The organism is Klebsiella sp. S69, assembly GCF_016516145.1.
GTDB classification, from domain to species: Bacteria; Pseudomonadota; Gammaproteobacteria; order Enterobacterales; family Enterobacteriaceae; genus Klebsiella; species Klebsiella oxytoca.
On the sequence record NZ_JACVUU010000019.1, the window covers coordinates 1 to 115,343 of the forward strand.

Sequence of the window (115,343 nt, forward strand, 5' to 3'; positions counted from 1 at the left end):
GACGGCTGGTAACCTGTAGCCCGGACAGATGCGCAGCATCGCCTCCGGGAAACGCGCCGCTCCTCTGCTAAATCAGGCCTGCAGATAGACCACCTGAGTTTGCAGATACTCATTCAGGCCGTGACGCCCGTCGGCGCCGCCAATCCCTGATTTACGCCATCCGGCATGGAAACCCTGCATCGCCTCGAAGTTCTCGCGGTTAATATAGGTTTCACCAAACTTCAGCCCCTTAATCGCCTTCATCGCGACGTTCAAATCGCGGGTATAGATTGACGACGTCAGCCCGTAATCGCTGTCGTTGGCCATCGCCAGCGCCTCTTCCAGGGTATCAAACGCCACGACCGGCAGTACCGGACCGAACGTCTCTTCATGAACGATATCCATCTCCTGGCGCACGTCCAGCAGCAGCGTCGGCGGATAGAAATAGCCTTTACCCTCCACCGCTTTCCCACCCAGAGCGATACGGGCGCCCTGAGCCACCGCTTTCGCTACCTTCTGCTCAACCCGCTCCAGCGCTGCGGCATTGATCAACGGCCCCATGGCAATATCGTCGCGCGCTGCCGGATCGCCAAACTGCACCGCTTTCAGCGCTTCGCCCAAACGGTTAACGAAGCGATCGTATAGCCCTTTTTGCACATACACGCGCTCAACGCAGTTACACACTTGCCCGCTATTAATCACGCGAGAATCGACCACCGCTTTTACCGCCAGCTCAAGATCCGCATCATCCATCACGATAGCCGGCGCTTTCCCGCCCAGCTCCAGGCATACTTTGGTGATGTTTTTCGCCGCCGCGGCCATGATCTTCTCCCCTGCGGTGACGCTGCCGGTCATGCTGACCATCGCGACCTTTGGATTGCCGGCTAGCTCCTGACCCACGGTTTCGCCGCGGCCCAGCACCAGATTAAAAACCCCTTTCGGCAGGCCGATATCATGAACGATTTGCGCAAAAGCGATGGCGTTATTCGGCGTAAACTCACTCGGTTTAATTACGATGGTATTGCCGGTAATCAGCGCTGGCGCCAGCTTGCGGGCAATCAGGAAGAACGGGAAATTCCACGGCAGGATGCCTGTGGTCACGCCCAGCGCGCGCTTGAATACCAGAATGTTTTCTCCCGGGCGGTCGCTTTGCACAATTTCGCCCTCATAACGACGCGCCCATTCGGCCATATAATCCAGGTAATCCGCGGTAAAGGAGACCTCTACCGCCGCCAGCTGCTGGATCTTCCCGCCTTCGGCGACAATCAGCGCGGCGATCTCGTCGGCCCGTTCGCGGATACCGGCAGCGATTTTACGCAGCCACCCCGCTCGCTCGATCGCAGGTAAGGCTTCCCAGCCCGGCTGAGCGCGCTCAGCAGCGAGAATCGCGCGCTGCGCATCTTCCGCGCTGCCGTCAGGAATACGCGATATGAGCGCTTCCGTGGCCGGATTGATCACCTCAATCCATGCATCACCGCGGCCGGCTTCAAACTGACCGTCAATATACATAGGGTGTTGAACGGGTGCTGTCATGGTCTGCTCCTCAGGATTATTGTTTTTAACAGGTGAAATAGATGTTAAAAATTATCGTCCAAAGGGCAAAGAGACAGGCCGGACGTTTGTTTTTGTGAGATATTTCATAAAAACAGACCAAGCCGGCGCTGAAAAAACCACAATTCAGTAACACTACCTGCCCGTTTGCGATATCGCCAACGCAAACGGGCAATGCGGCGGATACGTCCGGACCATCCCTGCGCTTGCCAAAGACAACGGCTGACTGACAGCGTTAAGGCTAATAGCTAAGCCAGCTGGCGTGCGCTCAATGTATCGGACAGCAGACGGTCCTTGCGCAGCGTCTGCCACGCTTCAATAATCTGCGGCGGAATATCCACATGAGCGATAAATCCCTTACCCAACGGGCCATAACCCTGCGGATTGTCCGCCAGCCGAGGCGGCTCGCCGAGGATCAGCGCCAGATAGCGTTCCACCGGCCACAGGCCGCTGCTATCGCCGCTAAAGGTGACGCCGTTATCGCCATTGCACAACACCGGCGAACACCCCGGCGCGCTGTACCACATCGGCGCATGCGCTGCGTCTTGCCAGACGCGGGCAAAGGTCGCCATCGTTCGCCGCTGCATAGTCGGGTCCTGGATCACCACGCCCGTTCGGTGCGTAATACCTCTCTGTTCCAGCATTTGCCGGGTAAAACGCGCATTTTCTCCACAGTTGGTAGAGCGGTCTTCCACGACAATGTATTCGCGAGGAATAGCCCAGAACCGGTGGGCAATATCGGCCAGAATGTGCGCCTCGGCGCGATCGGCTACCGGGATGGTGCAATAGCGCGGATCGTTCAACACCGCGTGGTATAAAAACGAAGTGGAATGCCCGATACCACCGCTGATCAGTAGCGGAACGGCGTGATGCGCCGCCAGCTGGCAGGCGAAATCAATGGTTGGGATCACCGCATTGCCCGCCAGCACCACGACATCGATTGATGGCTGCTGCGGCAAATCATGCTGCGCCAGCCAGGCCCCCAGCTGGTTCGCCGCGGCTAGCGTCGCCTCCGGCAGCGATGGAAAATGCTCCGACATGTTCTCTCCTTTGCGCCAATGTCACCCTTCACGGGATTGTGGATACCATGATAAACCGGAGCCGCCTTTAAGGGTTAATAAAGCCTGAGCGGTAACAAGATTGAAATAACAAGAAACGTCCAAAAACAGAACGGTTGCACCTCAATAACTCACCACCATACGCCCGATTTTTAGCGAATAAGTTCAAATAAACGGCTAAATAACGGCGTGATTCGCCGGTAAAAATGGCAAAAACGGCTCCCTGACGCGGCGACCAGACTTGCCAAATGCAACATACAAACCTAGCTTCCTTAACAATTAAATAACCTCATCGCTCGCCGGGTTGCACCTGCAAATCAGCAGGTGTCACCGGGTTGTGATGACTCTGGGGGAGTAGCTAAAAGATGACCTTGCACGAGAGCAGCACCACATCAATTCTCAAGAAAAACAAAAAGGTGCTCATTGCCAGCCTCACCGGCAGCGCCATTGAATGGTTCGATTATTTCCTTTATGGTACGGCGGCGGCGCTGGTATTCAACAAGATTTTCTTTCCGATGGTCGATCCGGTCATCGGTTTAATCCTCTCCTGGCTCTCGTTCTCGTTGACCTTTTTCATTCGCCCGATTGGCGGGGTGGTCTTCGCACATATTGGCGACCGAATCGGGCGTAAGAAAACGCTGGTCCTGACGCTCTCCCTGATGGGCGGCGCAACGGTCGCCATCGGTCTGCTTCCCACCTATGAGATGATCGGTTTATGGGCGCCAGCGCTGCTGATAACCTTACGTATCGTTCAGGGAATGGGCATCGGCGGCGAATGGGGCGGTGCGCTATTGCTGGCCTACGAATACGCACCGGAAAAGCGCAAAGGTTTTTTCGGCAGCATTCCGCAGGCGGGCGTGACCATTGGCATGCTGATGGCTACTTTTATCGTCTCGCTAATGACCCTTTTCAGCGAAGAGCAGTTTCTCTCCTGGGGCTGGCGCATCCCTTTCCTGCTCAGCTCGGTGCTGGTTCTTATTGGTCTGTGGATCCGCAAAGATATTGATGAAACGCCGGAATTTAAACAGGTGAAGCAGTCAGGCCAGGTAGCAAAGGCGCCGCTGCGCGATACGCTCAAGTATCACTGGCGCGAAGTGCTAATTGCTGCGGGCCTCAAAGTAGTGGAAACCGCGCCATTCTATATTTTTTCGACTTTCGTGGTCAGCTATGCCACCACCACGCTGAGCTATCAAAAATCCCAGGCGCTTGAAGCCGTCACCCTCGGTGCGCTGGTTGCTACGGTTATGATCCCGCTGATGGGACTGCTTTCAGACAGAATCGGACGTCAGAAAATGTACACGCTCAGCGTGGTGCTGCTTGGATTGTTTATCGTACCGTGGTTTCTGCTGTTGGATACCCGCAGCACGTGGGGCATTGCGCTCGCCACGGTGATCGCCTTCGGTATTCTGTGGGCACCGGTTACCGCGGTATTGGGGACGCTCTGCTCCGAGATCTTCAGCGCTAACGTTCGCTACACCGGCATCACCCTTGGCTACCAGCTTGGCGCCGCGCTCGCCGGGGGTACCGCTCCGCTGATCGCCACCGGACTGCTGGCAAAATATGACGGGGACTGGATACCGGTCGCATGGTATCTGGCGGGAACGGTGGTGATTTCACTTATCGCGATTTTCTGCGCCAGCCGCTTAAAGCAGGCTCCCGGCGCTGTCGCCACCAGGAGCGAGATGTTATAAAGCCATTCGCTGCCGGCAACCCATTCACCCTGCCGGCAGCAGCCGAAGGATGCTCACTGCAATGCAACAAAGTCAACACACAAATATAGCGTTTTGTTCACTTTTTGAAGGAAGTCAAGATTCTGATAAATAGGGATAAAGGGTCAAAACTACGGCTTTAATGCACAAAGATGCATATTCATCCGTAGTCGACGCTGTTTTGCGTTTTTTTATTCACAAAAACTTCAACCCCACCGATAACGGCAGCATATTCTGCATTTTTGCCAAATACCGTCCCATTAAATTGGTGATAACATTCTTGTTACAGATTTTATGGCTGTATCTTTCCACGGTTAACAAAATAATTATCACTGCAAAACAGGACTCTTATGGAAAAGTTATCTTACGCTTCTGAAAGTAGTACATCTCCATGGACCACCTACCTGCGTCAAATCGATCGCGTCGCCCCTTACCTCGGCGATCTGGCCTACTGGATCGAAACGCTGCGCCATCCGAAACGCGCGCTGATCGTTGATATCCCGGTACAAATGGACGACGGAACCATTCGCCACTTCGAAGGCTACCGCGTCCAGCACAACCTCTCACGCGGTCCGGGTAAAGGCGGTGTGCGTTACCATCCGGATGTGGACCTGAATGAAGTCATGGCCCTCTCAGCCTGGATGACCATCAAGTGTGCGGCAGTCAATATTCCCTACGGCGGCGCCAAAGGCGGTATCCGGGTCGATCCGTTCTCTTTATCAGAAGGTGAACTGGAACGTCTGACCCGTCGCTACACCAGCGAGATCGGCATTATTATCGGGCCGCAAAAAGATATTCCGGCGCCGGACGTCGGCACCAACGGTAAAGTGATGGCCTGGATGATGGACACCTATTCCATGAACCACGGCACCACTATCACCGGCGTGGTCACCGGTAAACCCATTCATCTCGGCGGTTCGCTGGGCCGCGAAAAGGCCACGGGACGCGGCGTCTTCGTCACTGGTCGCGAAGTGGCCCGCCGCAGCGGTATCGAAATCGAAGGCGCGAAGGTCGCGCTGCAAGGGTTTGGTAACGTAGGCAGTGAAGCGGCCCGCCTGTTCGCTGGCGTCGGCGCGCGCATTGTGGTCATTCAGGACCATACCGCCACGCTGTATAACGAAGGCGGTATCGATATGGCCGCGCTGACCGCCTGGCAGGCCGAGAACAAGCAAATTGCCGGCTTCCCGGGCGCCCGCGAAATTGACAAAGAAGCGTTCTGGACGACGCCGATGGATATTCTGATCCCGGCGGCGCTGGAAGGTCAGATTACGCGCGAACGCGCGGAAACCCTCAGCTGCAAACTGGTGCTTGAAGGCGCCAACGGCCCGACCTATCCGGAAGCGGACGACGTGCTGGCCGAACGCGGCATCGTGGTGGTGCCGGACGTCATTTGTAATGCCGGCGGCGTCACCGTGAGCTACTTTGAATGGGTGCAGGATATGGCCAGCTTCTTCTGGAGCGAAGAAGAGATCAACGCCAAAATGGACCGCATTATGACCGATGCGATCGTTCACGTTTACGATAAAGCGGTGGAAAAAGCGTGCTCTTTACGTACTGCCGCCTATATCGTGGCCTGTGAGCGAATTCTGATGGCGCGTAAAGATCGCGGTATTTATCCGGGATAATCCCCCTTCTCAGCCCGGTTAAAGCCGGGCTGAGACCAGAACTCTCCTTCCCCCCTCCCAAAGCTTCTTCCACAATAAACGCACATACCGTTAACCTGTTTTTATCAATCGGACTTGAATTCTCGTTTTTGCCAGACATAAAATCATTAGAGCTCTAACGATATTGCAGACCGATCTATGGATAACCGACAGCTAAATTTCTCCCATCTTTTGTATTTGACCGCCCATCATTGGCGGCTGGCGGTCAACCGTCGCCTCAAAGACCTCGGCATGAGCCAGGCCAGTTGGGTCGCCGTTTCCGCTATCGCGCGCAACGCGCAGCCGCTATCGCAAAGCGAGCTGGCCCAGGAGCTGGGCGTCGAAAGCGCGACCCTCGTCCCGTTGCTTAATCGGCTGGTGGATTTGGGTCTGGTTGAGCGGGTGAAAACCGAACGCGACAAACGTAAACGGCTGCTGATCGCCACCGCTAAAGGCCTTGAGGTGTATCAGCAGGTAAAAACGGTAGCCGATGAACTGCGTGAGGAGATCCTCACCGCTATCACGCCCGACGAACAGCAGCAGACTCAGCGCGTGCTGGAGAAACTGCTGCGCGAGGTAGAGAAAAAATAATGCCTCGCCGTAAAGATAACCCCTATGTGCCCCACGACTGGGCTCCGCACGAAAAACCGGCGATCCTCGGCTCGCCTTCCACCCCGATTCACAGCACGCCCAGGCGCATTGCCTACGGGATCGTTGGACTGCTGGTCTGCCTGACCGGTGCGCTGGGCAACGCGGTGGTCACCGCTAACCTGCAACTGTTGCAGGGAACCTTTGCCGCCTGGTCCACCGAGATAGCCTGGCTTCCGGCGGTCTACGTGATGACGAACGTCTCTATCAACCTGCTGCTGGTAAAATTCCGTCAGCAGTATGGCCTGCGCGCCTTCACCGAAGGCTTTCTCGTCCTCTATGTGCTGGTGACCTTCTTTCACCTGTTCGTCAACGACCTTAGCTCCGCGCTGATGGTACGCGCCGCCCACGGGATGGTCGCTGCGGCGCTGAGCTCGTTAGGCATTTACTATCAGGTGCAGGCCTGGCCCGCCCGCCATCGGCTAAAAGCGTTGACTATCGGTATTACCGGCTCATCGCTGGCGATCCCGCTGGCGCGCCTGTTTTCCACCGAACTGCTGCAAATTGACGAGTGGCGCGGACTGTACTTCTTTGAACTGGGGCTGGCGCTGGTATCGCTGGCCTGCGTGATCGCCCTGAAGCTTCCCCCAAGCGATCGTAAAAAAGTTTTTGAGAAAAAAGACTTTATCACCTTCTTCCTGCTGGCGCCGGGAATGGCGCTGGTGACCGCGGTGCTGTCGCTGGGGCGTCTGGACTGGTGGTTTGAAGCGCCGTGGATCGGCTGGGCGCTGGCGGGAGCGGTGGTGCTCATCGTCTCCGCGATTGCCTTTGAACATAACCGCAGCAACCCGTTACTCAATATTAAATGGCTCTCCAGCGGCAGCATTCTGCGCCTCGGGCTGATTATGCTGCTGATCCGCATCGTGCTGGCGGAGCAAAATACCGGGGTCATCGGCTGGCTGCAGTACGTCGGCCTGCAGAATGAACAGATGACCAATCTGGCGTGGTCGATTTTCGCCGGCATCATCTGTGGCATCGTCGCCAGCTGTCTGACGCTCAACCCGCAGCGTCTCTACTGGCCCACCGCTACGGCGCTGGCGCTGATCATGGTTGCCTCGCTGCTCGACAGCCAGTCGACCATCCTGACCCGCCCGGAACAGCTAATGTTCAGCCAGTTCCTGCTGGGCTTCGGCAGCGCCTTTTTCCTTGCTCCGGCAATGCTGGCAGGGATTGGCGGCGTGATTGCCGACCAGCGCAATCTGGTAAGCTTCTCGGTACTGTTCGGCATGAGTCAGAATATCGGCGGTCTGCTGGGGTCGGCCATTCTCGGCACCTTTCAGACATGGCGGGAGAAGTTTCACTCCAGCCAGCTCGCCGACCAGTTGACCACCCTCAATCCGCTGATTACTGAACGTTTGCAGCAGTACAGCCAAATGTATCAAAGCCAGATTGGCGACAGCACCCTGCTCAACGTTCAGGCCACCACGCTGCTACAAAACGCCGCCACGCTGCAGGCCAATATTCTCGCTTACAATGATACCTATCTGCTGACGGCGGCGATTTCAGCCGCCACGCTGGTGTGGGTTTTCTGGCGCTTAATAAGATTACGTATTACCGCCCGCGTTGCGTTGAAGCGCGCGACGGGAAGCAAATAAAATTTTTACTCTGGAGTCATTATGAGTCAGCAGGATGCGGCCAAACAACAGGCCAACACCCGTAATAATATTCGCGTGGTCTCTATTTTTACCGCCGCGGCAATTGGTATTGTCGGCGTTCTGGTTATTCTTTACGCCTGGCAGCTGCCGCCGTTTACCCGGCAAAGCCAGTTTACCGATAACGCCTACGTTCGCGGGCAAACCACGTTTATCAGCCCGCAGGTCAACGGCTATATTACCGAGGTCAAGGTTCAGGATTTTAATCAGGTGAAAGCCGGCGATGTGCTGTTTCAGATCGACGATCGCATCTATAAACAGCGCGTACATCAGGCGGAAGCCACGCTGGCGATGAAAGAGGCGGCGCTCAAGAACAATCTGCAGCAGCGCAAAAGCGCCGAGGCGGTCATCGTACGTAACGAAGCGGCGCTGCAAAACGCCCGCGCGCAAAGTCTGAAAACCCAGGCGGATTTAAAACGCGTTCAGGAGCTGACCGCCGACGGTTCGCTCTCGATCCGCGAACGCGATTCCGCCCGCGCCAGCGCGGCGCAGGGGACTGCGGATATCGAGCAGGCCAAAGCGACGCTGGAAATGTCGCGCCAGGATCTGCAATCGACAATTGTTAATCGGGATTCGCTGCTGGCCGACGTCGCCAGTGCGCGGGCCGCGCTGGAACTGGCGCAGATCGACCTCCAGAATACCCGCATTATCGCCCCCGCCGATGGTCAGCTGGGGCAAATATCAGTGCGTCTTGGCGCCTACGTGACCGCCGGGACGCATTTGACCTCGCTGGTACCGCCGCAGCACTGGCTGATCGCTAACCTCAAAGAGACGCAGCTGGCGGAGGTCCGCGTCGGGCAGCCGGTAACCTTTACCGTTGATGCGCTGAACAGCGAGAAATTCACCGGTACGGTGCAGAGCATCTCCCCGGCCACCGGGGTTGAGTTCAGCGCCATTTCGCCGGACAACGCCACCGGCAACTTCGTCAAAATTGCCCAGCGCATTCCGGTACGCATCGCCGTGGATGAGGGGCAGAAAAACAGCCAGCGCCTGCGGCCGGGGATGTCGGTGCAGGTCACCATCGACACCCGCGGGGAGGAGACGCGATGATTCGTCCGCTCACCCTCGCCGTTATTCTTGCGCTGGTTGGCTGCCAGTCAGCTGATATCCCACAGGCCGCGCCGACGCTGCATATTCCCGCCGCCTGGCGCGCGGATATCGGCCCCGCCAGCCCGGTCGAGGGCGTGTGGTGGCGCAATTTTCACGACAGTATGCTTAATCAATACGTCGACCAGGCGCTACGCTACAACAGCGACGTGCTGATTGCCCGCGAACGGGTCAACGAGTACCAGGCGCGGGTCTACGCCGCCGACAGCAGCCTCTTTCCTTCACTAGACGCCGGACTGACCGGTACCCGCGCGCGGTCGCAGTCGGCCGCCACCGGTCTGCCGATCCACAGTACGGTGTATAAAGGCGCGCTAACCGCCAGCTACGATGTTGATATCTGGGGCGCTAACCGCAGCGCCGCCAGCGCGGCGGAGGCCAGTCTGGCGGCGCAAAAAGCCGCCGCCGCGGCGGCGAACCTGACCGTCGCCTCTTCGGTGGCGACAGGCTACGTCACTCTGCTCTCGCTGGACGAACAGCTGCGGGTAACGCAACAAACGCTCAAAGCGCGGGAAGATGCCTTTAATCTGGCGAAACGTCAGTTCGAGACCGGCTATACATCGCGCCTCGAACTGATGCAGGCGGATTCCGAACTGCGCTCGACGCGGGCGCAAATTCCGTCGCTGCGACACCAAATCGCCCAGCAGGAAAACGCGCTCAGCCTGCTGCTCGGCGCTAATCCTGGCGCCGTTAAGCGCAACGCCTTCACCCAGCTGACGCCGCTGTCGCTACCGTCCCAGCTGCCGTCAACCCTGCTCAATCGCCGCCCGGATATCGTTCAGGCTCAGCGTCAGCTGGTGGCCGCCGACGCCACGCTGGCGTCATCGCAGGCGCAGCTGCTGCCGTCCATCAACCTTACCGCCACCGGCAGCATGCAGGATCGCACTCTGCCCGACCTGCTGGATAATCCGCTACGCTTATGGAGCCTTGGTGGCAGCATCCTGGCGCCGCTGCTCAACCGCCAGGCGCTGAATGCCCAGGTAGACGTGTCGATGGCCCAGCGCAATCAGGCGTTGTATAGCTACGAAAAAACGGTGCGCGGCGCGTTTAAGGAGGTCAATGACAGCCTTGATGCTATCGGCCGCTACGGGGAGCAGCTGACGGAGCTGCAGGCCCAGGAGGACGTAGCCCGGGAGACGCTGCGCCTTGCCCAAAACCGTTATCGCAACGGCTACTCATCCTATCTTGACGTCCTGGACGCCCAGCGTACGCTGTTTTCCACCCAGCTCAGCGTGGTGCAGGTGAAAAACAATCTGCTGCTGGCGCAAGTCGATTTGTACCGGTCGCTGGGAGGCGGCTGGTCTGATTCATCAGGGATGTAATACGGGAAATCTGACATGCAACAACAGTGGTCGGCAGTAGATAATTATCTGGTGGAAGCGTTAATCCCCAACGATCCCTTGCTCAACCAGGTTCTGGAAAATAACCAGCGCGCCGGGCTTCCGGCCATCGATGTTGCCGCCAATCAGGGGCAGTTTCTGGCCCTGCTGGTGCGCATGACGGGCGCCAGACGCATCCTCGAGATTGGCACGCTCGGCGGCTACAGCACCATCTGGATGGCCCGGGAATTGCCTGCCGATGGCGAATTAGTCACCCTGGAGGCCGATGCGCACCATGCCGCCGTGGCGCGCGAGAACCTGCGCATGGCGGGCGTGGATAAGCTCGTTGAGGTGCGGGAAGGCCCGGCGCTGGCCACGCTGGAGAAGCTGGGCGACCATCCGCCGTTTGATCTGATCTTTATCGATGCGGATAAGCCGAATAACCCAAACTATCTGCGCTGGGCTTTGCGCTACTCTCGCCCGGGGACGCTGATCATTGGCGATAACGTGGTGCGCGACGGCGAAGTGACCGATCCGCATAGCGCAGATGACCGCGTTCAGGGCGTCAGGGAGTTTATTGCGATGATGGGCAGCGACCCGCGCCTGACGGTAACGGCCCTGCAAACCGTGGGCAGCAAAGGTTGGGACGGGTTCACCCTCGCGTGGGTGAACGCCTGACGCCAACAGCTTTCCCCGGCAGCCTGCGCCGCCGGGGAATGCAGCGGCTCAGGCCGTAATCTGCTCCATTGCCTGCAGCACCCGCTTGTCGGAAATCGGATAAGGCGTGCCGAGCTGCTGGGCGAACAGGCTGACGCGCAGCTCTTCAATCATCCAGCGAATCTCCTGCACGTCCTCATCCTGGCGACGATTGGGCGGTAGCTTATTCAGCCACTGCTGCCACGCCTGCTGCACGCTCTCCACCTTCAGCATCTGCACGCGGTCGCGGTGCGGGTCGATCGCCATTTTCTCCAGCCGTTTTTCAATCGCCTGCAGATAGCGCAGCGTATCGCCCAGGCGGCGGAAGCCGTTGCCGGTGACGAAGCCGCGATACACCAGCCCACTCATCTGCGATTTAATATCCGACAGCCCCAGCGCCATGGTCATATCGACGCGACCTTTCAGGCGTTTATTGATGTTGAACACCGCGGTCAGGATCTGCTCAACCTGTTTGGCGATTTCCACCACCGTCTCGTTGAGCTCAGCGCGCACTTTTTCATGCAGCGCGGTAAAGCCCTCCTCGCTCCAAACCGGGCCACCCGCTTCATCGATCAGCTTATCGACGCCGCAGGAGATACAGTCATCGATCAGATCCAGCACCTTGCCGTAGGGGTTGAAATAGAGCCCCAGCTTGGCTTTATTCGGCAGCTTCTCATGCAGATATTTAATCGGCGATGGGATATTCAACAGCAGCAGGCGGCGCAGGCCGCGCCACATCTCCTGCTGCTGCTCGAGCTGATTATCAAACAGCTTGATGGCCACGCTGTCGCGTTCGTCCACCAGAGCCGGCCAGGCCTTAACTTTATAGTTGCCGCGCTTCTGCTCGTAGCTCTCCGGCAGGCGGCCAAAGCTCCAGATATGTAGCCCGCTCTGCTCTATACCGTCATCGGCGACTGCGGACAGCGTCTCCTGTACCTTGCCTTTCAGGGCATCTTTCAGGTCCTGCAGCGAGCGCCCTTCCTGTAGCTTCTTATTTTTGTCGTCCACCACCCGGAAAGTGATTTTCAGGTGATCGGGCACCTGATCCCACTGCCAGGCCTCGCGGTCAATAGTCACGCCGGTCATCCGCCGCAGTTCGCGCTCAAGGGAATCCAGCAGCGGCAGCTCCAGCGGCGTCGCGCGGCCGAGAAACGCTTCCGCGTAGTTTGGCGCCGGGACAAAATTGCGGCGCACCGGCTTCGGCAGCGATTTAATCAGGGCGATAATCAGCTCCCGGCGCAGACCGGGGATCTGCCACTCAAACCCGGCCTCTTCCACCTGGTTGAGCAGCGGCAGCGGAATATGCACCGTCACGCCGTCGGCATCTGCGCCCGGCTCGAACTGATAGGTCAGACGCAGTTTCAGATTGCCCTGGTGCCAGAAGTTCGGATAGTCCAGCTTACTGACCTGCTCCGCGCCTTCTTTAATCAGCATACTTTTTTCAAAGTTAAGCAAATCCGGCGTCTCGCGACTGGCCTGCTTCCACCATTTATCGAAGTGGCGAGCGGAGATGACGTCATGGCTGATGCGCTGGTCGTAGAACTCAAACAGCGTTTCGTCGTCGACAAGAATGTCGCGGCGGCGCGACTTATGCTCCAGCTCTTCAATCTCGTTGCGCAGCTTCAGGTTGTCACGGAAGAAGGCGTGGCGGGTCTGCCAGTCGCCCTCCACCAGCGCATGGCGGATAAACAGTTCGCGGCACAGCGCCGGGTCAATCTGGCTGTAGTTGACCTTACGGGCCGCGACGATAGGCAGACCGTAAACGGTGACCTTCTCCGTCGCCATCACCGCGCCCTGCGCGCGCTCCCAGTGCGGTTCGCTGTAAGAACGTTTGAGCAAGTGCTGAGCGACCGGCTCGACCCATTCCGGCTCTATGCGTGCGGCGATACGCCCCCACAGGCGGCTGGTTTCCACCAGCTCGGCGACCATCGTCCATTTCGGCGGCTTTTTAAACAGCCCGGAGCCGGGGAAGATAGAAAAGCGAGCATTGCGCGCGCCGGTGTATTCCTGCTTATCGGTATCTTTCATACCGATGTGCGACAGCAAACCGGTCAGCAGCGCGGTGTGAATTTCGCGATACTCTGCCGGTTCGCTATTCACCGGCAGGCCGAGCTCTTTAACAACCTGACGCAGCTGAGTGTAGATATCCTGCCACTCGCGCACGCGCAGGTAGTTGAGAAAATCGACCCGGCACTGGCGGCGAAACTGGTTCGAGGAGAGCGCTTTTTGCTGCTCGCCCAGGTAGTTCCACAGGTTGACGAACGCCATGAAGTCGGACTCTTTATCGTGGAAGCGGCGATGCTTCTCATCGGAAGCCTGCTGCTTATCCATTGGCCGCTCGCGCGGGTCCTGAATAGAGAGCGCCGAGGTGATAATCATCGCCTCGCGCACGCAGCCGTGTTTTTGCGCCTCCAGCACCATTCGCGCCAGACGCGGGTCCACCGGCAGCTGGCTGAGCTGGCGCCCCATCGGCGTCAGCTTATAGGCGGTCTGCTGTTCGTCAGTGGTAATCGCCCCCAGCTCTTCCAGCAGACGCACGCCGTCCTGAATATTGCGTTTATCCGGCGCTTCAACGAACGGGAAAGCGGCAATATCGCCGAGGCCGAGCGCGGTCATTTGCAGGATAACCGACGCCAGGTTGGTGCGCAGAATCTCCGGATCGGTAAATTCCGGGCGCGACAGGAAGTCGTCTTCTGAATAAAGACGAATGCAGATCCCGTCAGATACGCGGCCGCAGCGGCCTTTACGCTGGTTGGCCGACGCCTGAGAAACCGGCTCAATCGGCAGACGCTGCACTTTGGTCCGGAAGCTGTAGCGGCTGATGCGCGCGGTACCGGGGTCGATAACGTACTTAATGCCCGGTACGGTCAGCGAGGTTTCCGCGACGTTGGTCGCCAGCACAATTCGCCGCCCGCTATGGGCCTGGAACACGCGGTTCTGCTCGCTATTGGAGAGCCGCGCATACAGCGGCAGCACCTCGGTGTGGCGCAGATTCAGCTTGTTAAGCGCATCGGCGGTATCGCGAATTTCCCGCTCGCCGCTCATAAAAATGAGGATATCGCCAGCGCTTTCACGTCCCAGCTCGTCAACGGCGTCAAAGATCGCCTGCAGCTGATCGCGTTCGGTGTCATCGGCGTCTTCAACGATGGGCCGATAGCGCACCTCAACCGGGAAGGTTCGTCCGGACACTTCGATAATCGGCGCGTTGTTAAAGTGGCGCGAGAAGCGTTCCGGGTCGATGGTCGCTGAGGTAATGATGATTTTCAGATCCGGGCGACGCGGCAGCAGTTCCCGCAAATAGCCGAGCAGGAAGTCGATATTCAGGCTGCGTTCGTGCGCTTCATCGATGATGATGGTGTCGTACTGCATCAGTAGCCGATCCTGCTGGATTTCCGCCAGCAGAATACCGTCGGTCATCAGCTTAACCATCGTATTGTCGCTGACGTGATCGCTGAAGCGAACTTTGTAACCGATGCAGCCGCCTGGTTCCGTTTGCAGCTCCTCGGCAATACGGTTGGCAACGGTACGTGCGGCCAGACGACGCGGCTGGGTATGGCCGATTAAGCCTTTAACGCCGCGTCCCAGCTCCATGCAAATTTTCGGCAACTGGGTGGTTTTCCCCGACCCGGTTTCCCCCGCCACAATCACCACCTGGTGATCGCGCACGGCTTCGAGGATCGCTTGTTTTTTCTGGCTAACCGGCAGGTTATCCGGATAGGAAATCGCTGGCCGCGCGGCTTCGCGCAGCAGGACTCTCCCTGCTGCCTGTTCAATTTCTTGCGCCATCTCCTGCAGAATGGCCTGTTGGGCATCAGGATTTTTAACCTTCTTCACGCCGTGCAGGCGACGGGCAAAGCGCGACTTATCGCGCAGCATCAGGCCATCCAGCTGCGTAAAGAGCTGTGAGAAGGTGAATTTTTGTTGTTCTGTCATAGCGTTATCAGGCAGTGCACTGCCGGGAAAAATCTCTTATGAAATATTGCGCTAGAGTACCACATCCGCGCATTTCGTGCCTTGTTCAAAAAAACTGAATACAGAGTTCGATTTATTGCGCTTTCTCTGTGACATGATTGTGAATACAGTGTCATCAAGCACCAGGGCACAGGCCCGTCAATCACATTAAAAAAGGAAACACCCATGAGCAAAGTATTAGTTCTCAAATCCAGTATTCTGGCAGGGTACTCGCAATCTGGTCAGCTGTCCGACTATTTTGTTGAACAATGGCGTGAAAAACACGCGCAAGACGTTATTACCGTGCGCGACCTGGCTGCAAATCCGATCCCGGTACTGGACGGTGAGCTGGTTGGCGCCCTGCGTCCGAGCGATGCGCCGCTGACGCCGCGTCAGCAGGAAGCGCTGGCGCTGTCCGACGAACTGATCGCTGAACTGCAGGCGAACGATGTGATTGTTATTGCGGCGCCGATGTATAACTTCAACATTCCGACTCAGCTGAAAAATTACTTCGACCTGGTGGCTCGCGCTGGCGTCACCTTCCGCTACACCGAGAAAGGGCCAGAAGGTCTGGTAAAAGGAAAACGTGCGGTGGTCGTCACCAGCCGCGGCGGTATCCATAAAGATACCCCGACCGATCTGGTGACCCCTTACCTCTCCACCTTCCTCGGTTTTATCGGCATCACCGACGTGAACTTCGTCTTTGCTGAAGGCATCGCTTACGGCCCGGAAGTCGCCGCGAAAGCGCAGTCTGATGCGAAAGCCGCTATCGACAGCGTCGTTGCCGCATAAGATGTGCCTCCTCCTGCTTCCCGGCGGGAGGAGAGTTTCACTTTTTCTCGTAGCGCAAATACCCCACCACGCCCCCGCCGCCATCTTTCGGATGATTCACGCCATCGTTGACCTCTAAGCAGGGAAAATCGAAGGGCGACACGCCTGCAATGCACGCCACATTCACCCCGTACTGCTGCGGATTTGAACGCCGCTGATGGAAAGTGTAAATCCCGCATACCGAGCAGAAAAAGTGCACGGCTTCACCGGTGTTAAAGCGATACTCCGTGAGCTTCTCCCACCCGCGTAAGATATCGATTCCTGAAAGCGGCGCGGAGACCGTAACCGCTCCCCGCATCCGGCAAAATGAACAGTTGCAGCGTCGAGCGGTGTTGAAGCCATCGCTGAGTTCAACGGTAAACGCCACCGCGCCGCAGTGGCATTGAGCGGATAATTTTTCTGCCATGTTTTCCCCTCAGGACGATGACTTTGGCCGTAAATTCTCGTCAAAGATCAGCCGCTTTCTGTCCGGCTCGGCTTCTTTTAGCGGTTCCACCTGATGCAGCGTCTGCTTGCAGCGCTCCACCAGCATCTGATACTCCCGCGTTCCCTGCTTTTTCCAGGCCAGCTCCTGTTCGCTTAACGCGCGGATGGCTTTGGCCGGACTGCCGACAATCAGATGGTTGGCGGGCATTTCAGCATTGGCTTTCACAAATGCCGAGGCGCCGACAATGCTATTTTCCCCAATCCTGGCACCGTCAATAATCACCGCGCTCATGCCCACCAGCGCGTTGCGGCCGATGGTACAGCCGTGCAGAATCGCGCCGTGGCCGATATGTCCCTCCTCCTCCACGACCGTATCCTGGCCGGGAAAACCGTGCATCACGCAATTGTCCTGGATGTTAGCGCCATCCTTCACCACAATGCGGCCAAAGTCGCCGCGCAGGCTGGCGTTAGGGCCGATGAAGACGCCTTTGCCGAGGATCACGTCGCCAATCAGCACGGCGGTGGGATGAACATAGCTCTCGTCCGGTACAACCGGCGTCATACCGTCAATCTGATAAATGGGCATGGTGCCTCCTTATACGCCCGACAATCCGCCGAAACGCTGGAAATAGAGCGGCCCCGGCGCGGGAAGTTCCCCCACCGAGCTTTCGCCCTTCTCGCCGACAAACGCCAGCGCGCCGGGCGTAACGCGTTGATAAATATTGATGCACAGCTGGCGCGCGGTTTGCCCGGCCCAGTGTGCAGGGAGCAGTTCTTCGGGCAGTAGCGGATCCTTAAGCACCACCCGGCGGTAGAAGTGAATCAGCAGTAGTTGAATGTGAAAGCAGCGTTCGGGCGTCAGTTCTGCGGGCTCGCAGTCGCGAAGCAGCGGCAGCAGAGGACGAAACAACTTGATAAACGTCTCATACATCGCGTTCTGTTCGGTGAGATGCCAGCACTCTTCAACGCGGGCGCGCAGCGCCGCCCGGGAGAGCGCCAGCGGGGAGTGGGCTTCGAAGCAGATGACATTTTCCGCCACGCCCGCTTCGTGCAGCAGAGATTGCACATCCGCCAGCTTTTGCGACGGTGAAGCCAGCAGGCTCGGCGCCAGCGCGCCAAATCCCTGCCATAGCAGCTGTTTTTTGACCTCCGCCAGCGTGCTCTTCTCAAGCCCTTCCGACAGTAGCAGTAGCCAGGTGCCGTCCCATTCCGGGGCGCTGGCGCGATAGATTTTATGTTCGGCGCGGCGAGTCAAGCGCAGGCCTTTGTCGCTGAGACGGTAGAAGCTTCGGCGGCCAATACGCACCACGTCTAGCCACTCTTCTTTATTCAGGCGGAACAGTGCAGTACGCACGAATCGTTCGCCGAAGCCCAGCCCTTCCAGCAGCGCCGCTACGCTGCCGAGCCAGACCTCCCCACCGCGTTGGAGCAAGGCGTCGCCGTATAAAGAAGCAATAAGCGAGGTTCCACTGATGGGCATCGTTTCCGTGGCCTGTTGAATAAAGGTATCGAGTTTACTCATCTGATTCATTCTGTTGTTATTTTTGTCCTTTTTGAATCATAGCACAGGAAGTCCCGGAGGCGGTGCTGGCGCACCCGTCCGGGCTACCGGCCCGCAGACGGCGATAAACTCGTAGCCCGGCTAAGCACAGCGCAAGCCGGGAAGAGGACGAGCTGATACATCAATCCCGGCACACTCCCCGGGTCGCGGCGTAAACGCCTTACCCGGGCTTCCCCTGTCCGGGCCAGGGAGTTGTGTCGTCGTGTAGCCCGGACAGGCGCAATGCGCCGCCTCCGGGAGAAAACGTTATCCGTTAGCGGCAACCTTGCGCAGGTCGAATACGCGACAGGCCTTGCCCTCGGAACGCGGGATGCTACCGCAGTTGACGATGCTGATATCGGTCGAGATCCCCACCATCGACTTGATCCGATGACGCAACTGATGGCAAATCTGACAGCGCTGCTCGTGGTTCAGCGCCAGACCGCTCTCTTTTAGCTCCACGCGCACCGAAAGTGAATCAAGATGGCCCCGGCGATTAACTTCCAGCTGATAGTGCGGCGCCAGATGTTCGAACTTGAGGATCTCCTCTTCCAGCTGCGACGGGAAGACGTTTACGCCGCGAATAATCAGCATATCGTCGCTGCGTCCGCTAATGCGATCCATCCGACGCATGGTACGGGCGGTGCCCGGCAGCAGACGCGTCAGGTCGCGGGTGCGATAGCGGATCACCGGCAGCGCTTCTTTGGTCAGGGTAGTGAACAGCAGCTCGCCGTGTTCGCCGTCCGTCAGCGGCGTACCGTTGTCCGGATTCACCACTTCAGGGTAGAAATGGTCTTCCCAGATCGTCGGACCGTCGGCGGTCTCCAGACACTCCATCGCCACCCCCGGCCCCATCACCTCCGACAGACCGTAGATATCCAGCGCCGAAATACCCAGTCGGCGCTCGATTTCCGCCCGCATCGCATGGGTCCACGGCTCCGCGCCGAACACGCCCACCCGCAGGGAGCAGCCGCTGGCGTCGCCGCCCATCTGGCGTTCCAGCTCTTCAATCAGGTTCAGACAATAGGACGGAGTGACCATGATCATATCCGGCTGAAAATCGCGGATTAGCTGAGCTTGTTTTTCGGTCTGCCCGCCGGACATGGGAATGACCGTCGCGCCTAAACGCTCCGCGCCGTAGTGAGCGCCGAGACCGCCGGTAAACAGCCCGTAGCCATAGGCAACATGAATTTTGTCTTTCGCCGTCCCGCCCGCCGCGCGCAGGGAGCGTGCGACAATATTGGCCCAGTTATCAATATCGTTTTGCGTATAGCCCACCACCGTCGGCTTGCCGGTGGTGCCCGAAGACGCATGGATGCGCACCACCTGCTCCATCGGCACCGCAAAAGTATCAAACGGATAGTTGTCGCGCAGATCCTGTTTGGTGGTACAGGGAAACTTACTCAGATCGCTCAGTTCGTGAAAATCGTCAGGATGAACGCCCGCCGCATCAAATTTACGGCGATACATCGGCACGTTCTCATACGCATGCTTAAGGGTCCACTTCAGACGCTGGGTTTGCAGGGCCTGTAGCTCGTCGCGCGATGCGGTTTCAATCGGGTCTAATTGAGTTATCGTTGTCATTTTGTAGGGTACTCGCAGGTAGATTCGCTCACACTCGCTCAAGGATCATGGCAATGCCCTGACCCACGCCAATACACATCGTACACAGCGCATAGCGCCCGCTGCGGCGCTGTAGCTCCAGACTGGCGCTTAATGCCAGCCGGGCGCCGCTCATTCCCAACGGATGGCCTAAGGCGATGGCGCCGCCGTTGGGGTTAACATGGGGGGCATCGTCCGCCAGCCCCAGCTGTCTGAGCACGCCCAATGCCTGAGCGGCAAAGGCTTCATTCAGCTCAATCAAGTCCATGTCGTTAATGTTCAGCCCGGCGCATTCAAGCACTTTACGTACCGCCGGAACCGGCCCCAGCCCCATAAATTTCGGCTCGACGCCCGCCGTCGCCATGGCCACAATGCGCGCCCGGGGCGTCAGCCCCTGGATGATGGCCTGCTGCGAGCTTGCGATAATCAACGCCGCGGCGCCGTCGTTGACGCCGGAGGCATTTCCCGCAGTCACTACGCCGCCCTGGCGGAACGGCGTTTTTAGCCGCGAAAGCTGTTCAATGGTGGTGTCCGCTCGCGGATGCTCGTCGTCACGCACGACGTTTACCGCCCCTTTCCGGCCGATAATGTCGACCGGCACGATCTCCTGGGCCAGAATACCGTCGCGCTGAGCCTGAGCCGTCCGCTGCTGGCTGCGGAAAGCGAAAGCGTCCTGATCTGCGCGGCTGATATTTAACAATTCAGCTACATTCTCCGCCGTTTCCGGCATGCTGTCAGTGCCAAATCGCCGCTGCATGAGCGGGTTCACAAAACGCCAGCCGATGGTGGTATCAAACAGCTCGGCCTGGCGCTGATACGGGGCGCTGGCCTTCCCCATCACGAACGGCGCTCGCGACATGGACTCAACGCCGCCGGCGATCATCAGATCCGCCTCTCCGGCTTTGATGGCGCGGGCCGCGAAGCCGATGGCGTCCAGACCGGAGCCGCACAGGCGGTTAATGGTGGTACCGGGTACGCTGTAGGGATAGCCCGCCAATAGCGTCGCCATATGGGCCACGTTGCGGTTGTCTTCACCGGCCTGGTTGGCGCAGCCGAGAATCACATCATCAATCGATGCCGGGTCGAACTTAGGGTTACGGCTCAGTAGCTCGCGCAGCGGGATGGCGGCCAGGTCATCGGCGCGCACGCTGGCCAGCGCCCCGCCGTAGCGGCCAATCGGCGTGCGGATCCCGTCACAAATATAAGCGTCGCGCATCAGACTTCTCCTGTGATTGTGCCGCCGATGCGGTGCGATTTACCGCGAAACAAGGCAACAACTTTTTGCTGTTGATTGACAATTTCAATGTCATAGACCCCGGTCAGCTTGCCCTGATGCTTGACTCTCGCCGTCGCGGTCAGCAGCTCACCGACAAAGGCCGGGCGCAGAAAATCGATGCTCGCCGCCGACGCGACCGCCGCCAGCCCCTGGCTGTTGCAGGCGTAAGCGAAGGCGGTATCGGCGAGCGAAAACAGCTGCCCGCCGTGGCAGGTATGATGGCCGTTGAGCATGTTCGCGGTAACCGCCATGGACATCTGCGCGTAGCCGTCATCCATCTCGATAATCTTGATCCCCAGCGCTTGCGCGCAGTTATCGTTCTCATACATCGCGCGGGCGTTACGCCAGGCTTCATTGCTCATGATGTTTCTCCATCAGCGCCTTCTGACGCAGCAGGGAACAGGGCCGATAGCGCTCCTCGCCGTAGTGCTGTTGTAGGTTCTCCAACAGCCGCAGTATCCGGCCCCAGCCAAGTGATGCCCCCCACGCCAGCGGACCGCGCGGGTAGTTAACGCCCAGGCGCATGGCGGTATCGATATCCTCGGCGCCGGCAACGCCTTTTTGCAGCGCATCCAGCGCTTCGTTAACCAGCATCGCCACCGTGCGCCACACCAGCAGCCCGGGATAGTCGGCGATCTGCAGCACCTTTTTGCCCTGCTGCTGAAAATAGAAAATGGCTTTGTCGGTCGCCGCCTGTGAGGTCGTTTCCGCGCTGGCCAGCACCACCGTTTCGCCCGCGCTATGGTCGTAGACCACCACCGGACGGCCGTGCTGGATGCTTAATGCCAGGGCGGTTTCACCGGTCGTTTCCAGCAGCAGCACCTCGTCCAGCTCGGTGACAACGTCACTTTTAATGCGCTTTGCTGCGCGTTCTGCTGATACGGCGGCCAGCGCCAGCTCAGGCTGCACTTCGCCAGGCCAGCAGTAGACCCCCTGCCCGCTCTTTTTGCCCAGCCGTCCGGCCAGAACCAGCTCCTGCTGCAGCAGCGATGGCAGATAGCGGCGGTCCTGCCAGAAGGCGTTAAACACCGAACAGGTCACCGCAAAGTTAACGTCCTGGCCTATCAGGTCGGTCAACGCCAGCGGCCCCATGGGAAAACCGCCGCCGTCGCGCAGAGCGGCGTCAATCACCTCCGGCGCGGCAACCTGCTCCTCCAGCGCTCGCCACGCTTCGGCATAAAAAGGACGCGCCACGCGGTTGACGATAAAACCGGGCGTCGAACGGCAGCGAACCGGCTGTTTTCCCCAGGCGCAGACCCGCTGGCAGAGCTGTTCAACGACTTCCGCCGAGGTCGCCAGGCCGCTGACCACTTCGACCAGCTTCATCACCGGGGCCGGGTTAAAGAAGTGCAGCCCGGCAACCCGCTCCGGGTGCGCGACTCCAGCGGCGATAGCGGTGATCGATATCGACGACGTGTTGCTGACTAGCAGCGTTGACGGGGAGCAGATTTCAGCCAGCTGTTTGAACAGCGCTTTTTTCACGTCCAGGCGCTCGGAGGCAGCTTCAATAACCAGCTCCGTGCGGGCTAAAGCGCTCAGATCCTCAGCCGGAGACAGACGCGTCAGCAGCGCCTCAGCCTGGCCAGCCGCCAGCTTGCCGCGGCTGACGCGGGAGGTCAGACGTTGACCAATACCGTCGATGGCGCGAACCACCGCCTCAGGATCGATGTCGAAAATCAGTACCGGATGCCCGGCGGCGGCGGCCACCTCGGCAATGCCGGCGCCCATGGTGCCGCTGCCTATTACCGCAACGGTAGGTAACGTTTTGCTCATCGGCTATTTCCCGCTGAATTGAGGTGGACGCTTCGCGAGGAAGGCGCTGACGCCTTCGCGATAGTCGGCGCTGCGTCCGGCCAGGCGCTGATAATCGCGTTCAAGATCGAGCTGCTGATCCAGAGTCTGGGTTTCCGCAAGCTGAAGCGCCTTCTTAATCAGACCGAGGCCATAAGTTGGCTGGGCGGCCAGATGACGGGCCAGCGCCAGGCCGGTGTCTTTCAGCTCGGCATCGTCCACCACCTGCCAGATCATCCCCCACTGTGCGGCCTGCTCTGCGCTCAGGCTATCGCCCAGCAGCGCCAGCCCCATCGCCCTCGCCCGTCCCGCCACGCGCGGCAGAAACCAGCTGCCGCCGCAGTCCGGCACCAGACCAAGCTTGCTGAACGCCATCACGAATTTCGCCGAACGCGCCGCCAGCACGATATCGCAGCCCAGCGCCAGCGTAGCTCCCGCACCCGCCGCGACCCCGTTCACCGCACAAATTACCGGCTTCGGCAGCGCCGCCAGACGGCGCACCAGCGGGTTATAGAAACGCTCAACCGAGAGCCCGAGATCCGGCGCCGGCCCGCTGGGGTCGACGTTACGGTCATTTAAATCCTGCCCGGCGCAAAAACCGCGCCCCGCACCGGTCACCAGCAGGCAGCGTATGCTGTCGTCGCGTTCGGCCTGTTTCAGGCACGCCGCCAGCTGCTGGTGCATCAGGTCGTTAAAACTGTTCAGTCGGTCCGGGCGATTAAGGGTAATCGTCATCACGCCCTGTTCTGTTTCGCTGAGAATGAAAGCTTCCACGATTAGCGTCCTTTAAATTCCGCAGTACGTTTATGGAGAAAGGCGTCGATGCCTTCGCGACGGTCTTCAGTCGCGCTCAGCAAAGTAAATAACTGGCGTTCCTGCTGAATCCCGGCCTGTAGGCTGACCTCCTGCGACAACCGTAAGGCCTGTTTAGCCGCGTGCAGCGCCAGCGGCGAGTGGCGGGCCACGGTTGCTGCCAAACCGAGTGCATATTCATCGGTGAGCGCTGGCGGATAAACCTCGCTTACCAGCCCCGCCCGCAGCGCCTGCCTGGCATCGATGCTTTCGCCGCTCAATATCATCCGGCTGGCCAGCGCTTTACCGACGCTGCGGATCAGGCGCTGGGTCCCGCCCGCGCCCGGCATAATACCGAGGGTAATTTCCGGCAGGCCAAAACGGGCGTTATCGCCGGCGACTATCAGGTCGCAGAGCAGCGCCAGTTCGCATCCGGCGCCGAGGGCATAGCCGTTTACCGAGGCGATCAGCGGTTTGTTGAAGGCGTCGATACGCGCCCACAGCCGCGGTCGAATATCATCGAGGGTGGCAGGCAGATCTTTTTCCACCATTTCGTTCAGGTCAGCCCCTGCGGCAAAAAAGCGTTGATTACCGCTAATGACGCAGACGCCGACCGTCGGGTCCAGCGCCGCCGCGTCGAGCACGTCGGCAATTTGCGTCAGCAGCGCGTTATTCAGCGCGTTGCGCGCCTGCGGGCGATTAAGCGTCAGCTGGAGGACGCGCGCGTGGCGAGCAATTAACAGTTCGCTCATGCCATCCCCCGCGCGTCGAAATCGACGATCACATCGCCGCTGGTGGGCAGCGACTGGCAGCTCAGCACGTAACCTGCCGCCACTTCGTCGGCTTCGAGGCCGTAGTTAGCAGCCATCGCTACCTCGCCGCGCAGGACTTTGCATTTACAGGTAGCGCAGACTCCGCCTTTGCAGGCAAACGGCAGATCCGCCCCCTGGCGTAGCGCGGCGTCAAGGATGCTGTCATCCTCTGCGCTGAGGGCGATGGTTCTGTCGCGGCCGTCCTGACGGATTGTGACCGTGCGCCCCTCCGCCTGGACGCCGGTGGCCCGCTTGACGCTGCTGCCCGGGGTATTAAAGCGCTCCAGATGAATCGCTTTCTCCGGTATGCCCAGTTCGCGCAGGGTCATCTCCGCTTCATCCATCATCGCCGCCGGCCCGCAGACAAAGGCGCGCTCAAAGCGGCTGAAATCCAGCAGACGGGCGGCCAGCGCGCGTAGCTTGTCGCCATTGATGCGCCCCTGCAGCAGATCGCTGTCCATCGCCTCCTGGCTGAACAGATGCACCACCTGCAGGCGTTGCGGATAGCGGTCTTTCAGGTCGGCCAGCGCCTGGCGGAACATCATGCTGTGGCTGCTGCGGTTGCCGTAAATCAGGGTGAAACGGCTGTCGAGTTCGGTGGCGAGGGTGGCGTCGATAATCGCCATCATCGGCGTAATACCTGAGCCAGCGGCAATCGCCAGGTAGTCCGCGCTGCGCCCGGCCTGCGGCTGGTAGCCAAAGTGGCCCTGCGGCACCATCACCTCCAACGCCATCCCTTGTTGAATGTCGTTCTGGGCATAGCGTGAGAAGCGTCCGCCGTCGATGGCCTTGACCGCCACGCTGATTTCCCCCGGCGTGCGGCTGCGGCAAATGGAGTAGCAGCGACGCAGCTCTTCCCCGCCAAGGCGGGCTTTTAATGTCAGATGCTGGCCCGGACGGAAGGCGTATGCGTTTCGCAGCGCGTCGGGAATGGCAAAGGTGATGGTCACCGCATCGCGGGTTTCCGGCTCCACTTTCGCCACGGTAAGCGAATGAAATGTCGTCATCGCAACCTCAAATACATTTAAAGTAATCAAAGGGTTCCCGGCAGCTGTCGCAGCGATACAGCGCTTTGCAGGCCGTGGAACCGAATTCGCTAATCAGCGAGGTATGGCGGCTGGCGCAGCGCGGGCAGACCACCTCCTCCGGCATATGGGCATGGCAGGCATGACCCTGCGGCGGACTGATGCCGTACTGGCGCAGACGTTCACGCGCCTCCGGCCCCATCCAGTCAGTAGTCCACGGCGGGTCCAGCTGCAGCACGATATGCACCGGCGCGTAGCCGTTTTCCGTCATTGCCGCGCGGATTTCTCCCAACAGATGTTCGGTCGCCGGGCAGCCCGAGTAGGTTGGCGTAAAGCCAATCACCCAGCCATCGCCGCGGCGATCCACGCTGCGCACCATGCCGAGGTCGGTAATCGTCAACACCGGAACTTCCGGGTCGGGAATGGCGCTTAATACCTCCCAGACGGCGTGGATCTCCGGGGGAGCGATATCAACCAGACGTTGCATAACCACCTCCTGCTACCACTGCTGGCCGGGATACGCGCGCTGTAAATACTGCATCTCCGCCAGCAGCGGCCCGAGATGCTCGCTGTGCAGCCCCTGTTTACCGCCGCTGCGGAAGGCCGCTTCTTGCGGGATCTGTAAACCGGAGTCGATCAGCGCCGTATGTACCGCACTCTGCCATTCGCCCTGCAGTTCGCGTGGGTCGACGGCGATGCCCTGCGCGATCAGCTCAATCTCCAGCTCATCGGCCTGGAACAGCTCGCCGGTAAAGCGCCACAGATTATCGACTGCGCTTTGCATTCTCTGCGCCGAAAGCGCCGTGCCGTTGCCCAGGCGCTCCAGCCAGCCACGGCTAAAGCGCTGGTGGTAGCGCACTTCTTTTAACGCTTTGGCGGCGATGGCGGCGAGCTGCGTATCGCGACTGCCGACCAGGCGGCTGAACAGCGCTACGTGCCAGACATCGATAAAAAACTGGCGAGCAAGGGTGTCGGCAAAGTTGCCGTTGGGCTGCTCCGCCAGCAGCAAATTGCGAAACTGACGCTCGTCGCGGCCAAAGGCCAGGGTGTCTTCATCGCCGCTGCCAGCCAGTTCAGCGGCATAGCTGAGGAAATTGCGCGCCTGCCCCAGCAGGTCGAGACCGATATTGGCCAGCGCCAGATCGATCTCCAGCTCCGGCGCGTGGCCGCACCACTCGCCCAGACACTGGGCCAGCACCAGGCCGTTATCGCCGAGGCGCAGAGCATAAGCTGCAACGGGGTTATCGTTTTTCATCGTCGCCTCACATATGTTCCATGCCGTCGGGCACGGTGTAGAAGGTGGGATGGCGATAGACTTTGCTCTCCGCCGGATCGAAAAATTCACCGCGCTCTTCAGGCTGCGAGGCAACGATTTCGCTGGCCTTCACCACCCAAATCGAACAGCCTTCGCTGCGGCGGGTATAGGCATCGCGGGCGTTTTCCAGCGCCATCTGGTCATCGGCGGCGTGCAGACTGCCGACGTGGCGGTGGGACAGTCCCTGTTTGCTGCGAACGAACACTTCATATAAAGGCCAATAGTTATTGTTCATCTTTCTTCTCCTTATGCGGCGTCGCGAGCCTGCTGTTTTTGCGCATGCGCCAGCGCGGCTTCCCGCACCCATGCGCCCTCTTCCCACGCCTTGCGTTTAGCGGCCAGACGTTCGTGGTTGCAGATCCCGCGTCCGGCAATGACCTCGTTAAATTCCTGCCAGTCGATGGCGCCAAAGCGGTAGTGGCCGGTGGCTTCATCCCGCTGTAAATCCGGGTCGGGTACGGTCATGCCGAGGATTTCCACCTGCGGAATGGTGTTATCGACAAAGCGCTGGCGCAGCTCATCGTTGGAGTGACGCTTGATTTTCCACGCCATGCTGCGGGCGCTGTTTGGCGAGTTATCGTCGTTCGGACCGAACATCATCAGCGCCGGCCACCAGAAACGGTTGATGGCGTCCTGCAGCATCTGCCGCTGCGCGTCGCTACCCTGCGCCAGCGCCATGCAGGCTTCGAATCCCTGGCGCTGATGAAAGCTCTCCTCTTTGCAGATCTTGACCATCGCCCGGGCATAGGGTCCGTAGGAGGTACGGCACAGCGCCACCTGATTGACGATGGCCGCGCCGTCCACCAGCCAGCCGATTACGCCGATGTCCGCCCAGCTCAGAGTCGGGTAGTTGAAGATGGAGGAGTACTTCATCTTGCCGTCGAGCATCTTCTGATACAGATCTTCGCGGGCGCAGCCGAGGGTTTCCGCGGCGCTGTAGAGATACAGACCGTGCCCGGCTTCATCCTGCACTTTCGCCAGCAGAATCGCTTTGCGGCGCAGGGTTGGCGCGCGAGTTATCCAGTTGCCCTCCGGCAGCATGCCGACGATTTCCGAATGCGCGTGCTGACCAATCTGGCGGATCAGCGTTTTGCGGTAGGCTTCCGGCATCCAGTCCTGCGGTTCGATGGCCGTCTCCTGCGCGATGCGCTGGTCAAAGCGTTGTTCTTCTGTCACGTCATCACCTTTTATGATTCCAATAAATTCGACTATAAATAATTTTCGAATCACTTTGTTTTATAAAAGTTACATTCAGGTTAAATAAAACCACAAATTTTGTTTGTTCTTTTTGTGATAGCTACCGCAAAAGCTTTTGTAAACCACATAACTAACAATAGATTAAGTGCTAAACGCAGATCGCCACCGATCACAATGTTAATAAATTATTAAATACAGGCTTGCTTTTTATGATTCACCAAAGAACTATTTATAGATATTTCACGTAACACATCTGGAGATGAAACATGCAGCAGTTAGCCAGCTACTTGTCCGGCACGTGGCAGACCGGCCGGGGCCACGCGCGCACTATCCATCACGCCATCAGCGGCGAAGCGCTATGGGAAGTCACCAGCGAGGGTCTGGATATGGCGCAGGCGCGACGCTTCGCGATTGAGCGCGGCGGCAAAGCGCTGGAGGCAATGACCTTTATTGAGCGCAGCGCAATGCTGAAGGCGGTCGCCAGATATTTGCTGGAGCAGAAGGCGGCGTTGTATACAATCTCTGCCGAAACCGGCGCTACCCGTGCCGACAGCTGGGTGGATATCGAAGGGGGGATTGGCACCCTTTTCACCTACGCCAGCCTTGGCAGCCGCGAGCTGCCGGACGATACCCTGTGGCCGGAAGATGAGCTGATTCCGCTATCAAAACAGGGAGGCTTCGCCGCCCGCCACGTGCTGACCTCGAAGTCCGGCGTGGCAGTGCATATCAACGCTTTTAACTTTCCCTGCTGGGGCATGCTGGAAAAGCTGGCGCCCACCTGGCTTGCCGGGATGCCCGCCATCATCAAACCGGCTACCGCTACCGCGCAGCTGACTCAGGCGATGGTTAAAATGATTGTCGATAGCGGACTGGTGCCAGAGGGCGCAATCAGCCTGATCTGCGGTGGTGCGGGCGATCTGCTCGACCATCTCGATAGCCAGGATGTTGTCACCTTTACCGGCTCGGCCCATACCGGACAGCAGCTGCGGGTGCATCCCAACCTGATCGCGAAGTCCATTCCCTTCACCATGGAAGCGGATTCGCTAAACTGTTGCGTACTCGGTGACGACGTCACGCCGGAGCAGCCGGAGTTCGCGCTGTTCATTCGCGAAGTGGTACGAGAAATGACGGCGAAGGCCGGGCAAAAGTGCACCGCCATCCGCCGTATTATCGTGCCGCAGGCACAGGTGAAAGCGGTGAGCGACGCGCTGGTTGCGCGCCTGCAAAAAGTGGCGTTCGGTGACCCGGCGCAGGAAGGCGTGAAGATGGGCGCGCTGGTGAACCACGAACAGCGTCAGGACGTACAGGATAATGTAAACCGTCTGATCGAAGCGGGATGTGAAGTGTTGCTGGGTGGTCGCGCGGATCTCAACGCCGCGGGCGCATTCTTCCCGCCGACGCTGCTGTTCTGCCCGCAGCCGGATGAGACCCCGGCGGTACACGCCATTGAAGCGTTCGGCCCCGTGGCTACTCTGATGCCCTATCAGAGCGTCGAGCATGCGATGGCCCTGGCGCGGGCCGGTGAAGGTAGCCTGGCAGGCACGCTGGTCACCGCCAGCGGAAAACTGGCGCGCGCGTTTATTCTCGGCGCCGCCCGCGCCCACGGACGAATTCAGGTACTGAACGAAGAGTCTTCCGCAGAGTCCACCGGCCACGGCTCCCCGCTGCCGCAGCTGGTACACGGCGGTCCGGGGCGCGCCGGCGGCGGTGAAGAGCTGGGCGGCCTGCGAGCGGTGAAGCACTATATGCAGCGCACCGCGATTCAGGGTAGCCCGACGATGCTCGCCGCCATCGGCCAGCAGTGGGTGCGCGGCGCGCAGGTGGTGGAAGACCGCATTCACCCGTTCCGCAAATATTTCGAGGAGATCCAGCCGGGCGACAGCCTGTTGACTCCGCGCCGCACGCTGACCGAGGCGGATATCGTCAACTTCGCCTGCCTGAGCGGCGATCACTTTTACGCCCATATGGATAAGATTGCCGCGGCGGAGTCGATTTTCGGCGAACGCGTGGTGCACGGCTACTTCCTGATTTCCGCCGCTGCCGGGCTGTTTGTTGACGCCGGGGTCGGCCCGGTGATCGCCAACTACGGGATGGAGAATCTGCGCTTCATCGAGCCGGTGAAGCCGGGCGATACCATCCAGGTACGCCTGACCTGCAAGCGTAAAACGGTGAAACGTCAGCGCAACGCTGAAGAGAAAGCGACCGGCGTCGTTGAGTGGGCGGTAGAGATTTTTAATCAGCACCAGCAGGCGGTCGCCCTCTACTCCATTCTGACCCTGGTGGCCCGCCAGCAGGGGGATTTTGCCGGGTAAATATTAGAAATTCTCCCATCTTTATCGCCATCTTCATGCCTCTGCGGAGGCATTTTTTGTAACTGGCAAAACTGACAAACAACCTGGCAAAAGCAGGCAAACGCCCCGGCGCTGACCGCTGTTAGCTTAACGATAGACAAGCCGACATTCGCAGCGGCACTGCACAACACAACAATAAGGTGAGGTCACAATGGCGATTCTTTCCCCCCGCAAGACGGCTATGGCGCTGGCTGTCGCCCTGTTTTGCGCCTGGCAAGGCCCGGCGTTCGCCCACGGCGGCGAAGCGCATATGGTCCCGATGGATAAAACCCTGCAGGATTTTGGCGCGGACGTTCAGTGGGATGACTACGCGCAGATGTTTACCCTGATTAAAGACGGCGCTTACGTAAAGGTAAAACCAGGGGCGAAAACGGCCATCGTCAATGGTAAAACCCTGGAGCTGCAGGTGCCGGTAGTGATGAAAGACGGCAAAGCATGGGTTTCTGACACCTTTATTAACGACGTTTTTCAGTCCGGTCTTGACCAGACCTTCCAGGTGGAAAAACGCCCGCATCCGCTGAACTCGCTCTCAGCGGCGGAAATCAGCGCAGCGGTCGCTATCGTTAAAGCCGCGGCGGATTTCAAACCCAATACCCGATTCACCGAGATCTCCCTGCGCGAGCCGGATAAAAAAGCGGTGTGGGATTTTGCCCTCAACGGTACGCCGGTCAACGCCCCGCGCGCTGCCGACGTGATCATGCTCGACGGCAAGCACGTTATTGAGGCAGTGGTGGATTTACAGAATAAAAAGGTGCTTTCATGGACGCCGATTAAAGACGCCCACGGCATGGTGCTGCTGGATGATTTCGCCAGCGTGCAGAACATCATCAACGCCAGCAGCGAATTTGCCGAAGTGTTAAAAAAACACGGCATCGACGACCCGAGCAAGGTGATTACCACCCCGCTAACCGTCGGCTACTTCGACGGCAAAGATGGCCTCAAGCAGGATGCGCGGCTGCTGAAAGTGGTCAGCTATCTTGACGTTGGCGACGGTAACTACTGGGCGCATCCGATTGAAAATCTGGTCGCGGTAGTCGACCTCGAACAGAAGAAGATTATTAAAATTGAAGAAGGTCCGACGATCCCGGTACCGATGGCAGCCCGCCCCTATGACGGGCGCGACCGCGTGGCACCGAAGGTTAAACCCCTCGATATCATCGAGCCGGAAGGCAAAAACTACACCATTACCGGCGATATGATCCACTGGCAAAACTGGGATTTCCACCTGCGCATGAACTCCCGCGTTGGGCCGATTCTCTCCACCGTGACATATAACGATAACGGCAAGAAACGTCAGGTGATGTACGAAGGATCGCTCGGTGGAATGATCGTGCCCTACGGCGACCCGGACGTGGGCTGGTACTTTAAGGCCTATCTCGATTCCGGCGACTACGGCATGGGCACCCTGACCTCACCTATCGTCCGCGGTAAAGACGCGCCGTCCAACGCGGTCCTGCTGGATGAAACCATCGCCGACTATACCGGCACACCCACTACCATTCCGCGCGCGATCGCTATTTTCGAACGCTACGCCGGGCCGGAGTATAAACATCAGGAGATGGGCAAGCCGAACGTCAGTACCGAGCGCCGCGAACTGGTGGTGCGCTGGATCAGTACCGTCGGCAACTACGACTATATCTTTGACTGGGTATTCCACGAAAACGGCACAATCGGCATTGACGCCGGAGCCACCGGCATCGAAGCGGTTAAAGGCGTGAAAGCGAAGACCATGCATGACCCGAGCGCCAAAGAGGACACCCGCTACGGCACGCTGATTGACCATAATATTGTCGGCACCACCCACCAGCATATTTATAACTTCCGCCTCGATCTTGACGTTGACGGAGAGAACAACACGCTGGTGGCCATGGACCCGGAAGTGAAGCCGAATACCGCCGGCGGCCCGCGCAGCAGCACCATGCAGATCAATCAGTACACGATTGATAGCGAGCAGAAAGCGGCGCAGAAATTTGACCCGGGCACCATCCGTCTGCTAAGCAATACCACCAGGGAAAACCGGATGGGTAATCCGGTGTCGTATCAGATTATCCCTTACGCGGGCGGCACGCATCCGGTCGCTACCGGGGCAAAATTTGCCCCTGATGAGTGGATTTACCATCGCCTGAGCTTTATGGATAAACAGCTGTGGGTCACCCGCTATCATCCGACCGAACGCTTCCCGGAAGGTAAGTACCCTAACCGTTCAATTCACGACACCGGCCTCGGCCAGTACGCGAAAGATGATGAATCCCTGGACAACCACGATGATGTCGTGTGGATCACCACCGGTACCACCCACGTTGCCCGCGCTGAGGAGTGGCCGATTATGCCGACCGAGTGGGCGCATGCGCTGCTGAAACCGTGGAACTTCTTTGACGAGACGCCGACGCTTGGCGAGAAGAAGGAGTAAGGTGGCTTAGACGCTAAACGGCGATAAAACCAGGGTCTGGGGCTATCGCCGTTCTCAGCTTATTCAGAAGAATGCCCTGCCGCTCCGCTCTCCTGAGCTCATTAAGGGACGGCACCATAATCAGCCCGGCAGCTTTAATGCGGGAGTGAATTAGCCCGGGCGGCTAAGGGCCGGGGCGAACGGTGGCAGCCGTAAACGATATTGAGCGAGTTCGCCGCAAACGCCGCATTTCATCGCCAGGCTTTATCAATGCTCAAACCGTTAAATGGGTTAAGTGAAGTCCCTAAGGTTCATTTACGAACTTATCGGCTTCAGGAGAATAGCGCTGACAAACGCATGCCAGCTTATGCCCGTCAGGATCGCGCAGATAAGCAACATAAAAGTCGGGTCCGTATGCGGGGCGTGTACCTGGCTCGCCTTCACTCTCCCCTCCCGCAAGGAGACCTGCTGCATGGAATCGTCTGACAATGTCAGCATTGTCTGCATGAAATGCGAACATTGTCCCGTTTCCCGCCGTTGCGGGATGGCGGTCAAAAGGAGGACAGATGCAGAAGTTGAATACTTCATCCGGATTATTTTCATCTCCCCACATTGCCCAGCTTTCTGTCCAGGCAGGCAATCGCGAGTAGCCAAGAACCTTAAAAATAGCGTCATAAAAGTCCACGGCGCGCTGAAAGTTATTTGTACCTATAGTGATATAAGCCAGCATCTTATTGCATCCTCTTTGCCCTTTTCCCGAACATATAGTACAGCACATTAAGAATACATTTTACCCGCACAACCATAACGCGGGAGTTCATGGATGCTGGTGGGCGGCCTGGTGCCAGAAGCCGAAGTTTATACTCTGAAAGCTAAACGCTGTGGAAAGACATTAAGAGAGTAAGAAGGTCGATTCTATTAATGAAAAAAGCCTGCATTCAATAAGTTAAGTGATTGTGATTCAAAAGATCATAAGAGGCGCATCAAGTCGTCACAACTTCACGCGCCTCTTAAGGGAATGACACTATTCGGACTCACCAAAACCAGCAGCAAAGGCAGATTTTAATTCATCCATAAAGGCCAGTTCATCCTGTCCATCACAAATGAGGTCAATCATCGTATTTCCTTTTACACCGGCACCCAGAATGCTCATCATTCCTTTAATGGGGATTTCTTTGTCATTATAAACCAGTATCAATGAAGACTGGTACTTTTTGACGATCCGGGCCAGGCTTGCGGCGGGTCGGGCATGTAATCCGGTACTGTTCATGACGCGTACTTTTTGTCTAATCATGTCCGATCCTTAACACGCTTTGCGAAATGCAGGGTGCAGTTTATTCATCATCTGAATTTTAGAATACACATCATCTTCAACCGCCTGTTTTGCATTTGCCATTACGCGAGCAAGATTAGCCTCGTTATTATTATTCACCCAGGCTTTTCCGACTGTAGTAATGAAGGCTTTGCGCAAATCACTCGCAATATTAACCTTTGCCACTTTATAATTAACAAAGCTGCGAAGAATCTCTTCATCAATACCAGAGCCGCCGTGGATAACCAGGGGGACCGGGCAAACGGAAGCAATGCGTTGCAGTAGCGGGATATCGATGCGTGGGATATCTTCCAGTCCGTGGACATTGCCGATTGACACTGCCAGCATGTCACACCCTGTTTCTTCAACGAAGCGCTGGACTTTCTCGGGTTCGGTTTTGCAGTCAGCCTCGCTAACGTGATCGTCTTCTTTACCCAGAATAGCGCCAAGTTCCGCTTCAACGGGTACGCCAAATGATTTACAGAAATCAACCGCCTCTCTTGTAAAAGCAATATTTTCTTCAAGCGGTAAAGCCGCGCCATCAATCATTACTGAGGTAAACCCGGCTCTTACCGCCTGCTTAACATCTGCCAGGGTTTTACCATGGTCCAGATGCAGGCTCACCGGGACATCCATTTTGTCAGCATACCGTTTAACAATTTCGTAAATGTAATCGTAACCAGAAAGCTGCGCATTAGTTGGCGCAATCTGAATAAAATTAGGTAACCCCGAGCGTTCTATTGCATTAAGAATAGAAATTGTCGTCTCCAGGTTTGTTGTATTAAATGCACCAGCCAGCACCTGCTTTTCCTGAATGCAATTGAGCAGGATCCTACCATTAACTAAAGGCATATTAACTCCAGATATATATATTGAAAGTGTAAAGAAATTATCGAACTACTGAGCTATTACCCTCCTCACCAATAAATACTCCTTCCTGCATTAATTTAAATCGGTAAAAGGCTAGCCATTGCTGCTGATATTTTTGCAACTTCTCCGACCGTATTACGTCAGGAATATAGCGCCCGGCCACAGGAACAGAGGGAGGGTCAATCTCCGGGCAGGCTATCAATAATGCCCCAACGGATACGGCTTCATCAAAAGCAATGGCCTCAATGGGGCATTGAAGGATGTCAGCCTTCAACTGTAGCCAGTACGGGTTTCTCACCGCAGGGCCTATTACTTTTACACTCCTGCCAGCCTGGATGTTAAAGCACTCATAACAGAGAGAAAATTCCATCGCCAGACCGATAAAGACACTCTCAAGCAGAGTTGCTGGCGAAAGTGAATCCGTCAGACCAAAAATCAGACCGCGCGTGTGCCGATTTTTATTTGGCGAACCAGACCCCCGCAAATGAGGAATGAACACGGGAATGTCTTCGGCAGACCAGGAAGGCTGGACATAGCGCTCGCGTGCTTTTTCCAGGCCTGTTTGAATTTCCTCATCCGTCAAACGAAACGTTTTTCTCACCCATTCAAGCGCATAACCGCCAACAGGAAGTGATGCAAAAAGCGTGAAAAATTCAGCATCGGAATAACAGCCGTTTGCCAGTTTATCCCTCCGTGACTGATCACTGAGTGTTGGCTGAGTATCCAGCAGCAAAATACCCTCTGTCGTCCCGGTAGAATTCAACACCTCACCGGGTTGCATCTGTAATGCCCGGGCTCCGACCATATGATCGTGTCCCGCAATCGTGATTTTGACTTCATGAGAGAATCCAAGCTCTTGTCTGAGCGTGGCGGTCATCCAACCCGCGACTTCACCCGGCTTTATCAATGGTGCCAGCGCATCAAATGGTATACCGAGGATCCCGGCAGCTTTACGAGACCAGGTCTGTCGGCTGACATCCAGGCACAACGTTCTGCTGGCCATTGAGACTTCCGTCTTTTTCTCACCCGTCATTCTCCACAGCAGTACTTCAGGTGCATGTAACCAGCAAATATCTCTTCGTTCATGTAATGAGTAGTTATCAAGCAACCATTTCATTTTGAAGGCTGAATAATTGCTGTGAGGCGGAAGTCCTGTAATAGCGTAAAGCTCTTCAGCCTCTGATTTGCTTAACAAAGACAGATAAGATTCACCACGACGATCGTACCAGGCCAGCATCGGGGTAAGAATGTCACCGTGCTCATCAACGAAAACACCAGACTCACCGAAACTCGCAATACTGATATCTTTCACCGGGAAAGGTGCAGAAGCTACCAGTTCAGCCATTACCTGCCGCAGGGCCTGCCACAGCGCTTCGATATCGAAATCTACCCCGCCTCTCTCCGACGCCCTGGTAGGTGTAGGAAATTTGCGGACATCCAAAACTGACGCGTCATGACAGGAATAACAGCTGACTTTGCAGTTAGTTGTGCCAATATCGATGACAAGCGCGGCGCGGTAATCAGGCATAGACAGTTCCTTTTGTCAGACGAAAGATAGCGTAAATAATCAGAGCAATTACCGGGACCAGCCCAATAGCAATCATATTTCCGTTAAATATCTCAAGCAGCCAGTAACGGAAAGGGTTGCCACCATCCAGGAAGCTTGATACCTGACCACTTGATCCTTCGGCCATCTTGAAATTAACGTCTTTAGCCATACCGGTAATAAATGGCGCAATTTTAGTCGCAATCCACAGGTCGGCGATGATCACCGGAATCGCGGTAATCACTGCCCGGAAAATATTACCTCGACAAGCCAGGACAATCATTGAAGCCATGACAGCCAGATTTGCCAGATCGCCAAGTGGCAAGACTTTATTGCCGGGAAGGAGAAATGCAATAAAGACAGAGATGGGGGTCAGGATCAGGGCCGTGGAGATAATAGCTGGATTACCGACTGCTACTGCGATATCCAGACCGATAAAGAGATCATCGCGACCGGGGTATTTTGCATTCAGATATTTTTTGATAGCCTCTGACAGCGGTAATAAACCTTCCATCAAGATACGGACCATGCGCGGGAGAATAAACATAACGCCACCAATGCTAATACCCAGCAGCAGGATATGTTTAAAATCGTAACCGGCAATAATACCCAGCAAGATACCCAGAATTGTCCCCACCATCATCGGTTCACCAAAGATTCCGAGCCTTTTCTGCACACTTTCCGGATCGATATGAATACGGTTAAGACCAGGAATTTTGTCGATAATTTTGTCAAACAATAGCCCAATCGGGAAGAAGACGACAGATGACAGAGTGGGAAGCGAAATGCCTTCCAGACCAAAGTACTTAGCGACTAATGGCGCTGACCAGTCCGCAACTTTGAGCACGACTATCGCGGCAATAGCAGCGGCAGAGAGCCCTAACACAAAACTCCCCGTGCTGTAGTAAACCAGCGTTCCGGCAAGAGCAAAGTGCCAGTAGTTCCACATGTCAACATCGACAGTGCGTGTCTTGTTCATAGCCAGCATGGCGACGTTAATGAGCATAGTCAGCGGGATAACAAAGGGAGCGATCGGCGAACCCCATGTAATCGCAGCCAGCGGTGGCCAGCCTAAATCGACCACTGGAAGACTGATACCGGTACGCTCAACCATTGCCTGCGCAGCCGGACCCACATTGCTGGTGAGAATGTCAAAAATGGCATAAATCCCGACAAAACCAATTCCGACAATTAACGATGAACGAAGTGCTTTTGCTGGTTTTACCTTAAAGAACAATGCCAGAAAGAACAGCACCAGCGGTAATAAAACCGTAGGGCCAAACCCCAGGACATATTGCACAACGGTATAGAGGGTGTGTGCTATATCATTCATATCCGACCTCTTGATTCAGATGTAACCAGACCTCGCGTTAGCGCCTGGATAATTTATCTTGTTTTATATTTATGAAATCAGGCCTGGCCTTTAAGAATTGAAATTATTTTTTCCAGTACTTTATCCTCACCTATTCCGGTAATAATTGGCAGACCGCTAACAACCGGGATATCCAGTTCATAAGGCACTTTTGTTGTTGATACCACTAAAGCTGCACCATCAGTATTATTTGGGAGAGAGGCGACATTAGTTTGTGAGTAATTAACATCAAGCCCATTCTCTTTACAATATTCCATTACCTTTTCTGCCACGGCTGTGGAAGTAGCAACACCCGTTGCACAAACAAACAGTATCATTTGACTCATAACTCACCTCTTTCAGATAATCGTATGTAAATTGATTGATAAATTTCATCATCATTCATGACCAGCAACTGCTGCATAAAATCCCCATCCTGGATGACATCCATAATCCAGCCCAGGATATTGAGCTGCTTGTTGCTTTCACCTAATGCAAGCATGAATACTACCCTGACTGGAACAGGTTCTGGCTCTCCGCCCATATCTTCGAAATTGACGCATTCTGCCAATATCCCAATACTGATCGCATTCTGACGAACATGTTGGTGATCGGTATGGGGAATAGCGACACCCACAGGTTCAACAGCCAGACCTGTTGGAAAACTTTTTTCCCGCTCAATAACGTGATCGGCAAAATCAGACACGACCATACCATCGTTAATGAGTGGACTGGCGAGAGTCCTGATAATGTCCTGTTGGCTGACCTCCTTTGGAAGGTGTCGCACGTAATGACGACGAAAATTAATATCCTGCATAATTCCCTCTTTACTGGTTAGCATCCCGGCGCTGCAATATGGTGCCAAGATAATATTTATTGCCTTTTAGCCAGACGTTTCCAAACTCAACGGGCAATCCTCTGGAGAAAAACACTAACTGTTCTAAATGTAAAACAGGCGCATCTTCACCAATATCCAGAAAATGTCCTCGTTCATTACCAATGAGTCTGGCAGCGTAACGACTTTCAGAGAAACTTATTTTCTTTTGAGATAAACGCTCAATCGTTGGAAATAAATTTTCCCTGGTAAAATCCACATCCACAATACCGGGACAAAGCTCAATGTTGATACGATTTTCAATCAACATCACTTTTTCATCACCAATAGAGCGAAGGCGTTCAAGAAACAGAATATCCTGCCCCGAGTGAATTCCGAGCTTTTCAGCCACGAAACGATTGGCTGGTTCCAGCCGGGAAGTAATAACGCTGGTGGTGAAGTTTATTTTCTGGCTTGCCAGGGCTTCTGCAAAAGAGAGCAAACCTTCACCCAGCGGATAAGCAACATTTTCCTTTTTCACAAAGGTGCCTTTACCCTGAACTTGCACAAGGACACCTTCTCTTACCAGTTGGTCCACCGCTTTCTTAACGGTACCGCGACTCACCTCAAGCATATCCATGATTTGAAACTCTGAAGGTATGCGGTCATCCTCAACAAGTTCCCCGCTATAGATACTTTCTCTTATCCACTCCACAACCTGCTGATAAAGCGGAATTTGTGAACTTTTTATTAATGTTTTCATGGTGCGCACCTGAACATTTAGAGTTGTCCATGGACAATCATGTACAACTTCGAGTTTATGATAGGGATTTTTTAGATGGGAGGTATGGCAGAGAGTCACAATTTTGGAGCTCTAATCAGGATCATTTTTATGTGATGAACATCACATAAAGTCCGTTATCTGGCCATTGAAGTCGATAATGCGTTAGCGATCGCTGGGTAAATTTAAGTCCAGGGTGGTGAAAGCTGCTGCGGACCAGGAGTGGAGGTTAACGATGTTCAATGCATCAATTCTGAGACTGAACATCCTGGTCAGCTACACTTATTGCTGTTTATCATCCAGAGCAGAAACATCCTACTCTATTAAAGGGATAGGTTTGGTCTTTAGCATTTTCATCAATAACACACATGGCCCTTTAATGATGCAAGTGATACTTGTTCGACACGCGGAAACCGAGTGGAATGTGAGAGAGATTCTACAAGGACAGAGCGATAGCGCATTGACCTCCCGGGGGAAACGCCAGACATCAGCCTTACTTGCGGCGTTTGCAGCGTGTGATTACCGGGTAGAATGTGTCTACGCTTCTCCGCTTGGTCGTGCCTGGCAAATGGGACAGAGCCTGGCTGAAAGCTTTTGTAGCTCACTGATAGCTGAGCCTGCCCTGAAAGAACAAGCATTTGGTCAATTTGAAGGCATGGCAACAGCGCAGCTCCTGAAGCACAGCCCGGATGCTGCAGAAGCGTTATTCAAACTTGATGCCGAGTATTGTCCGCCCGGAGGCGAGTCTCTCTCATATGCCTCTCAGCGTATGATGCATTTTTTATACGCTCTGGGAAAAAAACGCCATCATCAAACGATATGTATTGTGTCGCACGGGCATGTCATTCAGGGCGTTCTTTCGATTCTGAAAAGTGGAACTGTCGATGATTTCCCGAGGTATGCACAACCCAACGCGAGTTACTCAGTTTTCGACCTGATTGATGGACGATGTGCTGCCCTTAGATGGGGAATTGCAACGCATTTACGGCTACTGGATTAGTTGTTACCTTTCAATCATCCACAGCTATCCTGCCAGCGCCATCATAATTTAAGCACAAGGTCCGCTGAGTGCCTGGAGCGGACAACCATTCTGGCTATGTGAAGAAAGTCAAGGCTGCCTGTTGGCAGCCTTGGCAAAGCGAAAGCAGCAATACTATAAATTAGTTTTTACTAGATAATGCCTTTGTGAACCTACTTTAGGGAAATCAGGCAATGACATTTGAAGTATATAACCCTGTTTTTCATAAAACGGGAGAGCCTGAAAGCTAAACGTATCGACCAGGCCATGAATGCACCCTTTCAGTACGCCTTCTTTCTCAGCCATGCTCACAAGTTTGCTACCCAAACCGCCACTCCGTGCTGATTCACTCACCCAAAGATAATCGATGCACAACCATGGACCTTTCCTGTCCGCAATTAAACCACCTACCATCTCCCCGCTTTCATTTCTGCAGTAGACACCGAGCTGCCCATGTTTGCTAAAATCGATAAACTGGGCATTGTAGCTTCTTAGCCCCGTTAGCAGCTCTTCTCTATCATATTCAGTAACGTTATGAACTACTTGAATGTCCATACATCTCCGCTTTGGTAATTATTTTATTCAGCCTAAATGTTATAAATATGTTTTCATTTAGTTGCAATTATTTGTTGCAATGACGATCGCTTTGCTAGGTCTACGTCCGTTTTCACTGTGTTTTCATTAACGCTGGTTACGTTAGAATAGCCTCGATGAAAACGAGAGAACTGGAGTAAAAATGTTTGCTGAATTTGGTATCGTGAATTTCTGGACGTATCTGCTTGGTGCGACACTGATAGTTCTTGCTCCTGGCCCTGAGACCATGTTCGTGATTAAAACAAGCATTACGAGCGGCATCAAACGAGGCTTTGCTGCAATATTTTCCATTCTCATGAGTGACGTACTTCTGGTTCTGCTGGCATGGTGTGGGCTTGCCGCAGTCATAAGCTCAACTCCAGCCTTGTTTAACGCCATCAAATACGCAGGTGCTGCCTATCTTTTCTATCTCGGTGTCCAGACGATACGCGCTATCTTTAAGCCAAATGTTGAAACGAGTCAGGAAAAGAAATCTTCAGCTGATGCTAAGGGGATCATCGGGCGTGGAATGCTTGTTACTCTACTGAATCCAAAGACGCTGCTGTTCTATATCTCTTTCTTCGCCCAGTTCATCAATGTTCAGGCTGAACATTCCTGGATGGCGTTTATCATCCTTGCAGCAGTAATGTTCGCGATTACTCTCGTTTATTTCGGTTTCCTCGTTTTCTGCGGCTCTTATCTGCTAAGCCGTTTGAAAGGCAACCGTAGATTATCAACCATTGGAAACGCGCTGGTAGGTATGTTCTTCATTGGATTTGCAGCGCGACTCGCAAGCGCAACCTCCTAACGAGACAGCTAAAACGCCTCACGGCGGTTTTTTTTACGTTCTTACGCTGGATGGGACAGCCGCTCTTCGCTCATAGCGGACATTCTGCCCTCTTTTCCAGCAGACGATGCCGCTCAGGCAACGTCAACCATCATCTGGCTGAAAATACCGTCTCTCAGGCACGTAAGATTGCCCCCTTCCTCATCCGTCCTGTTGACTTATTCTGTAAAAAGATTACTTTTCAGGACATGAAGAAAATACTCATTATTGTCCCGGATGGCGGCATGCTGTTTGAGTCCGCCGGTATTGCCGACATTCTGATGCAGGCTAACCGCCTGCATCCGGAAGGCGCCAGTGAGATCTGTTACCAGGTACGGCTGGCGACGACTCAACCGCATCAGGTGATCCATGGTCAGTCCGGTTTAAATTTGCTGGCCGATCATCGCCTGCATGAGATAGACCCTCGCGAACCCCTCGATACGATCATCATTACCGGCAGAGGTCAAAACCCGCAGGAAGGGATTGCGGTGGTTGACTGGCTGCGCCTTGCCGCTCCCCATGCCCGCCGTATTGCTTCCATTTGCGGTGGTGCAATGCTGCTGGCGCAAACCGGACTGCTGGACGGCAGACGGGCCACTACCCACTGGAAGCTGCTGGAAACCATGCAGGCGGAATTCCCGCTGGTCCGCGTCGAGGGCGGTCCGCTCTATATTCAGGACGAACATATCTGGACCTCTGGCGGGGTCAGTTCCGGCTTTGATCTTACGCTGGCGCTGGTTGAAGAAGATTACGGCTTCAGCCTGGCGCGCGATATCGCCCAGGACTTCGTCATGTATCTGCGTCGCCCCGGAGGCCAGCTGCAGTTTAGCCGCTACAACCTTCAGCAGACTACCACCCTGGGCCCGATTAACGATTTGCTGGCATGGTTGCTCGAAAATCTCACCGCCGACCTCAGCGTGGATAAGCTGGCGGAAAAAGTCGCCATGAGTCCGCGAAATTTCACCCGCGTGTTTACCCGGGAAACCGGCGCTTCGCCGGCGCGTTACGTCGCGGAAGCTCGTCTGGCCGCTGCCCGGCAGCGTCTGGAGCAGACCAGCGACACGCTGGAGCGTATCGCCGAACAAACGGGATTTGGCAGTAGCATTAACCTTCGACGGCTGTTTGAAAAACAGCTTCATCTCACGCCCGGCGAATATCGCCAGCGGTTTCACAGCCGCAGAATGGCGTAAAGTGATCCTTTTTTGTCATTTACGCCATCAAACGCCCGGCCTACATTGACTCCAGAGCCAATCAATAAGGAGTGGATTATGGTTAAGGTCGGTATTAACGGTTTTGGTCGTATCGGACGCAACGTACTGCGTGCTGCACTGGGCAATCCGGATATTGAGATTGTGGCAATTAACGATCTGACAGACAGTAAGACGCTGGCGCATCTACTGAAATACGACTCGCTGCTCGGTAAACTCGATGCCGACGTCACCGCCAGCGAGGGGCAGCTTGTTGTTGATGGTAAGCCCATTACCGTGTTCAGCGAACGCGATCCGGCAAATATCCCGTGGCGTCAGCGTGAAGTCGATATCGTGATTGAAGCCACAGGCTTCTTCACCGAGCGCGACAAGGCGGCGGTGCATATCCACAGCGGTGGCGCGAAGCGCGTGATTATCTCCGCCCCTGGTAAAAACGATGATTTAACCATCGTGATGGGCGTTAACGATGGCCTCTACTCCCCGGATAAGCACTACGTGGTCAGTAACGGTAGCTGCACCACCAACGGTCTGGCGCCTGCCGCCCAGGTTCTGCACCAGCATTTTGGGATCAAGCATGGCCTGATGAACACGACCCACGCTTATACCAACAGCCAGGCGCTGCACGACCAGCCGGAAAAAGATCTGCGTGGCGCCCGCGCCGCTGCGCTGTCGATCGTACCGTACTCCAGCGGTGCCGCGAAGGCGCTGGGCAAAGTTATTCCTGCGCTGGAGGGCCGCCTGACGGGATATTCGCTGCGCGTCCCCGTTCCGGTGGTATCCATTGTCGACCTGACCGTCACGCTTGAGCGAGATGTGACAAGCGAAGAGGTGAATAATGCCTTTCGCGAAGCCGCCGCGACGGGGCCACTGAAAGGTATCCTCGGCTATAGCGATGAACCGCTGGTCTCCAGCGACTACCGGGGCGACCCGCGCTCGTCGATTATTGACGGTCTGTCAACGCTGGTGATTGGCGGCAATATGGTCAAAATTCTGGCGTGGTACGACAACGAATGGGGATTCTCTAATCGCCTCGTCGACCTGGCGCTGATGATGGCAAGTCGTGAACGCTAATTCACTGCGGGTGTGATTGATAGTGAACATCATGGAGAAATTCAGGTGACGCGCAGCAGGCTCCGCTGAGCGCCTGATAAAAAGCATAAATGCCCTCAAAGGGCATTTATGCTTTAGCGGTAATGTGCGCAAGGTCAGTATTTTCTTAACAACTATTCCTACGGGACCGGAAAATCGTTAGTGCACAAATAACGCGATCAAAATAATGATTGGGATAGGCACGCCCAGAAAGAAAAGCAATATTGAACGCATAGGTTCCTCCTGAATAATGAGTGTTAGAAATTATAAGTCACGCTGACGGCCGCCATAGGTTGCACACAGGCTGGCAACGAATGCGCCGATTAACAGAGAAATAAATGACCACAGGGTAACGTAGCTCGTGGCTTTTCTGGCAGCATCTGCGGCCTGCTGTGCTTTATTTTTTGCCTCTTTCAAATTGGCCTGCGCTTTATCATAAACAGCCTGAACCCGCTGCTCGGCCTCTTGCTGACTGATGCCGGTATTCTGCGAAACTAACTGCGCTACATAAGTCAGATCTTCCTGCGGAAGCGCGCCAGTATAAATGCTGTTAGCAAAAATACCCGTAACCTCTGCTAATTGCGCTGGAGATTCGGCCTTTGGCGGTACGGGCTGATTCATTGCCATCGCGTCATTGCTTGATGTATTAGCCGGAAGTCCGCCGTTATCTGCCGGAGCGGAAGCGGTCGACCGGAACAGCGAGCGGGTAAAATATTCCATCGATGACTTCGACAGCACGGAAGATTCGTCTCCCGCGTTACTCATCGCGGTTGCCGTCGCGCCCCCGGCAACGGAGCCAATCACTTTTGCGCTGCCGCCGATGAGTGAGCTGACAGTGGTGGTCAAAAGCACAGCCGATACCAGCAATGCAACGGCCCAGGTCAGAAAACCATGCGCTGTATCGCGAAAATAGATTTCATTGGTATGAGTATCAACCCATTTGGTACGCAAACGCCCGGCCAGATATCCCCCCATTCCTGACGCCACAATTTGGGTAAACGTCAGCCAGGCAATGGCGACAATACCCACGGTACCTGCTGCCAGACCGTGATTTTCCCACGGAGAAATGGACGTCAGGCCTAAGCCTGCGCCAAGCATAAGCAGCATCAACGCCAGCGAAGCCGCTGCGGCTGCGCCTGCAAATATTGCTCCCCATGATACCGCGCTCGCGCTATTTACCCCGCCGACAGGCAAAGGTCTGGCTGTTTCCTGATTACTAATATTGGTAGATTCGTAGATATGCGTCATTTACGTTGTCCTTTGAAATAACTTTTTAACCCCGAACTCGTTATGCACAAACGTCCAGGGCAGAAGTTTACCTGCCAGACTTATGGCAATATCGAACTGAGTAATTATCGTCAGCAGCTATCATTCACCGCTGCAATTTCGGGCGATAGACAAAAGTCAATCATCTAAATTAATACGAATGAACAGTGTATGAATTTAATCAACAATTTGATTTTAGTAGAGGATTCCATTTTAACCATTTTTTCTCGCTAAAAATATCAGCGGACAACCGTAAGTAACTGTAAATAATGAGAATGTTAATGCAGGTGCATTATTGGTGGAAATATCCCTGATGGGTACATAGTGCCCAGCCTCGCTAGAATAATCTTATTTTTGCTACAGTCATTGACTGAATACTGATGTGTATTAGAAGTGGCGTAGATTTAAAGTTTGCAATATCGAATATTTTATACGTCAGCGTTCAAATCGTATAAATTACCTGACTGCTGCGCTGTTTGCGGGCCAGGGTACGACCGGGGACTATTCGTTTTTCGCTTATTACCTGCGGCATCTTTGCTCTCATGTTAAACCTTGCCCCCTCCCCTAACCTGATCATCCTGCCCTTCACCGATACATTTTTACGCGCTCTGGCATAACTTTGCGGTAAAGCACAGGGATACCGGAAACTCTTTTTTACGCGCCAGGTCAATCGTTGATGACTTCAAAAAAAATACCGTATTTGGTATATTGTTGTTCATTGATTACTCACCTCTGCGGTGCCAAAAAGAACAAGATTCACCGCAACCCAGGACAAGAAAATGTTAGATTACCGCTTCCCGACAGCTTTGCAGATGGTCCTCAGCGTAGCGATGGCGGAGCAATCGGGCGAACGCTCAACGAGTGCGATTCTGGCCTACGGTCTGAAAGCCAATCCGAGCTTTATCCGCAAATTGATGGTTCCGCTCACGCGTGACGGTATCATCGTCTCAACGCTTGGCCGCAACGGCTCTATCCATCTTGGTCGCCCGGCGGAAGAGATTACCCTGCGCGATATCTACGTATCCGTCATCGAAGATAAAAAGCTGTGGGCGTCACGTCCCGACATCCCTGCCCGCTGCGTGGTGAGCGCCAACGCGTGCTGGTACTTCAAATCTATCGCCGATGAAGCAGAGCAGGCTTCGTTAGAGGTTTTAGCTCGCCATACCGTGGCCAGTGCGCTGGAAGAAGTCAAAAAAGCCGACACCAGCGGCTGCGATCCGGTTCCTGAAATCTGTACCCAGCACAATAAATCGCACTAATCCGTTTCTTATGGCAAAAAAACCGCCTTCACAGGGAAAGCGGTTTTTATTCATCTCTGCGGCAGCCTGTCCTACGCAGGCATCACGTCCTTCACCGCTTTACCGCGCGTCACGAATAGACGCAGCGTCACGTAAAACACCGGCGTCAGAAACAGGCCAAACAGTGTGACCCCCAGCATACCGGAAAACACCGTGATCCCGGTGACGCCGCGCACTTCCGCGCCTGCGCCGTGGCCGAGTATCAGCGGAATCGTCCCGGCAATAAAGGCGATGGAGGTCATCACGATCGGGCGCAAACGCAGGCGACATGCTTCCAGCGCCGCTTCCATAATCCCTTTTCCCTGGAGCTCCAGCTCGCGGGCAAACTCGACGATCAGAATCGCATTTTTACAGGCCAGCCCCATCAGCACCACCAGCCCCACCTGCACGAATACGTTATTATCGCCGCCGGTCAGCCAGACGCCAAACAGCGCAGAGAGTAAGGTCATCGGTACGATAAGGATCACCGCCAGCGGTAGCGTCCAGCTTTCATACAGCGCCGCCAGCACGAGGAAAGCCAGCAGCACCGCCACCGGGAAGACGATCAACGCCGTATTGCCTTGAGTCGCCTGCTGGAAGCTCAGATCCGTCCATTCGATATTCATGCCGTTCGGCAGTATCTGCTGCGACATCGCCTCCAGTTGCGCCATCGCCTGCGAGGATGAGAGTACGCGCGGATCGGCATCGCCAATAAGATCCGCCGCCGGATAGCCATTGTAGCGAATCACCGGGTCCGGCCCATAGGTGGTACGGATATTCACCATACTGCCGATCGGTACCATTTCGCCCTGATTATTCCGGGTACGCAAATTGGCAATATCTTCCACGCTTTCGCGGAACGGCCCGTCGGCTTGCGCCATCACCCGCCAGGTCCGCCCGAACTGGTTAAAATCATTGACGTAAGAAGATCCCAGATAGGTTTGTAGCGTACCGAACAGATCGGTCAGCGACACGCCCTGGGCTTTGGCCTTATCGCGATCGACCTGCACATCCAGCTGCGGAACGTTAGCCTGGTAGGTTGAGATGGGGAAATGCATCCCCGGCGTCTGCATAATGGTACCGGACATCGCGTTCACCGCGTTTTGCAGCGCGCCATAGCCAAGACCGGCGCGGTCCTGAATATAGAGCGAATAGCCGGACCCCTGGCCCAATCCTAAAATCGGCGGTGGTAAAATAGAGAAGCCAAAGCCTTGCTGGATTTGCGCAATTTTTGCGTTGATCTCAGCGTTAATTTCCGCCGCCGTATGTTGACGCTGGTCGAACGGCTTCAGGCCAAAAAAGACCGTCCCGGTATTCGGCGTATTAGTGAACTGCAGCGCGTTAAGACCGGGAAACGCCACCGCATAATCCACGCCTTCGGTATTCATTCCGATTTCGCTCATTTTGCGGATCACCGCATCGGTGCGCGCCAGCGAAGAGCCTTCCGGCATTTTCACGCCGCCAATCAAATAGAGCTTATCCTGGGTGGGAATAAACCCGCCAGGGACGGCTTTAAACATGACGCCGGCGGCGCAAAGCAACAGCAGATAGACTACAAAAACCGCCCCGCGGCGCCCGAGCGTTTTCCCCACCAGCCCTTGATAGCCGTTCGAGCTACGGTGGAAAAAGCGGTTAAACGGACGGAAAATCCAGCCGAACAGACGATCGATAAGCCGGGTCGGGAAGTCTTTCGGCGCTCCGTGCGGCTTAAGCAGTAGAGCGGCCAGCGCCGGAGAGAGGGTCAGCGAGTTGATGGCGGAGATCACCGTGGAAATCGCAATCGTCACCGCAAACTGTTTGTAGAACTGACCGGTGACCCCGGAGAGGAACGCCATCGGCACGAACACCGCGCACAGAACCAGCGCAATGGCGATAATCGGCCCGGAAACTTCACGCATCGCCTGATGCGCTGCGGCAAGCGGAGCCAATCCTTCTTCGATATTTCGCTCAACGTTTTCCACCACCACGATGGCGTCATCCACCACGATCCCAATAGCCAGCACCAGACCGAACAAACTTAGGGTATTTAGCGAAAAGCCTAACAGATAGAGGATGCTGAACGTCCCCACTACCGAGACCGGCACCGCGATCAGCGGAATAATCGACGCGCGCCAGGTTTGCAGGAACAGGATCACCACCAGCACGACCAGCACCACCGCTTCCAGCAGCGTTTGCACGACCGCGCGAATGGAATCGCGAACGAAAACAGTCGGATCGTAAGGAGCCGCCCATTGCATATCCTGCGGAAAACGCTTCGCCAGCTCGTCCATTTTAGCGCGCACCGCGTTGGACAGATCGATAGCGTTGGCCCCCGGAGACTGGAAGATACCAATCCCAACCGCGTCTTTATTATTCAGCTGGGAGCGCAGCGCATAGCTACCGGAACCCATTTCAATACGCGCCACATCGCGCAGGCGGACCAGCGAGCCGTCCTGCACCGTTTTCAGGATAATATTGCCAAACTCTTCTTCGGTATGCAGGCGCCCCTGGGCGTTAATGGAGATCAAGAAGTCGCTCTCTTGCGGCAGCGGCTCGGCACCCAATTGCCCGGCGGAAACCTGGACGTTTTGCTCCTGCATCGCCGTCACCACATCCGAGGCGGTCAACCCGCGCGCCGCTACCTTGTCGGGATCGAGCCAGACGCGCATTGCGTATTCGCCCGAGCCAAAAATCTGAATCTGCCCGACGCCGGGCAGTCGCGCCAGCTCATCCTTCACTTTTAGCGTGGCATAGTTGCGCATATACAGGGAATCGTATTTACCGCCGGGCGAAAACAGATGCACCACCAGCGTCAGAGTCGGCGACTGTTTCTGCGTGGTGATGCCTAAACGCCGCACATCTTCCGGCAGACGAGCCTCGGCCTGCGAGACCCGGTTTTGCACCTGAACCTGCGCCTGATCGGGATCGGTACCCGGGCGGAAGGTAACGGTAGTCACCAGTACGCCGTCAGAGCCGGCGACGGATTTCATGTACATCATGTTTTCAACGCCATTGATCGCCTCTTCCAGCGGCGTCGCCACGGTCTCAGCAATCACTTTCGGGTTGGCGCCGGGATACTCCGCGCGCACCTGCACGCTGGGCGGTACGACATCAGGATATTCGCTGATCGGCAGCAGCGGAATGGCGATTAATCCGGTGATAAAAATCAGAATCGACAGCACCGCGGCGAAGATCGGCCTGTCGATAAAAAAGCGGGAAAAGTCCATGGGTCGGATTCTCAGATAGGGGATCAGTTAAGGGCGGCGCGGGTGGTCATGGCGACGGTTTTCGCGTTAACCGGCATCCCCGGCATAAACACTTTTTGTAACCCATCGACGATGACTCTATCGCCCGGATTCAGGCCTTTCTGCACGATGCGTAAACCGGCGGCCAGGCGTCCCGGCGTAATGTCGCGACGCTGCGCTTTCCCATCTTTATCAACCACATAAACATATTTGCGATCCTGATCGGTCAGCACCGCTTTATCGTCGATTAGCGTGGCGTTAAACTTAGCGCTGCCCGGCAGGCGGACGCGGGCAAACAGTCCAGGCGTGAACTGACGCTGGGCATTATCCAGCAGCGCACGCATACGGATCGTGCCGGTGCTCGGCGTTAACTGATTATCCAGAAAATCCACTTTGCCCTGATGGGGATATCCCTCTTCGCCAACCAGGCCAATTTCTACCGGTAGCGCCAGATGATTACTGGACGCGCCCTGCCCGCTGCGGGCGAGATGTTGATAGTGAAGGTAAGTGGACTCATCCACGTCAAAGTAGACGTAAACCGTCTTCTGCGATACCAGCGTGGTAAGTACGCTGGCGCTGTCGCCGGCGGTGACCAGGTTCCCGCTGGTGATCAACGCGCGGCTGGCGCGGCCATCGATAGGCGCGGTCACTTTAGTAAAGTCCAGATTAAGCTGCGCGGCGTCAACCGCCGCCTGCGCCGCGCGAATATCAGCCTGCGCCTGGGTGGCCGCCGCACGGCGCTGCTCCCACTCTTCGCGGGAGACCAGGTTGGTATTGATTAATTTATCGGTGCGGTTAGCCTCGCTTCGCGCCAGGCTAGCCTGCGTTTTGGCTCTCGCCAGCGTCGCCTGCGCTTGCTCCAGCGCGGCGCGATAGGTACGGTCATCAATGGTGAACAGCACCTCCCCCTTTTTCACTTCCTGGCCATCGACGTAGTTCACTTTATCAATGTAGCCGGAAACGCGGGGGCGAAGCTGGACGCTTTCCACCGCTTCAATCCGCCCATTAAAGCTGTCCCACTGGCTAATGGATTTCACAACCACGTCAGCGGCGCTCACCACAGGCGCTTGCGGCGCGGCGTTTTGCGCGGCCCCCTCATCGCACCCGACAAGGAGCGCGGAGAGGAGCATCGCGCCCAGCGCAGCCAGATGAACGTTACCCCAGTTTTTTTGCAGGCTCATTATTTTTATTCCGGTATGGGTAGCCGCCGGGCAAGACGCAGCGGGAGACGCCGCGCCACTTCCTTTGTCCGGACAGGCTTTAGGCTATTTGTGTCGGTCATCGCCACAAAAATGTAACAGTTGCGAATACACTATTCGCGGCGATTGTAGGAAGGCGCTAAATTTAGTGCAAGAATAATTGTTGCACTTTATGTGCTATTCCCGGCGCAGAGAAAAGCTGCAATGCTGCCAGGGTTTTAAATGCAACAATAAAACTTGCAATTAGTCTAAAAGCGATCCATTTTTAAATGCAACAAACACAAATACTTTTTGCTAAGCTGTGCGAGGGGAACCGGATGAACACTGGCGCATTCATTCACGATTTACTCGACTGGATCGACAACAATCTTGATAGCCGCCTGGATATTGAGACCGTCGCCAGGCGAGCCGGTTATTCGAAATGGCACCTGCAGCGGATATTCAAAGAGCATACCGGTTATCCTCTCGGCGAGTATATTCGCGCGCAAAAGCTGCAAAAATCGGTCGAGCGCTTAGCCCACAGCGATGAACCGATTTTGAACGTGGCGATCGCCCTCGGCTTTGACTCCCAGCAGTCCTTCAACCGCAGCTTCAAGCGTCAGTTCGGCCAGGCGCCCGGCGCATGGCGACGCAGCATCGGCAGCGCGTCTTGCCGATTACCTCAGAACCGTGGCTGACGGAAAGCTACAGGCCATTAAAACTCTCTCAATTGACATGAATGCGGGCTATATATGATTCGCGCGTATCCATTTATCCTGTGCAGTTGATAAAATAGCTGTTGACCGTTTCCACGTAGAGAAACAGCTGTGGTGGTGGTAAATAAAACCTGCCAGAATGAATATCTCCGTCTTCAGGTTGAAAGTCATCGTCAGGCCAAAAGTACCCGCGTCCTGTGGCAGTACAGCGACAGACAGATAACAAAGTCCCGGTAGGAAAAGTTGATGTGGCCGCGGAACAGATACTGCAGACAAGCCAGTGCTGGACGCTGAAAGAGCTGGCAAAAAATATCTGGGATCGCCCCTGAAACACAGAATGCAGGGATAGCGGGTTGCAGTGGTTATCGCTGGCGTCTGAATGTGCTTTACCAATGATGAAAACGCAGGACAAACCATCAAAGAACGGGTGTATGGAGTGCCGGATGCGATGTGTCAGCGGGTCTCGAAGGGAATGCAGAGGTGCTGAACAGCAAAATCAGACTGCTGAGGATAGAGGCCTGGGATATCGAAACCCGGAGCGCTTCAAACTGGGAGTTATGTGCCCTGAATATGGCGTTCTGAGTCCTACCACATGACCGGGGCGGCCCCTTATAACATATAGAAGATTTAACCCAGCGACATGTAAATATAGGTTCCGTCTATCAATTTTCTTCACTGACGTAACATATTGATGTAATGAGTAAGGTAAGTCCTAAAGTGTTCCCGGCGATAAACTGTTTGTTGGTTTTGCCAGCAGTGCGAGGATAAAATTTTGTCGCTATGGTTCTGCTTTCATAGCAAATTGCTCACCTGCAGCTCTTGCATACGGTTCGCAGGTGAGCAACCTGATTCCGCAGGGAAAATGACTTTTCCGCAGTTTGTACCGTGCATTTCTTGATATATCGGCGAACCGTTGCATAATTAAGATAATGCGCGTCGCGCCGTTCTTCACGGGATATGCCAGTAGCAGCGCTATTCAACAGGAACCGCTTCTGCAGCTCACCCCCAGTCTGACCAGGTCATCGACACCTTCAGTAATAGCGTTTTTGAATGTTATTCAACAGCTTCATGCTGTGAAGGCAGAAACACGTTTTCTCAAAAAAATCTTGAAATGAGGATTTAAGCCCATGAAATATGTATAGTTACAATGATATAGAAATAATTAAAGCCAACCTCGAGTGGATTGTTAATCAAACGACTGCGAATTCCCGGAGCCCCTCAGTTTCCGATCGCAAAACGCTCAACAGCCTTCAGGAGCTCATACAGAGCTATGAAGGGCTACTTGAGTTAATCATCCAGTATGGAATTGCTGTAGTAGATAAGGAAATCATCGAAGGGCTGTCCCTTACGGAGAAGTTTATTGCTAAGGTTAAATCGAATGCGCATGCATTTTAGCCCCCCAACAGAATCTCCAGGCCAATATTGATGCGTTTAAGGGTTGATGCTGGAGAAGAAAAAGAACAGAAAACCGGGCTCTGGCACCCGGTTCTCGATGAATCGACAAAGCGCTCGACGAACCTCAGCCCGCGGTTTTCCGGCACCACTCAATATCCGGATCCTGCCCGCGTCGCTGGCGATAACGCTCAGCTAAATCAGATCAGTCCTGTTGCCGCGAGACAGCACCGCCTCGCGCAAGCGCTGGCCGTTTTCTCGCGTTAAACCGCCCTGCTCAACGAATCACCGGCAGCCCTGGTTCACTATCTGCTTAATCCAGTCGGTTAACCCGGAAGCCCGCCGCATGCTTATACTTTGCTGACGAGGAAAAGGAAGGATAAAAAAGGGAGAGCAATCTGTTTTGCTTTAATTATTTATATTAAAGAAAAACAGGCCGCTAAAGGTAAATCCCCTGACCTGTTTATCCGACATTAATAATCCTAAAAAAGAGTTATTTACACTGGGAACCTAAACCAAGTTTGACATAAGGTAATGACAGCATATCGGGTTCAGTACTGGAAAAGTAAATGACGCCAGTGCGGGACTCTCCTGGCTTATATGGGGATAAAAGTTCTAACTGTATCCCATGCCCCATTAAGGTTTTCCCCATATTATCATCGAGGTAAAAACACATTTTATTATCTTTACCAGGAACCAAAGGTTCACTGGAGTTGTTGTTAACCGTAACCTGATATGATAGCAAATGCTCAGCTTTCCCCGTCACGCTGTTCCATACACTTCCGGCCCCCTCTTTCTGTGCATAGACAGTGACGTCTGGGGACTTAACGGCGGAAATCGCCTGACCGGCGGCCATTAAAGATAGAAACAGACTAAAAATTTTAATTTTCCTGGAGAACATTATAATCCCTCACGCTAAAAACTTAAGAACAGGTACTAACATGACAACACAGCAAGGTTAAGTCACACTCATGCTATTTACAATACATTTATCGCTTATTTCATCCCTTTAGCTTAAATCTTATAAAAACTCACATTTTGATGTGGGCGCACATCACACAGAACATTTAAATAAGAAAAGAGGGAAGTTTGATATTTTATTATAAAGCATGAGATGACTGCCTGCTTTTGTAACAAAATGTATTAGCCATTGAATTACGGAACTCACCAGTTAAATTATAAACATGGAAATCAGTATCTGACTAAGTAAAAACCATCATTGATTGTGACCTGCCCCATATATTTTTATTCAATGGATGATAAACATAACAAATATAAGAATTGACAACCACGGATGTTATTTAAATTTGCTTTTTTAAATAACACAATTACAACAATTGATAATATCAAGATACTAAAGGTAAACATTTGCATAGTTATTTTTTGCGGCTTACCCTAAAGCCTCATATCAGGAGTTTATTCCCAATGAAGATATCATTATTAGCATTTATATTTATCACCCTGACCGGCTGTGTGGACCCCGGCCTTGTCGGGATACATCCAGAATTACGCACGAGTTATTTTAATGGTTATAAAAATGAAGTCGCGTCATGCTTACAATCCGCAGCGGTGAACAACGACTTATTGATGCAACAGGATGACTCGCTGCCAGACGGTTCCTATAGATATAACATTCTGGACGCAGGAGGAAACACCGTAGCATGGGTTGATATAGCAGATTTTAGCGGAAAGCAAAGCACCGTAAGTTTTTATTATGCCCGCCATAACAAGGATATGTATGAAGCTATTTCATCAATAATTGCACAGTGTAAAAGGGTGTCTTAAGGATAAAAATTGATTTTGGGGAAGAAAAATCTGCCTCGACAATCCCCCACGCATGACCATTCCCGCCGGGCGTTTTGATGTCCCTACGGTTACCGTCGGCAACGGATCCGTTACTTGCTGCCCGGTAGCTCCGGTTCGGAATTTGGTCAGTTATCGTTGGGGCACCATAGTCGCAGGCGCGCAGCTCGCGATAATCAATGCCATAACCCGGCCAGCAATCTCGTTCCACTTAAAATTAGGCTATGTTTTAATACAGAGTTGATATTATAACAATTTATAAAGGGAAGTTATTACACTTCCCTTAACGAAAATTTTAAGAAATTTGCAAACTATTCACATAGGGTAAATATTTATTTTATTCAATAGGTAAATTGCGCAATTTCAAGAAAGATAGCTTATCCCAGTAGCCTCTTTGAAATAAAATTTTATTATTTACTATTTGAAAAAAACCGCAACCTCTCAAACCGAATGGGTCACGCCACTCTAAAATTGCCCATTGCCCATCTTCGAAAATGTTTTCAACGATACAAACCATTTGTGCGTAAGAAAAATCTTGTTCAAACATTTTCTTTATAGCCTCTTTCCCAACAACTGGCTCATTGGCAACCTGATGGTTTATTGCATTATCATCATATAATTCTGAGATGGTTTCTATATCTGCATTATTAAATGCGTCAACCCATTGGCAAAGTACTTCTTTTGGCTTCATATACTTTAACTCCTCGGTATGTGATAATTTTTATTTTAATTTGCAATATAAAAAATCTAATTTCATTAATGCATACTACTTTTACAATTAATTTCAAGACAATGTATACATTAAACGCATACAGGTTCTCGAGCTTTAAAATCCATTGCTCTTGCAAAAGCACGGAATATATTGCATTGAACTACTTGATCTATTTTTGAACCTAATACGAGCATTTCTTTTTAATATCAAAGCAACGGCTCTTGTTGAGATACTGATGGTTTTTAACTATCTGAAATCAAAGATTTAACATTTGCCATAATATGGCCTCTAAATCTTTAAATATACTATTATTATGGTATATCACCAAAAACTATCAACTTCAACATTTATTTAAAACCAGGCCAAAAATTAAAACACCATGAGGATTCAGTACTCAAAATGCCTCGCTAACGCCAGCGCGTAGATCATCTCCTCAGTTGTCTCTATCCAGCTTTCCATATTTTTTTACCGTGCCATCCGTTTAGTCCGATACGTTCGAGATGTGGGGGATCAAAAACCACCACAGAAAACGATGAAGCATCAAAAAGGTAACCTGCGAAAATCGGCGATAATATCGAGGATTATAACCAACTGTCGGCCATCACAAAGGGTATGCCGCTCGGCATGGATATCGCTGAATACGGCGCGCTCGTCATGTTCAGGGAGGCACAACAACATGGCCCTTTGTGTTCAAAACCCCATGCTGATGGCGATAGTCACCATACAAAGACGCGGCGATCTCACCAAAATGAAGTTCTCTGATAAGCGGGGAAGATAATTGCAAATGGCGTTCTGTCAGCAGACCATTTCACCTGGCGCCCTGTTCGCACGGTTAGTAACATGAAAAAAAGGCCAGAACTGATGATGCTACCAATAGCCTATAGCTTTGAAAACGTCCGCTATACGTCAGAAGCGGATGGTGATGCTAAAGACCTGAGATAGAGGTACACCAGAAATGGCAGTCTCCTGATACTTACCCCTCTACAAAAAATCACCAATATCAGTTGGATGCTGATAACAAGGGCATTGGTTTTGGGTTTTATTTTTCATATCCGTATAAATTGATTCTACCTGATAAATACTCACCTAAATACACTTCACTGATTTTATTGAAGCCTTGCTTTATAACTTCATTTTCTAACCAGTCACTATTCTTGTTAAGGATTTCGAGCAGATCATGGTTGGCCAAACCATCCACTATGATTGGATAACGTATATTTTCATCACCATTTTGTATAATGGTTAACTGACCATTTTGTTCAAGTATCACTCGTTTAAGCTGTTCTATTTCATAAATACCACTTGCTCTTAATTTGAACATCAAATCATTAGCTGAAACACCATTGCGTAAACATTCCTTAACATTAACACTTCCATTATGAACCAAAGTAATAGGCTTTCCATCAAGAATTCTTTTTACTAACCGATTATTTTCTTTTAAAAACTTAAGAACAAAAACCAGAAAAGTCCATATAATTAATACCAGAACAAATTGTAGTACTGTTATTGATTCATTGTAAATTACGCCACCAATAATCCCCCCCAGCACATAGTTCTGAACCTGATCCATTGCGGATGAAGGGGCCAGATTTCCCTTTCCCATGAGATTTATTTGAACAATTAAGCACAGTATTCCCAGTCCCAACTTTATTATGATAGGTGTATAAATTATCATTTCTATTCCTCAGTTTTTCACGATTTCAACATCTGGGGTTACTAACGAAACCTCTACCAGACTGTATGTTTTTTGATCCAGACTTAAGTTGACACGATAATAAAAATCATTAATTTTAACGATAATGCCATCCGAAAGTTGTACTGAACTGGAGAATATAGAATTAACACTCACTTTTTTTTCTTGTGACAACAACCTAATAAAGTTGACCATTTGTGATGACCTGGAGTGTATATTTTGGCTATCGGTATAATCTGCATACTGAACACCAGAAATGAAGAGTAAAAATAAGAACGCAATGATCGTTAAGTCACGGTATTTAGTTTGTAAACGATGGCGCATATACAGGCTAAAAACAACGATCAGGATAAATAATGTACTAAATATAATAATGTATTTTAAATAATCATTGATATTAGACTGCATTTGTAGATAATCGATGCCATAAAATCTCATAAATTTATAATCCCTAAACCTTCAATACCCCATTTTCGTTATAGTAACGCATAGCCTCTTACAGCCATGATGTTACTTAACAACCTGTAATTATCAGCCATCAGCTGCAATTTGTCATTATCTTTTAAGCCGTAAGTGGAGCATTGATGGATTAAGTATCTGCATATGGGGGGTGTTGGCTCATGGAGCATTCTTATTTGGAATGAACAACTTAATCAAAGGTTCAAGCGCGCAGCCGAAGGATCTTCAAAATTGACTATCCATTTTGCAGTGATCTTCACAAATAAGTCTGGGACTCCCTGCTGAAAGCCTTGTGCCGGAAATGAACATTTTGAGGCTATTGATGTAAGTATCCCGCATAATCGTGCCATTCACATTTAGAGATCCTCCGCCATAATCAGTCGGCCAACAAGTTTGCCGACCTGTACCTTGAGAACCGGGCGCTGAGTTGAGACTGATAACTGGCATCCTTTCTTTGTTAAAGTGCAGACAATCGCTATCGATTTTGCCGCCACGCATCTCGCAGCATTAGCTTTTGCCGCCGTTTTGTCTGGTCCGGTAGGAGTGCTGGGATGTGGCTTAATTATGGCTGGAATTGGTGCTATCGTTAACGATACCATCGTAGAAGAAGCTAACAAAATTATCGCTATTTAACACCAATTTAGTTTTGTAACTAATACAAAGCTATTATTATTTTATAATGGCTTCCTTCGATTGCAGAACTCTGCAAGCGATGCCAAAGGAATCGCGGATAAGAAATCAAATATATAATACAAAGTCAATTTATAGGTTTCAGTGGCATCAAATGGGCCATGCCTCATGATATTTTGGGGAAAAGTTTTGGCGGGATTTTGGGGAAGAAAAAATTGGACAAAAAACCGGGCGCTGCGCCCGGTCTTATTCTGCTCTAAATAACGCTCGACTAACTCAGCCCGCGGTTTTCCAGCATCGGCTCAATCTGCGGATCGTGTCCGCGCCACTGGCGATAAAGTTCTGCTAAATCAGTACTATTGCCGCGAGACAAAATCGCTTCGCGGAAACGCTGGCCGTTTTCACGGGTTAAACCATCCTGCTCAACGAACCACTGGTAGCCGTCGTCCGCCAGCATCTGCGTCCACAGATAGGCGTAATAACCCGCGGCGTAGCCGCCGCCGAAAATATGCGAGAAGTAGCTGCTACGATAGCGTGGCGGCACGGCGGGAAGATCCATTTTCTCCGCATGCAGGGCTGCGGCTTCAAAAGTATCAACGTCATCGGGTAGCTTATCCACGGCTACGCTGTGCCAGTGCATATCCAGCAGCGCCGCCGCGAGCAGCTCACTCATATCGTAGCCTTTATTAAACTTCGCCGCGCGGAACATGCTGTCGCGAAGCGCTGCCGGCATGGCCTCGCCGGTTTGGTAATGCCGCGCATAGTGGGCAAACACCTGCGGCTCGCTGGCCCAATGTTCATAAATTTGCGAAGGAAACTCAACAAAATCGCGTGGCGTATTGGTTCCCGACAGGCTGGCGTACTTCTGGCTGGCAAACAGCCCGTGCAGCGTATGGCCAAACTCGTGAAATAAAGTGATAACTTCATCCCAGGAAAGCAACGCGCTGTGCCCGGCTTTCGGTTTCTGATAGTTACAGACGTTGTAGATAACCGGATGCTGCGCACGCAGGGTGGATTGTTCGACAAATACGCCCATCCACGCCCCGCCGCTTTTGCTATCCCGCGAGAAATAGTCGCCATAAAAAAGTGCGATACCCTCGCCACTAGCGTCGATGATTTCCCAGACCCGCACGTCAGGGTGATAAACCGGGATATCGAATCGTTCCACAAAGCGAATGCCAAACAGCTGTGTCGCTGCCCAGAATACGCCATCACGCAGAACGCGCTCGAGAGCAAAATAGGGCTTAAGCTGTGCTTCATCGATAGCAAATTTCGCCCGGCGCACCTGTTCTGCGTAATAGAGCCAGTCCCACGCTGCCGCGCGGAAGTCGCCGCCTTCCTGATCGATAACCTGCTGAATATCCGCCAGCTCCTGTTCGGCTCGCGCCCGCGCCGCCGGAGCGATTCGCCGCATAAAGGCAAACGCCTCTGCCGGGGCGCCCGCCATCTGATCGGCCATCGACCAGCTGGCAAAGTCATCTGCGCCCAGCAGTTGCGCTTTGCGCGCGCGGATTGCCGTCAACCGCAGCACCAGCTCGCGTGTGTCATTCGCATCGCCCTTCTGATTTCGCGTCCAGCCAGCTGCAAAAAGATTTTCTCGCGTTTGCCGATCCTGCAACGAAAGCAGCGCAGGCTGCTGGGTGGTATTGAGCAGAGAAAGCAGCCAGCGTCCGCTTAACCCTTTCTCCTGCGCGGCTTCTGCCGCTGCGCTTATCTCATCATCGCTGAGACCTGTGAGCTGATGAACATAATCCACCGCCAGGCCACCCGATTTTACCGCCGCCAGCAGGCGCTGTTGGAACTGGCTTTGCAGCGCCGCCGCTTCGGTATTCAGCGCGCGCAGCGCCGCTTTTTGCTCTTCCGCAAGCGTGGCTCCCGCAAGGGTAAAGCGTTGCCAGGTTATCTCAAGGAGACGTCTGGACTCGGCGTCAAGGGAGAGCGATTCTCGCCGCTCCCACACCAGCTTCACCCGCTGAAAAAGAGCATCGTTGAGCCAGATATCGTTAGCCAGTTCAGCCAGCTCGGCGGAAAACTGCTCATCGAGGGCCTGAATGGTCGGGTTAGTCTCCGCGCCTGCCATCGCAAAAAAGACGTTGGTTACCCGCGCCAGCAGCTGACCGCTCTGCTCCAGGGCCTCCAGGGTATTGGCAAAATCAGCCGGCTGCGGGTTATTAACGATAGCGGCAATTTCTTTACGCTGGCGACGAACGCCTTCGTCGAAGGCAGGTCGGTAATGGCTGACGTCAACCAGATCGAAACGCGGCGCCTGATAAGGCAGCAGGCTAACGCTGAAAAAAGGATTGTTCTCCGACATCTTCATCTCCTGAAAACGATTATCCTGTAAGATTAGGCAACTCATTGATTGACCGCAATCAATACTCTGTGTATCGCCGCGATCGACAACGTCTGACTGATGATTTCCATTACCCGTCGCCGGGATCGCGTGCTATGGTATGAAGACACAAAAAGCGTTGAGGAACAGTAAGATGATTATCCTGGTTACCGGAGCAACCGCGGGTTTTGGTGAAAGCATTACTCGCCGTTTTATCGCTAACGGTCACAAAGTGATTGCCACCGGGCGTCGCGAAGAACGCCTGAAAACTCTTAAGGATGAGCTGGGCGAGAATCTTTATACCGCCCAGTTGGACGTACGCAATCGCGCAGCCATCGAAGAGATGATTGCCGGGCTTCCGGCTGACTGGCAGGCGATTGATGTTCTCGTCAATAATGCCGGGCTTGCGCTGGGTCTTGAACCCGCCCATAAAGCCAGCATTGAAGACTGGGAAGACATGATTGACACCAATAACAAAGGGCTGGTTTATATGACCCGCGCCGTTCTGCCGGGAATGGTTGAACGTAATCGCGGCCATATCATTAACATCGGCTCGGTCGCCGGCGCGTGGCCATATGCAGGCGGTAACGTCTACGGCGCGACCAAAGCGTTTGTGCGCCAGTTCAGCCTGAACCTGCGTACAGACCTGCACGGTACGGCCCTGCGCGTGACCGATATTGAACCGGGCCTGGTTGGCGGAACCGAATTCTCTAACGTGCGCTTTAAAGGTGACGACGCGAAGGCGGGTAAAGCCTACGAGAATACCGAAGCCCTGACGCCGGAAGACGTCACCGAAGCGGTCTGGTGGGTCGCGAACCTGCCAAAACACGTCAACATCAACACCCTGGAAATGATGCCGGTCAGCCAAAGTTTTGCCGGACTGAACGTTCACCGTCAGGGCTAAGCTCCGTGACCCGGCCTGCAGGCCGGGTCTGGGCTGGACGGTAAAAATCCCGTAAAATAGCGCAACTACCTTATAAAAAGTAACCATCAATGGCCGCAGAAGCTCAACTGAATCCGACACAGCCCGTAAATCAGCAAATTTATCGTATCCTTCGTCGGGATATCGTCCATTGTTTGATTCCGCCCGGGACCCCGCTTTCGGAGAAAGAAGTCTCCGTGCGCTTTGACGTTTCTCGCCAGCCGGTGCGCGAAGCCTTTATAAAACTGGCTGAAAATGGCCTGATCCAGATCCGTCCGCAGCGCGGCAGCTACGTAAATAAGATCTCTCTCTCGCAGGTACGCAACGGTTGTTTTGTCCGCCAGGCTATCGAATGCGCCGTGGTGCGGCGCGCTGCCGGAATGGTGAATGATGAGCAGCTCTACCAGCTTGAGCAAAATCTTAATCAGCAGCGCACGGCGGTTGAGCGCCAGCAGTTAACCGATTTTTTCCAGCTGGATGATGAGTTTCATCAGAAGCTTTCGCAAATTGCCGACTGCCAGCTCGCCTGGGATACCGTTGAAAACATTAAAGCCACCATTGACCGGGTGCGCTACATGAGCCTCGATCACGTCACTCCTCCCGATATGATGCTGCGCCAGCATTATGATATTTTCCAGCCGCTGGTGGCCCGCAACCCGGATGCGGTTGAAAAGGCGATGAGCCTGCATCTGCAAGAAATTAGCGAATCCGTGCTGCTGGTACGTCAGGAAAATAGCGACTGGTTTAGCGAAGAGTAAAATGCGTAGCGGCAGAGCGTTTCTCTGCCGCCAGAAACAAAATGATCGGTATTATCTGACAACCAAAACCGGTATTTTGGCGTGGCGTAAAATCGACTCGGCGTTAGAGCCCAACAGATGGGTTGATATTCCCGGTTTACGGGAGCCAATAACGATAACATCAAATTCTTCATTACTGCTCACCGCCAGGATTTCATCACGTACGTTGCCAAACACCACTCTGGAGTGAATTCGCCCGGCGGGAATCGAGAACAGACGGGATATCGTCTTCATTTTTTTCTCCGACTCCTCGCGCATATAGGCTTCAAACTTACGTATATCAGCCGCAAAGCCGCGCAATATTGAGCTACTGCTGTTCGGCAGAACGTTGAGCAGCGTTATTTCACCTTCATCCGCTGAGGCCAAAAACTCGGCATGACGCACCGCCTTATCACTTAAATCCATTTCAAAAACGTCTACTGGCAACAAAATTTTTTTGTACATAGACCGTTCTCCTTTTTTTCTGAGGAAACTTAGTAAGTTAACTCATCATGCCATAGTTACTTCAGCAGGTGAATGATAAATCACCCAAATAAATACTTTAGAGATTAAAATAAACGCCAATTATTTATACTTAACTGTTGTTAGATAAAGTTATGTATATTCAACGATCTGGATCAAGATTTATTATTTAAACAGCCCTGCCTGAACATAAAAATAGTGTTCAGAAATGGTATGTAACAGTAATGCCGCCATCATCGGCGGCACCATGTTTAGTTCTCCTGAGCCCAGGCGGCAACGGTCGCTTTGGCTCCGTGTTTTTTCAGCGACAGATAAGCGCGCGTGACCTCATTAACAAACCGGGGCTCCTGGCTCAGGTCCTGGCCGAAAATAGCCTCAATGCCCATCAGCGCTTTAACCCGCTCTTCTCCGTCCGCGCTATTTTGGACAGTCTGCTGGATGATCGGCAATAGCGGATCGGAAATTTCAATTTCCTGCCCCCGGTCGTCCACCCCGCTGACGTAGCGCATCCAGCCGGCAACGCCCATCGCCAGCAGCGTAAAGTCGCTGCCATGAGCCAGGTGCCAGCGAATCGAATCCAGCATCCGCTGCGGTAGCTTCTGACTGCCGTCCATGGCTATCTGCCAGGTACGGTGCTGCAGCGCCGGGTTGCTATAGCGATCGATCAACAGGCCGGCATAGCGTGCCAGATCAACGCCCTGCACGCTTAGCGTCGGCGCCTGCTCAGTCATCATCAGCGCATGCGCGGCGCGGCGATAGTTGTCGTCCAGCATACAGTCATTAATATGCTGGTAGCCGGCCAGATAGCCCAGCCAGGCAAGGAAAGAGTGGCTGCCGTTTAGCATACGCAGCTTCATCTCTTCAAACGGCAGCACGTCAGAGACCAGTTCGGCGCCGGCTTTCTCCCATTCTGGACGCCCGGCGACAAAGTTATCTTCGATGACCCACTGGCGAAACGGCTCACAGGCGACGCCCGCCGGGTCACGAACGCCGGTAAGTTGCTCAATTTTCTCTAATGTATCGGCCGTTACCGCCGGAACGATGCGGTCCACCATAGTGGAGGGAAAAGTGACATTACGCGCAATCCACTCGGCTAACTCAGCATCGACAGCGTTAGCATAGGCGCAGACGACATTACGCATTACGTGACCGTTTTCCGGCATATTATCGCAGGACATGACGCTGAACGGCGGCAGTCCTGCTGCTTTGCGCCGCGCCAGCGCTTCAACCACCACGCCCGGCGCGGATTTCGGTTGATGAGGATGTTGTAAATCGGCAGCAATTAGCGGATGGTCCAGCTGCAGCTGGCCGCTGGCCGGAGAGTGGCAGTAGCCCTTTTCAGTAATGGTCAGTGACACAATCGCGACCTCGGGCTCGCACATTTTCGCCAGTACGCTTTCCAGGCCATCCACCTGGGCATGTATCGCCTGCTTAACCACGCCAACAACGCGAGCGGTCCAGGCATCGGCCGACATTTCCGCGACGGTATAAAGTAAATCCTGCTGCTGCAGGTCGGCAATCTGCTGTTCGCCGCCGATCAGGTTTACCTCAATATAACCCCAGTCGCTGTCGTGCTCCGTCGCCAGAATATCTGTATATACGGCCTGATGCGCGCGATGAAATGCGCCAAAGCCCAGATGGACAATGCGCGGAACGAGACGGTTACGATCGTAGGATGGCAGCGTGGCATGCGCTGTTAAAAGCATATTTTCCATGGTGGCTCTCATATTTATGATTTCTGGATCCCCACATGAAGTGAGAATGGGCTGTTGATATAAACCCTCTCATGCAACCGGTATGATATCCTTGACCTTTATCAACTACCATACAAGACAGAGTGGGTTATTTACCGTGCTATTTCAGGCACTAAAAGCGTGAAAAATGCCGGGCTAAAGGCCCGGCAGATTGTTATTTTTGGCTATCATCATTCGGTGCGGAGTTTATGCTGCTTAAATATATTGCCCGTTGCCCACCGCTTTATTCTGCGGTGCGCAATCCGCTGCATCATTCAGCAAGCTCAGATCGCGATCGCGAACTTCAGGCATCAGGATGGCAGAAATTAAGCCGATGATTGAGTAGCACACCAGCATAACAACAATGGGCATCCATGAACCGGTCATATTACAGAAGATACCGGCCAGAACAGGACCAAAGCCAACCGCGACTAAACCACCCGCCTCTTTAGAGATTGCCATGCGGGTAAAGCGGTTACGTGAGCCGAATATTTCAGCCATCGTAATATTTTCCAGCGCAAACAGGCCTAATACAGCGACGTTATGAATGACGATTAATGACGCCATAATGGTGCTCGCGCTGTAGCTTTTATCAACAATAATCGACAGCATCGGCCAGGCCAGAATAATGGCTGAAATATTGATGATAATATAAGGGATGCGGCGCCCTACTTTATCTGACAACCAGCCCAGGAATGGAATGGTGATAAAACCAATCACGGAGCTGATCATTAGCGCATCGGTGGGGATACCTTTATCAAACATTAAGGTTTGAACCAGATAGCCCGCCAGGAACGTTTGCAACAGCCCTGAATTTCCGGCCTGCCCAAAGCGCAGCCCCGTGGCCAGCCAGAAAGACTTACTTTTCAGCATTGCGCTGAAGGAGCCTTCCTGAGCGGCCACTCCATTTTGCAGACTGCCTTCTTCACTCACCTTTTCAAATACCGGGCTTTCTTTCAGATTGAGGCGCAGCCAGATGGCAAAGATCATCACCACTACGCTGGCGAGGAACGGCACACGCCATCCCCACGCGACGAGCTGTTCGCGATCCAGCACGAAGAACATCACCGCCCAGATAGCCGTAGCGCTTAAGGTACCGCAGTTGGTTCCCATCGCTACCAGCGAAGAGATAATTCCGCGCTTACCTTTCGGCGCATATTCCGCAAGCATGGTGCCCGCACCGGATATTTCAGCGCCCGCGCCCAGTCCCTGAATAATGCGTAATGTGACCAGCAATACCGGCGCTAAAATCCCCACCTGCGCATAGGTTGGCAGCACGCCAATGAGCGTAGTGCAAATACCCATCATCGTGATGGTAATAAACAGGACTTTCTTACGCCCAATACGGTCGCCCATTTTACCGAAAATAAAGGCGCCGACGATGCGAGCAATATAGCCTGCGCCGTAGGTGCCCATCGCCAGAATAAGCGCCATAGCGGCAGATTGCTCCGGGAAAAATATCTCGTGGAAAACCAGCGCTGCGCCCAGGGAATAGAGCTGGAAATCCATAAACTCCAGTGCAGTACCTAACCAACCAGATACGGCTGCACGAATGAGATCGGAAGTGGTTCTCTCATTTTTAACGGTAGTCATAATGATTATCTCTAATTGTAGGGTACAAAGTCCGCACCTGTTATTATTGCCCGAAGGTTAATAAAACCTTACAGCAACGTTTTCTGTCATTTTCAAAAAGCTCAAGAGCGTCAACAACGTGTTGATACGCAAATTCGTGGGTAATCAACTCCTGCGGATCAATTAACCCTTGTTCTAACCAATCAATGACCACGGGGAATTTATTGGCGTTAAGCCGCGATGAGAAAATCGACAGTTCTTTCCCCGTAATTCCTTGCTGCGCCACCTGCGAAGGCTCAGTCGAGAAGCCCATCAAGACAATTCTCGCCGCCGGCGAGGCCAGGGTAACCGCCTCTTGTAAAATAGAGGGATGGCAGGCCGCATCAATGATCAGCGTCGGAAGGATCCCCTGCGCCTTCAGCGTGTCAGCCAGAGGCTCATTGCTGTTGTTAATTACCCAATCCGCTCCGTTACGCTCGGCCATCTGCAGGCGTTCATCAATGCGGTCGACAACGATAACCTGCTTAACGCGGTACACCCGCTTCAGCACCTGTATGGTCGTCAGGCCCATAGGACCCGCCCCGTATACCAGCGCAATATCCTGGTCGGTCGGCGAAACGTGCCCGGTAACGTTGGCCGCAATAGTGAAAGGCTCAATCATCACCGCATCCTTGTCGGAAACGTTGTCAGGCACCCGCCAGGCATTTTTCGCCGGCACCACCGCGTATTCGCTAAACCCCCCGTCCCGATGCACGCCAAGCACCACTAACGAAGTGCAGACGTTCGGCTTGCCCACGGAACAAGGGTAGCAATGACCGCAGCTAATGACCGGATCAACGCTCACGCGCTGGCCGATGGCTTTATCGGTAACGCCCTCGCCAATGGCGTCGATAACGCCAAAAAATTCATGGCCTATCACCCGCGGGTATTTGGCAAACGGATTATGACCACGGTAAATATGGCTATCGGAACCGCATATTCCCGCCAGTTTCACCTTAACCCGTACTTCTCCTGCGGCAGGTTGCGGGAGCGGACGCTCTTCAATCACCAGTTCATTCGGCTGACGAATTACGATACTTTTCATTTGTTATTTCCTTCGTTACCAGTTCCACAACGTGCCGTCTTCCAGACGTGCGACAGGCAGATAAGCCGGTTCATAGGGGTATTTCGCGGCGAGTTTTTCATCAAATTCGATACCGAGTCCCGGTTTTTCCCCCGGGTGCATATAGCCGTTATCAAATGTCCAGCTATGCGGGAAAACTTCCAGCATCTGCTCGGAGTAGCCCATATATTCCTGTACGCCGAAATTCGGTACCCACAGGTCGAAATGCAGCGCGGCGGCCATGCAGACCGGAGAGAGATCGGACGGCCCGTGCGAGCCGGTGCGCACCTGATAAAGCGAGGCGAAATCGGCAATCCGGCGCATTCCTGTAATCCCGCCAGCGTGAGTGATGGTGGTACGGATATAGTCAATCAGCTGCTCTTCAATCAGCTGTTTACAGTCCCAGATGCTGTTGAACACTTCTCCAACGGCAATCGGCGTGACGGTATGCTGACGAATTAAACGGAAGCACTCCTGGTTTTCTGCCGGGGTCGGGTCTTCCATCCAGAACAGGCGGTACTCTTCAATGCTTTTGCCAAAACGCGCCGCTTCGATCGGCGTCAGGCGGTGGTGCATGTCGTGCAGCAGATGCTCGTCAAAACCGAACTTTTCGCGCACGGCGGCAAACAGGCGTGGAGTGAAATCGAGATACTTTTCGGTGGACCATAGCTGTTCTTCCGGCCACTGGCCTTTCGTTGCCGGTTCGTAGGCCTGACCTTTACCTTTCGCCATACCGTAAGTGGTTTTCATTCCCGGCACGCCGCACTGCACGCGAATCGCTTTAAACCCCATCTCTTTATGGCGCGCGTAGTCGTCCAGCACTTCGTCAATAGAGTGGCCGGTGGTATGGCAATAAACCATGACCCCTTCCCGCGAAGCCCCGCCCAGCAGCTGATACAGCGGCATACCCGCAGCCTTCGCTTTGATATCCCACAGCGCCATATCGATAGCGGAAATCGCCGACATCGTGACCGGGCCGCGACGCCAGTAGGCGCCCTTGTAGAAAAACTGCCAGATATCTTCTATGCGGTGCGCATCGCGGCCAATCAGCTGCGGGCAGAGGTGATCCCGCAGATACGATGCAACGGACAGCTCGCGGCCGTTTAGCGTCGCGTCACCTAAACCGACGATACCGTCATCAGTGGTGATCTTAAGGGTGACGAAGTTGCGTCCCGGGCAGGTGACGAAAACTTCAGCGGCAACGATCTTCATTTCTTCTTCCTTACTTCTATGCGGTTAGTGAACAAAATTAAAACATCAGACCTACTACCATACAAGTATAACGATCGAAAAAGACGCGACAGATCACATTATCTCAGCGCGGTCAGGGAGGGTATAAACGGAGAAGGAATGGGCTAATGCACAAGACAAAGAGGCCGGGATAGCGGTATTTACCCCGGCTTTTTTAACAGAAAAGAAGGGCTAAGCGCGTCCCCAGCCAGCCACAATAATCAGCATGCCGCACAGCGCAACCAGCGCCCCGGCCCAATCATAATGGCTCAGTTTGACGCCATCGACGAAACGCAACCATAGCAGAGCGGTGCAAACATATACCCCGCCATAAGCGGCGTACACCCGTCCACTCGCCTCCGGGTGCAGCGTCAACAGCCAGACAAAAAGCGCCAACGCCAGGCCGGTCGGAATCAGTAGCCAGGGCGTCGCCCCACGTTTTAACCATAGCCACGGTAAATAGCAGCCAATGATTTCGCACAGCGCGGTGGCAAAGAAAAGCAGCGTGGTTTTTACCATTTAAAACGTCGTAAGTTGAGCAAGCGTTAACTCATTCTACGCAATAATGGCCGTCGTTAACTCTATTTTGTCGGGTATGCCGTCGAAAGGAGATGTAGTAAACTCACACCACGGGGATCACTTAAAGGAAATCGTGATGAACACAACACTGAACAAACGCTGGTGTCTGACCGCCCTGCTGGCGCTGAGCGCGATGGTCTTTACCGCATCGTCGTTCGCCAAAACGGACAAGCTGGTCATTGAGTCCGGCGACAGCGCCCAGAGCCGCCAGCAGGCCGCGATGGAAAAAGAGCAGTGGAACGACACCCGCTCTTTACGCCAGAAGGTCAACAAGCGCGCCGAAAAAGAGTGGGATAAAGCCGACGTGGCTTTTGATGCCCAGGACAACTGCCAGAAGAGCGCGAACGTCAACGCGTACTGGGAACCTAACACCCTGCGCTGCCTTGACCGCCGCACTGGCCGCACTATTACTCCGTAATGTATGGCGCCTGCGGGCGCCATAATCAGTAAAACTTCGCTATAACACACAGGTATTCCCATGACTGACGCTTATCACGTCAAACTCCGCCCGCTTGAGCGCGAAGACCTCCGCTTTGTCCACCAGCTCGACAACAACGCCAGCGTTATGCGCTACTGGTTTGAAGAGCCCTATGAAGCCTTTGTTGAACTTTCCGACCTGTACGACAAGCACATTCACGATCAGAGCGAACGCCGCTTTGTTATTGAATGCGACGGCGAAAAGGCCGGACTGGTTGAGCTGGTTGAAATCAACCACGTGCACCGTCGCGCTGAGTTTCAGATCATCATCTCCCCTGATTATCAGGGCAAAGGATTGGCCACCCGTGCCGCTAAGCTCGCCATGGATTACGGCTTTATGGTGCTCAACTTATATAAGCTCTACCTTATCGTCGATAAAGAAAATGAAAAAGCGATCCACATCTACCGCAAGCTCGGATTTATGGTGGAAGGTGAACTGATCCACGAATTCTTTATTAACGGTGAATACCGCAATACCATCCGTATGTGCCTGTTCCAGCACCAGTATCTGGCCGAGCATAAACCACAGGGCCAGACGCTGCTGAAACCGACGGCTCAGTAATAGTCAATGGTGCTTTTGATGGTGTAGTGGCGGATCAGCGCAGGCTGTACGCTGTCGTCGACAACCTTAAGCTCACAGCTTACCGGGTTGTCGTGGTCGTCGTAATCGCAGGTCTGACTTACGTTGCCCAGCGTGCGGTCATTAAAGATGCTCACTGCGGTGTAGTCCATCTTTTTGCGCGGATCGGACGACGGCGTTGAGCTTACCGTAAAACGCTCGCCTTTAGCGGTGGTCGTTTTACCCAGCGGATAGCCTTCGCTATCATAGCGGTAGGTCGCGGTGCTCTCCTTGCCGCGAGCGGTCACAACAAATCCGTTATCATCGGTTTCCCACGACACGCCCGCCGAAGGCATTTCCGCCAGCTGGCATTTTCCTTGCAAACGCAGGCGTTTTTCCTGGCTTTGCGCATCCAGATAGTAGTTCGCGTCCAGCACCAGCGCCGCGCCGGTTTTGTTCTCCAGGTCTTCAAATGCCAGCAGGTCAAAGCACCCTTCGCTGGATAAACGCCCTTTAACCCACTTCACCACTTCATCATGTTCGTCATACAGCGTCTGGCTAAACTCTTTCACCGGCCCACGCAGCGGATCGAACTCAAATTCGTTAGAAAAACTGGCCATTTCGGGAGTGAAGGCCTGAGGAGCTCCCTTTTCATCGCAGGCGCTAAGCGCTCCGACAGCCAGTAACAGCAAAAACCGTTTTTTCACACGCGATTCCTTTTGTGCATAGTACAATCATATTAGCAAATACAATTGTTTACACCACTTCTGCTATGCTTAATTCTGGATAACGTCAATAAGGAGTTTATGATGAAACTATCCCCCTGGCTCTGTGCGGCCCTGCTTCTGGGTTCGACAGCTGCTTTCGCGGCGCCGGATTCCTGCGAGCGGGTAAAAAGCGATATTCAGCGGAAAATCATCAACAACGGCGTCCCGGAATCGGGCTTTAGCCTGGCGATCGTCCCGAACGACCAGCCCGATCGGCCCGGCGAGCAGGTGGTCGGCCACTGCGCCAACGATACCTTTAAAATCATCTACACCCGCGACAGCGGCGCGCAGTAACCTCGCCGCATGACTGGAGAAGTCTTATCCCTTGGTTGACCGGGGATAAGATCTCTCTACTCCGTTTTAAGTAAGATCCCTCACTCTCCACGCCGACATTAAGCAGGCGTTGGCATTACGCCATTATAACAAAATCATGGAGTGAGCAATGTCTAACCAGGAACATACCGACGGCCTTACCCGCCGAACGCTAATCAAATCGACCGCCCTTGGTTCGCTGGCCCTCGCCGCCGGCGGTTTATCGCTGCCTTTCAGCCTGCGCAATGCCGCCGCCGCGGTGCAAGACGCTACGCGCGGTGAAGAACGGATTGTCTGGGGGGCCTGCTCGGTCAACTGCGGCAGCCGCTGCGCGCTGCGTTCACACGTGCGTGACGATGAAGTCGTCTGGGTCGAAACCGACAATACCGGCGCGGATATTTATGGCGATCACCAGGTGCGCGCGTGCCTGCGCGGCCGTTCCATTCGCCGGCGCATTAATCATCCCGATCGCCTTAATTATCCCATGAAGCGCGTCGGTAAACGCGGCGAAGGCAATTTTGTCCGCATTAGCTGGGAAGAGGCGCTGGATACGATTGCCGGCAATCTCAAACGCATCGTCAAAGATTATGGCAACGAAGCCGTTTATATTAACTACTCTTCGGGGATTGTCGGCGGCAACATGACGCGTTCGTCACCCACCGCCTCACCGGTAATGCGCCTGATGAACTGCTACGGCGGTTCATTGAATCAGTACGGGACCTACAGTACGGCGCAAATTGCCTGCGCCATGCCCTACACCTACGGCAGCAATGATGGCAACAGCACCTCCGATATTGAAAACAGCAAGCTGGTGGTGATGTTCGGTAATAACCCGGCAGAAACCCGCATGAGCGGTGGCGGCATCACTTATTATTTAGAACAGGCGCGCGAGCGCTCTAACGCACGAATGATCGTTATCGACCCGCGCTATACCGATACCGCCGCCGGGCGGGAAGATGAGTGGATCCCGATTCGCCCCGGCACCGACGCCGCGCTGGTGGCCGGCATCGCCTGGGTGCTGATTAATGAAAATCTGGTCGATCAGCCATTCCTCGATAAATACTGCGTCGGTTACGATGAGAAAACGCTGCCGGCAGATGCCCCGGCGAACGGACATTACAAAGCGTATATTCTCGGCGAGGGTGACGACGGCACGGCGAAAACCCCACAATGGGCATCGCGGATCACCGGCATTCCCGTCGACCGCATCATCAAGCTGGCCCGGGAAATCGGCAGCACGAAACCGGCTTATATTTGCCAGGGATGGGGACCGCAGCGCCAGGCTAACGGTGAACTGTCGGCCCGAGCGATCGCCATGCTGCCGATACTGACCGGCAACGTCGGCATTAACGGCGGCAACAGCGGCGCCCGCGAATCCACCTATACCATTACTATTGAACGCCTGCCGGTGCTGACCAATCCGATTAAAACCGCCATCTCCTGCTTTAGCTGGACCGACGCCATCGCTCGCGGCCCGGAAATGACCGCCACCCGCGACGGCGTACGCGGCAAAGAGAAGCTAGATGTGCCAATTAAATTCCTCTGGAACTATGCCGGCAACACCATCATCAACCAGCACTCGGATATCAATAAAACCCACGAGATCCTGCAGGATGAAAGCAAATGCGAGATGATCGTGGTTATCGAAAACTTTATGACTTCATCGGCCAAATATGCCGATATTCTGCTGCCGGACCTGATGACCGTCGAGCAGGAAGATATTATTCCCAACGATTACGCCGGCAATATGGGTTATCTCATTTTCATTCAGCCGGTCACCTCCGCCAAATTTGAGCGCAAACCTATCTACTGGATCCTTAGCGAAGTGGCAAAACGGCTTGGCGAGGATGTCCACCAGAAGTTTACCGAAGGCCGTACCCAGGAGCAGTGGCTGCAGCATTTATACGCGAAAATGCTGGCGAAAGACCCGGCGCTCCCGAGCTATGACGAACTGAAAAAGATGGGGATTTATAAACGTAAAGACCCCAACGGCCACTTTGTCGCCTATCGCGACTTCCGTAAAGACCCGGCCGCCAATCCGTTAAAAACCCCGTCGGGTAAAATCGAGATTTACTCCAGCCGTCTGGCGGAGATCGCCGCAAACTGGCAGCTCGAAAAGGACGAAACCATTAGCCCGCTGCCGGTCTACGCCTCAACCTTTGAAGGCTGGGATGATCCTTTACGCGAGAAGTTCCCGCTGCAAATGTTCGGCTTCCACTACAAGGCGCGCACCCACTCAAGCTACGGCAATGTGGATATACTGCAGGCAGCCTGCCGTCAGGAGGTGTGGCTAAATCCTCTGGACGCCGAAAAACGCGGGATCAAGAACGGCGATATGGTGCGCGTATTCAACGCCCGCGGCGAACTGCGGATCCCGGCCAAGGTGACCCCGCGCATCATGCCCGGCGTGTCGGCGATGGGCCAGGGGGCCTGGCATGATGCCAATATGAACGGCGATCGTATCGATCGCGGCTCCTGTATTAATACACTGACGACGCACCGCCCTTCGCCGCTGGCTAAGGGCAACCCGCAGCACACCAATCTGGTCGAAATCGAGAAGGTTTAAGGAGTAAACCATGAGCGCTCAGTATGGATTTTTTATCGACTCCGCCCGCTGCACGGGCTGTAAGACCTGCGAGCTGGCCTGTAAGGATTATAAAAACTTAACGCCTGATGTCAGCTTTCGCCGCATCTACGAATACGCGGGCGGCGACTGGCAGGAAGATAACGGCGTGTGGCAGCAAAACGTCTTCGCCTATTACCTGTCAATCGCCTGCAACCACTGCGCAGATCCGGCCTGCACGAAAGTATGTCCCAGCGGCGCCATGCACAAGCGCGATGACGGTTTCGTGGTAGTGAACGAAGAGGTATGCATCGGCTGTCGCTACTGCCATATGGCCTGCCCGTACGGTGCGCCGCAGTACAACGCGGCAAAAGGCCATATGACCAAATGCGACGGCTGCTACGACCGGGTCGCCGAAGGTAAAAAACCGATATGCGTCGAGTCCTGTCCGCTGAGGGCTCTCGACTTTGGCCCCATCGAAGAACTCCGTGAAAAACACGGTCAGCTGGCCGCCGTCGCTCCGCTGCCGTCTGCGCACTTCACCAGGCCGAGTATCGTGATCAAACCGAACGCCAATGCGCGTCCGTGCGGCGATACCACCGGCTATCTGGCCAACCCGAAGGAGGTATAAAATGGGAAACGGATGGCATGAATGGCCGCTGGTGCTGTTTACGGTGCTGGGGCAAAGCGTCGCAGGGGCGATTATCGTCAGCGGGCTGGGCTGGCTTTCGCTGAATAACAACTCCGAAGCCCGGCAGCGCCTGGTGCGGGGCATGTTTTTTATCTGGCTGATAATGGGGATTGGCTTTCTCGCGTCAATCATCCACCTCGGCTCGCCGCTGCGGGCATTTAACGCCCTTAACCGGGTGGGATCATCGGCGTTAAGCAATGAAATTGCCAGCGGCGCACTATTTTTCGCCGTCGGGGGTTTCTGGTGGCTGGTGACGATTCTCGGGAAAATGCCGCGGGTTCTGGCGAAAGCCTGGCTCCTGCTGACTATGCTGCTCGGCTGCCTGTTCGTCCTTGAGATGACCATGGTGTACCAGATTGATACCGTGCCAACCTGGTATAATGCCTACACCACCGCCGCATTCTTCCTGACGATGGTGCTGTGCGGGCCGCTTTTCGCCGCCCTGCTGCTGCGCGTAGCCAACGTGCCGTTTAACGGCAGAGTTTTCGCTTCGATGAGCGTGCTCGCGCTGCTGGCAAGCCTGGCGGTCGTCATATTGCAGAACAGCGAGTTGGCGGAGATCCACAGCTCCGTACAGCAGGCCAGCGCACTGCTGCCTTATTATGGCTGGCTACAAATCCTGCGGTTAGTTCTTTTGGCGCTGGGTCTCGGCTGCTGGATCTGCCCGCTGGCAAGACGCCAGAATCCGCGCATCGCCAGCTTGCTGCTCGGACTGGCACTGGTGATGCTCGGCGAGTTTATCGGCCGCGGCCTGTTTTATGGTCTCCATATGACCGTGGGTACGGCGATTGCCGGTTAATAAACGGGTGCTGCGGCACCCTCTGCTGTAAGGAATGGTATGATGCAATCGCAAGACCGCGACGCTGTCGCACTCAGCGCCCGCACGCTGGGCGCTCTGTTCTCTTTTGCGCCGGACAGCGAGCAGGCTGCTCCGCTGGTTGCGGCCCTGCGCGAAGGCAGCTGGCGAAGTCAGTGGCCCTACGCGGTGACGGACGGCCTGGCGGCGCTGTTCGCTCGCGAGGACGATGAACCGCTACCGGAAGCCTGGCAGCGGCTGTTTATCGGTCCGTGGGCGCTGCCTGCGCCGCCGTGGGGCTCCGTCTGGCTGGATAAAGAAAGCGTGTTGTTTGGCGACTCAACGCTGGCGCTTCGTGAATGGATGCGGGCAACCGGCATCGCGCTGTCCGAACAACGTTCGGAGCCGGAAGACCACTTTGGCACCCTGCTACTGCTGGCAGCCTGGCTGTGCGAATCTGCTCAGGATGAGGCCTTTAACCAGCTTCTGGCCTGGCATCTCCTCCCGTGGTCCGGCCGCTTTCTGAGCGTATTTGTGGCCGAGGCGAATCAGCCTTTTTATCAGGCTCTTGGCCAGCTGGCGCAGGAGACGCTGGCGCAATGGCAGGCGCGGCTGCCCTGTGCGGTGGCCGAGAAACCGCTCTACCGTTAACTCCCTCAGGTGATGCCCGCCAGCCGGGCATCACCTGCAAGTGACAACGTCACCTTTCCGCTTCATTCGCACTTATCGCTTTTGCTTATATCTTTATATCCAGAGAAAATAAGCCATCTGTTTCGCTAATCGTATTCGCTAATGCATCGTCTTCACGCTTATCCTGATGTCCAGGTTATGTTTCGCCGTCTGGTCATTGCCATGCTGGTCGGCGTCTTCGCCGCCCTCGCGGTTGCCCTGTTCCGTCATGCAATGGCGGGACTGGAAAGCCTGTTTCTGAGCAACGACAGCGGAAGTCTGGTGGACGCCGCTGAGTCTATGCCCGGATGGCGTCGGCTGTTAACGCCAATGCTGGGCGGCCTTGCCGCAGGTGCCCTGCTATGGTTCTGGCAGCGCCGTAGCGTTGAACGTCCGCACGCGCCAACCGACTACATGGAAGCTCTCGAGACCGGCGACGGCAGGTTTGATACCCCGGCCAGCCTGGTAAAATCGCTGGCCTCTCTGCTGGTGGTCACCACCGGCAGCGCTATTGGCCGGGAAGGGGCGATGATCCTGCTGGCCGCGCTGGCTGCCTCGCTGTTCGCCCGCCGGTTTACGCCAAAAGATGAGTGGAAGCTGTGGGTCGCCTGCGGCGCCGCCGCCGGGATGGCCAGTGCATACCATGCGCCGCTTGCCGGCAGCCTGTTTATCGCCGAGATCTTATTCGGCACTCTGATGCTGGCGTCGCTTGGTCCGGTCGTCATTGCTGCGGTAACCGCCCTGCTGCTCACCAATCTGCTGAACGGAAGTTCGGCGCCGCTCTACCACGTTGAGTTTCACGCCACCCTGCGCGCGACCCACTATGGGTTAATGCTGGCAACGGGTTTGCTGGCCGGGCTTTGCGGGCCGCTGTTTATCTGGCTGATGAGCTATAGCCATCAGTGCTTTGTCCGGCTGCGTCTGTCGCCTCCCTGGCAGCTGGCGCTGGGCGGGCTTATCGTCGGCCTGCTCTCGCTTCTCGCGCCGGCCGTCTGGGGAAATGGCTACAGTGTCGTACAAAGCTATCTGCTTTCGCCGCCGCTCTTCAGCGCCATCATTCTTGTCTTTGTCTGCAAGCTGCTTGCCGTGCTGGCCAGCAGCGGTTCCGGCGCGCCGGGCGGGGTGTTTACACCAACGCTGTTTGTTGGCCTGGGGATCGGCATGCTGTTCGCCAGTCTGACGGGACTGTGGCTACCTGATTACCAGGAGATCGCGATAATGATAGGCTTAACCGGCATGGCGGCGTTTCTGGCGGCGACAACCCATGCGCCGATTATGTCCACGCTGATGATTTGTGAAATGACCGGACAGTACGTTTTACTGCCCGGTTTATTGATTGCCAGCGTACTGGCATCGGTGCTGTCGCGGACGTTACGCCGGGATTCTATCTACCGCCATCATCTCGCCGAGCATCGATAAGTCGATATACTGGCTCAGTTCGCGTTGTTCCGCGCGCGGCAAGTAAGGCAATTCACCGATGAGCGGCGCTGGCAGTTTTTTGCTCAGCACATCGATAATTTCAGCATAATGCGCCAGGCCCGGATTAATACGATTGGCAACCCAGCCAATCAGCGGCAGGCCGTCGTTAGCGATAGCCTGTGCGGTCAGCAAGGCATGGTTGATGCAGCCTTCCTGAATCCCCACCACCATCAGCACCGGCAGCTGTTCCTGTACCACCCACTCCGACAGCGGACGCAGATCGTTCATCAGGCTGCGCCAGCCTCCAGTACCTTCGACCACCACATGCTCAACCTGGGCGCTCATGCGCTGCAGGCCGTCCGACAACAGACCGTAGTTGATTGGGCAACTATGCGCCACACTGCTTTCATCTTCGCTTAACGCGATGGGATTGACAGCATCATACGGTAACACCAGCGATGACACGCTCTGTAAAACCAGCGCATCTTTGTTCCGCAGTCCGTCCGGCGTCTCTTTACTGCCCTTCGCCACAGGCTTGTACCCGGCTACGCTTTTGCCGCTGGCAGCGAGTGCCTGCAACAGCGCACGGGAAACGACTGTCTTGCCGACAGAAGTGTCAGTACCTGTTATGAAGAAACGCTTAAACATCACTAACCCCACAGTTATGTTGATGAAATATACGGGAGAGAAATAATCAACTGTGGAAAAAGTCTACGCGATGCCATCGAGGGCGGGCTTGAGATAGCGCAATTTTTGGTGTGAATATGAAAAAATGTTAACCCTGTAACAGTCGTATGAGCAACGATCCGTTATAGAGGGCATCTTTTACCAGAGCCGCACCAGCCATCGTTCCCCGGTTAGAAAACTGCGTGCTTTCAACGGCAATATGTCGGCTGTAGGCCGGTAACGATTGTTGTCGAATGCAATCAGATATTGCCGGAAATAAAATATCAGCGGCGAGGTTGAAAGGTGAACCGATAAGGATTTTTTGCGGGTTAAAGAGGTTAACCATAATCGCCAGAATCCGCCCAACGTGATTCCCGACGCCGCTGATAATGTCGCGGGCAAGTAAATCCCCCTGCAGCGCGGCCTCACATAGCCACTCGACGCTGAGCGGCTGCTGATGCAGCATTGAGCTCATCGACTTGGCCATGCGGATCTGCGCCAGTTCCAGCACGCTCTCGACGCTGGCAATGGTTTCCAGACAGCCATGGTTGCCGCAATAGCAGCGTTTACCATACGGGTCGACCTGAGTGTGGCCGATTTCAACCAGACTGCTGCTGCCCGCGTGCAGCAGACGACCGTCGGTGATCACCCCCGCCCCCACGTTGTGGTCGATAACCACCTGAATCACATCGCGCGCCCCCCTGGAGGCGCCAAACAGCGATTCGGCCATGGTCCAGGCGCTGATGTCGTGCTGAATATAGACCGATACGCCGGTATGATTGGCTAAAATCTCGCCCAGCGGCATATCCTTAACGTCTTCATAAAATGGCATCCGGTGAATAATACCGTGCTCGGTGTCGATAATTCCCGGCATAGTGACGGCAATGGCGGTTAAACGCTCCAGCTTCTTTTGGTGACGAATAAAGAACTGGTCTACATGATCGAGGAGCCGCGTCGCAAAGGGCTGGACGTGTTGTAATGCCAGCTCCAGCTGCTCTTCCACCACCAGCGCGCTGCTCAGATCGCGAAGCGCGAGGTGGATTTCGCCGCGGCTGATGCGGATTGAGAGGTAGTGCCAGGCTTCGGTTTCCACCATCAACCCTACGGCGGGCCTTCCACGGCTTCCAGGCTCCTGGATTTCCGTTTCCTGAACCAGATGCGCTTCCAGCATTTCGCGGACGATTTTAGTGATACTGGCAGGCGCGAGCTGCGCGAAGCGCGAGAGGTCGATGCGCGACACCGGGCCAAGCTGATCAATCAGGCGATAAACTGCGCCCGCGTTGGTCTGCTTTATTTGATCGATATGGCCTGGCTGACTGTCCGCTACCACCGTTGACTCCCTTTATTTTCGCGCTTCGAAATAAACTGAGGGCTATGGTGAAGCACTTCAACGGTACTCGTCAAATTTTTACTTAGCCTTGTGATTTACCGCACATTTTTAGCCCTGATTTGTCTTAAATGCATCACCTGGCGCTGGCCAGCAGCGATTCGCGAAAACGGCGCGCCGCCTGACCCTGCTCACGATGCTTAGACCATACCAGCCACATTTCCGAGACCGCATCCTGCTCTTCGATGGGCAACCAGCACATTTCCGACAGCTGAACCCGCCGGAATGAGGCCGGTAAAATCGACACGCCAAGCCCGGCGGCAACCAGGCCGATAATGGTCATGGCTTCCCCCACCTCCTGGGTGATGACCGGCGTCAGGTCGTAGCGGCGCATTAACCCCAGAATATCGTCATACAGTCCGGTACCAACATGAGGATCAAAAAAGACGAACGGCTCCCGCGCCAGCTCCCGCAGGCTAACGCCAGGCTGGCTCGCCAGCGGATGGTCCCGGGGCACCATCGCCAGCAGCGGTTCGCGCAGCACTCTTTCCCAGACCAGCGTTTCCGGCAGTTGGGTGTTACGCATCAGCCCCAGGTCCAGCGCCCCTTCGTTTAGCGGCACAATCTGCTCGCGAGTGTTGGTTTCCCGCGTCTGAATATGCACATCCGGATAGCGATGGCGGAAGGTCGACAACGTGTCCGATACCGCCTTAATAAAGGGAGCTGACGAAGTAAATCCAATGCGTAGTTCGCCGGCCTCGCCGTGGTGAAGACGAGCGGCCCGCGCGGCGGCATCTTCCACCTGCGAGAGGATCTGCCGGCTATCGGCGAGAAACTGCTTGCCGGCATCCGTCAGGCTAACGCTGCGGTTGGTACGAGCAAACAGACGTGCGCCAATTTGCTGCTCAAGGATTTGAATCTGCTGGCTAAGCGGCGGCTGAGATATGTTCAACCGCGCCGCCGCATGACCAAAATGGAGTTCTTCCGCCACCGCAATAAAGTAGCGCAGATGACGCAGCTCAATATTCATATTTAAAACGTCTTATTTGAGATTATTAATATATTAGACAGAATATTTACATTTTCATACCCTTAATAAGTGCCCTGCAAGGTCATTTAACTCTGTATATCAGCAAGGATTTTTCCGTGAGCCGTACAACTACCGCTGACGCCGTCCCGGCAAGCGACGTCAGCGACACCATCGCTCCTCAGCCAAACCAGTTTATCAAACGCGGCACTCCGCAATTTATTCGCGTTACGCTTGCGCTCTTCTCTGCCGGACTGGCGACTTTCGCGCTGCTTTATTGTGTTCAGCCGATCCTGCCCGTGCTCTCCACTGAATTCGGCGTCTCACCAGCCAGCAGCAGTATCTCGTTGTCCATCTCCACCGCCATGCTGGCGGTCGGCCTGCTGTTTACCGGCCCGCTCTCTGACGCGATTGGCCGCAAACAGGTAATGGTGACGGCGCTGGTGCTGGCTTCCTGCTGCTCCCTGCTGTCGACGATGATGTCCAGCTGGCACGGGATCCTGATTATGCGCGCCCTGATTGGTCTGTCGCTGAGCGGCGTGGCGGCGGTCGGCATGACCTACCTGAGCGAAGAGATCCATCCCAGCGTGGTGGCGTTCTCGATGGGGCTGTATATCAGCGGTAACTCCATCGGCGGCATGAGCGGTCGTCTGCTGACCGGTGTATTCACCGATTTCTTCGGCTGGCGGATTGCGCTGGCGGTCATTAGCGGCTTCGCCCTTGCCGCAGCACTGATGTTCTGGCGCATCCTGCCGGAATCGCGCCACTTCCGTCCGACCTCGCTGCGACCAAAAACGCTGCTGATCAACTTTCGTCTGCACTGGCGCGATCGCGGGCTGCCCCTGCTGTTCCTCGAAGGTTTTTTGTTAATGGGGTCCTTCGTCACTCTGTTTAACTATATTGGCTATCGCCTGATGCTCTCGCCGTGGTCATTAAGCCAGGCGGTCGTAGGCCTGCTTTCGGTGGCCTATTTAACCGGAACATGGAGCTCGCCAAAAGCCGGTGCGATGACCGTGCGCTATGGCCGCGGCCCGGTGATGTTGTTCTCCACGGCGGTTATGCTCGGCGGGCTGTTGATGACGTTATTCTCATCGCTGTGGCTGATTTTCATCGGCATGCTGCTGTTCTCTGCGGGATTTTTCGCAGCCCACTCGGTCGCCAGCAGTTGGATCGGCCCACGAGCCCGCCGCGCGCGTGGCCAGGCCTCGTCGCTCTATTTATTCAGCTACTATCTGGGATCCAGCATGGCGGGGACATTAGGCGGCGTGTTCTGGCATAACTACGGCTGGAACGGCGTTGGCGGGTTTATTGCGCTGATGCTGCTGGCTGCGCTGCTTACCGGCGCCTGTTTGCACAATCGCCTGAAGTAACGCGGGCTTGCGTGGCCTGAAGCGGGCCACGCAGTTCACCACATTCCCAGTACCGACGACATGCCCATCAGTTCTCTGACGGCGTCCATAGAAAGCAGTGCGATAAACAGCCAGGTAAACGGATTCATAATCCACCTCACATCAGCGGCCTGTCTATGTTTATATTTTAGCCAACCACAGAGAAAGAAACTGCTATTTTGCGCACATCCGGATTATTTCGAGCCAAACATAAAATACGCAATCGATTAATCATGACATTATGCTGATGAACCGTCCGGGCAATCACTTACCCGTCTGTACCACCTTACTCCATTAGGGTAGCTGTAGCTGTGGTCAGATGGTCAATTCCAGCGCTGCCTGACGTCCAGGTCAGCATCACCCCGGTTTTTTCATTGTGGGAAAGGTAAAGGAATTGTGATGGAATACTCCTCATTCTCACCTATGCAAACGCAGCCAACAGGACCCGACAATATGGAAAAAAGATCGCCGTATCAGTCACTTGTAAAGACCTTCCAGCGCCTTTCCCGCTTTTCGCATCTCTCCGCCATCGCCGGCTGGGACATGTTCGCCATGATGCCGCCCGGCGGCAGCGCGGCCCGCGGCGAAGCGCTGGCTGAGCTTGGCGTTTTGCAACATCAGATTCTGACCGATAAAAAAGTGGGCGAATGGCTGCGCAATGCGCTTCAGGAAGAGCTGAACGATGCTGAGCAGGCAAACCTGCGCGAGATGACCCGCCAGTACGAGCAGGCGGCGCTGCTGCCGGAAAGCCTGGTGGAAGCGAAATCACTGGCGGGTAGCCGCTGCGAGCACGCCTGGCGCAGCCAGCGTCCGGCGAACGACTGGCAGGGCTTTGCTGAAAACCTGCGGGAAGTGGTCAAGCTGAGCCGCGAAGAGGCGCAGATTCGCGCCGCGGCAAAAGACTGCTCCCGCTATGACGCGCTGCTGGATATTTTTGAACCGGATATGACCAGCGCGCGTCTTGATGTGCTGTTCGCTGACCTCAAGTCATGGCTTCCCACGCTGCTGGAGAAAGTGGTTGAAAAGCAGGCGCAAACGCCACTTCTCGAACCTCAAGGGCCGTTTCCGATTGCTGACCAGCGCGAACTGGGGCTGGAAGCGATGCGTGTACTGGGCTTTGATTTTGATGGCGGACGGCTGGATATCAGCGCCCACCCTTTCTGCGGCGGCGTGCCCCAGGACGTGCGTATCACCACGCGCTACAACGAGAACGATCTGCTCAGCGCGCTGTTTGGCGTGATTCATGAAACCGGTCACGCACGCTACGAACAAAATCTGCCGCGTAACTGGATCGATCAGCCCATCGCTCTCGCCCGCTCTACCGCAATCCACGAGTCGCAAAGCCTGTTTTTCGAAATGCAGCTCGGCCGCAGCGAAGCCTTTCTTCAACGCCTGCTGCCAACGGTACGCCGGTACTTTGGCGAGCAGCCGGCCTTTAGCCGCGACAACTTTATCGCCTGGAATCAACGCGTCAAACCGGGCTTTATCCGCGTCGACGCCGACGAGGTGAGCTATCCGGCGCACGTCATTCTGCGCTACGAAATTGAACGTGCGTTGATTGATGGCGATATCGAGGTTGATGATATTCCGGCGCTGTGGGATGAAAAAATGCAGCACTGGCTGGGACTGTCTACTACCGGCAACTATCGGGACGGCTGTATGCAGGATATCCACTGGACCGATGGCGGTTTTGGCTACTTCCCGTCCTACACGCTGGGCGCTATGTACGCCGCTCAGCTGATGGCTTCCGCCAGACGGGCGCTACCGCAGCTAGAAAGCGATATCGCCAACGGTAACTTTACCGCCCTCTTCGATTGGCTGCGGCAGAATATCTGGCAGCACGGCAGCCGTTTCACCACCTCGCAGCTGATACAGCATGCGACCGGGGAAGACCTTAACAGCGACTTTTTCCGCCAGCACCTCACCTCGCGGTATCTGTAAGCTACGGGCGTCGGGCCGCTCCCGGCGCCCAATTATCCCCGGTGAGAGCAGGTTGTACATACGGTTACACGCCGATACCAAACACTCACGGAAACCTCGATAAGACAAGCATATAGTTCTTTCAACGGCCCCGCAGTGGGGTTGAAACAAGAAACCTTTTCGAGGATATCAGAATGAAAAAAGTATTAGCTCTGGTCGTTGCCGCTGCTATGGGTCTGTCTTCTGTCGCTTTCGCTGCCGATGCCGCCACCACCGCCACTCCGGCTCCGGCTGCTGCAACTCACAGCACCACCGCTAAAGCGACCCATCACAAGAAACACCATAAAGCCGCTGTTAAACCGGCTGCAGAGCAGAAAGCGCAGGCGGCTAAAAAGCACAAGAAAGCAGAAGCTAAACCGGCTGCCACCCAGAAGGCTCAGGCCGCCAAAAAACACAAAAAGGCCGCCGCTAAACCGGTAGCTCAGAAAGCCCAGGCTGCGAAAAAGCACCACAAAACCACCAGGCACCATACCGCTAAAGCTGCTGCCCAACCGGCTGCTTAATCTCCCGGGTGAGATTGATTGATATAATACCGGCGCTGGCTTCAGCGCCGTTTTTTCCGGAGAGCACTATGCTGCGGCGCTACCGTTTTGAGCTCATCCTGATCCTGCTGATTATCTGCGCGCTGGTCGCCAGCCGTTTTTTCCTCTACTGAAGACTAAGCTGCCAGAGGTTGTAGCCCAGGCCGTAAAGCGCCAGAATTAGGAGGAAAAACGCCGACACCGTTGTTAATCGCTGGGCGTAACGCGCCGTTAACCAACGACGAACCGCCAGAATATAGAGCGTAAGCACGCCTAAGTCGATCATCACCCATACCGCCGTCAGGAGCCCCAGGCTCAAACCGAAGCTGTCGGTTACAGAAATAAACTGCGGAAAAAACGCGGCAAAAAACAGGATATCTTTGGGATTGCTTAACGCGGTCGCAAATCCTGCCATCACCCCACTACGCTTTTTCGATGCATCCTGCCTCACCGGCTCTGCACATAACATCCCCAGCGCAAGTCGAATAATAAACAGCGACCCGATCGTCGCCATCAGCGTTAGCGCGCGTGGATCAAGCGCCACTATGCCGTTCAGCATCGCAGCAGCAGCGGCCAGCAGCACTAAAGAAGCCAGATTCCCGCCAATCATCGTGCGCACCGCACTGGCACAGCCTTCCCGCGCCGCCGCGCCGGTCACTAACACCACCACCGGCCCCGGGGTGGCAATAAGCGCCAGTACCGTCAAAGAGTAGGCCGTCAGCAAAGAGATATTCATGATTTAAACTCACCATTTCCCAATTAAAACCCTATCTTCCTCTCTGATTTCAGAGTTGAAAAACGACTTATAGTGAGTTTGAATGTGAGTTTTACTCAATATTGAAAATCTCTGCCAATGTCTATGCCGCCGCTCTACGCACTGCGCGCTTTTGAAACCGCCGCTCGGCTTGGTTCGTTTAGTCAGGCCGCCGCGGCGCTGCACGTCACGCCCGGCGCCGTCAGCCGCCACGTCAGCACCCTGGAGTCATGGTTTGCATGCCGGCTTTTTGTTCGCCATGGCCCAAAGGTCACGCTTACCGATGCCGGCTATCAGCTGGCGAAGGCGCTGAATGAGAGTTTTTCATCGATAGACCGGGCCTGCCAGACCCTGCGTCGTCAGGCAGGCAAGCTACGGCTGAAAGCGCCGTCAACGCTTACGATGCGCTGGCTATTGGACGTCCTGCAACAGTTTCGCCAGCAGCACCAGCGACCGGATGTGGAAATGAGTAGCCTGTGGATGGATCGCGACAGCGTCGATTTTACTCAGGAGCCATTCGACTGCGCAATCCTCCTGGGAGATGGCAATTTTGGCAATAATAACCGCTGCAGCCTGCTTTTTGCCGAATGGTTAATCCCGCTTTGCGCACCGGGGATGATGCAGCAGGCCAGGCAAGATTTAGCGGCCTGCACGCTGATACATCCGTCCACCGATCGCCGTGACTGGCGGCGCTGGCTCGAGCATTATGAGCAACCTGCGCCGGATATTGCTCAGGGCATCGTCTTTGATACCCTTGAGCAAGGCACCATGGCGGCGATGAGCGGGCACGGCGTCAGCATTGGCGATCTGCTGCTTAATCTACCCGCGATACGCGCCGGGCTGCTGGCCTTACCCTTCCCGACGGCGGTAACTACCGGCGAAGGCTACTATTTTGTCTGGCCGAAAAACCCTCTCAGCCCACAGCCCATCGCTTTACTGCATCACTTTTTAAATCAGCATATCCCCGGCCCGCTCCCCGATAATATTCTCCGCCGGGGAGAGGAGCCCGAATTAGAGAACGTGAACCGCGGCAACCAGTAGATAACCCGTAGCGCCCCAGATCATCGCGGATACGACCGAAACATAAACTAATGCGCGAATACCTTGTTTAGACATAAATCCTCCCGTACATCGGGTGTTAGACATTGCAGATATCATCGCCGGGATAACATCTCTGTTTGCTCAACAAGCGGGTAGCAATAACAACGTTTACGGTGAGAAAATGTTTCGCTTTGAAAGTAAGTAAGAAACAGGTAAAGAAGTGCGTTTTTCCTGTGAAGAAATTGCATATTTTACCCAATAGCGGCTTTTTTTTCTGAATGGACTTAAGAATAAGCTGAAGCGGAAATCAGGTTATGTTCCCTCATCTGATGTACGTTCGGATACACGATTTATGTTGCTTCCGCCGCCCTTTTCTGCGGAAATAGCGCCGCGGCCAAACAGCGTTAACATCTTGAAATAACACCATTGATCCGTCATGAAGGCGCTTTTTTGGCTGGATTAGCCCGCCGTCTGGCTTAATTAAAATTGTTCTTAACTTTCATAAACTTAAATCTGCTGCTACTTTCAATAGACATAATTATCTCCCCAGAGAGTGATATGCGTAGAGACGTACTGTTATTACTGTGTTCGATCTGTCTTTTCCCTGCGCTGGCGCAGGCCGATGATGATGGCATGAGTGCGAAAGATATTAAGACGCTGTTTTTTGGTCATGACGACCGTAAACCCGTCAGCGACCCCACAGACGATCCCTGGGATGCTATCGGGCAGCTGGAAACCGCCAGCGGTAATCTCTGTACCGCCACGCTGATTTCCCCCAATCTGGCGCTCACCGCCGGGCACTGTCTGCTTACGCCACCTAAAGGTAAGCCAGACAAACCCGTCGCGCTGCGTTTTATCTCGCGTAAAGGCGGCTGGGTGTACGAAATTCACGGTATCGAAGGTCGGGTAGATCCGTCACTGGGCAAACGGCTTAAGGCAGACGGCGATGGCTGGATAGTTCCCAGCGCCGCGGCGCCGTGGGATTTTGGCCTTATCGTGCTGCGCTACGCCCCTTCCGGCATTACGCCGGTGCCGATTTTTAGCGGCAGCAAAGCCGATCTGACCGCCGCGCTAAAAACCGCCGAACGAAAAGTGACTCAGTCTGGCTATCCGGAAGATCATCTGGATAATCTCTACACCCATCAGGATTGCGTGGTCACCGGCTGGGCGCAGGCATCGGTGCTCTCCCATCAGTGCGATACGCTGCCGGGCGATAGCGGCTCGCCGCTGCTGCTGAAAACTGATGATGGCTGGCAGGTGATTGCGGTTCAAAGCTCGGCGCCTGGACCAAAAGATCGCTGGCGAGCGGATAACCGCGCCATCTCGGTGACCGGTTTTCGCGATAAGCTGGAAGCCCTGGCCGCCCAGTAAGCGGTCAGCCCTGCTGCTGGCGCAGCTGCAGTAACGACGTGACGGGCATCGGTTCGCTAAAATAGTAGCCCTGCAATCTGTCGCATCCCGCCCGCCGCAGCAGCGCCAGCTGTTTTTGATTCTCTACGCCTTCCGCCACCACCGTGATGTCCAGCGCCCCGGCAATTCTCACGGTACCGCGCACCAGCTCTGCGGCCTGGGTATCAACATCCACCAATCCGGCCAGCGATTTATCGATCTTTAGGCTGTCGAAGCTGAAGCTGCGTAAGTAGCCGATGCTGGAGTAGCCGGTACCAAAATCGTCGAGCGCTACCGCGATACCCAGCGATTTTAAATTTTTAATCGCCGTTCTCGCGCGGTCGGGATTCTCCAGAACATAGCTCTCGGTAACCTCAAGCTGAAGGCGACGGGCCGGAAAATGGCAGCGTCCCAGCACCTGGACTACCCGCGACTCGAACTCCGGATCGCGGAACTGCGCCGGGGAGATATTTACCGACAGAAGCAGATCGCCTAACGGCTGCAGATCGCTGCAGGCGCGATGCAGAACAAATTGACCGAGGGCGTATATCAGGCCGCTGCTTTCGGCGATACCGATAAACGCATCCGGCGGCAGCGCCCCCTGCGGGCGTCGCGGCCAGCGCAGCAGCGCTTCTACCCCTTCCATCACCAGCGTATCAGCGTTGACGATCGGCTGATACCAGACATCGAACTCTTCGTTCTCCAGTCCCTGACGAATGCCATTCTCGATATTGAGCTGATACTGCCGCGCGTCGCTGAGCGCGTCGTCATACCAGGTGGTACGCCCTTTGCCAGTCTTTTTAGAGTGGTACATAGCAATATCGGCGCGACGAAAAAGCTCCGTGCTGGAGCAGCTTGCCGGCACGCCGCTGGCAATACCGATACTGGCGCTGATATAGATTTTGCGTCCGCTCAGGATAATCGGTGCGTTTAACAGTTCCAGCACCGCGCGGGCAAAGGCCGAAGCCTGATTGGCCGCCTCTGCGCCGCTTATCGTCATTGCGAACTCGTCGCCCCCCATCCGCGCCAGCATCCCTTCCGGGGGAACCCGCTCCCGCAGCGCCTTCGCTATATGCAGGATCAGCGCATCGCCGACGTCGTGACCGTAGTTATCATTAACGTCCTTAAAGCCGTCGAGATCGATAAACACCACGCTTTGCGTCTGATAGCGCGAATTTTCACAAACCTGATTAAGCCGTTCGATCAGCGCCCGCCGGTTAGGCAGGCGGCTCAGCCAGTCGGTCATGGCGGTATGACGCGCCACGCTTTCGCCACGCGCCAGTTTGTACAGCCCGAGGCAGCTGAACAGGATAAACAGCAGGATCAGCCCTGCCGCCACCGCTGCAATCAGCCGAATGCTGTTCGATGCCGCCCGCGACGCTTCGGCGCCGGGCAGGCCGGGCTGCCAGCTCAGGTAGCCCACGGTTTCCCCGGCCTGGGTACGTAGCGGAATGCTGTATTCGCCACCGGTCTGGGTGACGTGCAGATTGCGAATCTGGAACGTATCGCCTAGACGTTCAAGCATTTGCGGGTTGATATGGCGGGTAATCACCAGATAGCGGCGGGTATCATCAAACACCTGCAGGCGTCCGACCGTCGGACGGATCAGGCCGATGCCGATAAAAGCAATACCGGCGCGGGTGCGGGTAATGCCTGCCCAGGCGCTTTTACCGCTGCGCAGCGCGGCGGCATGCTGCGAAATAAGCGCGTGGAAGCCGCTGCCGAGAAACTGCGTATCCTGCCCGGGGAAGGGCTGGCTGCGAAACGATCCCCACAGTACGCGGTAGTGCTGATCGAGTACGAAAGTACCGTCATAGAGATTGTTAATCTTGAAACCAGAACCCCAGGAATTATAGAGCCACTGCGGATCAAGCCTTCCGGCATAGGTCTGACTCACGGCATCATCCCAGACGGAATTATCCAGAACCAGCGACAGCACGCGGTTAACCGACGTCTGCACCGCGCCATTAACCGATAAAACGGAGCGATGCTTATCAATTTCGTTCGCTTTCTGGCCAATCAGATGCTGGGAGAGATAGAGCAGAAAAACCACCGACACGATGAGGCCGATCCCGGCGAAAAAGATCATGATGGAAAGCGTTCTGGCGGAGGGAATATTGCGCCAACCTGGCAAGTGAATCATGTTCTGCCCTCATCACGACCGGTGGCTAAATTGCCTGAACAGGCTCATTTTTTAAGCGTAATACAGAGAGCAGATTTTGCCGCCCGCATTCGCAGGCGGCATCATATCAGGCGAGTTTAATTAACACCATGCCGGCCACCAGCAGGATCACCCCGATCCAGCCTTTATGGTTCAAACGCTGGCCAAACAGCGCCCAGCCGGCGGCAATGGTCGCCGCGATACCGAAACCGCCCCACAGCGCATAGGCTACCGACAGGTCAATCCCCTTGACCGCCTGCGAGAGCGCGCTAAAGGCGCCAAGCACCGCAGCCAGCGACATCACGCCATAGAATTTACGGCGAAAGCCGTCGGAAAACTTAAGAAAAACGTTGGCGATAATTTCCAGCGCAATCGCCAGCGCCAGCCAGGCGGCGTGGATCCACTCAAACTGTTGCATGCGCTTTCTCCTTGCCTGGTTTTACCGCTTTCTGCGTCCCGGATTTGATCAAGACAATCCCGGCGACCAGGGTGACCAGCCCGGCGATTTTTATCATCGACAGCGTCTCATCAAACAACAGAACGCTAAAAATGGTGATCAGTAAAATCCCAATCCCTTCCCACAGGGCGTAGGCTACGCCGAGGGCGATTTTTTTCACCGCGAACGCGAGAAAAATATAGGAAAGCGCGATCATAACCAGCATTAAAATAAAACCAGTATGCCCGCCGCTTACGCTTGCCCATTTCATCGACAAAGTGCCGGTAATTTCAGCAACGATAGCTAAAGCTAATAAAATCCAATAAAACATGATTCCTTCTCCTGCTTAAGAATATAATCCATGACGGCTTACTGCGAAGTAAACCGGAAAAATTCTGACGTTAATTTAGCCGTGCGCAGCGCGCCAGCTCAGGCAGAGAGAAGAAAACTAAAGCGCCGAGCGCCAGTGCTGCTCGCCGAGGAAGCGGGAGTTGAAGAGGGATACTGCAGGGTGATAAGAAATATACATCCTGAACTGATTGTCCATAAAATTACAATTATCCGCGGTATTGCTTCTCATCATTTGCGGATGAAAATTGTCCTCTGTAGTTATACACACGCAGATTTGTACCATAACGCCACATTTAACTCAAAGTCTTTGCAGTTCTTTACCTCGGATATTTGATTTGGATTAGCTTTTTACTGGGGTGTTCGCCATTATGATAGCGTTTCGTCAATTATTTATTCATGGGTCGCGCTTTTCATTTTAACCAACGCGACGCGTTGAGACGCTGTCTTTGCCAGCGTCTACAATAAACGCATATTAGACCCCATTTTTTCTCTCGCAGGGAGCGGTATGGCCAAACCCATCATTACGCTTAACGGCTTAAAAATTGTCATCATGCTTGGCATGATGGTGATCATCCTGACTGGTATTCGCTTCGCGGCGGATATTATCGTTCCTTTTATTCTGGCGATCTTTCTGGCGGTAGTGATTAACCCGCTGGTTCAGCTCATGGTGCGCTGTCGGGTGCCGCGGGTACTGGCTATTTCGCTGCTGGTCGGCGTCATTGTCCTGCTGGCCGTGGTGCTACTGGCCTCGCTGGGCACCTCGCTTAACGAACTGGCGCGCACGCTGCCGCAGTACCGCAATTATCTTTATGAACCGATGCAGACTATCGCGCCATGGCTGCAGCGCTTCGGCTTTACCGTCTCGGTGGTAGAGCTTAATAAGTACATTGACCCCAACGCGGTGATGACGCTGGTGACCAGTCTGCTTACCCAGCTTTCAAACGCCATGTCCTCTATCTTCCTGCTGCTGCTGACGGTGGTGTTTATGCTGCTGGAGGTCCCGCAGCTTCCGGCAAAGCTGCAGCAGCTGATGTCGCGGCCGGTGGAAGGCATGGGCGCGATTCAACGGGCGCTGGATAGCGTCTCCCACTACCTTGTATTAAAAACCGCCATCAGCCTGGTGACCGGACTGGTAGTCTGGGGAATGCTGGTGCTGCTGGACGTTCGTTTTGCCTTTATGTGGGGGCTGCTGGCTTTTGCTCTCAACTATATTCCGAATATTGGCTCGGTCCTCGCGGCGATCCCGCCGATTTTACAGGTGCTGGTCTTCGGCGGTCTGTACGAAGCGCTGGTGGTCCTGGCGGGCTATCTGGTGATTAACCTGGTGTTCGGCAACATCCTTGAACCGCGCATTATGGGCCGCGGGCTGGGGTTATCGACGCTGGTGGTCTTCCTGTCGTTGATTTTCTGGGGCTGGCTGCTGGGTCCGGTAGGGATGCTGCTTTCGGTACCGCTGACGATCATTGTCAAAATCGCCCTCGAACAGACGGTGGCCGGGCAGAGTATTGCCTTTCTGCTGAGTGATTTGAGTAAAAACTAACGACATTGCACGCGCTTTTCCCGGAGGCGATGCTGCGCATCTGTCCGGCTACCGGCCTGCAAACGGCTGTGAACCCGTAGCCCGGGCAGGTGCTTGCGCCGCCCCGGGGGGACTGACTGCAGAGTGGCAAGCCTTCCCGGAGGCGATGCTGGCGCATCTGTCGGGCTATCAGCCTGCAGACGGCTGTGAACCCGTAGCCCGGACAGGCGCTTGCGCCGCCCCCGGGGGACCGAGGGCGGAGTGGCAAAACTTCCCGGAGGCGATGCTCCCTCATCTGTCGGGCTACCGGCCCGCAAACGGCTGTGAACCCGTAGCCCGGGCAGGCGCTTGCGCCGCCCCCGGGGGACCGAGGGCGGAGTGGCAAGCCTTCCCGGAGGCGATGCTGGCGCATCTGTCGGGCTACCGGCCCGCAGACGGCTGTGAACCCGTAGCCCGGGCAGGCGCTTTGCGCCGCCCCCGGGGGACCGAGGGCGGAGTGGCAAAACTTCCCGAGGCGATGCTCCCTCATCTGTCGGGCTACTGGCCTGCAAACGGCTGTGAACCTGTAGCCCGGCTAAACGCAGTGCGAGCCGGGGAGAAGCTGCGCCACCGGAAAATTCCCCCACTCTTCACTTTTATCTCTACGTCGCCTCCTCGTAGACCAATCATTCACTATCATTATTGATCGCCATCACATCTCTGCCCTACCAATCATTACTCTTACGCTAACGATTCTCCATCGGCCTTAATTGATGCCCGCCACGTCGCGACGCACACTTACTCCCACACCAGGACAATCAAAACGATTCGTCGAATCAGGAGGTTAATAATGAGTGCCGAACAAACGACGGGACGCGTCTGGAACCGTCGCCGTACGGAAAAACAGCGGCGACTGGCCGAGGCCAGGGTTTCAGGCAAAGTGATCCCCACCGACCAGCTGGTTGCGGTCCTTGAGCAGCTGCTGGCCCCCGGCGACCGCGTGGTGCTGGAAGGTAACAACCAGAAACAGGCTGATTTCCTCTCGCGGATGCTGGCGGAAGTTAACCCGCAAAAAATTCACGACCTGCATATGATTATGCCGAGCGTCGGGCGCAGCGAGCACCTGGACCTCTTCGAAAAAGGTATCGCCCGCAAGCTCGATTTCTCCTTCTCCGGTACCCAGAGCCTGCGTATTTCGCAGCTGCTGGAAGATGGCCTGCTGGAAATCGGCGCTATCCACACCTATATCGAGCTTTATTCCCGTCTTTATGTAGACCTGTCGCCGAACGTCGCGCTGATCGCCGGTTATAAAGCCGACCGCAAGGGCAACCTGTACACCGGGCCGAGCACCGAAGACACTCCGGCGCTGGTAGAAGCCGCCGCGTTTCATGACGGCATCGTTATTGCCCAGGTTAACGAACTGGTCGATGACGAATGCGATCTGCCGCGCGTGGATATCCCCGGTTCGTGGATTGACTACGTAGTCGTCGCGGATAAACCGTTCTTTATCGAGCCGCTGTTTACCCGCGATCCGCGCCTGATTAAACAGGAACATATCCTGATGGCGATGATGGCGATTAAAGGCATCTACGCCGAGCATCAGGTGCAATCCCTGAACCACGGGATCGGCTTTAACACCGCCGCCATCGAACTGCTGCTACCAACCTACGGCGAACAGCTCGGTCTGAAGGGTAAGATCTGTAAACACTGGACGCTGAATCCGCACCCGACGCTGATTCCGGCGATTGAAAGCGGCTGGGTAGAGAGCGTCCACTGCTTCGGCGGCGAGCTGGGGATGGAAGAGTACATTCGCGCGCGTCCGGATATCTTCTTTACCGGCGCCGACGGCTCCATGCGCTCCAACCGCGCCTTCTGCCAGCTGGCGGGACAGTATGCGGTAGATATGTTTATCGGTTCGACCCTTCAGGTTGACGGCTACGCTAACTCCTCCACGGTGACCCGCGGCCGCCTCTCCGGCTTCGGCGGCGCGCCGAATATGGGCCATGATCCGCACGGTCGCCGCCACGCCACGCCGGCATGGCTCAACATGATTACCGAACCGGACCCGATGCAGCGCGGTAAAAAGCTGGTGGTACAGATGGTGGAGACGTTCCAGGCGGGCGTGAAACCGACCTTCGTGGAAAAACTTGACGCCGTTGAAGTCGCCAAAACCTCCGGGATGCCGCTGGCGCCGGTAATGATTTACGGCGATGACGTTACCCATGTACTGACCGAAGAAGGCATCGCCTATCTCTATCGGGCGGAAAGCCTTGAAGAGCGCCGGGCTATGGTAGCCGCCGTGGCCGGGATCACCGATATCGGTCTCGGCGTTGATGCCAAACGCGTGGCCGCACTGCGCCAAAGCGGCAAAGTCGTGTATCCGGAGGATATCGGTATCCGCCGCAGCGATGCCACCCGCTCCCTGCTTGCCGCCGGTAGCGTGGCCGATCTGGTTGAGTGGTCAGACGGTCTGTACAACCCACCGGCAAAATTCCGGAGCTGGTAATGAAAAAACTCTCTCCCCAGTTTGCTGAAACCCGGGCCCGCTGGCTGGCCCATACCGCCAGCGCCTGCCTCGTTGACGAGGCGCGACTCAGCCCTAAACCGGGCCTGGTCGATAGCCGCGGCAACGGCGCGCATCAGGATCTGAGCCTGGCGCTAATGGAGCGTTCAGCCCGCAGCCTGCAGCCAACGTTTCATGCGCTGGCCCAGCAGAGCTGGCTGCGGCCGGCGGACGTTGCCCTGCGTGAAACCGTTGGCCGGCTGGGCCGCGAAGGCGAAGCGCAGATGATGCAGGCGACTGCCGGGGTCAATACCCATCGCGGCGCTATCTGGGCGCTGGGCCTGCTGGTCAGCGCGACGGCGATGCTGGGAGGAGAGGGTCATGCACAGAGGATTGCGGAAACCGCCGCCGCCCTCGCCCGTCTGCCGGATGCCTGCGCGCCGAAAACTTTCAGTAAAGGCCTGCGCGCCAGCCGCCGCTGGCAGGTTCCGGGCGCGCGGGAAGAAGCGCAGCGCGCTTTTCCGCACGTCACTACCCTTGCCCTGCCGCAGCTATTGCGCAGCCGGGCCGAGGGAGCCAGTGAAGAGCAGGCTCGGCTTGATGCGCTGATGGCGATTATGACTTCGCTTAGCGATACCTGCGTGCTCTCCCGCGCCGGAATGGCGGGCCTTGAAGCGATGCGGCAAGGCGCTGGCGAGGTGCTGGCAGCGGGAGGATGTGCGACAGCCAGGGGACGCGCCGCGCTGACGCGTCTTGATGCGCAGATGCTGGCGCAGAACGCCTCGCCGGGTGGCGCGGCGGATCTTCTTGCCGCCACCCTGTTTCTCGACCGGGTTTCCGCTTAACGCATTCAGAGGATGTTATGGAACAGATTAAATTGTCATTCCCTGCCAACCGCGCCCTCAGCGGCAAAGCGCTGGCAGGCGTTGTAGGCTCCGGCGATATGGAAGTGCTCTATACCGCCGGACAGAGCGATACGCTTAACGTAGAAATCACCACCTCCGTGGACAACAGCCAGGCGCGCTGGAACGCGCTATTCGAACGGCTGAGCCTGATTAACGGCCTGCCCGGCGGACAGCTGATCATCCACGACTTCGGCGCCACGCCCGGCGTCGCGCGGATCCGTATTGAACAGGTTTTTGAGGAGGTGGCTCATGCGTAACGATCGCAGCTTTATTGAACTCCGCGCTCGTGAACGCGCCCGCACCCTGCTGGATGACGGCAGCTATCGCGAACTGCTGGATCCTTTCGACGGCATCATGTCGCCGTGGCTCGGCGCGCAGGGCATCGTCCCGCAATCCGACGACGGTATGGTTGTTGCAAAAGGGACCATCAATGGCCAGCCGGCGGTGGTGATTGCCATTGAAGGTACCTTCCAGGGCGGCAGCATGGGTGAGGTCTCCGGCGCGAAAATGGCCGCCGCCCTTGAGCTGGCGGCGGAAGATAACCGCAACGGTATTCCCACTCAGGCCGTGCTGTGTCTGGAAACCGGCGGCGTGCGCCTGCAGGAAGCCAACCTGGGCCTTGCTGCCATCGCCGATATTCATGCCGCAATAGTCGACCTGCGCCGCTATACCCCGGTGGTCGGCATCGTTGCCGGCACCGTCGGCTGCTTCGGCGGAATGTCCATCGCCGCGGCGCTGTGTAGCTACCTGATTGTCACCCGTGAAGCGCGTCTGGGCCTCAACGGGCCGCAGGTTATCGAGCAGGAAGCGGGGATTGAAGAGTATGACTCCCGCGACCGTCCGTTTATCTGGAGCATGACCGGCGGCGAAATTCGCTACGCCAGCGGCCTGGTCGATGCCCTGGTAGGCGATGGTATCAACGCGGTGAAAAGCGCGATGAACGAGGCGATCGCCCAAGGCGTGCCCGCGCAGCATCGCAGCGACAAATATGAAGATTTCCTGACCCGTTTGACCCGATTCGATACCCGCCAGCAGGCGGACACCGCGCAGATCAAACAGCTATTCGCCCGGGAGGTGAAATAATGAGCCAGTTCACTAATCGCGCCGCGCTGTGGCTAAATCAGCTGGCGCCGAATGCCCCGCTAATGACCGGTCTGTGCCCATCGGTGCAGGTTGCCGACGCCGATTTTAACGGTGAAAGCGCCCGTTTTATCGCCGTGGTACCGGATGCTAATAACCATTACCCACGCGCCGCTCAGGGTGAAGTTGGCCTGCTCGAAGGCTGGACGCTGGCAAAAGTGGTCAACGAAACCCTCGACGCCGATGCCGATAAAACGGTGAAGCGCCCGATTATCGCGGTTATCGATGTCCCCAGCCAGGCCTATGGCCGTCGCGAAGAAGCATTTGGTATTCATCAGGCGCTGGCCGGCGCCGCAGGCGCATACGCGAAGGCGCGTCTTGCCGGGCATCCGGTGATTGGCCTGATCGTCGGTAAAGCGATGTCCGGGGCGTTTCTCGCCCACGGCTACCAGGCTAATCGACTGATCGCGTTTAACGACGCCGGGGTACTGGTGCATGCGATGGGTAAAGAGTCGGCCGCGCGGATCACCCTGCGTACCGTTGAAGCGCTGGAGAAACTGGCGGCAACCATTCCACCTATGGCCTATGACGTCAGCAACTACGCGACGCTCGGCCTGCTCTCCGCTCTGCTGGATATCAGTAATCCTGACGCACCGGACGCCCGCGATCTGACGCTGGTCACCGACACCCTGCGCGACGCCATCGCTGACGCCCGCCGGGATGCCTCACTGAAGTGCCGCCTTGGCGCGGAGAACCGCCGTAGTTCCCAACTAGTACGCGATCGCATGCGCGCCAGCTGGTAGTCAGTCCCTAAGTAGAAGAAAACCTGCCGGAAGCGGCCACCCGGGGCGCCATCGAGCGCTCCGGGAAGGAACCGCTTTTAGAAATTATAACAATCGCGCCAGTACTCTTTTTCATTTACAGGTGATATATGACTTATGTGATTATTCATGCCCTCGCGCCGATTTTTGTCATCATGCTGCTGGGCTTCTGGGCCGGCAAGGCCAAAATGGTCGATAACAAAAACGTCTCTTTACTCAATATTTTCGTGATGGATTTTGCCCTCCCCGCGACGCTGTTTAGCGCCACGGTGCAAACCCCATGGAACGGTATCGTCGCGCAATCGCCGCTGGTACTGGTACTGACCGGGGCCATGTGGATTACCTATGCGGCCATCTACTTCCTCGCTACCCGCGTATTCAAGCGCTCGCCGCAGGATGCCGCCGTGTTGACCCTGACCGTAGCGCTGCCTAACTACGCCGCTCTTGGTCTGCCGATTCTGGGCAGCGTGCTCGGCGAAGGCGCATCAACATCCCTCTCCGTCGCCGTTTCCATCGCTTGCGGCTCGGTACTGATGACGCCGTTCTGTCTGCTGATTCTGGAGCGTGAAAAAGCGCTTGCCGCCGGCGAGAACAGCGGTTCGACGCTGGCGATGCTGCCGGTACTGATGTGGCGTTCAGTGAAAAAACCGATAGTCTGGGGGCCTCTGCTGGGGGTTGTCCTTTCGGCGATCGGTCTCAAAATGCCGGATCTGCTGCTGGCCTCTATTAAACCGCTGGGCCTGGCGGCGACCGCCGCGGCGCTGTTCCTGACCGGTGTCATTCTGTCGGCGCGTAAGCTGCAGCTCAATGCGCTGATTGCCACTTCCACTCTCGTCAAACTGCTGGTTCAACCGTTTATCGCCTGGGGTCTGGTGATGCTGCTGGGGCTGCACGGTTCTATCGCCATTACCGCCATTCTGATGATTGCGCTGGCGGCCGGTTTCTTCGGCGTGGTCTTCGGCAACCGCTTTGGCGTACAGTCGCCGGATGCGGAAGCGGTGCTGCTGTTAAGCTCGGTTCTGTGTATCCTGTCGCTGCCGCTGTTTATCACTTTAACTTCAGGGATCTAACGATGCTATCAACGCCGCGTCCTCACGATTTAGTCTGGTTGAATAGTGCCGCCGCGCTGGAGGCGATCGAGGAACATTGGGTCGCTCAGCACTGGCGCACCAGCCTGCCGGTGGTGGTACGACGCGACGTTGACATCAGCGCCCGCATTCCGGTGGGCGTGCGGGGCATGAAGCGCGAACAGCGCGCTGCGGGGTGGGTACGGAGGGAGAATATCGTCCGAACCATTACCCCGGAAACGTTCGCCGATCGCCTGCTGCTTCTGCGTTCGCCGTTTGTCTCTCAGCCGCCGGTACAGGCGGCGATATCACTGACCTTGCACGACTGGCCGTGGCGCTGGGGCATTACCGGCAGTACCGGCTATGCGCTGGCCACCGAAATTCCCGTGCTTCACGCCGCCAGCGATCTCGATCTGCTGATCCGCGCGCCGCAGCCGCTCGACCGCGAAGCGCTGCTCGCCTGGCAGTCCCGCGTCGCCCGTCTGCCCTGCCGGGCGGATACCCAGGTCGAAACGCCCGCAGGGGCATTCGCGTTAAACGAGTGGCTGCGAGATGGCCGCGCCCTGCTGAAAACGTCCCGCGGCGCGCGCCTGACCGCTACGCCATGGAACAGGGAGGAAGCATGAAAATTCTCTTTACCTTTCCCGGTCAGGGAAACCAGCGGCCGGATATGCTCGCCGCCCTTCCCGACCGCCAGAACATCCTTGCCGAGGCGCGTACCGTGCTCGGCGATGAAGTAGACCATTTAGATACCGCCGCTGCGTTAAAACATACCCGTGCAGTGCAGCTGTGCTTGCTGATCGCAGGCGCAGCCTGGGCGCGGGAGCTGCAGCGTCAAGGTGTGAAGCCGGACATAGTCAGCGGCCTGTCGATAGGGGCTTTCCCGGCGGCGGTCATTGCCGGCGCGCTGGATTTCACCGACGCCCTGCGGCTGGTGGCGCTGCGCGGCGATTTAATGGAGCAGGCTTATCCCCACGGCTACGGGCTTACCGCGATTATGGGCCTGACGCTCAACCGCGTGGAAAAGCTGATTGCCGATAGCGACCTCTATATTGCCAACCTTAACGCTGAAACGCAGATTGTCATTGCCGGACGCGACGACGAGATGGCCCGCGTGGCTCAGCTGGCGCTGGCGGCTGGCGCCAGTAAAGCTCAGCGGCTGGCGGTTAGCGTCCCTTCCCACTGCGCGCTGCTGAATGAACCGGCGGCTAAGCTGGCAAAAGCCTTCGCTGACGTCACGCTGCAACGACCGTGCTGTGCGTATCTGAGCGGCTCCACGGCGCGCGTTTTATGGGACCCATTAAAAATCGCCGACGATCTGGCGCTGAATATGGCGCGAACCGTGCGCTGGCAGGAAGCGATGATCGCCGCTGATGAACGGGACGCGCGGCTGGCAATCGAGATGCCGCCCGGCGGGGTGCTAACCTGCCTCACCCGCCAGGTGAGCTGGCGGGGAGAGAGCATTTCGCTGGAGCGCAGCGGTATCGACGTCGCCCGTCACCTGGCAAACCGGCTTAATGGCTAAGGCTGCGGGCGTACATCCGCCCTTCCGCCGCCAGCGCCAGCAGGTCGGCGTCGCGCTCGCGATGGTGTGAGTAGACAATGGAGATCAGCTGCCGCATCTGATAGGGCTCCGCCAGCTTCAACAGCTGAACGTCATTTTCATACACCTTTTTCATTCGTCCCGGCAGTAGCGCAAAGCCCACGCCCGCCTGCACCAGGCTAATCATTGAAAAAATATCGTTAACCCGGGTGACAATTTCAGGTTGAAATCCCGCCACCTGAAAAGCGTCCTGAAATCCGGCATAGGTGGCAAACCCTTCCGCCAGAGAAACGAATTTACGCCGCGCATAGTCGCGCAGCTCGGCGGGCGTTGAGGTGTCCAGTTGTTCCGTCGCCGGGGCGGCAAGAAAGATATCATCCTCAAACAGCGGGACCACATCAAAAGCTGAATTGTTGAATTCACCTTCGTTGGTGGCGATCAGGATCGCATCGAGCGCGTCATCTTCCAGCATATCCAGCAGCATCTGATTGGAACCCATGGTGAGATCCAGTTCCAGTTCCGGCCGCCGCAGCTTCATGCCCATAATAATGCGCGGTACGGTTTCAAGGGTCAGAGAGTAAAGCGTGCCGATTCGCAGCCGCCCTTGTCCGACACCCGCCACTTTACGCGTAGCTTCCAGTCCGCGGGTCATCAGGCTGATCACGTCCTGGCAGTACTCCAGCAGCGTCCACGCCGCCGGGAGGGGCAGCAGGTTGCGCCCTTTGTGAATAAACAGCGGGCAGCCAACGCCCTCTTCCAGCGTATGCAGCGCCCGGTGGACGCTAACGCCGCTCAGCTGCATTGATTCTGCGGTTCGGGCAATATTGCCCTTTGCCATAAACATCATAAATACCGACAGCTTGCGGAAGGTGATGTCCTGATTAATATCGTCTTTCATTGCCCCGGGCTCCGCTTTTCGGTCTTCATTCGCATTTTCTTTTGTGATTTCAAGACAGTATAACCGCAATTCACGATTGAAGGATTAGCCGGAAGGGGGATATCGCCGGGGAAGAGATTTTAGCAATTTAGCGTTTTCGCCTGGGCAGCGAAGAGAGGCCAGTAAGCCCGGTGAGGCGTCAGCCGCCACCGGGCAATGTCAACGACGTGGGCTTACAGCGCCATATCGTGCTGCGGCGATGTTTCCGCCTTCGGCTCTGCCGGTTTGGCGGTCATTACCGGAGCGGAGACGTTCATTTCAATCACCGGCGGTTTGGTGAGCTGTAGCGCCGCTGCGGTATCATCCCACACCTGCTGGGTCAGCGCGACGTTGCCGTTCAGCTTCTGGCCATAGCTCGGTACGATATCGCGAATGCGGCTCTGCCATTCCGGGGAATTAAACTGCGCCGGGAACATCTGCTTGATCACGTTCAGGGCAATCGGCGCGGCGGTGGAAGCCCCCGGCGAAGCGCCCAGCAGCGCGGAGATGGTTTTCTGTTCATCCACCACAACTTCGGTACCCAACTTCAGTACGCCGCCCTTCTCGGCATCTTTTTTGATGATCTGCACGCGCTGGCCAGCCTGAATCAGCTTCCAGTCCTCTCTGCGCGCGCCAGGATAGTACTCTTTCAGCGCGGCAAAGCGGTCATCGTCGCTGAGCATCACCTGGCTGATGAGGTATTTCACCAGGTCAAAGTTATCCAGACCGACATGAGTCATCGGCAGCACGTTACTGGTAGTCGTGGTGCTCAGCAGGTCGAGGAAGGAACCGTTTTTCAGGAACTTAGTTGAGAAGGTCGCAAACGGCCCAAACAGCACCACGCGCTTGCCGTCGAGGAAGCGGGCATCAAGGTGCGGCACCGACATCGGCGGCGCGCCAACCGAAGCCTGACCGTAAACTTTTTGACGATGCTCGTTGGTTACCGCCGGGTTTTCGGTCATCAGGAAGGAGCCGCCCACCGGGAAACCGGCGTAGTTATCCGCCTCCGGAATACCGGTTTTTTGCAGTAATTTCAGAGCACCGCCGCCGGCACCGATAAATACGTATTTCGCATCGATCGCCCGCTCTTCGCCGCTATTAACGTTTTTGATTGTCACGTGCCAGGAATTATCAGCATTGCGTTTAAAGGCGGTCACTTCAGAAGACGTTTGCAGGGTGAAGTTGTTATTTTTCTTCAGACTACCGATCAGCTGGCGGGTTATTTCCCCATAGTTAACGTCGGTACCCACCGGTGTCCAGGTCGCCGCCACGCGCTGCTGCGGATCGCGACCTTCCATGACCAGCGGCGCCCACTGTTTTATTTGTTGGTGATCGGTGGAGAATTTCATCCCCTGGAATAAGGTCGTTTGCTGCAGCGCGGCATAGCGCTTTTGCAGATAATCCACGTTATCGCCCCAGACAAAACTCATATGTGGGGTGGAGTTAATAAAGGAGTGCGGATCGTGCAAAATGCCGCGCTTGACCTGCGCCGTCCAGAACTGGCGGGAGATCATAAATTGTTCGTTAATATCCAGCGCTTTGCTGACGTCAATGGTGCCATCCGGGCGTTCCGGCGTATAGTTCAGCTCCATATTCGCGGAGTGCCCGGTACCGGCATTGTTCCAGCCGTTAGAGGACTCCAGGGCGACGCCATCCAGCTTCTCAACCATGACCTGATTCCAGTCCGGCTGTAATTCATGCAGCCAGGTTCCCAGCGACGCGCTCATGATGCCGCCGCCAATCAGCAGGAAATCGGTTTTTTTCGAGGTATCGTCATTTGCGAAGGTCGCCGAGCTGACGAACATCGCTAATGCGGTCATAGATATAATCGTATTTTTAATTGCAGGCATAATAGAAATATCACATAGCACAAGTGTAATAAGAGCCTGCATATTAACGCACTTTTACTTTATTTTAAAATGTCATTTACACATTCGCACGCATAGCTAATTATTGTTAACCTGGTTTTTTAACTTAAAAAATTAAAATATTGCCCAAAGCAATAAATATGCATCGGATGGTTTATTTACAACCCGCAAAATTAAATCAGAGTAAACGGATGGTTAGTGAGGAATAAAATTGCCGTACCGGAGGAATGATATTGCCTTCATCGGCGCGTATTGCGGAAATACGCGCCGCCAGGTTAAGTTCAGGCCACCGGCTGCGCTGCCCGTAGCGCAATCCGCAGACTGTCGTTATGCTCTGCCAGCAGCTCGCGCGCCTGCCAGGCATCCAGCCCGCTGAGAAGCATCAAGATTGCCGTCCGGCAGTGCTGATTGCAGCTGGCCAGCGCGGCTTTGGCCTCACTGCGCGAGCACGCCGTCGCCGCCATTACGATGGCAATCTGCCGCTCGGCCCAGCGCGGCGTGCTGGCCTGCAGATCGACGCGCAGGTTTTCATACACTCGCCCGCTACGAATAGCCAGCCCGGTGGTCAGCATATTGAGGATCTGTCGCTGCGCAATTTGCGCCTTCGGATTGCCAAAGCCAGCCACCGCTTCCGGCCCGGTTTGCGGGGCGATAATAATATCCGCCAGCTGGGCGGCTTCGCTATTGGCCTGCTGCGTCAGAACCGCAATTGGCGCGCCCAGCGACCAGGCATGGCGCATCGCTCCCCAGACCCACGGCGTCTTGCCGCTTACCGTCAGCGCCAGCAGCATATCCTGGTTGCTGAACTGTAACGCCTGTAGTTCAAAGGCGCCAAGATCGTAATCATTCGCCGCGGTTTCCATCTCCTGCAGCGCAGCGGCAGGGCCGCCGGCGATAAGTCCGACCAGCGAATGTTTCCCCTCCGGCGTAAACTCACTTACCGTCTGCACGGCGGCACGACCTGACGCCCCGGCGCCGATAATCACCAGTCGCCCTCCCCGACTCAGCGTCGCCGTGGCGTTATCAATCAGGCGCGCGATCTCCGGCAAACATGCTTCGACCGCTTCGGCAATCTGCCGATCGTCCTTATTCAGCAGCGTCAGCATATCGAGGGTGGCAAGACTCTCTATATGGGTCGTTTCAGGGTGGCGTCGTTCCATCATTGAAGCGGTTGGCTTACTGCTCATAAAAACCTCCGTTTAGAACCGAAAGAACCTTCGGGGGCGAAAGCGCTGGCCTGCGGCAAACCCTTTCATTGACCATGGCTATTAATTGCAGTGTAAAGCTTTCATGACGCGCTTTACCGCCACGGGAGTCACAGTTTTGCCCCCCTGAAGCCATTCAGCCATCGACTGGTCGTTATTCAGGCAATGGTCCGTTGAGCGCAATGATTTTTAACCAGGAAAATATCCGGCACGCTTCGCCCGCAGGAAACATCCGGAATAAACCCCAACGCGATCTTCAACGCTGGCGTATCAGAGTTATTTGGCTTTTATTACACGGCTTTATGAAAGCCACGCATTCAGCGATAATACGCATCTAACCGTTTTATCCTGGGGTCGGTATGAATGAATTAGCGCAGCAGGCAGCGCCCGCGCGTAAACGCCCGATGAGTATGAAGCTGAGCACCGCCGTGACCTTAATGATTGGCAGCGTCATCGGTTCCGTATTGATTCTGGTCTACGCCCTGTGGTTTATGCAGATAAGCGGCGCAACCCGCGATGGCGTCAAGGATACGGCGCTGGCGGTGGCGCGGACGCTGGCCGACTCCCCGGAAGTTAAGCGGGGTCTGACGCTGCCGCCTGAACGCGGAATCATTCAGCCGCTGGCTCTGGCCGTCAGCAAACGCAATGGCCTGCTGTTTGCCGTCGTGACCGATATGGACGGGATTCGCTACTCGCATCCTGATGGCCAGATTATCGGCAAACCCTTTATCGGCGATGACATCCTGCCTACGCTGAAGGGCAAAGAGAATGTAGCCGTCAATCACGGCGTGCTGGCCCCCGCGCTGCGGGTATTCACCCCGGTCTTTGACGATAGCCGCCGGCAAATCGGCGTGGTGGCGATTGGTATTTCGCTGAGCAAAGTCGATACGCAGATCGCCGACAGCCGCTGGGATGTGCTCCTCACCGTGCTGTTCAGCGCGCTGGTTTGCGCCGTCGGTACCTGGAGCCTGGTTCGCGGCCTGAAGCGCGTTCTGCTGGGCCTCGAGCCGCAAGAGATCTCAACGCAGTTCCAGCAACGCCAGGCGATGCTGCATTCATTAAAAGAGGGGGTGGTGGCGGTAGATGCCGACGGCAAGGTGACGCTGATTAACCCCGCCGCGCGCGACGTTCTGTTTAGCGGCCCTGGTCGCGATATCGCGCAAACGCCGCTGCTGGCTGATTTGCAGGAAGTTTTACATACCGGCGAGCCGATCTACGATCGGGAGCTCGGCTGTAATGGTCTGCTGCTGATCAGTAATACGGTGCCGGTCCGCAGTCAGGATGAGGTGGTCGGCGCGATTAGTACCTTCCGCGACAAGACCGAAGTCAGCCAGCTGCTGCAGCGGCTTGACGGGATGGTGAACTATGTCGACGCCCTGCGCACCACCTCACATGAGTTTATGAACAAGCTGCACGTAATTCTCGGCCTGTTGAATATGAAAAGCTACGATAAGCTGGAAGAGTACGTGCTGCAGACCGCCCACACCTATCAGGCGGATATCGGCGAAATCCAGCATCGGATCAAATCGCCAGTGGTGGCCGGCTTTTTGATCGGCAAAATACAGCGCGCCAAGGAGCGAGGTTTTACCCTCACCCTTGCCGAAGAGAGCCTGGTGCCGGACTGCCCGAATGAAAAACAGGTCACCGTGCTGGTCACGGTGCTGGGCAACTTAATCGAGAACGCGCTGGATGCTATGAGCGGCCAGGCCGAAGGCGAAGTCGGCCTGCTGCTGCATTATCAGAACGGCTGGCTGAGCGGCGAAGTCAGCGATGATGGCCCCGGCATCCCGGCAGACTTTATCGAGGATATTTTTAATAAAGGCTTCTCCACCAAAGGCGAAAATCGCGGCGTCGGGCTGTTTCTCGCCAGCCAGCAGCTTCGTGAACTGGGCGGGTCGCTGGCCGTGGAATCCGAGCCCGGTGTGTTTACCCAATTTTTTGTTCACCTCCCCTGGGACAGTAAAAGGAAAAGTGCGTGATAAATGTATTAATTGTTGACGATGATGCCATGGTTGCTGAACTGAACCGCCTGTACGTGGGACGAGTCAGCGGCTTCCGCTGTAGCGGCACCGCGTCTACGTTGAGTAAAGCCAGGGAGATGATTAACGACAAGGATCTGGAGATAGACCTGGTGCTGCTGGATGTCTATATGCAGCAGGATAGCGGCCTGGATCTGCTGCCCGCTATCCGCGCCTCGGGACGGGCCATCGACGTGATTATGATCACCTCAGCCGCTGACGCCGCGACGGTTCAGGCTTCTATGCGCTACGGCGTGGTGGACTATCTGATCAAACCCTTCCAGTTTCCGCGTTTTGAAGAGGCCCTGACCGCCTGGCGCGAAAAACGTAAGCTGATGACCGGTCAACCCTATTACGAACAAGCGGACGTTGACCGGCTGCTGCACGGCAATGTGCCGGATGCCGCGGATGCCCGTAAATTGCCGAAAGGCTTAACCCCTCAGACGCTGCGCACCCTCTGTCAGTGGATTGATGCCCACCCGGACGTGGAGTTTTCCACCGACGAACTGGCGGCGGCGGTGAACATATCTCGGGTCTCGTGCCGTAAATACCTGATTTGGCTGGCGCAAATTAATATTCTCTATACCAGCATTCATTATGGCGCCACCGGACGTCCGGTGTATCGCTATCACCTGATAGCCGAGCAATACAATCTGCTTAAGCAGTACAGTCACTAAGCCGGTAGCCGTCATCCAGCAGCTGAAAGCGGAACCGGCGCTGTGAAGAGAGGATAACGTCGCGGTTTTTGGTAACGAAAATCGCTTCGATATCCTCACGCTGGCGCAGGGCCGCGCAGCCTTTCTCCACGCCAAGGCCATAAATCAGGGTCGTCCAGATATCGCCGTCCAGCGAGTCGGCGGAAATAATGGTTACGCTTTCCAGCTCATTATCCAACGGATAACCGCTGCGCGGATCGAGTATATGGTGCCAGCGTTTGCCATCCTGCTCGAAATAGCGTTCATAAATGCCCGAGGTCACCACCGACTGCCCCGCCACCGCAATGCTGCCGATCAGCGCATCCGCCGCTGAGTACGGCTTTTTCAGCCCGATAGACCACTCACCGAGCGTGTGGACGTTGCCGCCGAGATTAATCAGCGCGGCGTTTATGCCTTGCTGCTGCAAATAGTCGCGCACCCGATCGGCGATATAGCCTTTGGCAATGGCCCCCAGATCGATCTCCATCCCCGTCCGCGCAAGGTAGACGCTGCTGGCGGCATCATCGAGGATCACATCCTGTGGACGCGTTAGCGCCAGTCGGGCGGCAATATCGGGTGCCGCGGGCACGCTGCGGCCCTGAAAGCCGATGCGCCACAGCTTCACCAGCGGGCCAATCGCCAGGTTAAACGCGCTGTCGCGCACCATGCTGGCGGCTTTGGCGCATTTGATCAGCGCGTAGACCGGACGGCTTACCGTCACCGGATGCCGCCCGGCGGCCTGGTTGATATCCATCACCTGGGAGTGCGCGCGGTTAACGGTGAAAAGATCTTCGTAGCCCTTAATCAGCTGAAAAACGCGTGAAGCGAGCGGTTCATCGTGAACATAGAGCTTGAGGAGAATGGGCGAACCCATCAGCACGGCGGAGTAGCTGTAGACGCGGTTGTCGGACATATCATACTCCTGAGAGATAAGAAGCCGGGCCGTCTATTTGCCAGCCCGGCAGGTGTCGCTGACGCTTAACCTCTGGCGCGTTTCGCCGCCTGATGGCCCGCGAGGGTACCGAAGATAATGATATCGGCCACTGCGTTACCGCCGATGCGGTTACCGCCGTGGATGCCGCCAACCACTTCACCTGCGGCAAAAGCGCCCGCAATCGGCTGTTGACCGGCGTTCAATACCGCGGTTTCCGTATTGATGGTCACGCCCCCCATCGTGTGGTGAACCCCCGGGGCGATGCGAATCGCATGGTACGGGCCTTCATTAATCGGCGCGCGCAGCGCGGTAGTGCGGCCAAAATCATCGTCATGCTGTTTTTTAACAAAGCCATTATAGCGTTCCAGCGTATCGAGGAAGGCATGGTAATCCATCCCCAGTTTCTCCGCCAGCTGGCGCGGCGAGCTGGCGCTGGTGACGAAACCTTTAGCAATGTACTCGTCGGCGGCTTTGTTTTTCGCCCGGACGTGCTCGTCAAAGATGATATAAGCGAAGTGCTCCGGCAGCGCGATAATCGCGGCGGAAACCTTATCGCGGGTCTCCATTTCGTTGAAGAAGCGGTTGCCCTGCTGGTTCACCAGAATCGCCCCGCCGCCGCGGATCGACTCGGAAATCAGATACGAGGTTTGCTGCTCGACGGTCGGGTGAATCTGGATTTCGCCCATATCCACCGTCCCGGCCCCGATGCGTTCAAGCAGCGCGATACCGCCGCCGGTCGCCCCTCGATGGTTGGTGGTTACGAAGCCGGCCAGATCCGGGCGGTATTTCACCACCATCGCGCTGTTGGCGCTGAAGCCGCCGGTAGCCACGACAATGCTCTTCGTCTGTACCACAACGGTTTCTTGTTCATCGTTAAGCAGGCGTACGCCGCTCACCTCATCGTCGGTCATCAGGATCTCTTCAACCGACGTATCCAGCAGGACATCGATCCCGCGTTTAGTGATATTACGCACCAGGCCGCTGATCAGGTAGCCGCCGACCGCCGACCCGTCGCGCGGACGGTGGGTGCGGTCGATGCTCATCCCGCCGGTAGTGGTGATATCGTTAAGCATAATGCCGCGACGCGCCAGCCACTCAATGGCTTCCGGCGCATTTTCCACGAAGCGGCGCAGCAGCTGCGGGTCGTTTTTGTTCTTACCGCCTTTCAGCGTTTCCTGGTAAAACAGCTCTTTGCTATCTTCAATACCTTTCACGCGCTGGAAGCGGGTCTCTGCGGCGTTCATCCCGGCTGAAGCTTTAATCGTGTTGCCGCCAATGGTCGGCATTTTTTCAACGATCAGCACGCTCGCGCCTTCATCGTGCGCCTGAATCGCCGCCGCCAGCCCGGCTCCGCCGCTGCCGACCACCACCACATCGTAGCTTTTCGGCGCCGCATCGCCCGCGCCCTCTTCGGCGGCCAGCGCTTTACTGGACTTCAGCATCGCTTTGGACACCGCTTTTTTCACCGCTTCGCTCTGGCTGGTTGCGCCGGAAATCGCATCCACGTGCGGGGTATTAGCGCTGAGAATACGTTCGCGGATCTCTTCAAAGCTGGTGGTGAACTCGACGGTCTGCACCGGGCTTGCCGCCAGCTCGATATCGGCGATGCGGTCGTTTTCAAGGCTGACGTTGATAACCAGCTCGTTGGCGTCGTCCTGAACGGTTTCGACGAACATCCCCGGTTTGAATTTGGCGTCGCCCATGCTCATATCGCGGATCATTGCCTCCACCAGCGAGAAGCGCCACAGCGGTTCCGGGATGTTCAGAGCTTCACGCTGGGTGCTGTCAATAAACAATTCCAGCTCTTCGCCGGCGGCAATGCGCGCCGCCCAGTCAGGGTAAGCAATGCAGGCACGCCCCACCGCCATCAGATCATAGCCATGATCCAGCCCCTGCTCCGCATCGGCTGCGTTAACGACCCCGCCCACGCCCATCACCGGCACCTGAGCCAGGGTTTCAGAGCGCATGGCGCAATATTTTTCAATTAGCGGCGTGGGATCGGTGGTATCGACAATCGACGGGCGCAGCGTTGCGCCAACGGAGAAGTGGAGATAATCCACGCCGCGGGCGGCCAGCTTTTCCAGCAGATACAGGGTGTCATCAAAACGGATGCCCGGGACTTCCATCTCTTCCGGGGAGAAACGATAGCCGATGATAAAGGCATCGTCGGCGTACTGGCGGGCCATTTTATGAGTGATATCCAGCACTGCCAGCGGGAATTTCGCTCGATTGTCGCGGCTGCCGCCCCACTCGTCGTCGCGCTGGTTAGAGTTTGGCGAATAAAATTGCTGGATCAGATAGGTATTCGCGCCGTGAATTTCTACGCCGTCGAACCCGGCCAGAATGGCGCGGCGCACGCCGTCGCCAAACTTCGCGATCATGCCTTCAACTTCATCACCGCTCAGCGCGCGCGGCGTCGCAGCGCCATCGCGCGGCGCGGCAATGGCGCTGGGCGCGACCGGCTGGCGTCCGCCGATAAGCTGCGGATCGACCATCCGGCCGCCGTGGTAAATCTGCAGAATCGCTTTTGAGCCTTCCGCTTTGATAGCGGCGGCGATTTTCGCCAGTCCGGCTATTTTTTCATCGTTATCGATGCCGATAGCGCCCGGGAACGCCAGGCCGTAATCATCGATAAAGCAGCATTCAACAATGATGGTGCCGATACTGCCGGCGCGAGCGCGATAGTACTCCACCAGTTCGCTGGTTACGGTTCCGTCAAAATAACCGGTACAGGTTGTCATCGGCGCCATTAACAGGCGGTTTTTAAGCTCGGTACCGTTCGGTAAAGTAAAAGGACGCAAAATTCGTGGATAACTGGTCATAATGACGCTCCAGATTATAAATATTAAAAATTGAGAATCAGGCGACGGAATTGTTTTTGCTTGTATTTAGTAATCCCTTAAGTCATGCCCATAATATAGCGCTTTTTTTAGTTACCAAAGATATTACGTTAGTTAAAAAACTATTTAATACCAGCAATAACACCAATACCTCCTTTGTATTATTAATTAAAAATAAATTATTCACAAAAACAGGACTAATCATAACAATCAGGAAACCATTGTTAACATGATCTTCCACCAGGAAACCAATAAATACACATACATTTCAACAAGATAAATTTTAATTACTTTATCGCACTCAATTTATATTTAACATCTATCTATATTTCATACAAATAAACACCTCACTAAACAGGGTTATTGGAGATAATAAAAATTTGCTCAACAACCCGCTTTTTTTGATCTCAATCAATTGCAATACCGCATGAAAGCGCAATATATAAATAACCAATCTTTTTAATTTAGCGCCCAACAAAAAGCGTTAAATAATGGTCATCGGCATAACCAGAATCGACGATTAATAATTAAATTAAGTTTTGCAACTAAAGAAATCGAAAGGTTGGTCGGTGACAAAACCCAATTTTTAACTACTTGCAGATACTCATTATGAAAGAGAAAAAGACAACCATACCGCCTGCCGGTGCAGCCCCCCAGGCTGCTTATAAACGTCTACTGATGATGGCGATGCCCATTATCGTTGCCGTCCTGCTGTTGTTCATCCCGGTGCCCGAGGGCCTGCCCCCTTACGCCTGGCACTACTTTGCCATTTTCGTCGGCGTCATCGTCGGTCTAATCTTTGAACCGCTGCCCGGCGCGGTCATCGGTATTACCGGCGTGGTGGTGATTGCCCTGTGCAGCCAGTGGCTGCTGTTCAGTCCTGAACAGCTCGCCGCACCCGGCTTTAAGCTTGCCGGCGCCTCCTTTAAATGGGCGGTGAGCGGTTTCGGTAACTCCACCGTGTGGCTGATCTTCGGCGCCTTTATGTTTGCCGCAGGCTACGATAAGACCCAGTTTGGCCGCCGTCTGGCGCTCATTCTGGTGAAATATCTTGGCCGCCGTAGCCTGACGCTGGGCTACGCCATCACCTTCGCCGATCTGCTACTGGCGCCGTTCACCCCCTCCAACACCGCGCGCAGCGGGGGGACCATCTACCCGATAATCGCTAACCTGCCCCCGCTGTACGGCTCGAAACCCAATGACCCAAGCGCGCGCCGCATCGGCTCCTACCTGATGTGGGTGGCGATCACCGCCGCCTGTATCACCAGCTCGATGTTTCTCTCCGCTCTGGCGCCGAACCTGCTGGCTCTGGCACTGGTGAAAAGCATTGTTGGCATCAATATCTCCTGGGGCACCTGGTTTATCGCTTTCCTGCCGCTGGGTATCCTGCTGATTCTGACAATGCCGCTGCTGGCCTACTGGTTCTATCCACCAGAAGTCAAAGTCAACGACGAAGTGCCGCTGTGGGCCGCCCGCGAGCTGGAAAAACTTGGCCGCCTGTCGCGCAATGAAATCCTGCTGCTGGTCTTCGTCTGCTTCGCGCTGATGATGTGGATCTTCGCCGCCGAGTGGATTGAACCGGCGCTGGCCGCCCTGCTGGTTATCGTACTGATGCTATGGACCGGCGTACTCTCATGGAACGATATCACCAGTAATAAAGCGGCATGGAATACCTTCGCCTGGTTTGCGACCCTGGTGGCGCTGGCCGACGGTCTCTCCTCCACCGGCTTTATCGCCTGGCTGGGTAAAGAAGGCGGCGCGCTAATGAGCGGCATCTCTCCGGGCGTGGCTACCGTTATCCTCCTGCTGGCGTTCTATCTGCTGCACTATCTGTTTGCCAGTACCACCGCCCACACCACCGCGCTGCTGCCGGCGATGCTGACTATCGCCTCCACCATCCCGGGTATGAACATGCAGGTCTTCGTGCTGCTGATGGTGACCTCGCTCGGCGTGATGGGGATTATTACCCCCTACGGTACCGGCCCCAGCCCGATTTACTACGGCAGCGGCTATCTGCCGACCAAAGACTACTGGCGTCTTGGTACGATTTTCGGCGCCATCTTCCTGGCTGCCCTGCTGCTGATTGGCTATCCGTGGATGTCCATGATGTTCTGATTCATAACCGCCGGGGCCAACTCCGGCGGTTTTACTCTTAGGGAGCAAAGCAATGTCGACTAAACCTTTTGTCTATCAGGAAGCCTTTCCGTTAGCGCAAGATAAGACTGAATACTATCTGCTGAGCAAGGATCACATTTCCGTGACCGAGTTCGAAGGTCAGGAGATCCTCAAAATCGATCCTCAGGCCCTCACTCTGCTGGCGCAGCAGGCCTTCCACGATGCGGCATTTATGCTGCGGGTGGATCATCAGAAACAGGTCGCGCAAATCCTTCTCGACCCTGAAGCCAGCGACAACGATAAATACGTGGCGCTGCAGTTTCTGCGCAATTCTGAAATCGCGGCGAAAGGCGTGCTGCCCACCTGCCAGGATACCGGTACGGCGATTATTATGGGCAAGAAAGGCCAGCGCGTATGGACCGGCGGCGGCGATGAGGCGGCCCTCGCCCGCGGCGTCTATAACACCTATACCGAAGACTACCTGCGCTATTCGCAGAACGCCGCGCTGGATATGTATAAAGAGGTCAACACCGGCACTAATCTTCCGGCGCAGATTGATCTCTATAGCGTTGACGGCGACGAATATAAATTCCTCTGTATGGCCAAAGGCGGCGGCTCGGCCAACAAAACCTATCTGTATCAGGAAACCAAGGCGTTAATCACCCCGGCGAAGCTGAAAAACTATCTCGTCGAGAAAATGCGCACGCTCGGCACGGCCGCCTGTCCACCGTACCATATTGCCTTTGTGATTGGCGGCACCTCGGCAGAGGCCACGCTGAAAACCGTTAAGCTGGCCTCAACGAAGTATTACGACGGCCTGCCGACCGAAGGCAACGAGCACGGCCAGGCCTTCCGCGATATTCAGCTGGAAAATGAGCTGCAGCTCGCAGCTCAAAACCTCGGCCTCGGTGCGCAGTTCGGCGGTAAATATTTCGCTCACGATATTCGCGTCATCCGCCTGCCGCGCCACGGCGCGTCGTGCCCGGTAGGCATGGGCGTCTCCTGTTCAGCGGATCGCAATATCAAAGCCAAAATCAACCGCCACGGTATCTGGATTGAGAAACTGGAGAGCAATCCGGGCCAGTATATTCCTGAACACCTGCGCCAGCAGGGTGAAGGCAGGGTCGTCAGCATTAACCTTAATCAGCCGATGAGCGAGATTCTGGCCCAGCTTTCCGCCCACCCGGTTTCAACGCGTCTGACGCTCAACGGTACCATTATTGTGGCCCGCGATATCGCCCACGCGAAGCTGAAAGAGCTCATCGATAACGGTGAAGAATTGCCGCAGTACGTCAAGGATCATCCGATTTACTACGCGGGCCCGGCGAAAACTCCGGAAGGCTATGCGTCAGGCTCCCTTGGCCCGACTACCGCTGGCCGTATGGATTCCTACGTTGATCTGCTGCAATCCCACGGCGCAAGCATGGTCATGCTGGCCAAAGGCAACCGCAGCCAGCAGGTGACCGACGCCTGCCGCAAGCACGGCGGTTTTTACCTCGGCAGCATCGGCGGCCCGGCTGCGGTACTGGCGCAGCAGAGTATCAAGAGCCTGGAGTGCGTGGCCTGGCCGGAACTGGGTATGGAAGCCATCTGGAAAATCGAAGTGGAAAACTTCCCGGCATTTATTCTGGTGGATGACAAAGGCAACGATTTCTTCCAGCAGATCCAGAATAAGCAGTGCGCGGGCTGTTCACAGCAAAGAGGGTGATATTACCCGCCCCTGGCGGCGGGTCACTGTCGAAGGCCGTCGCGTGACGGCCTGAGATGAGCGACAAACCTGCCGGGTGGCGGCTAAACAGCATTCATCTCATCAAACACCTGCTGCGCCAGATGCATCGTCGCGTTGGCTGCGGGCAGGCCGCAGTAAAGCGCGGAGTGCATAATTAACTCTTTTAACTCATCGCGGGTAACACCGTTATTAAACGCCGCCCGCAGATGCATTTTCAGCTCAGCCTCGCGATTCAGGGCAATCAGCATGGCGATGGTGATCATACTGCGGGTATGGTGATCGAGCCCCGGTCGGGTCCAGGTCTCTCCCCAGGCGTAGCGGGTAATGAAGTCCTGGAACTCTTCATTCAGCGGCGTCAGCTTTTGCAGCGTCTTATCGACATGCGTATCGCCAAGCACCTTGCGACGAACCGTCATTCCCTGCTGATAACGCTGTTTATCGTCCATGCTGTTGTTCCCCCTCAATAAAGCCCAGCAGCGCCGAGCTGAACGCCCGCGGCGCTTCGATATTCGATAAATGCGATGCCGCCAGCACCACTACCTCAGAGGTCGCGATCTGCTGATGCAGAAAGTTCGCATCGGCCACTGTAGTGACAGGGTCACTTTCACCGGCAACGATCAGCACCGGAACGGCAATCTGCCCGACCTCAGCGCGCAGATCGGCGGCGGCCAGCGCTTCACAGCAGACCGCATAGCCTTCCGCATCGATATGGGTCAACTGGTGACAGAGCGCTGCCACCACTTCCGGCGTCTTCTGACGAAACGCGTGGGTAAACCAGCGATCCGCCGCGCCTGCGGCCACCACTTCCATACCTTCCTGACGCACCGCGCGGGCGCGCGACAGCCAGCTTGCCTGGTCACCAATACGCGCGGCGGTGTTGGCGACGACCAGCCCGTAAAAACGTTCCGGAGCAAAGCGTCCCAGCCACAGACCGGTCAGACCGCCCATGGAAATTCCGCAAAACCAGGCTTTGGCAATATTAAGATGATCGAGCAGCGCAACCACATCTTCGCCGAGCTGCGCCAGCGTCACTTTACCATTTTTACGCGTGGCGCCATGACCGTGGGTATCGTAGCGCAGCACGCGAAAATGCTGCGTCAACGCCTCGATCTGCGGCTGCCACATCGCCCGGGTGGTGCCCAGCGAGTTAGAGAGAACGATGACCGGCGCGTCTTGCGGCCCGTCAAT

103 protein-coding genes and 4 pseudogenes (1 of these 107 running past the window's edge) are annotated in these 115,343 nt (G+C 55.2%); 49 read left to right on the forward strand and 58 right to left on the reverse strand.

The features are described from left to right. Positions 1–72: 72 nt before the first annotated feature. On the reverse strand, positions 73–1,512 hold the full coding sequence (aldA, locus tag IAE27_RS18470) for an aldehyde dehydrogenase (protein ID WP_004101721.1): 1,440 nt from the start codon (positions 1,510–1,512) through the stop codon (positions 73–75). Positions 1,513–1,778: 266 nt separating this feature from the next. Beyond that, positions 1,779–2,570 (reverse strand): YdcF family protein, encoded by a 792-nt coding sequence (locus IAE27_RS18475; protein WP_016807873.1) that lies wholly within the window; start codon positions 2,568–2,570, stop codon positions 1,779–1,781. Between the two features lie 383 nt (positions 2,571–2,953). On the opposite strand from IAE27_RS18475, the gene IAE27_RS18480 reads away from it, so the two are divergent. The 7 genes from IAE27_RS18480 (at position 2,954) to IAE27_RS18510 (ending at position 11,341) form a co-directional block, all read left to right on the forward strand. After that, positions 2,954–4,279, forward strand: coding sequence for an MFS transporter (locus IAE27_RS18480; protein ID WP_004101717.1), 1,326 nt, complete (start codon positions 2,954–2,956; stop codon positions 4,277–4,279). A 368-nt stretch (positions 4,280–4,647) separates the two neighbouring features. After that, positions 4,648–5,922 carry a Glu/Leu/Phe/Val family dehydrogenase gene (locus IAE27_RS18485; protein WP_004112700.1) on the forward strand — a complete coding sequence of 425 codons (1,275 nt, stop codon included), beginning with the start codon at positions 4,648–4,650 and terminating at the stop codon, positions 5,920–5,922. 177 nt (positions 5,923–6,099) lie between these two features. Beyond that, positions 6,100–6,531 (forward strand): MarR family winged helix-turn-helix transcriptional regulator, encoded by a 432-nt coding sequence (locus IAE27_RS18490; protein WP_004101713.1) that lies wholly within the window; start codon positions 6,100–6,102, stop codon positions 6,529–6,531. Continuing rightward, entirely contained in the window at positions 6,531–8,183 is a 1,653-nt protein-coding gene (locus IAE27_RS18495; RefSeq protein WP_024274105.1) for an MFS transporter, read from the forward strand. Before IAE27_RS18490 ends, IAE27_RS18495 begins: the two co-directional genes overlap by 1 nt. A gap of 21 nt (positions 8,184–8,204) precedes the next feature. After that, the gene (locus IAE27_RS18500; protein ID WP_004101709.1) at positions 8,205–9,290 is read left to right on the forward strand and encodes an HlyD family secretion protein; all 1,086 of its coding nucleotides are present in this window, start codon (positions 8,205–8,207) and stop codon (positions 9,288–9,290) included. After that, positions 9,287–10,666: an efflux transporter outer membrane subunit gene (locus IAE27_RS18505; protein WP_154022506.1), complete on the forward strand. Its 1,380-nt coding sequence runs from the start codon at positions 9,287–9,289 to the stop codon at positions 10,664–10,666. The genes IAE27_RS18500 and IAE27_RS18505 overlap by 4 nt, the downstream gene beginning before the upstream one ends. Positions 10,667–10,681: 15 nt before the next feature. After that, positions 10,682–11,341: an O-methyltransferase gene (locus IAE27_RS18510; protein WP_004101705.1), complete on the forward strand. Its 660-nt coding sequence runs from the start codon at positions 10,682–10,684 to the stop codon at positions 11,339–11,341. A 48-nt stretch (positions 11,342–11,389) separates the two neighbouring features. Here IAE27_RS18510 and hrpA read toward each other — a convergent pair whose 3' ends face one another. After that, positions 11,390–15,292, reverse strand: a complete 3,903-nt coding sequence (gene hrpA, locus IAE27_RS18515; protein WP_064396117.1) for an ATP-dependent RNA helicase HrpA — start codon at positions 15,290–15,292, stop codon at positions 11,390–11,392. A 204-nt stretch (positions 15,293–15,496) separates the two neighbouring features. On the opposite strand from hrpA, the gene azoR reads away from it, so the two are divergent. Beyond that, a complete protein-coding gene (gene azoR / locus IAE27_RS18520) occupies positions 15,497–16,102 on the forward strand; it encodes an FMN-dependent NADH-azoreductase (protein WP_004101701.1) in 606 nt (201 codons plus the stop codon). A 37-nt stretch (positions 16,103–16,139) separates the two neighbouring features. Here azoR and IAE27_RS18525 read toward each other — a convergent pair whose 3' ends face one another. The 14 genes from IAE27_RS18525 to paaA form a co-directional block, all read right to left on the reverse strand. Next, on the reverse strand, positions 16,140–16,547 hold the full coding sequence (locus tag IAE27_RS18525; protein ID WP_115239508.1) for a GFA family protein: 408 nt from the start codon (positions 16,545–16,547) through the stop codon (positions 16,140–16,142). Between the two features lie 9 nt (positions 16,548–16,556). After that, entirely contained in the window at positions 16,557–17,153 is a 597-nt protein-coding gene (gene paaY / locus IAE27_RS18530) for a phenylacetic acid degradation protein PaaY (protein ID WP_115239507.1), read from the reverse strand. A gap of 9 nt (positions 17,154–17,162) precedes the next feature. Then, a complete protein-coding gene (gene paaX, locus IAE27_RS18535) occupies positions 17,163–18,089 on the reverse strand; it encodes a phenylacetic acid degradation operon negative regulatory protein PaaX (RefSeq protein ID WP_162556130.1) in 927 nt (308 codons plus the stop codon). Between the two features lie 285 nt (positions 18,090–18,374). Next, positions 18,375–19,691, reverse strand: coding sequence for a phenylacetate--CoA ligase PaaK (gene paaK, locus IAE27_RS18540; protein ID WP_004101693.1), 1,317 nt, complete (start codon positions 19,689–19,691; stop codon positions 18,375–18,377). A 28-nt stretch (positions 19,692–19,719) separates the two neighbouring features. Continuing rightward, complete coding sequence (gene pcaF / locus IAE27_RS18545; protein WP_004112686.1) at positions 19,720–20,925, reverse strand: 3-oxoadipyl-CoA thiolase; 1,206 nt, start codon at positions 20,923–20,925, stop codon at positions 19,720–19,722. Continuing rightward, a complete protein-coding gene (gene paaI, locus IAE27_RS18550) occupies positions 20,925–21,347 on the reverse strand; it encodes a hydroxyphenylacetyl-CoA thioesterase PaaI (RefSeq protein WP_004101689.1) in 423 nt (140 codons plus the stop codon). Before paaI ends, pcaF begins: the two co-directional genes overlap by 1 nt. Continuing rightward, positions 21,337–22,758, reverse strand: coding sequence for a 3-hydroxyacyl-CoA dehydrogenase (locus IAE27_RS18555; RefSeq protein WP_154022507.1), 1,422 nt, complete (start codon positions 22,756–22,758; stop codon positions 21,337–21,339). Before IAE27_RS18555 ends, paaI begins: the two co-directional genes overlap by 11 nt. Before the next feature lie 3 nt (positions 22,759–22,761). Next, entirely contained in the window at positions 22,762–23,550 is a 789-nt protein-coding gene (gene paaG, locus IAE27_RS18560; protein WP_004101686.1) for a 2-(1,2-epoxy-1,2-dihydrophenyl)acetyl-CoA isomerase PaaG, read from the reverse strand. Positions 23,551–23,552: 2 nt separating this feature from the next. Continuing rightward, complete coding sequence (gene paaF, locus IAE27_RS18565; protein WP_154022508.1) at positions 23,553–24,320, reverse strand: 2,3-dehydroadipyl-CoA hydratase PaaF; 768 nt, start codon at positions 24,318–24,320, stop codon at positions 23,553–23,555. Then, positions 24,317–25,387, reverse strand: a complete 1,071-nt coding sequence (gene paaE, locus IAE27_RS18570; RefSeq protein WP_070557545.1) for a 1,2-phenylacetyl-CoA epoxidase subunit PaaE — start codon at positions 25,385–25,387, stop codon at positions 24,317–24,319. Before paaE ends, paaF begins: the two co-directional genes overlap by 4 nt. A 7-nt stretch (positions 25,388–25,394) precedes the next feature. Then, the gene (paaD, locus tag IAE27_RS18575; RefSeq protein WP_004101681.1) at positions 25,395–25,892 is read right to left on the reverse strand and encodes a 1,2-phenylacetyl-CoA epoxidase subunit PaaD; all 498 of its coding nucleotides are present in this window, start codon (positions 25,890–25,892) and stop codon (positions 25,395–25,397) included. A gap of 12 nt (positions 25,893–25,904) precedes the next feature. Continuing rightward, a complete protein-coding gene (gene paaC, locus IAE27_RS18580) occupies positions 25,905–26,660 on the reverse strand; it encodes a 1,2-phenylacetyl-CoA epoxidase subunit PaaC (protein ID WP_200092770.1) in 756 nt (251 codons plus the stop codon). A 7-nt stretch (positions 26,661–26,667) separates the two neighbouring features. Continuing rightward, positions 26,668–26,955: a 1,2-phenylacetyl-CoA epoxidase subunit PaaB gene (gene paaB, locus IAE27_RS18585; RefSeq protein ID WP_070557543.1), complete on the reverse strand. Its 288-nt coding sequence runs from the start codon at positions 26,953–26,955 to the stop codon at positions 26,668–26,670. 11 nt (positions 26,956–26,966) lie between these two features. Continuing rightward, entirely contained in the window at positions 26,967–27,896 is a 930-nt protein-coding gene (gene paaA, locus IAE27_RS18590) for a 1,2-phenylacetyl-CoA epoxidase subunit PaaA (RefSeq protein ID WP_004101678.1), read from the reverse strand. Between the two features lie 287 nt (positions 27,897–28,183). Here paaA and paaZ point away from each other — a divergent pair, with 287 nt between their 5' ends. Both paaZ and tynA read left to right on the forward strand, forming a co-directional pair. Then, positions 28,184–30,229, forward strand: a complete 2,046-nt coding sequence (gene paaZ, locus IAE27_RS18595) for a phenylacetic acid degradation bifunctional protein PaaZ (protein ID WP_070557542.1) — start codon at positions 28,184–28,186, stop codon at positions 30,227–30,229. 190 nt (positions 30,230–30,419) lie between these two features. Beyond that, a complete protein-coding gene (tynA, locus tag IAE27_RS18600; RefSeq protein WP_200092772.1) occupies positions 30,420–32,678 on the forward strand; it encodes a primary-amine oxidase in 2,259 nt (752 codons plus the stop codon). A gap of 283 nt (positions 32,679–32,961) precedes the next feature. Here the strand turns inward: tynA and IAE27_RS18605 are convergent, their stop codons facing one another. From IAE27_RS18605 to IAE27_RS18640, 8 genes are all read right to left on the reverse strand, one after another. Beyond that, the gene (locus IAE27_RS18605) at positions 32,962–33,387 is read right to left on the reverse strand and encodes a VOC family protein (RefSeq protein WP_017145990.1); all 426 of its coding nucleotides are present in this window, start codon (positions 33,385–33,387) and stop codon (positions 32,962–32,964) included. Between the two features lie 294 nt (positions 33,388–33,681). Continuing rightward, entirely contained in the window at positions 33,682–33,951 is a 270-nt protein-coding gene (locus tag IAE27_RS18610; RefSeq protein WP_200092773.1) for an HPr family phosphocarrier protein, read from the reverse strand. Between the two features lie 9 nt (positions 33,952–33,960). Next, positions 33,961–34,821 carry a class II aldolase gene (locus tag IAE27_RS18615; protein WP_200092775.1) on the reverse strand — a complete coding sequence of 287 codons (861 nt, stop codon included), beginning with the start codon at positions 34,819–34,821 and terminating at the stop codon, positions 33,961–33,963. 37 nt (positions 34,822–34,858) lie between these two features. Then, positions 34,859–36,367: an FGGY-family carbohydrate kinase gene (locus IAE27_RS18620; protein ID WP_200092776.1), complete on the reverse strand. Its 1,509-nt coding sequence runs from the start codon at positions 36,365–36,367 to the stop codon at positions 34,859–34,861. After that, complete coding sequence (locus IAE27_RS18625; RefSeq protein ID WP_064344621.1) at positions 36,360–37,718, reverse strand: PTS galactitol transporter subunit IIC; 1,359 nt, start codon at positions 37,716–37,718, stop codon at positions 36,360–36,362. Before IAE27_RS18625 ends, IAE27_RS18620 begins: the two co-directional genes overlap by 8 nt. Before the next feature lie 77 nt (positions 37,719–37,795). Then, positions 37,796–38,083 carry a PTS sugar transporter subunit IIB gene (locus IAE27_RS18630; protein WP_004101661.1) on the reverse strand — a complete coding sequence of 96 codons (288 nt, stop codon included), beginning with the start codon at positions 38,081–38,083 and terminating at the stop codon, positions 37,796–37,798. Further along, the gene (locus IAE27_RS18635; RefSeq protein WP_004101659.1) at positions 38,080–38,553 is read right to left on the reverse strand and encodes a PTS sugar transporter subunit IIA; all 474 of its coding nucleotides are present in this window, start codon (positions 38,551–38,553) and stop codon (positions 38,080–38,082) included. The genes IAE27_RS18630 and IAE27_RS18635 overlap by 4 nt, the downstream gene beginning before the upstream one ends. Positions 38,554–38,563: 10 nt before the next feature. Further along, positions 38,564–39,313 (reverse strand): GntR family transcriptional regulator, encoded by a 750-nt coding sequence (locus IAE27_RS18640; RefSeq protein ID WP_200092777.1) that lies wholly within the window; start codon positions 39,311–39,313, stop codon positions 38,564–38,566. Positions 39,314–39,710: 397 nt separating this feature from the next. Here IAE27_RS18640 and IAE27_RS18645 point away from each other — a divergent pair, with 397 nt between their 5' ends. Continuing rightward, positions 39,711–40,331 (forward strand): histidine phosphatase family protein, encoded by a 621-nt coding sequence (locus IAE27_RS18645; RefSeq protein ID WP_070557708.1) that lies wholly within the window; start codon positions 39,711–39,713, stop codon positions 40,329–40,331. Positions 40,332–40,484: 153 nt separating this feature from the next. Here the strand turns inward: IAE27_RS18645 and IAE27_RS18650 are convergent, their stop codons facing one another. Then, positions 40,485–40,904, reverse strand: a complete 420-nt coding sequence (locus IAE27_RS18650; protein ID WP_023222075.1) for a GNAT family N-acetyltransferase — start codon at positions 40,902–40,904, stop codon at positions 40,485–40,487. Positions 40,905–41,085: 181 nt separating this feature from the next. Between IAE27_RS18650 and leuE the strand changes: the two genes are divergently transcribed. The 3 genes from leuE to gap all read left to right on the forward strand — a co-directional run bounded on the left by leuE (position 41,086) and on the right by gap (position 44,027). Further along, positions 41,086–41,730, forward strand: coding sequence for a leucine efflux protein LeuE (gene leuE, locus IAE27_RS18655; RefSeq protein ID WP_070557538.1), 645 nt, complete (start codon positions 41,086–41,088; stop codon positions 41,728–41,730). A gap of 227 nt (positions 41,731–41,957) precedes the next feature. Next, positions 41,958–42,938 (forward strand): GlxA family transcriptional regulator, encoded by a 981-nt coding sequence (locus IAE27_RS18660; RefSeq protein WP_004101651.1) that lies wholly within the window; start codon positions 41,958–41,960, stop codon positions 42,936–42,938. A 78-nt stretch (positions 42,939–43,016) separates the two neighbouring features. Next, on the forward strand, positions 43,017–44,027 hold the full coding sequence (gene gap, locus IAE27_RS18665) for a type I glyceraldehyde-3-phosphate dehydrogenase (RefSeq protein WP_004112651.1): 1,011 nt from the start codon (positions 43,017–43,019) through the stop codon (positions 44,025–44,027). A 282-nt stretch (positions 44,028–44,309) separates the two neighbouring features. On the opposite strand, the gene IAE27_RS18670 is transcribed toward gap, so the two are convergent. Further along, complete coding sequence (locus tag IAE27_RS18670; RefSeq protein ID WP_200092779.1) at positions 44,310–45,293, reverse strand: hypothetical protein; 984 nt, start codon at positions 45,291–45,293, stop codon at positions 44,310–44,312. Between the two features lie 797 nt (positions 45,294–46,090). Between IAE27_RS18670 and IAE27_RS18675 the strand changes: the two genes are divergently transcribed. Continuing rightward, positions 46,091–46,570, forward strand: coding sequence for an RrF2 family transcriptional regulator (locus tag IAE27_RS18675; protein WP_023329623.1), 480 nt, complete (start codon positions 46,091–46,093; stop codon positions 46,568–46,570). Positions 46,571–46,641: 71 nt separating this feature from the next. Here the strand turns inward: IAE27_RS18675 and oqxB are convergent, their stop codons facing one another. Both oqxB and IAE27_RS18685 read right to left on the reverse strand, forming a co-directional pair. Next, positions 46,642–49,794, reverse strand: a complete 3,153-nt coding sequence (gene oqxB, locus IAE27_RS18680; RefSeq protein ID WP_135799990.1) for a multidrug efflux RND transporter permease subunit OqxB — start codon at positions 49,792–49,794, stop codon at positions 46,642–46,644. Positions 49,795–49,817: 23 nt separating this feature from the next. After that, entirely contained in the window at positions 49,818–50,993 is a 1,176-nt protein-coding gene (locus IAE27_RS18685) for an efflux RND transporter periplasmic adaptor subunit (protein ID WP_200092781.1), read from the reverse strand. Between the two features lie 335 nt (positions 50,994–51,328). On the opposite strand from IAE27_RS18685, the gene IAE27_RS18690 reads away from it, so the two are divergent. Continuing rightward, positions 51,329–51,688, forward strand: coding sequence for a helix-turn-helix domain-containing protein (locus tag IAE27_RS18690; protein ID WP_070557534.1), 360 nt, complete (start codon positions 51,329–51,331; stop codon positions 51,686–51,688). After that, positions 51,660–52,302, forward strand: a pseudogene (locus tag IAE27_RS18695) (transposase); the annotation flags it as partial. The gene IAE27_RS18690 and the pseudogene IAE27_RS18695, both read left to right, overlap by 29 nt. Before the next feature lie 923 nt (positions 52,303–53,225). Here the strand turns inward: IAE27_RS18695 and IAE27_RS29985 are convergent. Both IAE27_RS29985 and IAE27_RS18705 read right to left on the reverse strand, forming a co-directional pair. Next, a pseudogene (locus IAE27_RS29985) lies at positions 53,226–53,383 on the reverse strand (hypothetical protein); the annotation flags it as partial. A 208-nt stretch (positions 53,384–53,591) separates the two neighbouring features. Then, positions 53,592–53,999 (reverse strand): DUF4354 family protein, encoded by a 408-nt coding sequence (locus IAE27_RS18705; protein WP_004102423.1) that lies wholly within the window; start codon positions 53,997–53,999, stop codon positions 53,592–53,594. A 524-nt stretch (positions 54,000–54,523) separates the two neighbouring features. On the opposite strand from IAE27_RS18705, the gene IAE27_RS18710 reads away from it, so the two are divergent. Continuing rightward, positions 54,524–54,883, forward strand: coding sequence for a hypothetical protein (locus IAE27_RS18710; RefSeq protein ID WP_004102425.1), 360 nt, complete (start codon positions 54,524–54,526; stop codon positions 54,881–54,883). Positions 54,884–55,238: 355 nt separating this feature from the next. Here IAE27_RS18710 and IAE27_RS18715 read toward each other — a convergent pair whose 3' ends face one another. The 4 genes and pseudogenes from IAE27_RS18715 to IAE27_RS18725 form a co-directional block, all read right to left on the reverse strand. Beyond that, positions 55,239–55,592, reverse strand: coding sequence for a nuclear transport factor 2 family protein (locus IAE27_RS18715; RefSeq protein WP_064370137.1), 354 nt, complete (start codon positions 55,590–55,592; stop codon positions 55,239–55,241). Between the two features lie 418 nt (positions 55,593–56,010). Beyond that, positions 56,011–56,291 (reverse strand): annotated as a pseudogene (locus IAE27_RS29640) (SAM-dependent methyltransferase); the annotation flags it as partial. A 361-nt stretch (positions 56,292–56,652) separates the two neighbouring features. Beyond that, positions 56,653–57,288, reverse strand: a complete 636-nt coding sequence (locus IAE27_RS18720) for a DUF421 domain-containing protein (RefSeq protein ID WP_004102429.1) — start codon at positions 57,286–57,288, stop codon at positions 56,653–56,655. A 9-nt stretch (positions 57,289–57,297) separates the two neighbouring features. Beyond that, entirely contained in the window at positions 57,298–57,744 is a 447-nt protein-coding gene (locus IAE27_RS18725; protein ID WP_004102431.1) for a DUF3290 domain-containing protein, read from the reverse strand. Between the two features lie 462 nt (positions 57,745–58,206). Here IAE27_RS18725 and IAE27_RS18730 point away from each other — a divergent pair. Then, a pseudogene (locus IAE27_RS18730) lies at positions 58,207–58,398 on the forward strand (colicin-like pore-forming protein); the annotation flags it as partial. 268 nt (positions 58,399–58,666) lie between these two features. Here the strand turns inward: IAE27_RS18730 and dcp are convergent. Then, complete coding sequence (gene dcp / locus IAE27_RS18735; RefSeq protein ID WP_154022515.1) at positions 58,667–60,709, reverse strand: peptidyl-dipeptidase Dcp; 2,043 nt, start codon at positions 60,707–60,709, stop codon at positions 58,667–58,669. Between the two features lie 172 nt (positions 60,710–60,881). Here dcp and ydfG point away from each other — a divergent pair, with 172 nt between their 5' ends. Both ydfG and IAE27_RS18745 read left to right on the forward strand, forming a co-directional pair. After that, the gene (gene ydfG / locus IAE27_RS18740) at positions 60,882–61,631 is read left to right on the forward strand and encodes a bifunctional NADP-dependent 3-hydroxy acid dehydrogenase/3-hydroxypropionate dehydrogenase YdfG (protein WP_004102434.1); all 750 of its coding nucleotides are present in this window, start codon (positions 60,882–60,884) and stop codon (positions 61,629–61,631) included. An 89-nt stretch (positions 61,632–61,720) separates the two neighbouring features. Then, the gene (locus IAE27_RS18745) at positions 61,721–62,407 is read left to right on the forward strand and encodes a GntR family transcriptional regulator (RefSeq protein WP_004102435.1); all 687 of its coding nucleotides are present in this window, start codon (positions 61,721–61,723) and stop codon (positions 62,405–62,407) included. A 51-nt stretch (positions 62,408–62,458) separates the two neighbouring features. Here the strand turns inward: IAE27_RS18745 and IAE27_RS18750 are convergent, their stop codons facing one another. From IAE27_RS18750 to IAE27_RS18775, 6 genes are all read right to left on the reverse strand, one after another. Beyond that, entirely contained in the window at positions 62,459–62,890 is a 432-nt protein-coding gene (locus IAE27_RS18750; protein WP_004102436.1) for a universal stress protein, read from the reverse strand. 269 nt (positions 62,891–63,159) lie between these two features. Next, on the reverse strand, positions 63,160–64,623 hold the full coding sequence (locus tag IAE27_RS18755; protein WP_154022516.1) for a mannitol dehydrogenase family protein: 1,464 nt from the start codon (positions 64,621–64,623) through the stop codon (positions 63,160–63,162). Positions 64,624–64,857: 234 nt separating this feature from the next. Continuing rightward, positions 64,858–66,234, reverse strand: a complete 1,377-nt coding sequence (locus IAE27_RS18760; RefSeq protein WP_004102438.1) for an MFS transporter — start codon at positions 66,232–66,234, stop codon at positions 64,858–64,860. 43 nt (positions 66,235–66,277) lie between these two features. Continuing rightward, positions 66,278–67,297 (reverse strand): Zn-dependent oxidoreductase, encoded by a 1,020-nt coding sequence (locus tag IAE27_RS18765; RefSeq protein ID WP_004113338.1) that lies wholly within the window; start codon positions 67,295–67,297, stop codon positions 66,278–66,280. Between the two features lie 15 nt (positions 67,298–67,312). Further along, complete coding sequence (gene rspA / locus IAE27_RS18770; RefSeq protein ID WP_004113339.1) at positions 67,313–68,527, reverse strand: starvation-sensing protein RspA; 1,215 nt, start codon at positions 68,525–68,527, stop codon at positions 67,313–67,315. A 210-nt stretch (positions 68,528–68,737) separates the two neighbouring features. Beyond that, positions 68,738–69,064, reverse strand: a complete 327-nt coding sequence (locus tag IAE27_RS18775) for a YnfA family protein (protein WP_004102445.1) — start codon at positions 69,062–69,064, stop codon at positions 68,738–68,740. 136 nt (positions 69,065–69,200) lie between these two features. Between IAE27_RS18775 and IAE27_RS18780 the strand changes: the two genes are divergently transcribed. After that, a complete protein-coding gene (locus tag IAE27_RS18780; RefSeq protein ID WP_004102447.1) occupies positions 69,201–69,542 on the forward strand; it encodes a DUF1283 family protein in 342 nt (113 codons plus the stop codon). Positions 69,543–69,602: 60 nt separating this feature from the next. Further along, entirely contained in the window at positions 69,603–70,163 is a 561-nt protein-coding gene (gene speG / locus IAE27_RS18785) for a spermidine N1-acetyltransferase (RefSeq protein ID WP_004102449.1), read from the forward strand. On the opposite strand, the gene IAE27_RS18790 is transcribed toward speG, so the two are convergent. Next, positions 70,157–70,867, reverse strand: coding sequence for a YnfC family lipoprotein (locus tag IAE27_RS18790; protein WP_004102453.1), 711 nt, complete (start codon positions 70,865–70,867; stop codon positions 70,157–70,159). The genes speG and IAE27_RS18790 overlap by 7 nt on opposite strands. A 102-nt stretch (positions 70,868–70,969) precedes the next feature. Here IAE27_RS18790 and IAE27_RS18795 point away from each other — a divergent pair, with 102 nt between their 5' ends. From IAE27_RS18795 to clcB, 6 genes are all read left to right on the forward strand, one after another. Next, positions 70,970–71,221: a DUF1161 domain-containing protein gene (locus IAE27_RS18795; RefSeq protein WP_108704997.1), complete on the forward strand. Its 252-nt coding sequence runs from the start codon at positions 70,970–70,972 to the stop codon at positions 71,219–71,221. Between the two features lie 148 nt (positions 71,222–71,369). Continuing rightward, complete coding sequence (ynfE, locus tag IAE27_RS18800; protein ID WP_154022517.1) at positions 71,370–73,805, forward strand: selenate/tellurate reductase subunit YnfE; 2,436 nt, start codon at positions 71,370–71,372, stop codon at positions 73,803–73,805. Positions 73,806–73,815: 10 nt separating this feature from the next. Then, on the forward strand, positions 73,816–74,433 hold the full coding sequence (locus IAE27_RS18805; RefSeq protein WP_004102463.1) for a DMSO/selenate family reductase complex B subunit: 618 nt from the start codon (positions 73,816–73,818) through the stop codon (positions 74,431–74,433). 1 nt (position 74,434) lies between these two features. After that, positions 74,435–75,292: a DmsC/YnfH family molybdoenzyme membrane anchor subunit gene (locus tag IAE27_RS18810; protein WP_004113347.1), complete on the forward strand. Its 858-nt coding sequence runs from the start codon at positions 74,435–74,437 to the stop codon at positions 75,290–75,292. Positions 75,293–75,331: 39 nt separating this feature from the next. Further along, a complete protein-coding gene (dmsD, locus tag IAE27_RS18815) occupies positions 75,332–75,940 on the forward strand; it encodes a Tat proofreading chaperone DmsD (RefSeq protein ID WP_142475139.1) in 609 nt (202 codons plus the stop codon). A 141-nt stretch (positions 75,941–76,081) separates the two neighbouring features. Next, positions 76,082–77,377 carry a voltage-gated ClC-type chloride channel ClcB gene (gene clcB / locus IAE27_RS18820; RefSeq protein ID WP_154022519.1) on the forward strand — a complete coding sequence of 432 codons (1,296 nt, stop codon included), beginning with the start codon at positions 76,082–76,084 and terminating at the stop codon, positions 77,375–77,377. Here clcB and bioD read toward each other — a convergent pair. The 3 genes from bioD to IAE27_RS18835 all read right to left on the reverse strand — a co-directional run bounded on the left by bioD (position 77,330) and on the right by IAE27_RS18835 (position 80,400). Then, positions 77,330–78,025, reverse strand: coding sequence for a dethiobiotin synthase (gene bioD, locus IAE27_RS18825; RefSeq protein ID WP_004102470.1), 696 nt, complete (start codon positions 78,023–78,025; stop codon positions 77,330–77,332). The two genes, clcB and bioD, sit on opposite strands and share 48 nt — an antisense overlap. 127 nt (positions 78,026–78,152) lie before the next feature. Continuing rightward, on the reverse strand, positions 78,153–79,373 hold the full coding sequence (gene mlc, locus IAE27_RS18830; protein WP_004102473.1) for a sugar metabolism global transcriptional regulator Mlc: 1,221 nt from the start codon (positions 79,371–79,373) through the stop codon (positions 78,153–78,155). Between the two features lie 133 nt (positions 79,374–79,506). Beyond that, positions 79,507–80,400 (reverse strand): LysR family transcriptional regulator, encoded by an 894-nt coding sequence (locus tag IAE27_RS18835; protein WP_070557528.1) that lies wholly within the window; start codon positions 80,398–80,400, stop codon positions 79,507–79,509. 116 nt (positions 80,401–80,516) lie between these two features. On the opposite strand from IAE27_RS18835, the gene IAE27_RS18840 reads away from it, so the two are divergent. Next, positions 80,517–81,767: an MFS transporter gene (locus tag IAE27_RS18840; RefSeq protein WP_200092783.1), complete on the forward strand. Its 1,251-nt coding sequence runs from the start codon at positions 80,517–80,519 to the stop codon at positions 81,765–81,767. A gap of 35 nt (positions 81,768–81,802) precedes the next feature. Here the strand turns inward: IAE27_RS18840 and IAE27_RS29645 are convergent, their stop codons facing one another. Continuing rightward, positions 81,803–81,895 carry a KPN_01571 family protein gene (locus tag IAE27_RS29645; protein WP_004102479.1) on the reverse strand — a complete coding sequence of 31 codons (93 nt, stop codon included), beginning with the start codon at positions 81,893–81,895 and terminating at the stop codon, positions 81,803–81,805. A 343-nt stretch (positions 81,896–82,238) separates the two neighbouring features. Between IAE27_RS29645 and IAE27_RS18845 the strand changes: the two genes are divergently transcribed. The 3 genes from IAE27_RS18845 (at position 82,239) to IAE27_RS18855 (ending at position 84,420) form a co-directional block, all read left to right on the forward strand. Continuing rightward, entirely contained in the window at positions 82,239–83,726 is a 1,488-nt protein-coding gene (locus IAE27_RS18845) for a carboxypeptidase M32 (protein ID WP_200092785.1), read from the forward strand. Between the two features lie 173 nt (positions 83,727–83,899). After that, positions 83,900–84,268 carry an acid resistance repetitive basic protein Asr gene (gene asr / locus IAE27_RS18850; RefSeq protein WP_023329776.1) on the forward strand — a complete coding sequence of 123 codons (369 nt, stop codon included), beginning with the start codon at positions 83,900–83,902 and terminating at the stop codon, positions 84,266–84,268. A gap of 14 nt (positions 84,269–84,282) precedes the next feature. Continuing rightward, positions 84,283–84,420, forward strand: a complete 138-nt coding sequence (locus tag IAE27_RS18855; protein WP_162680248.1) for a hypothetical protein — start codon at positions 84,283–84,285, stop codon at positions 84,418–84,420. On the opposite strand, the gene IAE27_RS18860 is transcribed toward IAE27_RS18855, so the two are convergent. Continuing rightward, positions 84,414–85,022 (reverse strand): LysE family translocator, encoded by a 609-nt coding sequence (locus tag IAE27_RS18860; RefSeq protein ID WP_142475141.1) that lies wholly within the window; start codon positions 85,020–85,022, stop codon positions 84,414–84,416. The genes IAE27_RS18855 and IAE27_RS18860 overlap by 7 nt on opposite strands. Positions 85,023–85,139: 117 nt before the next feature. Here IAE27_RS18860 and IAE27_RS18865 point away from each other — a divergent pair, with 117 nt between their 5' ends. Further along, on the forward strand, positions 85,140–86,081 hold the full coding sequence (locus IAE27_RS18865; RefSeq protein WP_070557525.1) for a LysR substrate-binding domain-containing protein: 942 nt from the start codon (positions 85,140–85,142) through the stop codon (positions 86,079–86,081). 558 nt (positions 86,082–86,639) lie between these two features. Next, positions 86,640–87,452: a trypsin-like serine peptidase gene (locus tag IAE27_RS18870; protein WP_024274253.1), complete on the forward strand. Its 813-nt coding sequence runs from the start codon at positions 86,640–86,642 to the stop codon at positions 87,450–87,452. Between the two features lie 4 nt (positions 87,453–87,456). On the opposite strand, the gene IAE27_RS18875 is transcribed toward IAE27_RS18870, so the two are convergent. The 3 genes from IAE27_RS18875 to mdtJ all read right to left on the reverse strand — a co-directional run bounded on the left by IAE27_RS18875 (position 87,457) and on the right by mdtJ (position 90,398). Further along, on the reverse strand, positions 87,457–89,613 hold the full coding sequence (locus tag IAE27_RS18875) for a putative bifunctional diguanylate cyclase/phosphodiesterase (protein ID WP_004113363.1): 2,157 nt from the start codon (positions 89,611–89,613) through the stop codon (positions 87,457–87,459). A gap of 106 nt (positions 89,614–89,719) precedes the next feature. Continuing rightward, positions 89,720–90,049 (reverse strand): multidrug/spermidine efflux SMR transporter subunit MdtI, encoded by a 330-nt coding sequence (gene mdtI / locus IAE27_RS18880; protein ID WP_070557524.1) that lies wholly within the window; start codon positions 90,047–90,049, stop codon positions 89,720–89,722. Beyond that, complete coding sequence (gene mdtJ / locus IAE27_RS18885; protein ID WP_004102515.1) at positions 90,036–90,398, reverse strand: multidrug/spermidine efflux SMR transporter subunit MdtJ; 363 nt, start codon at positions 90,396–90,398, stop codon at positions 90,036–90,038. The genes mdtI and mdtJ overlap by 14 nt, the downstream gene beginning before the upstream one ends. Positions 90,399–90,428: 30 nt before the next feature. Between mdtJ and IAE27_RS18890 the strand changes: the two genes are divergently transcribed. The 10 genes from IAE27_RS18890 (at position 90,429) to mdcH (ending at position 99,817) form a co-directional block, all read left to right on the forward strand. Next, the gene (locus IAE27_RS18890) at positions 90,429–90,752 is read left to right on the forward strand and encodes a hypothetical protein (RefSeq protein WP_004102516.1); all 324 of its coding nucleotides are present in this window, start codon (positions 90,429–90,431) and stop codon (positions 90,750–90,752) included. A gap of 171 nt (positions 90,753–90,923) precedes the next feature. After that, complete coding sequence (locus IAE27_RS18895; protein WP_004102517.1) at positions 90,924–91,958, forward strand: AI-2E family transporter; 1,035 nt, start codon at positions 90,924–90,926, stop codon at positions 91,956–91,958. A gap of 808 nt (positions 91,959–92,766) precedes the next feature. Next, complete coding sequence (mdcA, locus tag IAE27_RS18900) at positions 92,767–94,422, forward strand: malonate decarboxylase subunit alpha (RefSeq protein ID WP_004113366.1); 1,656 nt, start codon at positions 92,767–92,769, stop codon at positions 94,420–94,422. Continuing rightward, positions 94,422–95,264 (forward strand): triphosphoribosyl-dephospho-CoA synthase, encoded by an 843-nt coding sequence (locus IAE27_RS18905; RefSeq protein WP_064372192.1) that lies wholly within the window; start codon positions 94,422–94,424, stop codon positions 95,262–95,264. Before mdcA ends, IAE27_RS18905 begins: the two co-directional genes overlap by 1 nt. Before the next feature lie 17 nt (positions 95,265–95,281). Beyond that, the gene (mdcC, locus tag IAE27_RS18910; RefSeq protein ID WP_004102520.1) at positions 95,282–95,581 is read left to right on the forward strand and encodes a malonate decarboxylase acyl carrier protein; all 300 of its coding nucleotides are present in this window, start codon (positions 95,282–95,284) and stop codon (positions 95,579–95,581) included. Then, the gene (locus tag IAE27_RS18915) at positions 95,574–96,407 is read left to right on the forward strand and encodes a biotin-independent malonate decarboxylase subunit beta (protein WP_070557522.1); all 834 of its coding nucleotides are present in this window, start codon (positions 95,574–95,576) and stop codon (positions 96,405–96,407) included. The genes mdcC and IAE27_RS18915 overlap by 8 nt, the downstream gene beginning before the upstream one ends. Then, the gene (gene mdcE / locus IAE27_RS18920; protein ID WP_004102523.1) at positions 96,407–97,207 is read left to right on the forward strand and encodes a biotin-independent malonate decarboxylase subunit gamma; all 801 of its coding nucleotides are present in this window, start codon (positions 96,407–96,409) and stop codon (positions 97,205–97,207) included. The genes IAE27_RS18915 and mdcE overlap by 1 nt, the downstream gene beginning before the upstream one ends. A 128-nt stretch (positions 97,208–97,335) precedes the next feature. After that, entirely contained in the window at positions 97,336–98,295 is a 960-nt protein-coding gene (locus IAE27_RS18925) for an AEC family transporter (RefSeq protein ID WP_004113372.1), read from the forward strand. 2 nt (positions 98,296–98,297) lie between these two features. Further along, positions 98,298–98,918 carry a malonate decarboxylase holo-ACP synthase gene (locus tag IAE27_RS18930; protein ID WP_047719790.1) on the forward strand — a complete coding sequence of 207 codons (621 nt, stop codon included), beginning with the start codon at positions 98,298–98,300 and terminating at the stop codon, positions 98,916–98,918. Continuing rightward, positions 98,915–99,817, forward strand: coding sequence for a malonate decarboxylase subunit epsilon (gene mdcH, locus IAE27_RS18935; protein ID WP_047719789.1), 903 nt, complete (start codon positions 98,915–98,917; stop codon positions 99,815–99,817). Before IAE27_RS18930 ends, mdcH begins: the two co-directional genes overlap by 4 nt. Here the strand turns inward: mdcH and IAE27_RS18940 are convergent. The 3 genes from IAE27_RS18940 to IAE27_RS18950 form a co-directional block, all read right to left on the reverse strand. Beyond that, a complete protein-coding gene (locus IAE27_RS18940; protein WP_004102531.1) occupies positions 99,807–100,733 on the reverse strand; it encodes a LysR substrate-binding domain-containing protein in 927 nt (308 codons plus the stop codon). The two genes, mdcH and IAE27_RS18940, sit on opposite strands and share 11 nt — an antisense overlap. Before the next feature lie 212 nt (positions 100,734–100,945). Beyond that, positions 100,946–102,601, reverse strand: coding sequence for a malate dehydrogenase (quinone) (mqo, locus tag IAE27_RS18945; RefSeq protein WP_016807963.1), 1,656 nt, complete (start codon positions 102,599–102,601; stop codon positions 100,946–100,948). Positions 102,602–102,900: 299 nt separating this feature from the next. Next, positions 102,901–103,806 carry an N-acetylmuramic acid 6-phosphate etherase gene (locus IAE27_RS18950; RefSeq protein ID WP_004113377.1) on the reverse strand — a complete coding sequence of 302 codons (906 nt, stop codon included), beginning with the start codon at positions 103,804–103,806 and terminating at the stop codon, positions 102,901–102,903. A 377-nt stretch (positions 103,807–104,183) separates the two neighbouring features. On the opposite strand from IAE27_RS18950, the gene IAE27_RS18955 reads away from it, so the two are divergent. Both IAE27_RS18955 and dcuR read left to right on the forward strand, forming a co-directional pair. Next, positions 104,184–105,803 carry a sensor histidine kinase gene (locus tag IAE27_RS18955; RefSeq protein WP_016807964.1) on the forward strand — a complete coding sequence of 540 codons (1,620 nt, stop codon included), beginning with the start codon at positions 104,184–104,186 and terminating at the stop codon, positions 105,801–105,803. Further along, entirely contained in the window at positions 105,800–106,519 is a 720-nt protein-coding gene (gene dcuR, locus IAE27_RS18960) for a two-component system response regulator DcuR (protein ID WP_016807965.1), read from the forward strand. Before IAE27_RS18955 ends, dcuR begins: the two co-directional genes overlap by 4 nt. On the opposite strand, the gene IAE27_RS18965 is transcribed toward dcuR, so the two are convergent. Both IAE27_RS18965 and IAE27_RS18970 read right to left on the reverse strand, forming a co-directional pair. Beyond that, positions 106,500–107,450, reverse strand: coding sequence for an FAD:protein FMN transferase (locus IAE27_RS18965; RefSeq protein WP_004102540.1), 951 nt, complete (start codon positions 107,448–107,450; stop codon positions 106,500–106,502). The two genes, dcuR and IAE27_RS18965, sit on opposite strands and share 20 nt — an antisense overlap. 65 nt (positions 107,451–107,515) lie before the next feature. Then, positions 107,516–110,293 (reverse strand): flavocytochrome c, encoded by a 2,778-nt coding sequence (locus IAE27_RS18970; protein WP_070557520.1) that lies wholly within the window; start codon positions 110,291–110,293, stop codon positions 107,516–107,518. Between the two features lie 627 nt (positions 110,294–110,920). On the opposite strand from IAE27_RS18970, the gene IAE27_RS18975 reads away from it, so the two are divergent. Both IAE27_RS18975 and fumA read left to right on the forward strand, forming a co-directional pair. Further along, positions 110,921–112,426: an anion permease gene (locus IAE27_RS18975; RefSeq protein ID WP_108704991.1), complete on the forward strand. Its 1,506-nt coding sequence runs from the start codon at positions 110,921–110,923 to the stop codon at positions 112,424–112,426. Positions 112,427–112,478: 52 nt separating this feature from the next. Next, complete coding sequence (gene fumA / locus IAE27_RS18980; RefSeq protein WP_200092787.1) at positions 112,479–114,134, forward strand: class I fumarate hydratase FumA; 1,656 nt, start codon at positions 112,479–112,481, stop codon at positions 114,132–114,134. Positions 114,135–114,217: 83 nt separating this feature from the next. On the opposite strand, the gene pcaC is transcribed toward fumA, so the two are convergent. Beyond that, positions 114,218–114,601, reverse strand: a complete 384-nt coding sequence (pcaC, locus tag IAE27_RS18985) for a 4-carboxymuconolactone decarboxylase (protein WP_004102546.1) — start codon at positions 114,599–114,601, stop codon at positions 114,218–114,220. Beyond that, positions 114,591–115,343, reverse strand: partial view of a 3-oxoadipate enol-lactonase gene (gene pcaD, locus IAE27_RS18990; protein ID WP_004102547.1) — the 3' portion only. It continues 18 nt past the right edge of the window; 753 of the gene's 771 nt are visible here — the last part of the coding sequence; its start codon lies off the right edge, out of view; its stop codon occupies positions 114,591–114,593. Before pcaD ends, pcaC begins: the two co-directional genes overlap by 11 nt.

Excerpts from the sequence above, each read along its gene's own strand:
- asr (WP_023329776.1), top strand. The coding sequence starts at position 83,900 with ATGAAAAAAGTATTAGCTCTGGTCGTTGCCGCTGCTATGGGTCTGTCT.
- ynfE (WP_154022517.1), top strand. The coding sequence starts at position 71,370 with ATGTCTAACCAGGAACATACCGACGGCCTTACCCGCCGAACGCTAATC.
- dmsD (WP_142475139.1), top strand. The coding sequence starts at position 75,332 with ATGATGCAATCGCAAGACCGCGACGCTGTCGCACTCAGCGCCCGCACG.
- paaC (WP_200092770.1), bottom strand. The coding sequence starts at position 26,660 with ATGAAAAACGATAACCCCGTTGCAGCTTATGCTCTGCGCCTCGGCGAT.
- pcaF (WP_004112686.1), bottom strand. The coding sequence starts at position 20,925 with ATGCGCGACGCTTATATTTGTGACGGGATCCGCACGCCGATTGGCCGC.
- IAE27_RS18720 (WP_004102429.1), bottom strand. The coding sequence starts at position 57,288 with ATGATAATTTATACACCTATCATAATAAAGTTGGGACTGGGAATACTG.
- IAE27_RS18640 (WP_200092777.1), bottom strand. The coding sequence starts at position 39,313 with ATGAAAACATTAATAAAAAGTTCACAAATTCCGCTTTATCAGCAGGTT.
- oqxB (WP_135799990.1), bottom strand. The coding sequence starts at position 49,794 with ATGGACTTTTCCCGCTTTTTTATCGACAGGCCGATCTTCGCCGCGGTG.
- IAE27_RS18875 (WP_004113363.1), bottom strand. The coding sequence starts at position 89,613 with ATGATTCACTTGCCAGGTTGGCGCAATATTCCCTCCGCCAGAACGCTT.
- speG (WP_004102449.1), top strand. The coding sequence starts at position 69,603 with ATGACTGACGCTTATCACGTCAAACTCCGCCCGCTTGAGCGCGAAGAC.
- IAE27_RS18835 (WP_070557528.1), bottom strand. The coding sequence starts at position 80,400 with ATGAATATTGAGCTGCGTCATCTGCGCTACTTTATTGCGGTGGCGGAA.
- aldA (WP_004101721.1), bottom strand. The coding sequence starts at position 1,512 with ATGACAGCACCCGTTCAACACCCTATGTATATTGACGGTCAGTTTGAA.
- IAE27_RS18745 (WP_004102435.1), top strand. The coding sequence starts at position 61,721 with ATGGCCGCAGAAGCTCAACTGAATCCGACACAGCCCGTAAATCAGCAA.
- paaI (WP_004101689.1), bottom strand. The coding sequence starts at position 21,347 with ATGAGCAATGAAGCCTGGCGTAACGCCCGCGCGATGTATGAGAACGAT.
- IAE27_RS18755 (WP_154022516.1), bottom strand. The coding sequence starts at position 64,623 with ATGGAAAATATGCTTTTAACAGCGCATGCCACGCTGCCATCCTACGAT.
- IAE27_RS18715 (WP_064370137.1), bottom strand. The coding sequence starts at position 55,592 with ATGAAGCCAAAAGAAGTACTTTGCCAATGGGTTGACGCATTTAATAAT.
- IAE27_RS18635 (WP_004101659.1), bottom strand. The coding sequence starts at position 38,553 with ATGCAGGATATTAATTTTCGTCGTCATTACGTGCGACACCTTCCAAAG.
- IAE27_RS18890 (WP_004102516.1), top strand. The coding sequence starts at position 90,429 with ATGACGGCTTACTGCGAAGTAAACCGGAAAAATTCTGACGTTAATTTA.
- IAE27_RS18510 (WP_004101705.1), top strand. The coding sequence starts at position 10,682 with ATGCAACAACAGTGGTCGGCAGTAGATAATTATCTGGTGGAAGCGTTA.
- pcaC (WP_004102546.1), bottom strand. The coding sequence starts at position 114,601 with ATGGACGATAAACAGCGTTATCAGCAGGGAATGACGGTTCGTCGCAAG.
- IAE27_RS18480 (WP_004101717.1), top strand. The coding sequence starts at position 2,954 with ATGACCTTGCACGAGAGCAGCACCACATCAATTCTCAAGAAAAACAAA.
- IAE27_RS18630 (WP_004101661.1), bottom strand. The coding sequence starts at position 38,083 with ATGAGTCAAATGATACTGTTTGTTTGTGCAACGGGTGTTGCTACTTCC.
- clcB (WP_154022519.1), top strand. The coding sequence starts at position 76,082 with ATGCATCGTCTTCACGCTTATCCTGATGTCCAGGTTATGTTTCGCCGT.
- ydfG (WP_004102434.1), top strand. The coding sequence starts at position 60,882 with ATGATTATCCTGGTTACCGGAGCAACCGCGGGTTTTGGTGAAAGCATT.
- IAE27_RS18940 (WP_004102531.1), bottom strand. The coding sequence starts at position 100,733 with ATGAAAGACGATATTAATCAGGACATCACCTTCCGCAAGCTGTCGGTA.
- IAE27_RS18895 (WP_004102517.1), top strand. The coding sequence starts at position 90,924 with ATGGCCAAACCCATCATTACGCTTAACGGCTTAAAAATTGTCATCATG.
- IAE27_RS18955 (WP_016807964.1), top strand. The coding sequence starts at position 104,184 with ATGAATGAATTAGCGCAGCAGGCAGCGCCCGCGCGTAAACGCCCGATG.
- hrpA (WP_064396117.1), bottom strand. The coding sequence starts at position 15,292 with ATGACAGAACAACAAAAATTCACCTTCTCACAGCTCTTTACGCAGCTG.
- IAE27_RS18670 (WP_200092779.1), bottom strand. The coding sequence starts at position 45,293 with ATGACGCATATCTACGAATCTACCAATATTAGTAATCAGGAAACAGCC.
- IAE27_RS29645 (WP_004102479.1), bottom strand. The coding sequence starts at position 81,895 with ATGAATCCGTTTACCTGGCTGTTTATCGCACTGCTTTCTATGGACGCC.
- IAE27_RS18970 (WP_070557520.1), bottom strand. The coding sequence starts at position 110,293 with ATGACCAGTTATCCACGAATTTTGCGTCCTTTTACTTTACCGAACGGT.
- paaE (WP_070557545.1), bottom strand. The coding sequence starts at position 25,387 with ATGACGACATTTCATTCGCTTACCGTGGCGAAAGTGGAGCCGGAAACC.
- mdcC (WP_004102520.1), top strand. The coding sequence starts at position 95,282 with ATGGAACAGATTAAATTGTCATTCCCTGCCAACCGCGCCCTCAGCGGC.
- paaD (WP_004101681.1), bottom strand. The coding sequence starts at position 25,892 with ATGCAACGTCTGGTTGATATCGCTCCCCCGGAGATCCACGCCGTCTGG.
- IAE27_RS18905 (WP_064372192.1), top strand. The coding sequence starts at position 94,422 with ATGAAAAAACTCTCTCCCCAGTTTGCTGAAACCCGGGCCCGCTGGCTG.
- IAE27_RS18615 (WP_200092775.1), bottom strand. The coding sequence starts at position 34,821 with ATGCCTTTAGTTAATGGTAGGATCCTGCTCAATTGCATTCAGGAAAAG.
- azoR (WP_004101701.1), top strand. The coding sequence starts at position 15,497 with ATGAGCAAAGTATTAGTTCTCAAATCCAGTATTCTGGCAGGGTACTCG.
- mdtI (WP_070557524.1), bottom strand. The coding sequence starts at position 90,049 with ATGCAACAGTTTGAGTGGATCCACGCCGCCTGGCTGGCGCTGGCGATT.
- IAE27_RS18725 (WP_004102431.1), bottom strand. The coding sequence starts at position 57,744 with ATGAGATTTTATGGCATCGATTATCTACAAATGCAGTCTAATATCAAT.
- IAE27_RS18690 (WP_070557534.1), top strand. The coding sequence starts at position 51,329 with ATGAACACTGGCGCATTCATTCACGATTTACTCGACTGGATCGACAAC.
- paaF (WP_154022508.1), bottom strand. The coding sequence starts at position 24,320 with ATGAGCGAACTGTTAATTGCTCGCCACGCGCGCGTCCTCCAGCTGACG.
- IAE27_RS18645 (WP_070557708.1), top strand. The coding sequence starts at position 39,711 with ATGATGCAAGTGATACTTGTTCGACACGCGGAAACCGAGTGGAATGTG.
- dcp (WP_154022515.1), bottom strand. The coding sequence starts at position 60,709 with ATGTCGGAGAACAATCCTTTTTTCAGCGTTAGCCTGCTGCCTTATCAG.
- IAE27_RS18475 (WP_016807873.1), bottom strand. The coding sequence starts at position 2,570 with ATGTCGGAGCATTTTCCATCGCTGCCGGAGGCGACGCTAGCCGCGGCG.
- IAE27_RS18685 (WP_200092781.1), bottom strand. The coding sequence starts at position 50,993 with ATGAGCCTGCAAAAAAACTGGGGTAACGTTCATCTGGCTGCGCTGGGC.
- IAE27_RS18845 (WP_200092785.1), top strand. The coding sequence starts at position 82,239 with ATGGAAAAAAGATCGCCGTATCAGTCACTTGTAAAGACCTTCCAGCGC.
- IAE27_RS18705 (WP_004102423.1), bottom strand. The coding sequence starts at position 53,999 with ATGTTCTCCAGGAAAATTAAAATTTTTAGTCTGTTTCTATCTTTAATG.
- IAE27_RS18650 (WP_023222075.1), bottom strand. The coding sequence starts at position 40,904 with ATGGACATTCAAGTAGTTCATAACGTTACTGAATATGATAGAGAAGAG.
- IAE27_RS18975 (WP_108704991.1), top strand. The coding sequence starts at position 110,921 with ATGAAAGAGAAAAAGACAACCATACCGCCTGCCGGTGCAGCCCCCCAG.
- IAE27_RS18485 (WP_004112700.1), top strand. The coding sequence starts at position 4,648 with ATGGAAAAGTTATCTTACGCTTCTGAAAGTAGTACATCTCCATGGACC.
- IAE27_RS18765 (WP_004113338.1), bottom strand. The coding sequence starts at position 67,297 with ATGAAAAGTATCGTAATTCGTCAGCCGAATGAACTGGTGATTGAAGAG.
- IAE27_RS18620 (WP_200092776.1), bottom strand. The coding sequence starts at position 36,367 with ATGCCTGATTACCGCGCCGCGCTTGTCATCGATATTGGCACAACTAAC.
- IAE27_RS18950 (WP_004113377.1), bottom strand. The coding sequence starts at position 103,806 with ATGAGCAGTAAGCCAACCGCTTCAATGATGGAACGACGCCACCCTGAA.
- mdtJ (WP_004102515.1), bottom strand. The coding sequence starts at position 90,398 with ATGTTTTATTGGATTTTATTAGCTTTAGCTATCGTTGCTGAAATTACC.
- IAE27_RS18865 (WP_070557525.1), top strand. The coding sequence starts at position 85,140 with ATGTCTATGCCGCCGCTCTACGCACTGCGCGCTTTTGAAACCGCCGCT.
- tynA (WP_200092772.1), top strand. The coding sequence starts at position 30,420 with ATGGCGATTCTTTCCCCCCGCAAGACGGCTATGGCGCTGGCTGTCGCC.
- paaX (WP_162556130.1), bottom strand. The coding sequence starts at position 18,089 with ATGAGTAAACTCGATACCTTTATTCAACAGGCCACGGAAACGATGCCC.
- IAE27_RS18915 (WP_070557522.1), top strand. The coding sequence starts at position 95,574 with ATGCGTAACGATCGCAGCTTTATTGAACTCCGCGCTCGTGAACGCGCC.
- IAE27_RS18660 (WP_004101651.1), top strand. The coding sequence starts at position 41,958 with ATGAAGAAAATACTCATTATTGTCCCGGATGGCGGCATGCTGTTTGAG.
- IAE27_RS18795 (WP_108704997.1), top strand. The coding sequence starts at position 70,970 with ATGAAACTATCCCCCTGGCTCTGTGCGGCCCTGCTTCTGGGTTCGACA.
- IAE27_RS18490 (WP_004101713.1), top strand. The coding sequence starts at position 6,100 with ATGGATAACCGACAGCTAAATTTCTCCCATCTTTTGTATTTGACCGCC.
- IAE27_RS18525 (WP_115239508.1), bottom strand. The coding sequence starts at position 16,547 with ATGGCAGAAAAATTATCCGCTCAATGCCACTGCGGCGCGGTGGCGTTT.
- mdcA (WP_004113366.1), top strand. The coding sequence starts at position 92,767 with ATGAGTGCCGAACAAACGACGGGACGCGTCTGGAACCGTCGCCGTACG.
- IAE27_RS18780 (WP_004102447.1), top strand. The coding sequence starts at position 69,201 with ATGAACACAACACTGAACAAACGCTGGTGTCTGACCGCCCTGCTGGCG.
- rspA (WP_004113339.1), bottom strand. The coding sequence starts at position 68,527 with ATGAAGATCGTTGCCGCTGAAGTTTTCGTCACCTGCCCGGGACGCAAC.
- IAE27_RS18555 (WP_154022507.1), bottom strand. The coding sequence starts at position 22,758 with ATGAGCAAAACGTTACCTACCGTTGCGGTAATAGGCAGCGGCACCATG.
- IAE27_RS18500 (WP_004101709.1), top strand. The coding sequence starts at position 8,205 with ATGAGTCAGCAGGATGCGGCCAAACAACAGGCCAACACCCGTAATAAT.
- IAE27_RS18610 (WP_200092773.1), bottom strand. The coding sequence starts at position 33,951 with ATGATTAGACAAAAAGTACGCGTCATGAACAGTACCGGATTACATGCC.
- IAE27_RS18760 (WP_004102438.1), bottom strand. The coding sequence starts at position 66,234 with ATGACTACCGTTAAAAATGAGAGAACCACTTCCGATCTCATTCGTGCA.
- IAE27_RS18605 (WP_017145990.1), bottom strand. The coding sequence starts at position 33,387 with ATGCTGGCTTATATCACTATAGGTACAAATAACTTTCAGCGCGCCGTG.
- IAE27_RS18775 (WP_004102445.1), bottom strand. The coding sequence starts at position 69,064 with ATGGTAAAAACCACGCTGCTTTTCTTTGCCACCGCGCTGTGCGAAATC.
- leuE (WP_070557538.1), top strand. The coding sequence starts at position 41,086 with ATGTTTGCTGAATTTGGTATCGTGAATTTCTGGACGTATCTGCTTGGT.
- IAE27_RS18625 (WP_064344621.1), bottom strand. The coding sequence starts at position 37,718 with ATGAATGATATAGCACACACCCTCTATACCGTTGTGCAATATGTCCTG.
- IAE27_RS18710 (WP_004102425.1), top strand. The coding sequence starts at position 54,524 with ATGAAGATATCATTATTAGCATTTATATTTATCACCCTGACCGGCTGT.
- IAE27_RS18675 (WP_023329623.1), top strand. The coding sequence starts at position 46,091 with ATGTTAGATTACCGCTTCCCGACAGCTTTGCAGATGGTCCTCAGCGTA.
- gap (WP_004112651.1), top strand. The coding sequence starts at position 43,017 with ATGGTTAAGGTCGGTATTAACGGTTTTGGTCGTATCGGACGCAACGTA.
- paaK (WP_004101693.1), bottom strand. The coding sequence starts at position 19,691 with ATGACAACGATAACTCAATTAGACCCGATTGAAACCGCATCGCGCGAC.
- paaY (WP_115239507.1), bottom strand. The coding sequence starts at position 17,153 with ATGCCCATTTATCAGATTGACGGTATGACGCCGGTTGTACCGGACGAG.
- IAE27_RS18495 (WP_024274105.1), top strand. The coding sequence starts at position 6,531 with ATGCCTCGCCGTAAAGATAACCCCTATGTGCCCCACGACTGGGCTCCG.
- fumA (WP_200092787.1), top strand. The coding sequence starts at position 112,479 with ATGTCGACTAAACCTTTTGTCTATCAGGAAGCCTTTCCGTTAGCGCAA.
- mqo (WP_016807963.1), bottom strand. The coding sequence starts at position 102,601 with ATGCCTGCAATTAAAAATACGATTATATCTATGACCGCATTAGCGATG.
- IAE27_RS18925 (WP_004113372.1), top strand. The coding sequence starts at position 97,336 with ATGACTTATGTGATTATTCATGCCCTCGCGCCGATTTTTGTCATCATG.
- IAE27_RS18805 (WP_004102463.1), top strand. The coding sequence starts at position 73,816 with ATGAGCGCTCAGTATGGATTTTTTATCGACTCCGCCCGCTGCACGGGC.
- paaB (WP_070557543.1), bottom strand. The coding sequence starts at position 26,955 with ATGAACAATAACTATTGGCCTTTATATGAAGTGTTCGTTCGCAGCAAA.
- IAE27_RS18930 (WP_047719790.1), top strand. The coding sequence starts at position 98,298 with ATGCTATCAACGCCGCGTCCTCACGATTTAGTCTGGTTGAATAGTGCC.
- IAE27_RS18810 (WP_004113347.1), top strand. The coding sequence starts at position 74,435 with ATGGGAAACGGATGGCATGAATGGCCGCTGGTGCTGTTTACGGTGCTG.
- IAE27_RS18750 (WP_004102436.1), bottom strand. The coding sequence starts at position 62,890 with ATGTACAAAAAAATTTTGTTGCCAGTAGACGTTTTTGAAATGGATTTA.
- IAE27_RS18860 (WP_142475141.1), bottom strand. The coding sequence starts at position 85,022 with ATGAATATCTCTTTGCTGACGGCCTACTCTTTGACGGTACTGGCGCTT.
- IAE27_RS18870 (WP_024274253.1), top strand. The coding sequence starts at position 86,640 with ATGCGTAGAGACGTACTGTTATTACTGTGTTCGATCTGTCTTTTCCCT.
- paaZ (WP_070557542.1), top strand. The coding sequence starts at position 28,184 with ATGCAGCAGTTAGCCAGCTACTTGTCCGGCACGTGGCAGACCGGCCGG.
- mdcH (WP_047719789.1), top strand. The coding sequence starts at position 98,915 with ATGAAAATTCTCTTTACCTTTCCCGGTCAGGGAAACCAGCGGCCGGAT.
- IAE27_RS18505 (WP_154022506.1), top strand. The coding sequence starts at position 9,287 with ATGATTCGTCCGCTCACCCTCGCCGTTATTCTTGCGCTGGTTGGCTGC.
- bioD (WP_004102470.1), bottom strand. The coding sequence starts at position 78,025 with ATGTTTAAGCGTTTCTTCATAACAGGTACTGACACTTCTGTCGGCAAG.
- mdcE (WP_004102523.1), top strand. The coding sequence starts at position 96,407 with ATGAGCCAGTTCACTAATCGCGCCGCGCTGTGGCTAAATCAGCTGGCG.
- IAE27_RS18965 (WP_004102540.1), bottom strand. The coding sequence starts at position 107,450 with ATGTCCGACAACCGCGTCTACAGCTACTCCGCCGTGCTGATGGGTTCG.